This window comes from Streptomyces sp. NPDC044064 (assembly GCF_056434245.1).
Genome location: NZ_JBWKFN010000040.1, coordinates 1 through 85,798, shown reverse-complemented (window position 1 = coordinate 85,798; position 85,798 = coordinate 1). Strand labels below are relative to the sequence as shown.

General features: G+C 71.7%; 72 protein-coding genes and 1 pseudogene. 52 read left to right on the top strand and 21 right to left on the bottom strand.

Annotation, left to right across the window (positions count from 1 at the left end; genetic code table 11):
* Positions 1–149: 149 nt before the first annotated feature.
* Complete coding sequence (locus tag AC07DS_RS41560) at positions 150–563, bottom strand: pyridoxamine 5'-phosphate oxidase family protein (protein WP_479153926.1); 414 nt, start codon at positions 561–563, stop codon at positions 150–152.
* A gap of 162 nt (positions 564–725) precedes the next feature.
* Between AC07DS_RS41560 and clpB the strand changes: the two genes are divergently transcribed.
* Positions 726–3,323: an ATP-dependent chaperone ClpB gene (clpB, locus tag AC07DS_RS41555; protein WP_479153925.1), complete on the top strand. Its 2,598-nt coding sequence runs from the start codon at positions 726–728 to the stop codon at positions 3,321–3,323.
* A gap of 227 nt (positions 3,324–3,550) precedes the next feature.
* Here clpB and AC07DS_RS41550 read toward each other — a convergent pair whose 3' ends face one another.
* The gene (locus tag AC07DS_RS41550; protein ID WP_479153924.1) at positions 3,551–4,084 is read right to left on the bottom strand and encodes a hypothetical protein; all 534 of its coding nucleotides are present in this window, start codon (positions 4,082–4,084) and stop codon (positions 3,551–3,553) included.
* 50 nt (positions 4,085–4,134) lie between these two features.
* Here AC07DS_RS41550 and AC07DS_RS41545 point away from each other — a divergent pair, with 50 nt between their 5' ends.
* Together AC07DS_RS41545 and AC07DS_RS41540 are read left to right on the top strand one after the other, a co-directional pair.
* Positions 4,135–4,533, top strand: coding sequence for a recombinase zinc beta ribbon domain-containing protein (locus AC07DS_RS41545; RefSeq protein ID WP_479153923.1), 399 nt, complete (start codon positions 4,135–4,137; stop codon positions 4,531–4,533).
* 112 nt (positions 4,534–4,645) lie between these two features.
* On the top strand, positions 4,646–5,176 hold the full coding sequence (locus AC07DS_RS41540) for a YbjN domain-containing protein (RefSeq protein WP_479153922.1): 531 nt from the start codon (positions 4,646–4,648) through the stop codon (positions 5,174–5,176).
* A 42-nt stretch (positions 5,177–5,218) separates the two neighbouring features.
* Here AC07DS_RS41540 and AC07DS_RS41535 read toward each other — a convergent pair whose 3' ends face one another.
* On the bottom strand, positions 5,219–6,412 hold the full coding sequence (locus AC07DS_RS41535) for a pyridoxal phosphate-dependent aminotransferase (RefSeq protein WP_479153921.1): 1,194 nt from the start codon (positions 6,410–6,412) through the stop codon (positions 5,219–5,221).
* Between the two features lie 469 nt (positions 6,413–6,881).
* Here AC07DS_RS41535 and AC07DS_RS41530 point away from each other — a divergent pair, with 469 nt between their 5' ends.
* From AC07DS_RS41530 to AC07DS_RS41505, 6 genes are all read left to right on the top strand, one after another.
* Positions 6,882–9,455 (top strand): tetratricopeptide repeat protein, encoded by a 2,574-nt coding sequence (locus AC07DS_RS41530; protein ID WP_479153920.1) that lies wholly within the window; start codon positions 6,882–6,884, stop codon positions 9,453–9,455.
* 911 nt (positions 9,456–10,366) lie between these two features.
* On the top strand, positions 10,367–11,380 hold the full coding sequence (gene ku / locus AC07DS_RS41525; protein ID WP_479153919.1) for a non-homologous end joining protein Ku: 1,014 nt from the start codon (positions 10,367–10,369) through the stop codon (positions 11,378–11,380).
* 326 nt (positions 11,381–11,706) lie between these two features.
* Positions 11,707–12,168, top strand: coding sequence for a DUF7144 family membrane protein (locus tag AC07DS_RS41520; protein ID WP_479153918.1), 462 nt, complete (start codon positions 11,707–11,709; stop codon positions 12,166–12,168).
* 866 nt (positions 12,169–13,034) lie between these two features.
* Complete coding sequence (locus tag AC07DS_RS41515; RefSeq protein ID WP_479153917.1) at positions 13,035–13,559, top strand: DUF2617 family protein; 525 nt, start codon at positions 13,035–13,037, stop codon at positions 13,557–13,559.
* A gap of 110 nt (positions 13,560–13,669) precedes the next feature.
* Positions 13,670–15,310, top strand: a complete 1,641-nt coding sequence (locus AC07DS_RS41510; protein WP_479153916.1) for a polyamine aminopropyltransferase — start codon at positions 13,670–13,672, stop codon at positions 15,308–15,310.
* A 58-nt stretch (positions 15,311–15,368) separates the two neighbouring features.
* Positions 15,369–16,169, top strand: coding sequence for an SRPBCC family protein (locus tag AC07DS_RS41505; RefSeq protein ID WP_479153915.1), 801 nt, complete (start codon positions 15,369–15,371; stop codon positions 16,167–16,169).
* A 132-nt stretch (positions 16,170–16,301) separates the two neighbouring features.
* Here the strand turns inward: AC07DS_RS41505 and AC07DS_RS41500 are convergent, their stop codons facing one another.
* Positions 16,302–16,676, bottom strand: a complete 375-nt coding sequence (locus tag AC07DS_RS41500; protein ID WP_479153914.1) for a YciI family protein — start codon at positions 16,674–16,676, stop codon at positions 16,302–16,304.
* Positions 16,677–16,740: 64 nt separating this feature from the next.
* Here AC07DS_RS41500 and AC07DS_RS41495 point away from each other — a divergent pair, with 64 nt between their 5' ends.
* The 16 genes from AC07DS_RS41495 (at position 16,741) to AC07DS_RS41420 (ending at position 33,125) form a co-directional block, all read left to right on the top strand.
* Entirely contained in the window at positions 16,741–17,547 is an 807-nt protein-coding gene (locus AC07DS_RS41495) for an aldose epimerase family protein (protein ID WP_479153913.1), read from the top strand.
* Between the two features lie 10 nt (positions 17,548–17,557).
* On the top strand, positions 17,558–18,106 hold the full coding sequence (pyrE, locus tag AC07DS_RS41490; RefSeq protein WP_094215844.1) for an orotate phosphoribosyltransferase: 549 nt from the start codon (positions 17,558–17,560) through the stop codon (positions 18,104–18,106).
* A gap of 145 nt (positions 18,107–18,251) precedes the next feature.
* The gene (fbaA, locus tag AC07DS_RS41485; protein WP_479153912.1) at positions 18,252–19,274 is read left to right on the top strand and encodes a class II fructose-bisphosphate aldolase; all 1,023 of its coding nucleotides are present in this window, start codon (positions 18,252–18,254) and stop codon (positions 19,272–19,274) included.
* Between the two features lie 66 nt (positions 19,275–19,340).
* Positions 19,341–20,798 (top strand): MFS transporter, encoded by a 1,458-nt coding sequence (locus tag AC07DS_RS41480; RefSeq protein WP_479153911.1) that lies wholly within the window; start codon positions 19,341–19,343, stop codon positions 20,796–20,798.
* Positions 20,799–20,854: 56 nt separating this feature from the next.
* Positions 20,855–21,268, top strand: coding sequence for a DUF3151 domain-containing protein (locus AC07DS_RS41475; protein WP_479153910.1), 414 nt, complete (start codon positions 20,855–20,857; stop codon positions 21,266–21,268).
* A gap of 152 nt (positions 21,269–21,420) precedes the next feature.
* Positions 21,421–22,269: a tryptophan 2,3-dioxygenase family protein gene (locus AC07DS_RS41470; protein WP_145886223.1), complete on the top strand. Its 849-nt coding sequence runs from the start codon at positions 21,421–21,423 to the stop codon at positions 22,267–22,269.
* Positions 22,262–23,473: a kynureninase gene (gene kynU / locus AC07DS_RS41465; protein WP_479153909.1), complete on the top strand. Its 1,212-nt coding sequence runs from the start codon at positions 22,262–22,264 to the stop codon at positions 23,471–23,473. The genes AC07DS_RS41470 and kynU overlap by 8 nt, the downstream gene beginning before the upstream one ends.
* A gap of 196 nt (positions 23,474–23,669) precedes the next feature.
* The gene (locus AC07DS_RS41460) at positions 23,670–24,578 is read left to right on the top strand and encodes an alpha/beta hydrolase (RefSeq protein WP_145886227.1); all 909 of its coding nucleotides are present in this window, start codon (positions 23,670–23,672) and stop codon (positions 24,576–24,578) included.
* Positions 24,579–24,724: 146 nt separating this feature from the next.
* A complete protein-coding gene (locus tag AC07DS_RS41455; RefSeq protein WP_479153908.1) occupies positions 24,725–25,828 on the top strand; it encodes an alpha/beta hydrolase in 1,104 nt (367 codons plus the stop codon).
* Positions 25,821–27,035: an acyltransferase family protein gene (locus AC07DS_RS41450; protein ID WP_479153907.1), complete on the top strand. Its 1,215-nt coding sequence runs from the start codon at positions 25,821–25,823 to the stop codon at positions 27,033–27,035. The genes AC07DS_RS41455 and AC07DS_RS41450 overlap by 8 nt, the downstream gene beginning before the upstream one ends.
* Positions 27,028–28,518, top strand: a complete 1,491-nt coding sequence (locus AC07DS_RS41445) for a sensor histidine kinase (protein ID WP_479153906.1) — start codon at positions 27,028–27,030, stop codon at positions 28,516–28,518. The genes AC07DS_RS41450 and AC07DS_RS41445 overlap by 8 nt, the downstream gene beginning before the upstream one ends.
* Positions 28,515–29,195, top strand: coding sequence for a response regulator (locus tag AC07DS_RS41440; protein ID WP_479153905.1), 681 nt, complete (start codon positions 28,515–28,517; stop codon positions 29,193–29,195). Before AC07DS_RS41445 ends, AC07DS_RS41440 begins: the two co-directional genes overlap by 4 nt.
* Before the next feature lie 120 nt (positions 29,196–29,315).
* Positions 29,316–30,671: a sensor histidine kinase gene (locus tag AC07DS_RS41435; RefSeq protein WP_479153904.1), complete on the top strand. Its 1,356-nt coding sequence runs from the start codon at positions 29,316–29,318 to the stop codon at positions 30,669–30,671.
* Positions 30,668–31,333: a response regulator transcription factor gene (locus AC07DS_RS41430; RefSeq protein ID WP_336116186.1), complete on the top strand. Its 666-nt coding sequence runs from the start codon at positions 30,668–30,670 to the stop codon at positions 31,331–31,333. Before AC07DS_RS41435 ends, AC07DS_RS41430 begins: the two co-directional genes overlap by 4 nt.
* 51 nt (positions 31,334–31,384) lie before the next feature.
* Complete coding sequence (locus AC07DS_RS41425) at positions 31,385–31,846, top strand: hypothetical protein (protein ID WP_479153903.1); 462 nt, start codon at positions 31,385–31,387, stop codon at positions 31,844–31,846.
* Positions 31,847–31,904: 58 nt separating this feature from the next.
* Positions 31,905–33,125 (top strand): cytochrome P450, encoded by a 1,221-nt coding sequence (locus AC07DS_RS41420; RefSeq protein WP_479153902.1) that lies wholly within the window; start codon positions 31,905–31,907, stop codon positions 33,123–33,125.
* An 18-nt stretch (positions 33,126–33,143) separates the two neighbouring features.
* Here the strand turns inward: AC07DS_RS41420 and AC07DS_RS41415 are convergent, their stop codons facing one another.
* A complete protein-coding gene (locus tag AC07DS_RS41415; RefSeq protein WP_479153901.1) occupies positions 33,144–34,751 on the bottom strand; it encodes an ABC transporter permease in 1,608 nt (535 codons plus the stop codon).
* Positions 34,748–35,650, bottom strand: coding sequence for an ABC transporter ATP-binding protein (locus tag AC07DS_RS41410; RefSeq protein ID WP_479153900.1), 903 nt, complete (start codon positions 35,648–35,650; stop codon positions 34,748–34,750). The genes AC07DS_RS41415 and AC07DS_RS41410 overlap by 4 nt, the downstream gene beginning before the upstream one ends.
* A gap of 74 nt (positions 35,651–35,724) precedes the next feature.
* On the opposite strand from AC07DS_RS41410, the gene AC07DS_RS41405 reads away from it, so the two are divergent.
* The gene (locus AC07DS_RS41405; protein WP_479153899.1) at positions 35,725–36,216 is read left to right on the top strand and encodes a GbsR/MarR family transcriptional regulator; all 492 of its coding nucleotides are present in this window, start codon (positions 35,725–35,727) and stop codon (positions 36,214–36,216) included.
* Between the two features lie 97 nt (positions 36,217–36,313).
* Here AC07DS_RS41405 and AC07DS_RS41400 read toward each other — a convergent pair whose 3' ends face one another.
* Positions 36,314–37,822, bottom strand: a complete 1,509-nt coding sequence (locus tag AC07DS_RS41400) for an APC family permease (protein ID WP_479153898.1) — start codon at positions 37,820–37,822, stop codon at positions 36,314–36,316.
* A gap of 150 nt (positions 37,823–37,972) precedes the next feature.
* Complete coding sequence (locus AC07DS_RS41395; RefSeq protein ID WP_479153897.1) at positions 37,973–38,824, bottom strand: diacylglycerol kinase; 852 nt, start codon at positions 38,822–38,824, stop codon at positions 37,973–37,975.
* A 197-nt stretch (positions 38,825–39,021) separates the two neighbouring features.
* Between AC07DS_RS41395 and AC07DS_RS41390 the strand changes: the two genes are divergently transcribed.
* Entirely contained in the window at positions 39,022–40,305 is a 1,284-nt protein-coding gene (locus tag AC07DS_RS41390) for an adenylosuccinate synthase (RefSeq protein WP_479153896.1), read from the top strand.
* A 93-nt stretch (positions 40,306–40,398) separates the two neighbouring features.
* Positions 40,399–40,611: a hypothetical protein gene (locus tag AC07DS_RS41385; RefSeq protein WP_468814706.1), complete on the top strand. Its 213-nt coding sequence runs from the start codon at positions 40,399–40,401 to the stop codon at positions 40,609–40,611.
* A gap of 6 nt (positions 40,612–40,617) precedes the next feature.
* Here the strand turns inward: AC07DS_RS41385 and AC07DS_RS41380 are convergent, their stop codons facing one another.
* Positions 40,618–42,567, bottom strand: a complete 1,950-nt coding sequence (locus AC07DS_RS41380; RefSeq protein ID WP_479153895.1) for a serine/threonine-protein kinase — start codon at positions 42,565–42,567, stop codon at positions 40,618–40,620.
* A gap of 171 nt (positions 42,568–42,738) precedes the next feature.
* Between AC07DS_RS41380 and AC07DS_RS41375 the strand changes: the two genes are divergently transcribed.
* The 3 genes from AC07DS_RS41375 (at position 42,739) to AC07DS_RS41365 (ending at position 46,011) form a co-directional block, all read left to right on the top strand.
* Positions 42,739–43,230, top strand: coding sequence for a hypothetical protein (locus tag AC07DS_RS41375; RefSeq protein ID WP_479153894.1), 492 nt, complete (start codon positions 42,739–42,741; stop codon positions 43,228–43,230).
* Positions 43,231–43,624: 394 nt separating this feature from the next.
* Positions 43,625–45,436, top strand: coding sequence for a bifunctional metallophosphatase/5'-nucleotidase (locus tag AC07DS_RS41370; RefSeq protein ID WP_479153893.1), 1,812 nt, complete (start codon positions 43,625–43,627; stop codon positions 45,434–45,436).
* A gap of 410 nt (positions 45,437–45,846) precedes the next feature.
* Positions 45,847–46,011: a hypothetical protein gene (locus AC07DS_RS41365; protein ID WP_479153892.1), complete on the top strand. Its 165-nt coding sequence runs from the start codon at positions 45,847–45,849 to the stop codon at positions 46,009–46,011.
* Here AC07DS_RS41365 and AC07DS_RS41360 read toward each other — a convergent pair.
* The 3 genes from AC07DS_RS41360 to AC07DS_RS41350 form a co-directional block, all read right to left on the bottom strand.
* Entirely contained in the window at positions 46,004–46,654 is a 651-nt protein-coding gene (locus AC07DS_RS41360) for a hypothetical protein (RefSeq protein WP_145886274.1), read from the bottom strand. The genes AC07DS_RS41365 and AC07DS_RS41360 overlap by 8 nt on opposite strands.
* Positions 46,655–46,801: 147 nt before the next feature.
* Positions 46,802–47,494, bottom strand: coding sequence for a GntR family transcriptional regulator (locus AC07DS_RS41355; protein ID WP_145886276.1), 693 nt, complete (start codon positions 47,492–47,494; stop codon positions 46,802–46,804).
* A gap of 111 nt (positions 47,495–47,605) precedes the next feature.
* The gene (locus AC07DS_RS41350) at positions 47,606–48,961 is read right to left on the bottom strand and encodes an aminotransferase class III-fold pyridoxal phosphate-dependent enzyme (RefSeq protein WP_479153891.1); all 1,356 of its coding nucleotides are present in this window, start codon (positions 48,959–48,961) and stop codon (positions 47,606–47,608) included.
* Between the two features lie 195 nt (positions 48,962–49,156).
* Between AC07DS_RS41350 and AC07DS_RS41345 the strand changes: the two genes are divergently transcribed.
* Complete coding sequence (locus AC07DS_RS41345) at positions 49,157–51,172, top strand: serine/threonine-protein kinase (protein ID WP_479153890.1); 2,016 nt, start codon at positions 49,157–49,159, stop codon at positions 51,170–51,172.
* A 151-nt stretch (positions 51,173–51,323) separates the two neighbouring features.
* On the opposite strand, the gene AC07DS_RS41340 is transcribed toward AC07DS_RS41345, so the two are convergent.
* A complete protein-coding gene (locus tag AC07DS_RS41340; protein ID WP_479153889.1) occupies positions 51,324–52,073 on the bottom strand; it encodes an SLATT domain-containing protein in 750 nt (249 codons plus the stop codon).
* A gap of 272 nt (positions 52,074–52,345) precedes the next feature.
* On the opposite strand from AC07DS_RS41340, the gene AC07DS_RS41335 reads away from it, so the two are divergent.
* Genes AC07DS_RS41335 through AC07DS_RS41325 form a run of 3 tightly spaced genes read left to right on the top strand, consistent with a single transcriptional unit; the run spans position 52,346 to position 54,000 of the window.
* Positions 52,346–52,690: a YbaB/EbfC family nucleoid-associated protein gene (locus AC07DS_RS41335; RefSeq protein WP_145886284.1), complete on the top strand. Its 345-nt coding sequence runs from the start codon at positions 52,346–52,348 to the stop codon at positions 52,688–52,690.
* A gap of 55 nt (positions 52,691–52,745) precedes the next feature.
* Positions 52,746–53,345, top strand: a complete 600-nt coding sequence (gene recR, locus AC07DS_RS41330) for a recombination mediator RecR (protein ID WP_053664569.1) — start codon at positions 52,746–52,748, stop codon at positions 53,343–53,345.
* Positions 53,338–54,000, top strand: a complete 663-nt coding sequence (locus AC07DS_RS41325; RefSeq protein ID WP_479153888.1) for a DUF5063 domain-containing protein — start codon at positions 53,338–53,340, stop codon at positions 53,998–54,000. Before recR ends, AC07DS_RS41325 begins: the two co-directional genes overlap by 8 nt.
* A gap of 15 nt (positions 54,001–54,015) precedes the next feature.
* Here AC07DS_RS41325 and AC07DS_RS41320 read toward each other — a convergent pair whose 3' ends face one another.
* Entirely contained in the window at positions 54,016–54,735 is a 720-nt protein-coding gene (locus tag AC07DS_RS41320; protein WP_479153887.1) for a TSUP family transporter, read from the bottom strand.
* Positions 54,736–55,000: 265 nt separating this feature from the next.
* Here AC07DS_RS41320 and AC07DS_RS41315 point away from each other — a divergent pair, with 265 nt between their 5' ends.
* From AC07DS_RS41315 to AC07DS_RS41300, 4 genes are all read left to right on the top strand, one after another.
* Positions 55,001–56,272: an aspartate kinase gene (locus AC07DS_RS41315; RefSeq protein WP_145886290.1), complete on the top strand. Its 1,272-nt coding sequence runs from the start codon at positions 55,001–55,003 to the stop codon at positions 56,270–56,272.
* Positions 56,272–57,351 (top strand): aspartate-semialdehyde dehydrogenase, encoded by a 1,080-nt coding sequence (locus AC07DS_RS41310; RefSeq protein WP_479153886.1) that lies wholly within the window; start codon positions 56,272–56,274, stop codon positions 57,349–57,351. The genes AC07DS_RS41315 and AC07DS_RS41310 overlap by 1 nt, the downstream gene beginning before the upstream one ends.
* 321 nt (positions 57,352–57,672) lie before the next feature.
* On the top strand, positions 57,673–58,365 hold the full coding sequence (locus tag AC07DS_RS41305; protein ID WP_479153885.1) for a SigE family RNA polymerase sigma factor: 693 nt from the start codon (positions 57,673–57,675) through the stop codon (positions 58,363–58,365).
* Positions 58,366–58,505: 140 nt separating this feature from the next.
* Positions 58,506–59,582, top strand: coding sequence for a hypothetical protein (locus AC07DS_RS41300; RefSeq protein WP_479153884.1), 1,077 nt, complete (start codon positions 58,506–58,508; stop codon positions 59,580–59,582).
* 65 nt (positions 59,583–59,647) lie between these two features.
* On the opposite strand, the gene AC07DS_RS41295 is transcribed toward AC07DS_RS41300, so the two are convergent.
* Together AC07DS_RS41295 and AC07DS_RS41290 are read right to left on the bottom strand one after the other, a co-directional pair.
* A complete protein-coding gene (locus AC07DS_RS41295) occupies positions 59,648–60,454 on the bottom strand; it encodes an SURF1 family protein (protein WP_479153883.1) in 807 nt (268 codons plus the stop codon).
* Between the two features lie 83 nt (positions 60,455–60,537).
* Positions 60,538–62,097 (bottom strand): FG-GAP-like repeat-containing protein, encoded by a 1,560-nt coding sequence (locus AC07DS_RS41290; protein ID WP_479153882.1) that lies wholly within the window; start codon positions 62,095–62,097, stop codon positions 60,538–60,540.
* Positions 62,098–62,385: 288 nt separating this feature from the next.
* Between AC07DS_RS41290 and AC07DS_RS41285 the strand changes: the two genes are divergently transcribed.
* On the top strand, positions 62,386–64,194 hold the full coding sequence (locus AC07DS_RS41285; RefSeq protein ID WP_479153881.1) for a S9 family peptidase: 1,809 nt from the start codon (positions 62,386–62,388) through the stop codon (positions 64,192–64,194).
* A 68-nt stretch (positions 64,195–64,262) separates the two neighbouring features.
* On the opposite strand, the gene AC07DS_RS41280 is transcribed toward AC07DS_RS41285, so the two are convergent.
* Both AC07DS_RS41280 and AC07DS_RS41275 read right to left on the bottom strand, forming a co-directional pair.
* The gene (locus AC07DS_RS41280) at positions 64,263–65,093 is read right to left on the bottom strand and encodes a hypothetical protein (RefSeq protein WP_479153880.1); all 831 of its coding nucleotides are present in this window, start codon (positions 65,091–65,093) and stop codon (positions 64,263–64,265) included.
* A gap of 239 nt (positions 65,094–65,332) precedes the next feature.
* The gene (locus AC07DS_RS41275) at positions 65,333–67,180 is read right to left on the bottom strand and encodes an NAD-binding protein (RefSeq protein ID WP_479153928.1); all 1,848 of its coding nucleotides are present in this window, start codon (positions 67,178–67,180) and stop codon (positions 65,333–65,335) included.
* A gap of 164 nt (positions 67,181–67,344) precedes the next feature.
* On the opposite strand from AC07DS_RS41275, the gene AC07DS_RS41270 reads away from it, so the two are divergent.
* Positions 67,345–68,445, top strand: coding sequence for a permease (locus tag AC07DS_RS41270; protein ID WP_479153879.1), 1,101 nt, complete (start codon positions 67,345–67,347; stop codon positions 68,443–68,445).
* Positions 68,442–69,176 (top strand): TIGR03943 family putative permease subunit, encoded by a 735-nt coding sequence (locus tag AC07DS_RS41265; RefSeq protein ID WP_479153878.1) that lies wholly within the window; start codon positions 68,442–68,444, stop codon positions 69,174–69,176. The genes AC07DS_RS41270 and AC07DS_RS41265 overlap by 4 nt, the downstream gene beginning before the upstream one ends.
* Before the next feature lie 12 nt (positions 69,177–69,188).
* On the opposite strand, the gene AC07DS_RS41260 is transcribed toward AC07DS_RS41265, so the two are convergent.
* The gene (locus AC07DS_RS41260; protein ID WP_479153877.1) at positions 69,189–69,995 is read right to left on the bottom strand and encodes an SCO2400 family protein; all 807 of its coding nucleotides are present in this window, start codon (positions 69,993–69,995) and stop codon (positions 69,189–69,191) included.
* A 240-nt stretch (positions 69,996–70,235) separates the two neighbouring features.
* Between AC07DS_RS41260 and AC07DS_RS41255 the strand changes: the two genes are divergently transcribed.
* The gene (locus tag AC07DS_RS41255) at positions 70,236–72,053 is read left to right on the top strand and encodes an APC family permease (RefSeq protein ID WP_479153876.1); all 1,818 of its coding nucleotides are present in this window, start codon (positions 70,236–70,238) and stop codon (positions 72,051–72,053) included.
* A 157-nt stretch (positions 72,054–72,210) separates the two neighbouring features.
* Here AC07DS_RS41255 and AC07DS_RS41250 read toward each other — a convergent pair whose 3' ends face one another.
* Positions 72,211–73,785: a Na+/H+ antiporter gene (locus tag AC07DS_RS41250; protein WP_479153927.1), complete on the bottom strand. Its 1,575-nt coding sequence runs from the start codon at positions 73,783–73,785 to the stop codon at positions 72,211–72,213.
* Between the two features lie 234 nt (positions 73,786–74,019).
* On the opposite strand from AC07DS_RS41250, the gene AC07DS_RS41245 reads away from it, so the two are divergent.
* Both AC07DS_RS41245 and AC07DS_RS41240 read left to right on the top strand, forming a co-directional pair.
* The gene (locus AC07DS_RS41245) at positions 74,020–76,551 is read left to right on the top strand and encodes a sensor histidine kinase (protein ID WP_479153875.1); all 2,532 of its coding nucleotides are present in this window, start codon (positions 74,020–74,022) and stop codon (positions 76,549–76,551) included.
* On the top strand, positions 76,551–77,351 hold the full coding sequence (locus AC07DS_RS41240) for a DUF4118 domain-containing protein (RefSeq protein ID WP_479153874.1): 801 nt from the start codon (positions 76,551–76,553) through the stop codon (positions 77,349–77,351). The genes AC07DS_RS41245 and AC07DS_RS41240 overlap by 1 nt, the downstream gene beginning before the upstream one ends.
* A 1-nt stretch (position 77,352) precedes the next feature.
* On the opposite strand, the gene AC07DS_RS41235 is transcribed toward AC07DS_RS41240, so the two are convergent.
* Positions 77,353–77,856 carry a hypothetical protein gene (locus AC07DS_RS41235; RefSeq protein WP_479153873.1) on the bottom strand — a complete coding sequence of 168 codons (504 nt, stop codon included), beginning with the start codon at positions 77,854–77,856 and terminating at the stop codon, positions 77,353–77,355.
* Between the two features lie 229 nt (positions 77,857–78,085).
* Between AC07DS_RS41235 and AC07DS_RS41230 the strand changes: the two genes are divergently transcribed.
* The 7 genes and pseudogenes from AC07DS_RS41230 to AC07DS_RS41200 all read left to right on the top strand — a co-directional run.
* Positions 78,086–79,927, top strand: coding sequence for an APC family permease (locus AC07DS_RS41230; RefSeq protein WP_479153872.1), 1,842 nt, complete (start codon positions 78,086–78,088; stop codon positions 79,925–79,927).
* A gap of 257 nt (positions 79,928–80,184) precedes the next feature.
* Positions 80,185–80,274, top strand: a complete 90-nt coding sequence (gene kdpF, locus AC07DS_RS41225; RefSeq protein ID WP_016434100.1) for a K(+)-transporting ATPase subunit F — start codon at positions 80,185–80,187, stop codon at positions 80,272–80,274.
* 8 nt (positions 80,275–80,282) lie between these two features.
* Positions 80,283–81,944 (top strand): potassium-transporting ATPase subunit KdpA, encoded by a 1,662-nt coding sequence (kdpA, locus tag AC07DS_RS41220; protein WP_479153871.1) that lies wholly within the window; start codon positions 80,283–80,285, stop codon positions 81,942–81,944.
* Entirely contained in the window at positions 81,944–84,073 is a 2,130-nt protein-coding gene (gene kdpB, locus AC07DS_RS41215; RefSeq protein ID WP_479153870.1) for a potassium-transporting ATPase subunit KdpB, read from the top strand. Before kdpA ends, kdpB begins: the two co-directional genes overlap by 1 nt.
* Positions 84,074–84,078: 5 nt before the next feature.
* Complete coding sequence (locus AC07DS_RS41210; RefSeq protein WP_479153869.1) at positions 84,079–84,711, top strand: potassium-transporting ATPase subunit C; 633 nt, start codon at positions 84,079–84,081, stop codon at positions 84,709–84,711.
* A gap of 91 nt (positions 84,712–84,802) precedes the next feature.
* Complete coding sequence (locus AC07DS_RS41205; RefSeq protein ID WP_479153868.1) at positions 84,803–85,486, top strand: response regulator; 684 nt, start codon at positions 84,803–84,805, stop codon at positions 85,484–85,486.
* A gap of 2 nt (positions 85,487–85,488) precedes the next feature.
* Positions 85,489–85,798: pseudogene (locus AC07DS_RS41200) on the top strand (histidine kinase); the annotation flags it as partial.

The window sequence follows — 85,798 nt, the reverse complement described above, 5'->3', positions numbered from 1 at the left end:
CCCCGAAAAAAAGACGCTCCGCCGCCCCCCCCCCCCCCCCCCCCCCCCCCCCCCCCCCCCCCCCCCCCCCCCCGCTGCAGTTTGTGGCGACATTTCGACGTATGGGAGCGATCCCAGGTGGCTGAAACCGACCGGTTGACCGCCTCGCCTCAGCCCCTCCCGAGCGCCCGCTCCAACTCGATCTCGATCACCACCCGGGAGGGGTTCTCCCCGGGCTCCCGGTGGTACCGCTCGGCGTACCGCCGCTCCGCCTCGGCCACCCGCTCCGGCTCGGAGCGCACGTGTGCCCGGCCCTCCAGCGTGGCCCAGCGCCGGCCGTCCACCTGGCACACGGCGACCCCGGCGCCCTCGGCCCCGGCCGCCAGGACGTGGGACACCTTCGCGCTCGTCTTGTTCGTGATCACCCTGGCCAGCCGTGCCCCGGGGTCGTAGGTCACCCCGACCGGCACCACGTGCGGGCTGCCGTCGGGGCGCAGCGTGGTCAGGGTGCACAGGTGCCGTTCCCGCCAGAAGGCGAGGTACGGCTCGTCCGGCGCGGCCGGGTCCTGGGAGTAGGTGGGCATGGGGCGAAACCTAATTGCAGGAAGCTGCAATCCCCAAGGAGCCACAGCCGTCGCACCTTGAGTGGAATAGACTCAACTTTGTGTACGCTGGTTAAGTCAGCAGTGGGAGAGTGACAGCGGAGACACGGCCTGCGAGCCGACGCCGAGGAGGAGAACGCGAACGTGGACGCCGAGCTGACCAACAGGAGCCGGGACGCGATCAACGCGGCCAGTAACCGGGCCGTGACCGAGGGGCACCCGGACCTCATGCCCGCCCACCTGCTCCTCGCGCTGCTCGCGGGGCAGGAGAACGAGAACATCACCGACCTGCTGGCCGCCGTGGAGGCCGACCAGGCAGCGGTACGCTCCGGGGCCGAGCGGGTGCTCGCCTCGCTGCCCAGCGTGACCGGCTCCACCGTGGCGCCCCCGCAGCCGGGCCGTGAGCTGCTCGCGGTCCTCGCGGACGCCGCCGAGCGGGCGAAGGCACTGGGTGACGAGTACCTGTCCACCGAGCACCTGCTGATGGGCATCGCCGCGAAGGGCGGCGCGGCCGGCGAGGTGCTCCAGGGGCAGGGAGCCGATGCGAAGAAGCTGCAGGAGGCCTTCCAGAAGGCCAGGGGAGGACGCCGCGTGACCACCGCCGACCCCGAGGGCCAGTACAAGGCCCTGGAGAAGTTCGGCACCGACTTCACCGCCGCCGCCCGTGAGGGCCGGCTCGACCCGGTCATCGGGCGGGACCAGGAGATCCGCCGGGTCGTGCAGGTGCTGTCGCGTCGTACGAAGAACAACCCCGTCCTCATCGGCGAGCCCGGTGTCGGCAAGACCGCCGTGGTGGAGGGCCTCGCCCAGCGGATCGTGAAGGGGGACGTCCCCGAGTCGCTGAAGGACAAGCGGCTGGTCTCCCTCGACCTCGGCGCGATGGTGGCCGGCGCCAAGTACCGCGGTGAGTTCGAGGAGCGGCTGAAGTCCGTGCTCGCCGAGATCAAGGACTCCGACGGTCAGATCATCACGTTCATCGACGAGCTGCACACCGTCGTGGGCGCCGGCGCGGGCGGCGACTCCGCCATGGACGCGGGCAACATGCTCAAGCCGATGCTGGCCCGCGGCGAGCTGCGCATGGTCGGCGCGACCACCCTCGACGAGTACCGGGAGCGGATCGAGAAGGACCCCGCCCTGGAGCGCCGCTTCCAGCAGGTGCTGGTGGCGGAGCCGAGCGTCGAGGACACCATCGCCATCCTCCGCGGCCTGAAGGGCCGGTACGAGGCTCACCACAAGGTGCAGATCGCGGACAGCGCGCTGGTGGCCGCGGCCACTCTCTCCGACCGCTACATCACCTCCCGCTTCCTCCCCGACAAGGCCATCGACCTGGTCGACGAGGCGGCCTCCCGGCTGCGCATGGAGATCGACTCGTCGCCCGTCGAGATCGACGAACTCCAGCGCTCCGTCGACCGGTTGAGGATGGAGGAGCTGGCGATCGCCAAGGAGACCGACCCGGCCTCCCGCGAACGCCTGGAGAAGCTGCGCCGCGACCTCGCCGACAAGGAGGAGGAGCTGCGCGGTCTCACCGCCCGCTGGGAGAAGGAGAAGCAGTCCCTCAACCGGGTCGGTGAGCTGAAGGAGCGCCTCGACGACCTGCGCGGCCAGGCCGAACGCGCCCAGCGCGACGGCGACTTCGACACCGCGGCCAAGCTGCTGTACGGCGAGATCCCGCAGTTGGAGAAGGAGCTGGAGGAGGCCTCGGAGGCCGAGGAGGAGGTCGTCAAGGGCACGATGGTCAAGGAGGAGGTCGGCTCCGACGACATCGCCGACGTCGTCGCCGCCTGGACCGGTATCCCGGCCGGCCGCCTGCTGGAGGGCGAGACGCAGAAGCTGCTGCGCATGGAGGACGAGCTGGGCAAGCGCCTCATCGGCCAGACCGAGGCCGTCCGGGCCGTGTCGGACGCGGTACGGCGCGCCCGCGCCGGCATCGCCGACCCCGACAGGCCCACCGGTTCCTTCCTCTTCCTCGGCCCGACCGGCGTCGGCAAGACCGAACTGGCCAAGGCACTGGCCGACTTCCTCTTCGACGACGAGCGGGCCATGGTCCGCATCGACATGTCGGAGTACGGCGAGAAGCACAGCGTGGCCCGCCTGGTCGGCGCGCCCCCCGGATACATCGGCTACGAGGAGGGCGGCCAGCTCACCGAGGCCGTCCGCCGCCGCCCCTACACCGTCGTGCTGCTGGACGAGGTGGAGAAGGCCCACCCCGAGGTCTTCGACGTCCTCCTGCAGGTGCTGGACGACGGCCGCCTGACGGACGGACAGGGCCGCACGGTCGACTTCCGCAACACCATCCTGGTGCTCACCTCCAACCTGGGCAGCCAGTACCTGGTCGACCCGGTGCTCGGCGAGGCGGAGAAGAAGGAGCAGGTCCTGGAGGCCGTACGCACCTCCTTCAAGCCGGAGTTCCTCAACCGGCTCGACGACCTGGTGGTCTTCTCGGCCCTGGACAAGGACGAGCTGGCCCGGATCGCCCGGCTGCAGATCGACCGCCTGGCCAAGCGGCTGGCCGAACGCCGGCTCACCCTGGACGTCACCCCGGAGGCGCTGGCCTGGCTGGCGGACGAGGGCAACGACCCGGCTTACGGCGCCCGCCCGCTGCGCCGTCTCGTCCAGACCGCCATCGGCGACCGCCTCGCCAGGGAGATCCTCTCCGGCGAGGTCAAGGACGGCGACACGGTCCGCGTGGACCGCTTCGGCGAGGGGCTGATCGTGGGACCGCCGACAGGCAAGACGCTGTAGGACGCGTCGGAGTGCTGCCCCTTCCTCCGCTCACCTTCCGGTGACCGCAGGAAGGGGCCGTCGTCTCTCGGCGGTCGGTTCAGACGCTGCTCATGGCGACGTACAGCGTCCAGAAGAACCAGATCGAGAACCCCAGGCAACCCAGCCACAGGGCCCACAGCACCCATCGCGCCGGTCCCGGTATGTGCATGACCGCATCATGGCGCACAGCGGTCGGCGGGCGGGCGTCACACGGTGAACGCGGAGAAGGTCACCCGCGCCGTGTCCGGGCCCTCGTAGGTCACGTTCACGACGACCGCGTTCGCATCGACGCCGGCCGGGGGCCCGTGCTCCTCGGAGTCCAGGTTCAGACACAGGTCCGCCCCGTCGTCGCAGTACTCCGTGCCGGGCGCAGGCCCCTTCGGGTAGGCGTCCTTCAGCCAGTCGCGCACGTCCGCCCGAGGCATCCGGAAGTCGGCCCGGTAGTCGGTGTCCATCCAGGCCCGCACGGTGCACTCGGTGTCGTACGCCCCCTTCGGCAGTTTCGCCCCGCCGAAGTCCAGCGCCTCGGCGCACGGCACCTTCTCCGGGCCCCCGCCCAGCGGATAGTCCGAGGTCATGAACCTGATCACCAGCGCGATCACCCCGGCCAGCAGCAGCGCCGGCACTGTCATGATCGCTGCGAACAGCCCCCACCTGATCCGGCCCCGCCCGGCCCGCGCACCCGCCGTACCGCCCCGCACGTCCACCCTCGTGCCCCCGTCCGCCCACTGGAACGTCATCGACCCGGCCGGATCATGTCAGCCGATTGCCGACAGGCCCGTCGGGGCTCGTGACTGGCCTCGTGGCAGTCGGACTCTTTGGGATCTGTGGCAGGCCCATGTATGTGCGGCACCAGAAGAACCGCCTGGCTGATGGTACGACGAAGGTACTCACCTACTACCAGTGCCGGTCGATCTCCGAAATGAACCGTTGTGAGAACCCGTCGACTTGGCGGTCCGAGAGTCTCAACGAGACCTTGGGGCGGCGCTTTCTGGACAAGGCCGGCGATCTGACAGAGACCAAGCGGACCTATGCACCCGCAAAGGATCACACCGCGGCGATCGCCGAAGGCACTCACCAATCTCACCACCGAGGAAGGCGCGCGCCGATATTTCCTGGAGCTGCGGCAGGCCAAGGGGATGGGGCCGGGATTCTGGCCATCTCGGCGTTGATCCGTGACACGGGGTAAGCGCGTCGGCGGAGCAGGTTGCCGGTGATGGGTCCGGAGAGAGAGGGTGAGACGTACACGTCTGGTCTCAGCGATGGCCGGACGAGCCAGACGACCGCAGGAGTCTCCAAGTATGTCCATCGACCCGTCCTCGATTCCGAACTTCGGGGGCCAGCCCGAACCCCAGTCCCAGGGACCGGCCGGCCCCGTCGTCCCGGATCAGGACCTCGTGAAGCAGCTCCTGGACCAGATGGAGCTGAAGTACGTCGTCGACGAGGAGGGAGACCTCGCGGCGCCGTGGGAGCTGTTCCGCACGTACTTCATGTTCCGTGGGGAGGCCGAACAGGCTGTCTTCTCGGTGCGGACCTTCTACGACCGCCCGCACCAGATCGACGAGAAGCCGCAGCTGCTGGAGTCCATCGACGACTGGAACCGCCGCACGCTGTGGCCCAAGGTGTACACCCACACCCACGACGACGGCACCGTCCGCCTCATCGGTGAGGCCCAGATGCTGATCGGCACCGGTGTCGACATCAACCACTGGGTCTCGTCCACGGTCAGCTGGGTGCGGGCCGCGATCGAGTTCGACAAGTGGCTGGTCGAGCAGCTGGGTCTGGAGCAGGAGGTCGACGACGCGGAGGAGCCCGAGGAAGACGGGGAGTAACCGAGTCGGCCGGGTCCGGGGGCACCAGCCCCCGGACAGGGCTCACATGTGCCGCAGTCGCTCAGCCGCCTCCCGCAGGACCTCCTCGCGCTTGCAGAACGCGAACCGCACGAAGGGCGCTCCCGCCTCGCGGTCGTCGTAGAAGACCGCGTTGGGGATGGCCACCACGCCCGCCCGCTCCGGCAGGGCGCGGCAGAAGGCGAAGCCGTCCTTCTCGCCGAGGGGGCGGATGTCGGTCGTGATGAAGTAGGTGCCGGCCGGCTTGAAGACCTCGAAGCCGGCCTCCGTCAGACCGGCCGCCAGGATGTCCCGCTTGGCCAGCATGCCGGCGCGGAACGCCTCGAAGTACGTGTCCGGGAGGGCCAGGGCCTCCGCCACCGCGTACTGGAAGGGGCCGGAGGAGACGTAGGTCAGGAACTGCTTCGCCGAGCGGACCGCGGTCACCAGCTCCGGCGCCGCCGTCACCCAGCCGACCTTCCAGCCGGTGAAGGAGAAGGTCTTGCCGGCCGAGCCGATCGTCACCGTCCGCTCGCGCATCCCGGGGAACGCGGCCAGCGGCAGATGCTCGGCGTCGTCGAAGACCAGGTGCTCGTAGACCTCGTCCGTCACCACCAGCAGATCCCGCTCCACCGCCAGCTCGGCGATCGCGGCCAGCTCCGCGCGCGTGAGGACCGTACCGGTCGGGTTGTGCGGGGTGTTGACCAGCAGCAGCCGGGTGCGGTCCGTGACCGCCGCGCGCAGCTCGTCCAGGTCCAGCCGGAAACGCGCCCCCTCGTCGAAGGACGGCCGCAGCGTCACCGGCACCCGCCGGCCGCCCGCCATCGCGATGCTCGCCGCGTAGGAGTCGTAGTACGGCTCCAGGGCCACCACCTCGTCGCCCGGCTCCAGCAGCGCCAGCAGCGAGGCCGCGATCGCCTCCGTCGCGCCCGCCGTGACCAGTACCTCGGTGTCGGGGTCGTACGACAGCCCGTAGCGGCGCTGCTGGTGCGCGGCGATCGCGGTGCGCAGCTCGGGGACGCCCGGGCCCGGCGGGTACTGGTTGCCGCGCCCGTCGCGCAGTGCGCGTACGGCGGCCTCCCGGACCTCCTCGGGGCCGTCGGTGTCGGGAAAGCCCTGGCCCAGGTTGATCGACCCGGTCGCCACGGCGAGGGCGGACATCTCCGCGAAGATCGTCGTCCCGAACTCGGCGAGACGGCGGTTGAGGTGCGGGCGCGCGCTGGACGTCATGCCGGCCATCCTGCGCCCAAGCTCTGGAGTTCCTCAACCCACCCTTCGGGGTTGGAAGCCCGCACGGATGCCTGACGCGCCATCTCTGACCTGGGGGAGAGCTGTGCTCAGCTGTCGTTGTCTGTCGTTGTCGGTCGCCTTCGGACGGCCCACAGACGGCCCGATAGGCCCCGGGGCCGCCAGAGTGCTCTGGTCGCAGCTGGGATGTCTCACCCACCACTCCCTCGGCTCTCATCCCGTCCGCTGTCGACCCACACACCGTGGAGCAGGCGTGGGAAGGCTGAGCCGGCAGATTTACAGCGGGCCAAGTCCGCTGTCCGTGACCTGCAGGTTTGCCTTTGCGTGCTGCGGCTGGGGGATGTCTGGGGGAATCAGCGTCTGTTCCAGGTCTGCTCTGTGTCGCGAATGGCCGGTGGCCGGGGTGGGTGCGCGGGTACGGTCGGGATGCTGGATTCCGGCCGTGTTCGAGGGGGCGTTGGTGACGGACGGAGAGGCGAAGTGCGGCGCTGAGGGCGAGGACCACGTCGACTTCCGTGGCGGTTCATTTGGCGGCCCGGTCACAGGCAAGGGCGACCACAACCACTACTACTACGGGGCCCGGCGGCCTCCGGCCGGGTGGCCGCATCAGGTGGGGGTGATCCCGCCGCAGGCGGGATGTTTCCAGACCCGCGCCGAAGTGGCGCGGCTGCGTGAAGCACTCACGGGTGGACAGGCTGCGGTCCTGGTGGGGCAGGACACGGTCCGCGGGCAGGTGCTGGCCGGGATGGGTGGGGTGGGCAAGACCCAGCTGGCCGCCGACTACGCCCGCACGGCCTGGCGGGCCGGTGAGCTGGACGTGCTGGTGTGGATCACCGCGAGCAACGCCACCGCGGCCGCGTCCGGGTATGCGCAGGCCGCCGTGGAGATCCTGGGTGCCGACCCGGCGGACCGGGAGGCGGCCGCGCGCGCGTTTTTGGCCTGGCTGGAGCCCAAGGCGAACGCGACGCCGTGCCGGTGGCTGGTCGTCCTCGACGACGTCACCGACCCCGCCGACCTGAACGGTCTGTGGCCACCGGCCGGCCCGCACGGCCGGACCCTGGTCACCACCCGCCGTCAGGACGCCGCCCTGACCCTGGCCGGGCGTCTGATCAAGGTCGGGCTGTTCTCCGAGGCCGAGTCCCTCGCCTACCTCACTGCCGCGCTGGGTGCCCGTGAGCGCCTTGAGCCCGACGAGCAGCTCGCCGCGCTCGCCCAGGACTTAGGGCACCTGCCGCTGGCGTTGTCGCAAGCCGCTGCCTACCTCATTGATGCCGGCATCAGCGCCGTCGCCTACCGGGGGCTGCTGGCCGACCGTGCCACCCTGCTCGCGGATGCCGCCCCCGAGGTTCTGCCTGACGGTCAGACCCAGACCGCGGCGGCAGCCTGGTCGCTGTCCGTCGACCGCGCCGACACCCTGCGCCCGGTGGGCCTTGCCCGCCCGATGCTCCAGCTCGCCGCGTTCCTCAACCCCAACGGCATCCCCGAAACCGTTCTGACCAGCGAACCCGCCCTCACCCACCTGACCCGGCACCCCAAGCCTCCTGTGTCTGTCACTGCGGACGAGGCGGCCGGTGCACTGCGGGCCCTGCACCGGCTCAGCCTCATCGACCACACCCCCGCCACCCCCCACCAAACCGTCCGCGTCCACCAGCTCATCCAGCGTGCCACCCGCGACACGCTCACCCCCGACCAGCACGACCAGCACGCCCACGCTGCCGCCGACGCCCTCATGGCCGCCTGGCCGGACATCGAACGCGACACCGAACTCGCCCAGGCCCTGCGCGCCAATACCACCACTCTCACCCGTACCGCCGGAGATGCCCTGTACCAGCCCGACGCGCATACGGTGCTGTACCAGGCCGGGCAAAGCCTCGGCGAAGCCGGCCAGGTCACCGCCGCCACAGCCCACTTCCATCGCCTGACCGAGACCACCGGCCACCGCCTAGGTCCCGACCACCCCGACACCCTGACCGCCCGCAGCAGCCTCGCCCGGTGGCGGGGGGAGGCGGGTGACGCGGCGGGTGCCGCAGCCGCGTACGAGCAGCTGCTGGCTGACCGGCTGCGGGTGCTGGGTGAGGACCACCCTGACACCCTGACCACCCGCAGCAATCTCGCCCGGTGGCGGGCGGAGGCGGGAGACGCGGTCGGCGCCGCAGCCGCGTACGAGCAGCTGCTGGCCGACCGGCTGCGGGTGCTGGGTGAGGACCACCCTGACACCCTGACCACCCGCAACGAGCTCGCCCGGTGGCAGGGGGAGGCGGGAGACGCGGTCGGCGCCGCAGCCGCGTACGAGCAGCTGCTGGCCGACCGGCTGCGGGTGCAGGGTGAGGACCACCCTGACACCCTGACCGCCCGCAACAACCTCGCCTACCTGCGGGGGAAGGCGGGAGACGCGGCCGGTGCCGCAGCCGCGTATGAGCAGCTGCTGGCTGACCGGCTGCGGGTGCTGGGTGAGGACCACCCTGACACCCTGACCACCCGCAGCAATCTCGCCCGGTGGCGGGCGGAGGCGGGAGACGCGGTCGGCGCCGGAGCCGCGTACGAGCAGCTGCTGGCCGACCGGCTGCGGGTGCTGGGTGAGGACCACCCCGACACCCTGACCACCCGCAACGACCTCGCCTACTGGCAGGGGGCGGGAGACGCGGCCGGTGCCGCAGCCGCGTTCGAGCAGTTGCTGGCCGACCGGCTGCGGGTGCAGGGTGAGGACCACCCCCACACCCTGACCGCTCGCCACAACCTCGCCTACCTGCGGGGGAAGGCGGGAGACGCGGCCGGTGCCGCAGCCGCGTTCGAGGAGCTGCTGGCCGACCGGCTGCGGGTGCTGGGTGAGGACCACCCCGACACCCTGACCACCCGCAGCAATCTCGCCCGGTGGCGGGCGGAGGCGGGAGACGCGGCCGGTGCCGCAGCCGCGTTTGAACAGTTGCTGGCCGACCGGCTGCGGGTGCTGGGTGAGGACCACCCCGACACCCTGACCACCCGCCACAACCTCGCCTACTGGCGGGGGAAGGCGGGAGAGACACCCCACGCCTGAAGGCTGACGGGATCCGACGCCGTCCCCGAGCCTGACGGGCTCGTCGCATGGGTTGCGGGGTATTGGCGTACGCCTGCGGTCCCGTTGCCCTCTATGGATGCCGCTCCTCACCGCCTTGCACTACGGCGGTTTTCAAGAGGGTTGCGGTATCCGACTGAACCCGCCTCCTGACCTGCACCAGTGCCACAAGTTGTCTGCGGCATCGGTGCGTTGGCCCGCACGTGGCCCACAGACGCCGAGTTGAGCGCGTGAGCCAAGTTGGGCAACTGAGTTCGATGTCAGCTCATCCAGCCCACGTCGTACACCTCGATCCCGTCGCTGTACGCCGTGCGGAACAACCGGGTCGGCCGTCCCTAACGCCAGTGGCCGTGCGGCCGCGTCGTGCGATTGCGGTCCTGTACGTGCCGTGCGTGCAGGACGCGTGGCTGCTCGGGTGAACGGGCGGCTCGCACCTCTTTGATCATTGCGGCAATACCCATCATGAGGGTTCCAGCACCCGATACCCCGGCGACTGCCAGAGCCCAGACGGCGGTGGGATCTGTTGACGATCCCTGCCCGTCCGATGCGCCGCCGTTACGCCCGAAACTAACGGTGAGTGCAAATGCGAGCGCCGCAATGCAGATCACCAGAGCCACAAGCGCCGCGGCCTTCAGTCGGTGCGCGGTACGGGTTGAAGCTGGACGTTGGGTAGGCGGTGCGTTCTGCCGCCAGCCCTGCCACTCGGGACGATTCGGCACTCGGCTCACCCCACTCCGCTCGGCTGCGGCCTTGCCGACCAGCAGCGGACAAGCAGAGGACGGACACAGCTCCAGGTTCCTCCCGCAGCTCCAGAACCGCATCCAGGGCTTGGGTGCGGGGCAGATGCGACGCTCATAGGCTGGTGTTGCTCCGGGCGACCACGGAGGTGTGCCTTGCCCCGGACCATCTGGTCAGGCGCCATCTCCTTCGGTCTGGTCACGGTACCGATCAACGTGGTCAGCGCGACCGAGGACCACAGCATCCGCTTCCACCAGTACCACCTTCAGGACATGGGCCGCGTCCGGGTGCGCAAGGTGTGCGAACTGGAGGACCGTGAGGTCTCCCCGGACGAGATCGGCAAGGGGTACGAGCTGACCAAGACGCAGGTCATCCCCATCACGGACGACGAGCTGAGGAACCTGCCACTACCCACGGCGAAGGCCATCGAGATCGACGCGTTCGTGCCGCTGGAGTCGGTCGACCCGATCCGCATCGGCGAGGGCTACTACCTGCAGCCGTCCAGCCAGGTCGCCGCCAAGCCGTACAAGGTGCTCGTGCAGGCCCTTGGCCGCTCCAGCAAGGTGGCCGTCGCGAAGTACGCATGGTCCGGCCGCGAGCGACTCGGCCTGCTCCGCGTGAAGGACGACGTCCTGGTGCTCCACGCAACGCGCTGGCCGGACGAGATTCGCGACCCCGCCGAGGTACACGAGATGCCGAAGCCTGACTCGCATCCCGTGGTCCCGTGGGTGCCCGCCCAGGTGTTCGCCGTTCGCGCGGCCCTTCTGGAGCGATACCGAGCGATGGTCGACGTCGGGGCCGGGTGCGGCCTGCGCCAGGGCGAGGTGTTCGGGCTCGCTGAGGACGCCATCGCCGACGGGCGGACGCTCCACGTGGTCCGGCAGATCAAGCACGTGGAAGGGCACCCGGTGTTCGCTCTCCCCGAGGGCGGGAAGAGGCGGGACGTCCCGTTGCCCGGCTCCGTGGCGGAAGCGCTCCGGGCGCATATGGACGTCTTCAAGCCCGTGGAGATCACGTTGCCGTGGGACGTGCCGGAGGGGCCGAACGTGTCCGCTCGGCTGATCTTCACGGCTGAGCAAGGGGGGCATGGTGTGGCGCAGCAACTGCAACGGCAAGGAGTGGAAGCCCGCTCTCGCGGTCGCCGGGCTCATTCCGGAGGCGGACGATGACGGCAAGTACGAGTCGGCGCGCGAGCACATGGGGCATGCCGACCCGGGGCTGACGCTGCGGGTATACGCCCATTTGATGCCCGACAGTCGTCAGCGTGCCCGCCGCGCCATCGACACGGTGTTCCAGCGCAATTCTGAAGAGAATCACGGGGCACAGACGAACCAGTGAGCCACGGACGGAACACAGCTCATCCGGGGTACGGGTGTGCCCTTCGCGGCACCTGCGGCAATGCCCTGACGGCGGCCGGGTTGCAGTCGCGGTGCCGAAGGATTGCGGCCATGCTGTCAGGGGAGCGTGGCTGGCTTCGCGCGGGCGGTTTGCATCGGTGACCGCGCTGTACAGGAAGGCTGCTGCCATGGCAACGGTGCAGAACAGGACACAGCCAGGACACGGGGGGCCCGGCGGGAACGAAGCGATCATCGACGCGTCATCGTTCGCCGGGATCCTGATGATGGTCAGTGGGCCCCTCAGCATCCTGATGGGCTCAGCCGGAATCGCACAGGACACCCTGTTCGCCGCGTCCCGGTACGCCTACCGGTTCGACCTGACGGCTTGGGGCTGGATCCACGTTGTGATCGGAGTGGCACTCGTCATTGCCGGCCTGGGAGTCCTGCTGGGCCAGAGCTGGGGTCGCGGGGCCGGTGTGGCGGTGGCAGCGATCAGCCTGATCACCCAGTTCATGTTCGTTCCGTACTACCCGTTGTGGGCCATCCCCGTGATGGCCCTCGACCTCCTGATCCTGTTTGCGCTGACGCGGGTCCATATCGAGACCGGCGGCGGTCAGTGAACCTCACCGCCCAGTGAGACCCCGAAGCCCCTGATCTGCTCATCTGTGCAGGTCAGGGGTCTTTTCTGTGTGTTGACCCTCAGAAGTTCCTCAACTCTGCTTTGAGGCACAGGAGGGTCGGGCATCCCCCCGTCACCGCACCACGGGCGGGAAGGACGAGGCGTCCACGGGGGCCGCTTCGGGGGAACGGAAGGAGGGCGACGCCATGAGTGACACCACGATCGAACTCATCATGCTGGTGGTGGGCGTGGTTGTGCTGACCCTGGCGAGCAAGATCCGTCGGAAGCGGCATGCCGGGCCGTCGCTCCGCAAGGGCCGCGGGCGGAACCGGGCGTACGGCTCGTCGTCGTCCAGCGCGGGCGCCAGCTGGTGGGCGGGTGACGCGGGCGGTGGTTCGTCGTCCGGCGGCCACTCGGGTGGCCACCACGGCGGCCACCACTCCTGCGGGGGCGGTCACTCGTCGTGCGGCGGGGGCTCCTCATGCGGTGGGGGCTCCTCCTGCGGTGGGGGTTCCTCGTGCGGTGGGGGTGGATGCGGGGGAGGCAGCTGACACGGGGCAGCCGAGCTTCCCCGCCGCCGGGCGCCCGCCGGACGAAGGCATTCCGCGGGCGCCCGGCCGTTTTTTCCACGCGCCCCGGCGCACGCCGTGGTTGAACAGTTGAACTGTGGAGCCCTCTGAGGGATGGAAACCCCACGAAGTTGGGTAAAAACGCTGTGGCGGAGCCACTCTTCATGATTCCCTCTAAATCACCAGCGCAGCCCCGCGGACGTCCCGCAGACTCCCCTCCCCGGCCGGGCCGGCCGGGCTGACCGGGCTGACATGGCCGATCTCCCCCCTCTTCTTTGCGCGTTAGCGGAGCCGATCCATGCTCACGACCCTCAACACCTCCTACACCGATACCCGCGCTGCCGATCTGGCCTGGGCCCTGGGGCGCGAGCCGCTGCCCGCCCTCGCCACCCTCGATCTGGAACTGACCGGGGTGAAAATGCAGTTGAGACTGCTCGGCGCATCCCACCAGGTACTTCTGGAGGAGGAGCGGGGCAGTTGCTCGGAGACGGTCGCGTGCATCCCCGGGTCCAGCACCCCGCTGCCGCTCGGCGTCGCCAAGCGGGTCGGCGACTGGGAGTACGAGTTCGCGGCGCGCGTCGAGGTGCTCACCCCGGGCTCGTTCGCGGGCCGCGCCCAGGAGTTGCTGGCCCTCGTCTCCGAGCACCCGCACGGTCTCGCCGGTGTCTTCCCCGGCAGCCCGCACGCCTTCACCGCGATGCTGGCCCAGCGCCACGGGGGCCAGGTGCACTGGCGCACCTGGCACGCATACCCGCAGGACGGGCAGTTGGTGGCGACCCGGACCCGGGTCGGGTCACGGGAGCCGGTGGCCCAGTCGAGCTAGATATTGTCGGACATGCTCTCGGCCGACATAAACCGGCATTGCGTCAACTGCCCCGAGTTCCACACGTGTGGGTGACGAAGCGTACCGAGCGTGTGACGTAACGTCGCAACGTGATCGAACCGCACGCCCCCGCGCGCCCGGGCACTTCGCCCTGGCAGCCCGGCCCCGCACGGCTGCCCGTCCGGCCCGGCACCGGGCGGTTCCTGGTCCTCGTGTGCGTCTTCGTCTGCGCGGCCTGCGGACTGGTGTACGAACTCGAACTCGTCGCCTTCGCCTCGTACTTGATCGGCGACACGGTCACCCAGGCGTCCGTCGTGCTGTCCGTGATGGTCTTCGCGATGGGCATCGGCTCCCTCGCCGCCAAGCGGCTGCGCTGGCACGCGGCCGCCGGCTTCGGTGCGATCGAGACCGCCCTCGCCCTGGTCGGCGGCTGCAGCGCGATGGCGTTGTACGCCGTCTTCGCCTGGACCGGCGGCTGGGGCGGGGTGTGGGCCGACGGCCCGCGCTGTCTCCTGGTCGCCTTCTCCCTCGCCATCGGTCTGCTCGTGGGCGCCGAAGTCCCCTTGCTGATGGAGCTGATCCAGCGCATCCGCCGCCAGGACGCGGGCGGCGCGGTGGCCGACCTGTTCGCGGCGGACTACGTCGGCGCGCTGGTCGGCGGCCTCGCCTTTCCCTTCCTTCTCCTGCCGTTCCTCGGCCAGTTGACCGGCGCCCTGCTCACCGGCACCGTCAACGTCGTCGCGGGCGGCGCCCTGGTCCTCGGCCTGTTCCGCCGCGACCTGACCCGCCGCGCCCGCTGGACCCTGCTGCTCGTCGGCCTCGCCGTGCTTGCCGTGCTCGCGTCCGCCGCCGCCCTCGCCGACGAGTTCGAACGCGCCGCCCGGCACGCGGTGTACGGCAAGGACGTCCGGGTCGCCCTGCAGACGAACGTCCAGGAGGTCGTCCTCGCCGGCGGCACCCACGGCCGCCCCCTCGACCTCTTCCTGGACGGCCGGCTGCGGGTCGGCGGCCGCGACGAACGCCGCTACCACGAGGCGCTGGTCCACCCGGTGATGAGCGGCCCGCACGCGCGCGTGCTGATCCTCGGCGGCGGCGACGGCCTGGCCACCCGCGAGGTCCTGCGGTACGGCGGCGTGCGCCGCGTCGACGTCGTCGAACTCGACTCCGGCCTGATCGGTCTGGCCCGCAGCGACCCCGGCCTGTCCGCCCTCAACGGCCACGCGTTCGACGACCCCCGCGTCCGTGTCACGACCGCGGACGCGCTCGACTGGCTGCGCGGGGCGCGGCGGCCGTCGTACGACGTCGTGATCGCGGACCTGCCCGACCCCGGCATCACCGCCAGCACCAAGCTGTACTCCCAGGAGTTCTACGGCCTGGCCCGCCGCGTCCTCGCTCCCGGCGGCCGCCTGGTGGTGCACGCCGGGCCCGTAGCGGCCCGCCCCCGGGTCTTCTGGACGGTGGCGTCGACGCTGCGCGCAGCCGGTTTCGGCATCTCCCCCTACCGGGTCCTGGGCCAGGACTCCGGCTTCCCGGCGGGTCCGGACCGCTCGGCGGGGGCGTCGCGGGCACCGCACGACTGGGGGTTCCTGCTGGCGGCGCCGTGGGGCCCGGCTCCTCGGCTGACCCTGGGCCCGGGGGGTCCGAACCCGCGGACGCTGTCCCGGGCCGAGCTGACGGCCGACGCGCGGGCGGCGGCCCGCACACGGATCGAGGGGCTGCCGGCGTCGACGCTGGTGCATCCGCGTTATTGACGAGGCACCTGTTCGCAGGAGGGTACGTTCCGCCCACTCCTGGGTAGGCTCGTCCGACATGGAGCACCAGGTCTTCGTCCCGGTTCCGGCCGAGCGGCTCGGAGAAGCCCTTGCCGACCCCGCACGAGTGGCGCGGGCGGTCCCCGGACTCCAGCAGGACGCCGGCGCCGAACCCGTAGCAGGACGCCTGAAGTTGCGCGTGGGCGGGCACTCCGTCACCTACCGGGGAGCGCTGCGTGTCACACCCCGGGAGAACGGCACGTACGCCGTCGAGGGCGACGCCACCGAGGCCCGCGGCACCGGCGCCGTCGAACTCGCCCTCACCCTGCGCCTCACCGGCACCGAGGACGGCACCACCGTCACGGTCGAGGGCACGGCGAACGCGGACGGCCGTATCACGGAGCTGCCGGCGGACGCGGTCGCCTCGGCGGTGACCCGGCTGCTCAACCGTTTCGTGGAGAGCCTGGCGGAGACCCCGCAGGAGAAGGAACCGGAGCGGGAGGCCGAGCCGGAACACACCTCGGTCTTCGACACCGAGGTCCCCCCGCCCTCGCTGGACACCGAGGACACCGAGGACGCCGACGCGGCAGCATACGAGGCCCCGGCCTCCGAAGAGCGCATCGGTGAAGACCTCGAGGACCTGGGCGAGCCCCCCGCCGAGGCCGCGCACGCGCGCCGCACGATGATCGGCCGCAGCGCGGAGGAGGTCGACCACGCCCCGCCGCGCGGCCGCTACGCCCCCGTGCCGGCCCCCCAGACCGTCGGCGGGAACCCGGTCCTGCGCTGGGCGGCCCCCGCGGCGGCCCTGGCCCTGGCCTCGGCGATCGTCGTGGGCCGCGCCCTGCGCAAGCGCCGCTGACGGCCGCGGGCCCGGGCCCGTCCGACAGGGCCCAGGTCCTGTCGTCGAACTCCCGTCGTCGCTCGGAGGGCGGCCCCGCGGCGAGAGTGCGTGCACGGCGTCGCGGGGCAGACGGGAGTTCGACGGCAGGGCTCAGCGATCCGGTGCCTCGCCCATGCCGAACCAGTCGTGCACCGGCCGCACCTCGACCGCCACGACGTGGAAGTCGAGGACCCGCCCGGCGATCTCGCGCGCCCGCTCCGGGCTCGCGCACTCGATGACGTAGTAGGCGGTGAGCTGCTCGGCGGCGTCCGTGAGCGGCCCGTCCGCGGCGACCGAACCCTGCCCGGCCCGGCGGAGGGTGGCCGTGTCCCTCGGGTAGCCCAGACCGGCGCCGTTCAGCATCTCGCCGGTCTCAGCCAGGTCCTCGTGGAGCGCTTCGTGCCTGCGGAACACCTCGGCGCGCTGCCCGGCGGTCATGGCCTCGGTCGCCGCCGGATCGGCGTACATCAGCACCATGTACTTCATGCCCCCCACCCTGGCACCGCGCGGACGGCGCACGCCCTCTTGATCGCCCCAGTAGGGTCGTCCCGTGAGTAACGAAGACATCACGCTGACCGCGGGCGACGCGGAAGTGGTCGTGCGGCCCGGCAACGGCGGCCGTATCGGTGGGCTCCGGATCGGCGGCACGGAGCTGCTGCGCCAGGGCGAGCGCTTCGGCTGCTTCCCGATGGTGCCCTGGTGCGGCCGGATCCGCGAGGGCCGCTTCCTGGACGGTGCCACCGTCCGCCAGATGCCCCTGAACTCGCCGCCGCACGCCATCCACGGCACCGCCCGTGACGGCGCCTGGCGCACCGCCCGCGTCGACGCGCACGAGGCCGTCATCACGCACGACCTGGCCGACCCCTGGCCGCACCGCGGCCGCGTCACCCACGTCGTCGCGCTGACCGAGGACAGCCTGACGCTGACGATGTCCGTGGAGGCGTACGACAATTCCTTCCCGGCGCAGATCGGCTGGCACCCCTGGTTCCACCGGACCCTCACCGGCGAGGACGGCGCGGCGGGCGAGGAGGTCCGGCTGGACTTCACGCCCGCCTGGCAGGAGGAGCGGGGCGCCGACCACCTGCCCACCGGCAACCGCATCGACCCGAAGCCCGGCCCCTGGGACGACTGTTTCGGCATGCCCGGCGGCGTCGACGTCACCCTCACCTGGCCCGGACAGCTGGAGCTTGAGGTGACCAGCCGCGAGGAGTGGGTCGTCGTCTACGACGAACAGGCGGAGGCCGTCTGCGTGGAGCCGCAGACCGGTCCGCCCAACGGCCTGAACACACTGCCCCGCCTGGTCACGCCGCTGGAACCGCTGGAGGCGACGACCACCTGGAGCTGGCGGCGCCTCTAAGCTGTTCGGCATGACGGATGTACGCGGCGCGCTGCTGCAGCAGATCAAGGACAAGGCCGTGGTGCACGGCAAGGTGACCCTGTCGTCGGGCAAGGAAGCCGACTACTACATCGACCTTCGCCGGATCACGCTGGACGGCGAGGCCGCGCCGCTGGTCGGTCAGGTCATGCTCGACCTGACCGCCGAGCTGGACTTCGAGGCCGTCGGCGGCCTGACCCTGGGCGCCGACCCGGTGGCCACCGCGATGCTGCACGCCTCCGCCGCGCGCGGGAAGGTCCTGGACGCCTTCGTGGTCCGCAAGGCCGGCAAGGCGCACGGCCTGCAGCGCCGCATCGAGGGCGCCGAGGTCAAGGGCCGCCGTGTCCTCGCCGTCGAGGACACCTCCACCACCGGCGGCTCCGTGCTGACCGCGGTGGAGGCGCTGCGTGAGGCCGGCGCGGAGGTCGTCGCCGTCGCCACGATCGTGGACCGGGCGACCGGCGCGGCCGAGGCCGTCGCCGAGCAGGCCGGCGTGCCGTACGTCTTCGCCTTCTCGAAGGATGAACTGGGTCTGGACTGACGCGCCGGTTTGACCTGGACTTGACCGGGGCGCCGACCATCACGTCATGTCTGGAAAGATGGGGACGACGATGACGTCGCCCCCAAGGTCTAGGTCAGGGCCGTAGTACGCAGATCGCCAACCCGCACACCCAAGGAGCGGACAGATGCCCATCGCAACCCCCGAGGTCTACAACGAGATGCTCGACCGGGCGAAGGCAGGCAAGTTCGCCTACCCGGCCATCAACGTCACCTCGACCCAGACCCTGCACGCGGCGCTGCGCGGCTTCGCGGAGGCGGAGAGCGACGGCATCGTCCAGATCTCGACGGGCGGTGCCGAGTTTCTGGGCGGCCAGTACAGCAAGGACATGGTGAGCGGCGCGGTCGCGCTCGCCGAGTTCGCGCACATCGTCGCCGAGAAGTACCCCGTCAACATCGCGCTGCACACCGACCACTGCCCGAAGGACAAGCTCGACGGGTACGTACGTCCGCTGCTCGCGATCTCCGAGGAGCGCGTCAAGGCCGGCCGCAACCCGCTGTTCCAGTCCCACATGTGGGACGGCTCCGCCGAGACCCTGGCCGACAACCTGGCCATCGCGCAGGAGCTCCTGGAGCAGGCCCGCCGCGCCAACATCATCCTCGAGGTCGAGATCACCCCGACCGGTGGCGAGGAGGACGGCGTCTCCCACGAGATCAACGACTCCCTGTACACCACGGTCGAGGACGCGATCCGCACCGCCGAGGCCCTGGGCCTGGGCGAGAAGGGCCGCTACCTGCTGGCCGCCTCCTTCGGCAACGTGCACGGCGTGTACAAGCCGGGCAACGTCGTGCTCCGGCCCGAGCTGCTGAAGGAGCTGAACGAGGGCGTCGCCGCCAAGTTCGGCAAGCAGTCCCCGTTCGACTTCGTCTTCCACGGCGGCTCCGGCTCCACCGAGCAGGAGATCCAGACCGCGCTGGAGAACGGCGTCGTGAAGATGAACCTGGACACGGACACCCAGTACGCCTTCACCCGGCCGGTCGCCGCTCACATGTTCCAGAACTACGACGGCGTCCTGAAGATCGACGGCGAGGTCGGCAACAAGAAGGCCTACGACCCGCGCACCTGGGGCAAGCTGGCCGAGGCGTCGATGGCGGCCCGCGTCCTCGAGGCCACGCAGCACCTGCGCTCGGCGGGCAACAAGATCAAGTAAGCGCGTCCGAGGACGTCTGCGGCAGACCCGGTGCCCCGGCACCGGGTCCGCTGTATATCTGGAGGCATGCCCGACGTCCGGATCGCCTCACTGCAGGGCAAGTGGATCCTGTTCACCACGGTCCTCGGCTCCAGCATGGCCATGCTGGACTCCACCGTCGTCAACGTGGCGCTCCCGACCATCGGCCGCGACCTCGGCGCGAGCCTCGCCGCCCTGCAATGGACGGTGAACGCGTACATGGTCACGCTGGCCGGTCTGATCCTGCTGGGCGGCTCGCTCGGGGACCGCTACGGCCGCCGGAAGATCTTCGTGCTGGGCGTCGTCTGGTTCGCGTCGGCGTCCCTGCTGTGCGGCGTGGCCCCGACGTCCGGGGTCCTCATCGCCGCCCGGGCCCTGCAGGGCGTCGGCGGCGCGCTCCTCACCCCCGGCTCGCTCGCCCTCATCCAGGCCTCCTTCCACCCGGACGACCGGAGCCGGGCGGTCGGCCTGTGGTCCGGCTTCGGCGGCATCGGCGCGGCCGTCGGACCGTTCCTGGGCGGCTGGCTGGTGGACGGCCCCGGCTGGCGCTGGGTGTTCCTCCTCAACGTGCCGCTGGCCCTCCTGTGCGTCCCCGTCGCCCTGCGCCACGTCCCCGAGTCGACCGACGCACGCACCCACGGCCGCTTCGACGTCCTCGGCGCGGCCCTGGGCGCCCTGGCGCTCGCCCTGCTCACGTACGCGCTCATCGAGGCCCCCGGCGGCTCCCCGGGCGTGGTGCTGAGCGCGGTCGCGGGCGTGGCCGCGGCCGTCGCCTTCGTCTACGTCGAGAAGCACCGCCCCGACCCCATGCTGCCGCCGGACATCTTCGCCTCGCGCCAGTTCACCGCGGTCAACCTGGTCACGCTGTGCGTGTACGCGGCCTTCGGCGGCTTCTTCTTCCTCACCGCGCTCCAGCTGCAGGTGGTGGCCGGTTACTCCGCCCTGCAGGCCGGTACGGCCCTGCTGCCCACGACGGCCATGATGCTGCTGTTCTCGGCCCGCTCCGGCGCGCTGGCCGACCGCACGGGCCCGCGCCTGCCGCTCACCGTCGGTCCCCTGCTGTGCGCTGCGGCGCTGCTGCTGATGCTCCGGGTGGGACCGGACGCGGACTACCTCGTGGACGTCCTCCCGCCGCTCCTCGTGATGGGCACGGGCATGGTCGTCCTGGTCGCCCCGCTGACCGCCACGGTCCTCGCCTCGGTCGACACCGCCCGGGCGGGCCTGGCCAGCGGCATCAACAACGCGGCGGCGCGGGCGGCGGGCCTGATGGCCGTCGCCGGGCTCCCGCTGCTGGCGGGCATGGGCCCGGAGGCGTACCGGTCCGCCGCCGCGTTCGACGCGGCGTTCGACCGGGCGATGCCGATCTGTGCGGGTGTGCTGGTCCTGGGCTCGGTCCTGGCCTTCACCCTGATCCGGCGGCCCCCTCCGAACTGCCTCCACCCCGAATGCACCCGGCACGGCTCCGTCATGTCCCCGCCACTGGAGCCGGACCACGAAACCCCCTAGGGGGCTGCGGGACGGTCGGCTGAGCCCTCCCGGTCACGGTGCGCCAGACTGAACACATGACGATTCACGAGAACCTCCTCGGCGGCCCGCCCCCCACTCACCTCCCCGACGACCCGGAGCCCCGCGAACTCCTCGCCCAGGGCACCGCGCCGACGGACGTCGCCGCCAAGTACCCCACCTCCTCCCTCGCCTGGGCCCAGCTGGCCGACGACGCGTTCGAGCGGGGCGCGGTCGTGGAGTCGTACGCCTACGCCCGTACGGGTTACCACCGCGGCCTGGACGCCCTGCGCCGAGGCGGCTGGAAGGGCCACGGCCCGGTCCCGTGGGAGCACGAGCCGAACCGCGGCTTCCTGCGCGCCCTGCACGCCCTCGCCCGCGCCGCCCAGTCCATCGGCGAGCAGGCGGAGTACGAGCGCTGCTCGCAGTTCCTGAAGGACTCCTCCCCGACGGCCGCCCAGACCCTGGGCTGACCGCTGCGGGAGTGCCCGGTGTGGCCCGTCTGGCAGCAGACGGGCCTTGCCGTATCCGTCGGGATTGCGGAGGATTCCGCTTGGGGACCGGGGCCCCCGTGCCGGCATCGGCAGGGGCGGACCGCTACCCGGAGCAACAACAGGAGACAGCGATGTCCCAACCGGCTCGCCCCCCTCGTGAGGCCGCTGAGCCCGAGACCCCGCATCTCGACTTCGCCGGCACGACGCCGTACGAGGACTACGTCAGGGCGGACGTGCTCACCCATCTCCAGCACACCCTCTCCGACGACCCCGGAGAGATGGTCTTCCTGGTCACCACCCAGGTCATGGAGCTGTGGTTCACGGTGATCGTGCACGAGTGGGAGACCGCCGCGAAGGCCCTGCGCTCGGACGACGTCCCGACGGCCGTCGCCGCGCTGAAGCGCTCCGTGCGGGAGCTCGAGGCCCTGAACGCCTCCTGGCGGCCGCTCGGCCAGCTGACCCCGGCCCAGTTCAACTCGTACCGTTCCGCCCTCGGCGAGGGCTCCGGTTTCCAGTCGGCGATGTACCGCCGCATGGAGTTCCTGCTCGGCGAGAAGTCCGCGTCCATGCTCGTCCCGCACCGCGGCGCCCCGCGCGTCCACGCGGAACTGGAGAAGGCGCTGCACGAGCCGAGCCTGTACGACGAGGTCGTACGGCTGCTCGCGCGCCGCGGCCACGCGATCCCCGAGGCCGTCCTGCGCCGGGACGTCGCCCTGCGCTACGAGACCTCCGACGCCGTCGAGGCGGCCTGGACGGAGATCTACTCCGGCGACCAGAACGCCGAACTCGCCCGCCTCGGCGAGGCGCTGTCCGACGTCGCCGAGCTGGTCTGGCGCTGGCGCAACGACCATCTGGTCGCCACCCGCCGTGCGATGGGCGCCAAGGCCGGCACGGGCGGCTCCGCAGGCGTGGCCTGGCTGGAGAAGCGCGCCGGCAAGAACGTGTTCCCGGAGCTGTGGACGGCGAGGTCCCATGTCTGAGCTGAGCCTGCGCGCGAAGAAGCTGGACGCGGCCGACGAACTGGCCCCGCTGCGCTCCCGTTTCGTCCTCGACACTGCATCCGATCAGGCGGCTGACGCCGCGGGCGTCTACCTGGACGGGAACTCCCTCGGTGCCCTGCAGGCGAACGTGCCGGGCCGGATCGAGGACGTCGTCCGCCGGCAGTGGGGCGAGCTGCGCATCCGCTCCTGGGACGAGAGCGGCTGGTGGACGGCCCCCGAGCGGATCGGTGACCGCATCGCCCCGCTGGTCGGCGCGGCACCGGGCCAGATCGTGGTCGGCGACTCCACAAGTGTCAACGTCTTCAAGGCGCTTGTGGCGGCGGTCCGCATGGTGGACCCGGCCCGCGACGAGATCCTGGTCGACGCGACGACGTTCCCCACGGACGGCTACATCGCCGAGTCGGCGGCCCGCCTGACCGGCCGCACCCTGCGCCCGGTGACCCCCGCCGAGGTGCCCGCGGCGCTGGGCGAGCGTACGGCGGCCGTGCTGCTGAACCACGTCGACTACCGCAGCGGCCGGCTGCACGACCTGCCGTCGCTGACCGCCGCGATCCACGCGTCCGGCGCGGTCGCGGTCTGGGACCTGTGCCACAGCGTGGGCGCGCTGCCGGTGGGCCTGGACGAGCACGGGGTCGACCTCGCGGTCGGCTGCACCTACAAGTACCTGAACGGCGGCCCGGGTGCACCGGCGTTCCTCTACGTCCGCCGCGACCTGCAGGACCGCTTCGACTCCCCGCTGCCCGGCTGGAACTCGCACGCCGAGCCGTTCGGCATGAGCCAGTCCTACGAGCCGGCACCGGGCGCCCTGCGCGGCCGCGTCGGCACCCCGGACATCCTGTCCATGCTGGCTCTGGAGGCGGCCCTGGAGATCTGGGACGAGGTCTCCGTCGCCGCGGTCCGCGCCAAGTCCCTGGCCCTGACGGACTTCTTCCTGGAGTGCGTCGCGGCGTACACCGAGCCGGGCCGGGTCACCTCCGTGACCCCGGAGCTCCATGAGGAGCGCGGCAGCCAGATCGCCCTGCGCTGCCCCGACGCGGGTGACGTGATGAAGCAGCTCATCGACCGGGGCGTGGTCGGCGACTTCCGCAGTCCCGATGTCCTCCGCTTCGGCTTCAGCCCGCTGTACGTGAGCTTCGCCGAGACGGAGCGGGCCGCTCGGGTGCTGGCGGAGGTGCTCGGCTAGGCGAGTCGCGGCAGTTGGGGCGGGGTGCGATTGCGCCCCGCCCTCACCGTGTGTGACAACCCCATGTCCGCGCACGTCACCGGCCTGATACCGTCCCCGCCAACGGCCGACGAAGAATCGCCGCCTGGTCCGCCGAACCCTCCCTCAAGTGCCGAAGGCCGGGGAGGCACCCGCATCGTCGCTGAGAGGTTGGAGCATGCCGGACGACGCCGCCGCAGCCCGCGCCGCCGCCGAAGAGGAGTCGGCCTTCTCGCACCCCGCGGTCGACCCCGACGTCACCGCCGTGTACGGCGACCACCCCGACCAGGTGATCGACTTCTACGCCCCGCGGACCGACACGGCCCTCGCCCCGCTGGTCGTCGTCCTGCACGGCGGGGCCTGGCGCGCCCCCTACGACCGCCGCCACATCACCCCCCTCGTGGACTACCTGGCCCGTAAGGGTTTCGCCGTGGCCAACGTGGAGTACCGGCGCGGCGGCGACCCGCAGATCCCCGCGCAGAACACCGGGGCCGGGCCGGGCGCCGGAGCCCCGCCCGCGCCCCTGGCGGGCCGCTGGCCCGACACCTTCGACGACGTGGCCGCCGCCATGGACGTCCTCCCCTCCCTGGTCCACGGGGCACTCCCGCAGGCCGACCCCCGCCGCATGGTCCTCACCGGCCACTCGGCGGGCGGTCACCTCGCGCTGTGGGCGGCGGCCCGGCACGTCCTGCCCGCCGACGCCCCCTGGCGCACGGACCGGCCGGCCCCGCTGCGGGGCGTGGTCGCGCTCGCCCCCATCGCGGACTTCGCGGTGTCGGAGAAGCTGGACGTCTGCGGCAACGCCGCCCTCCAACTCCTGGGCGGCCAGAACGACTTCGCCGAGCGCCGGCCGTACGCCGACCCGGCGCTCCTGCTCCCGACGGGCATCGCGACGACCCTGGTCCAGGGCCGCGCCGACCTCGTCGTACCGCAGGCGGTGGCCGAGGCCTACGCGGACGCGGCGGCGAAGGCGGGCGAGGTGGTGGGCCTGACGCTGCTGGAGGACGTCGGCCACTTCCCGCTGATCGACCCGGCGGCGGACGCGTGCGCGGTGGTGGCGGAGGAGATCGCCCAACTGGCTTGGTGAGCCACGCCGTCCGCCCCCGTCATACCCGTAGTACCTGAGAGCTACCCGGCAGAACAGCTCCCTGGCGGGACGCCGACGACGCCCTCCGATTCCTAACTTCCCTCTCGGACGAGCCCGATGGCCGGGCACTACGGGAGGAACGAATCATGGGGCACAACCCGCCGCTGCCGCTCCGGACCGGCAACGCACAGCCGCCGACGGCGATTCCGCCCCACAGGGGCCACCCCCGCCCGACGACGGAAGCAGTACGGGTGGTGCGGGCGGGAACCCGGAACCGGTCGAAGGCCGGGCCCCCACCCACGCACCCGCACCCGAAGAGGCACCGCCTCTGGCGCCAGGCCCTCCTCACGGCCGCCGCGGTCGCAGCCCTCACCGCGGCCGCCCACCCCGGGATCCCGGCTCCCGCCCCTCCCACGCTCCCCGCCCCCACCGCAGCCACCCTCCGGTCCGCCTACCAGGCGAACCGCGAGAACGCCGTGCACGCAGCCGACATGGCCGCCGCCCACGGCGACGTCCACCGAGCCGCGGCCGACCGGACCCTCGCCACCCGCAACCTCCTCACCTTCGACGGCAGGGGCTCGGGCCAGGCCGTGGAAGTCCTCGGCGACCCGACCCGCGCGGACCGCGTCGCCGTCCTGGTCCCCGGCTCCGACACCACCCTCGACACCTACGCCCGCTTCCACAGAACGGCGGCGGCCCTCTACCGCGAAGCGCACCGCACCGACCCGCGCACGGCAGTCGTCGCCTGGCTCGGCTACGAGACCCCCGCCACGATCAGCACCACGGTCACGACCACCGCCCGGGCCGACGAAGCGGCCCCCCGACTCCGCGCGTTCATCAGGGAGTTGCGCACCCTGACCCCCGCCACCGGCACCCGGATCTCCCTCCTCTGCCACTCCTACGGTTCCGTCGTCTGCGCCCGCTCCGCCTCCGCCCTGCCCGTGGACGACATGGTCCTGCTCGGCAGCCCCGGCACGGCCGCGGACACCGTCTCCGGCCTGCACACCCCCGCGCGCATCTGGGCGGCCCGCGGCAGCAGGGACTGGGTCGCGCACGTACCCCACGTCCGCGCCGGCCTCCTCCTCGTCACCCTCGGCTTCGGCACCGACCCCGTCTCCCGCGCCTTCGGCGCCCGGGTCTTCGACGCGGCGGACGCCGACCACAGCGGCTACTTCACCCCGGGCTCGGTCTCCCTCGCCAACCTGGCCCGCATCACTCTCGGCGAGACCTCGGAGGTGACCCGTGGCTGAGTCGGCCCCGCACGCTCCCCGCCGCGCACTGCACGCGATCCGTCAGGGCGCCCACCGCCTGGACGCCGCCACACCCGCCTCCCGGGACCGGGCGGTGGACGCCCTGCGCGCCTTCGCGATACTCGGCGTCGTCCTCGGCCACTGGCTCGTCACGGCACTCGTCGCGCAGGACGGCGGCCTGCACACGGCGAGCCCGCTGCAGCACATGCCCTGGCTGGCCCCGGTCTCCTGGGTCTTCCAGACGCTGGCGGTGTTCTTCCTGGTGGGCGGCCACGTGGCGACCCGCAGCCTGGCCTCGGCAGAGGCCCGCGGCACGACGTACCGCGACTGGCTCCGCGCCCGCCTCACCCGGCTGCTCCGCCCGGTGGCGGCCCTGCTCGCGCTGTGGACGGTGGCCGCGCTCGCCCTCCTCCTCACCGGCGCCCCGCTCGCCACCGTGCACACGCTCCTCAAACTCGCCCTGTCGCCCCTCTGGTTCCTCCTGGTCTTCGCGGCCCTGACGGCCGCGACCCCCCTCCTCACCCGCCTCAACCCGCTCTGGCCGCTGGCCGTCGTCCTGCACGTGGACGTCCTGCGCTTCGGCCTGCACATAGGCCCGTCCTGGCTCGGCTGGGTGAACCTGGCGGCCGGCTGGCTGGTCCCGTACACCCTGGGCGCGGCCTGGACCCGAGGCGAACTGGAGAGCCGCCGGGCAGCCTGGGTCCTGCTCGTGTCCGGTACGGCGGCGACGGCGGCCCTGATCCTGTGGGCGGGCTACCCGGCCTCGATGGTCGGAGTCCCCGGTGCCCAGACCTCCAACCTCAACCCCCCGACCCTGGCGGCCGTCACCTTCGGCCTGGCCCAATGCGGTCTGGCGCTGCTCCTCCGGGACCGCCTGCACCGGGCGATGACCCGCCCCCTCGCCTGGGCGGCGGTCACCCTGACCAACCTCTCGGCGATGACGATCTTCCTCTGGCACCAGACCGCCCTGATGGTCACCACGGCCACCGCTCTCCTGGCCGGCCGCCTCCCCGGCCTCCACACCCGCCCCGACTCCCTGGCCTGGGTGGCGTCCCGCCTCGCCTGCCTCCCTCTCTTCGCCCTGACCCTGGCCCTCTTCTGGCTGACCTTCCGCCACCACGAACAGGGTCCCCGCCGCCCCCGAAGCCGCCCCTCCCGCCTCGTCCACCGCCACACCCCCCGAGCGAAGACCCCCCGCAATGCCTAAAGTTGACCAAGTGACACCCGCGGCCACCGACGGCGATTCCGCCCCACAGGGGCCACCCGCACCCGATGACGCGCTCCGCAAGTCCCGCATCCGCACCTGGCTCGGCGAACACCCCTCCCCCCACTCGCCCCCGTTCTCCAAGTACCGCTGGCTCCGCCTGGTCACCTACCTCCTCGCCGGCTGGCTGGCTTTCGGCATCTTCCTGGCCGGCGCCGAGGAGCTGAACCAGAGCTACGGCTTCACCCCCGCTGTGGCGTTCCTGAGCACTTTCCTCCAGGCCGCCGCTGTGGTCCTGGCCCTCCGGCGCCCCGTCCCCGCCTGGGCCCTGTCCCTGTCCGGCGCCGTCTTCACCGCGCTGCTCGCCCGTCAGAACCTGGCGACTCCGCTCCGGCTCTTCAGCCCCAACTGGCCTTGGTCCACGCCCGTTCTGCTGGCCCACATGGCCGTGCTCCTGCTTCTCGCCCTACGGGTCCGGCTACGCGGCACGGTCGCCGCGCTCGGCGCGACCACCCTGGTGACATCCCTCGTCGAGGGCGGCCTGGGAGCGAACGCCTACACTGCGACGGGGCGCGTCGCCATCGGGCTGTTCGCCGTCGCCGCCGTCATCGGCGCGACCCTGCGCAGCCGGAGCGAGGCCCGTACCGAACTGGTCCAGCAGACGACGATCACCGCGGAGGAACGCGCCCGCCGCACCCTCCTGGAGGAGCGCAGCCGCATCGCCCGCGAGCTGCACGACGTGGTCGCCCACCACATGTCGGTGATCTCCATCCAGGCCCAGGTGGCCCCCCACCTGGTGGAGAACCCTTCGGAGGAGCTGAAGGAGAACCTCGCCGGGATCCGCAACAACGCCCTGGAAGCCCTCACCGAGCTGCGCCGTGTCCTGGGCGTCCTGCGCTCGGAGTCCCCCGACGACTCCGAGACGGCAGGGGACCCGTACCGGCTGACGGCACCCGGCACCGGCCCGGCCCCCGACGCCCCGCAGCCGAACCTGGCCCGTCTGGGCGCCCTGATCGAGAACACCAGGGCGGCCGGTCTGGACGTCGTCATCGACCGGCGCGGCACGTCCCGCGCCTATCCACAGGGTGTGGAACTCTCGGCGTACCGGATCGTCCAGGAGGCGCTCAGCAACGTCCTGCGGCACGCCCCGGGTTCGCGGGTCCGGGTGGAGGTCGACCATCAGTCCGACGGCATCTTCCTGTGCGTGACCAACTCCCGCCCCAGCCAACCGGTCCAGCCCTCCCCGGGCTCCGGCCACGGACTGCTGGGCATGCGGGAGCGCGCGGCGATGCTCGGCGGGCACCTCACCGCGGCCCCGAACCTGCACGGCGGCTTCATGGTGACGGCGTTCCTCCCCAAGACGGGCACCCGCCGTCCGCCCCGGCCGCTGCACCCGGACTTCCCCCGCCCCGAGATCCACTTCCCGCCCCTGTCCGACGACGACCCGCACCACCCCCAGCCCCCGACAGGAGAACCGACCCCATGACGAGCGGCGCCGGCACCATCCGCGTACTCATCGCCGACGACCAGCAGATGGTCCGCCAGGGCTTCACCGTGCTGCTCAACACCAAGCCCGACATCGAGGTCGTCGGACAGGCGGTGCACGGACGCGACGCGATCGCCAAGGCCGCCGAACTGGCCCCGGACGTGGTCCTGATGGACATCCGGATGCCCGAACTCGGCGGTATCGAGGCGACCGACCGCATCACCGCCGACCAGCCGGGCGTCAAGGTCCTGGTCCTCACCACCTTCGACCTGGACGAGTACGTGTACGACGCGCTGCGCGCCGGGGCCTCCGGGTTCCTGCTCAAGGACGCCTCCGCCGACCAGCTCGCCGAGGCGGTGCGCGTGGTGGCGGCCGGGGACGCACTGCTCGCCCCGGGCATCACCCGCCGCCTGATCGCCGAGTTCGCCCGCCTGGACGGCTCGCCCCGGGCCCCGCTCAAACAGCGGGTGGGCGAGCTGACGGAGCGCGAGACGGAGGTGCTCGCGCTGATCGCGCAGGGCCTGTCGAACGCCGAGATCGCCGAGCACCTGGTCGTCGCCGAGCAGACCGTGAAGACCCACGTGGGCCGCATCCTGGTGAAACTGGGCCTGCGCGACCGCACCCAGGCGGCGATCTTCGCCTACGAGTCCGGTCTGGTCCGCCCCGGCGGCCGCTGATCCCGCCGGCCCGGCACTCGAGTACCGGCCGGCCCCTGCCCGTAGTACCTGAGAAGGATCCCCGAGGACCCCTCTCCGAGGGGACGACCGCCACCCCGCCCGGGCCCTACCGTTTGCCACGTGACCGAGACGACGCACACCCAGCCGACACCGCCGGGCGGAGCCGCGAGGCCGCGCAGCCCGGAGTTCCGGCTCGCCGCGGACGCCCTGCGCGGGCTGCGGCAGGACCTGTTCCACGACGCCTTCGCCTACCGCCCGCTGCCCCGCAGGGTCGCCCACGGCCGGCTCGCCCGCCGCGGCGGCCGTACGAAGGAGTACGCGGCCTGGTCACGGCACACCGTCGTGGTCGCCCTCGGCACGCTGGCGGGGCTCCTCGCCGTGGCGGGCACGGCCGACTCCGGACCGCTGACGCTGCTGTGCGGGCTGCTGGCCCTGGCGCCGGTCCTGCTGACCCTGGCGCGTCCGGTGGGAGCGTTCTGGTCCTCGCTCGCCGCGACCACGGTCACCGCCGTCCTGGCAGGCGGCGGCTGGAGCGACTGGCCGTGGCTGCCGGGCAGCTTCCTGTCCCATCTGGTGGTGCTCACGGTCGTCGCGCTGCGCACCCGCCCGCGCACGGCGGCGTGGATGTGGGTGCTGACCGGGGCCTACGGCTTCGTCGCCGAGAGCTTCTTCGGCTGGGGCCACTACGACACGAACATAGGCCCGATGCTGATCCTGTCCGCGCTGATCCTGCTGGTCGTCTCCGTCCGGCAGATACGCAGGGAGGCCCAGCAGGAGGTGACCGCCCAGCAGTCGGTGACCGCCGTGGAGCGTTCACGGCGCACGCTGCTGGAGGAGCGCACGACCATCGCCCGCGAGCTGCACGACGTGGTCGCCCACCACATGTCGGTGGTCGCCATCCAGGCGGAGGCCGCGCCCTACCGGGTGGAGAACCCGCCGCCGGAGCTGGAGAAGGCGTTCGCCACCATCCGGGAGAACGCGGTGGCGGCCCTGACCGAGCTGCGCCGGGTCCTGGGCGTGGTCCGCGCGGAGGACTACGAGGCGCCGGACGCCCCGCAGCCCACCCTCGCCGACCTGGACGGGCTGCTCGCCAATGTGCGCGAGACCGGGCTGGAGGCGGAGAAGGTGGTGACCGGCGCGGTGCGTGAGATGCCGCAGGGCGTCGAGCTGTCGGCGTACCGGATCGTGCAGGAGGCGCTGAGCAACACGCTGCGGCACGCACCGGGGGCCGGGGCACGGGTCGAGATCGGGTACGTGCTCGGTGGCCTGGGCCTGCGCATAGTCAACGGCCCGCCGCCGGCTTCGGCCGAGCGCAAGCCCTCGCCGGGCGCCGGGCACGGCATCACGGGGATGCGGGAGCGCGTCTCGATGCTGAACGGGGAGATGACGACGGGCCCGACGCCCGCCGGAGGATACGAGGTGACCGTGTTCCTGCCGGTGCCGGCGGCGGACACCGCGAGCGAGGGTGAGGCATGACGATCCGCGTACTGATCGCGGACGACCAGATGATGGTGCGCGAGGGCTTCTCGGTCCTGCTGAACGCGATGCCGGACATCGAGGTCGTCGGCGAGGCCGTCAACGGCCGCCAGGCGGTCGAGCGGGTGCGTGAACTCGCGCCGGACGTGGTGCTGATGGACATCCGCATGCCCGAGCTGAACGGCATCGAGGCGACGCGGGAGATCGTCGCGGCGGACGACACGGCGAAGGTGCTGGTGCTGACCACGTTCGACCTGGACGAGTACGTGTACCAGGCGCTGCGTGCGGGAGCCTCCGGCTTCCTCCTGAAGGACGCCTCGGCCCGCCAGCTCGCCGACGGGGTCCGGGTGGTGGCCTCCGGCGAGGCACTGCTCGCCCCCTCGGTGACCAGGCGGCTGATAACCGAGTTCTCCCGGCTGTCGGAGACACCGCGCATGATGCCGTCGGCACAGGCCGCCTACGGAGAGCTGACGGAGCGGGAGACGGAGGTGCTGGTCCTGATCGCACAGGGCCTGTCCAACGCGGAGATCGCCGGGCGGCTGGTGGTGGCGGAGTCGACGATCAAGACCCACGTGAGCCGCATCCTGGTGAAACTGGGCCTGCGCGACCGCACCCAGGCGGCGGTGTTCGCGTACGAGGCGCGGCTGGTGACACCGGGCTGACGGACCTACGAGGGGACGGCTGCACCGAACACCGACGAGCAGGGAGTACACATGGACATCGAGATCCGGCCGCGCGTCGGCGTGGGGCCGTTCCGGCTCGGCATGTCGGTCGAGGAAGCACGGGGCACAGTCCGGGAGCGGGGGCTCTTCCGGACCGTCGCCAGTGACGCGGACCCGGGACAGATCACGCTCACGCACGACGCGTCCCGGCTGAGCGTCGTGCTCGGGTTCACCAGGGGCGCACTGAGCGATGTGGAGCTGTTCCGGTTCCGGGACGAGGACGCCGACGTACGGGTGCTGCTCGACGGGCTCGACGTCTTCCGCACCCCGAGCGAGGTCCTCTTCGCACAGCTCGCGGCACGGGGCCACACCTTCGAGGAGAACGACCTGGCCTTCGACGCCCTGCCGGAGCTCGAGGTGATCCTCTCGAACGAGAGCAGCTACGAACACCCGGTGGACGAAGAGGGCGACCCGATCCACTACGACTATGTCCTGGTCGCCAGCCGGATCTGAGCGACGAGCACGGATCCGGCCCTGTTCAGACGCCGGTCCGGCGCGTTAGCGTCCCCGCATGGCAGGCCCTACCGACCCCGTGTTCGCCCCCTGGGACCCCGCGTTCCTCGCCGATCCGTACCCGGCCTACGCCGAGCTGCGCGCACGCGGCCGGGTGATGCGGTACGAGCCGACCGACCAGTGGCTGGTACCGCACCACGCCGACGTCTCGGCGCTGCTGCGGGACCGGCGTCTCGGCCGGACGTACCAGCACAGGTTCACGCACGAGGACTTCGGGCGTACGGCGCCTGCGCCGGAGCACGAGCCGTTCCACACGCTCAACGACCACGGCATGCTCGACCTCGAACCGCCGGACCACACCCGCATCCGGCGGCTGGTGTCGAAGGCGTTCACCCCGCGTACGGTCGAGCGGCTGAAGCCGTACGTGGCGAACCTCGCCGGCGAGCTGGTGGACCGGCTGGTCGGGGCGGGCGGCGGGGATCTGCTCACGGACGTCGCCGAGCCGCTCCCCGTGGCCGTCATCGCCGAGATGCTGGGCATCCCGGAGTCCGACCGGGCCCCGCTGCGCCCCTGGTCGGCGGACATCTGCGGGATGTACGAGCTGAACCCGTCGCAGGAGACGGCGGCGCGCGCCGTCCGGGCGTCGGCCGAGTTCTCGGACTACCTCCGCGCGCTGATCGCCGAGCGCCGCAGGGAGCCGGGCGACGACCTGATCTCCGGGCTCATCGCCGCGCACGACGAGGGCGACCGCCTGACCGAGCAGGAGATGATCTCGACGGCCGTCCTCCTCCTCAACGCGGGGCACGAGGCGACCGTCAACGCCACGGTCAACGGCTGGTACGCCCTGTTCCGCAACCCGGACCAGCTGGCAGCCCTCCGCGCCGACCACTCCCTGGTCCCCTCGGCGATCGAGGAGCTGATGCGCTACGACACCCCGCTCCAGCTCTTCGAGCGCTGGGTCCTGGACGACATCGAGATCGACGGCACGACGATCCCGAGGGGCGCCGAGATCGCCATGCTCTTCGGCTCCGCCAACCACGACCCCGAGGTCTTCCGGAACCCCGGGAGCCTCGACCTCACCCGCGCGGACAACCCCCACATCTCCTTCAGCGCAGGCATCCACTACTGCATCGGCGCTCCGCTGGCCCGCATCGAACTGGCGGCCTCCATGACCGCGTTGCTGGAGCGGGCCCCCGCCCTGACCCTGGCGGCGGACCCGGAGCGCAAGCCGAACTTCGTGATCCGGGGGCTGGAGGGACTGGACGTACTGATCGCCTGACCGCCGGCCCGGCGGGGTTCACGAGGTCAGGTCACGCCTGCGCAGCCCCGCCAGCCCCGCTCCCACGAGCGCCACCGCCAGCCCCGTCAGGACCAGTACCGGCCCCCACTCCATCCCCCCGCCCGGCAGCTTGGGCAGGTGGCCGAACGGGGACAGGTCCAGGACGATCCGGGGGGCGTTCAGGGCCGGGCCCACCCAGCCGATCAGGAGGGTCGCCACGGCGATGCCCCAGGCGGCCGGGGCCAGGCGGGGGGCCAGGCCGTGGAGCAGGAGGGTCAGCGCGCCGATCAGCCAGACCGCCGGGAGCTGGACCAGGCAGGCGCCCAGCACCGGGCCGATCTCCTTGCCGTAGCCGACCGCGAAGCCCAGGCCTGCCAGGAGCATGATCAGGGCCGAGCCGGCGAAGGCGATCGTGAGGTGGCTCGCGGCCCAGCGGACGCGGCCGACCGCGCAGGCCAGGACCGGTTCGGCGCGACCGGAGATCTCCTCGCCGTGCAGGCGCAGGACCGATCCGACGACGTAGAGCGCCGCGATCAGGCCGAGCATGCCGGTCATCGCCGCCAGGAACGCGTCGGTGAGACCGCTGTGGCCGCCCATCCGCTCGAAGATCTGCCGGGCCCCGTCGTTGTCGCGGACCAGGTCGGCGGCGCCGTCCGTGAGACCGCCGTAGACGACCCCGGCGAGGAAGAAGCCGAGGGACCAGCCGAGGACGCTGCCGCGTTGCAGGCGCCAGGCCAGCGCGGCTGCCGTGCCGAGGCGGCCGGTGGGGGGCCCGGTGGGGGTCCCCCCTGCCCGAGCCAAGCCGAGAGCTTGGGGGAGGGTGGGCAGGAAGCTCATGCCGATGTCGCGGCGGCCCGCCAGCTCGTAGGCGATCAGGGCCTGCACGCCCACCGCCGCCGCGAACAGCAGCAGCACCCACCAGCGTTCGGCGGCGAAGGAGCGCTGGTTCTCCAGCCATCCCAGGGGGGACAGCCAGGTCAGCAGGGAGGAGCCGTCGCTCGTCGTGGAGTCGCCGGCCGCGCGGAGCACGAAGGCCGCGCCGAGGACGGCCGCCGTCAGACCGCGGGCCAGGCGCGCGCTCTCCGTCAGCTGGGCGACGATCGCGGCCGCCGTGGCGAAGACCATGCCGACCCCGGCGAGGCCGAGGCCGAAGGACAGCGCGCCCGCGGCTCCCTGTGCGGACAGGCCCGCGGTGATCAGCAGGGCCAGCAGGGCGTTGGCGGTCGCCGCCGCCAGCAGGGCCGCCGTGAGGGAGGCCCGGCGGCCCACCATCCCGGACGCCACCAGCTCCTGGCGGCCGCTCTCCTCCTCGTCCCGGGTGTGCCGTACGACGATCAGCAGGCTCATCGCGGCCGCGAGCGCGGCGGCGTACACGCCCGCGCGCCAGGCCGTCAGCGCGCCGAGCGAGGTGTCGAAGACCGGGCCGATCAGCGCGCGGAAGGACGCGTTGGTCTGCAACTGGCCGACCAGGCCGGCGCGTTCGCCCGCGGTGCCGTACAGGGTCTTCAGCGTGTCCGGCATGGAGAGGACCATCAGCGCGTTCACCGCGATCCACACCGGGATCAGCAGCCGGTCGCGGCGCAGCGAGAAACGCAGCAGCACTCCCGTGCCCGTGAAGGCCGTCATCGCGCGGCCGCCTCGTCGAGGTCCTGGTAGTGGCGCAGGAACAGCTCCTCCAGTGTCGGCGGGGTCGAGGTCAGGGACCGCACGCCCGACTCGCTCAACTGGCGCAGGACCGCGTCCAGTCGGTCGGTGTCCACCTGGAGGCGCACCCGGTGGCCCTGGACGTCCAGGCCGTGGACGCCGGGCAGGTGCGCCAACCCGTTGGGCGGGCCTGCGAGTTCGGCGCTCACGCTCGTCCTCGTCAGATGGCGCAGGTCGGCCAGGGAGCCGGTCTCCACGGTCCGGCCCTTGCGGATGATGCTGACGCGGTCGCAGAGTTCCTCGACCTCGCTGAGGATGTGGGAGGACAGCAGGACCGTCCGGCCGCGCTCCCGCTCCTCGCGCACGCAGCGCTGGAAGACCTCCTCCATCAGGGGGTCCAGACCCGAGGTCGGCTCGTCCAGGATCAGCAGGTCCACGTCCGAGGCGAAGGCGGCGACCAGGGCGACCTTCTGCCGGTTGCCCTTGGAGTAGGTGCGCCCCTTCTTGGTGGGGTCCAGCTCGAAGCGCTCGGTCAGGTCCGCGCGGCGCCGCGCGTCCAGCCCTCCGCGCAGCCTGCCGTACAGGTCGATGACCTCGCCGCCGGAGAGGTTGCGCCACAGGGTCACGTCGCCGGGGACGTAGGCGATCCGGCGGTGCACCTCCACCGCGTCCTTCCACGGGTCGCGGCCCAGCACCTGCGCCGCGCCCGAGTCCGCGCGCAGCAGGCCGAGCAGGACCCGGATGGTGGTCGACTTGCCGGAGCCGTTGGGGCCGAGGAAGCCGTGGACCTCGCCCGTCTCGACGTCGAGGTCGAGGCCGTCCAGCGCGTGGGTACGGCCGAAGGACTTGTGGAGTCCAAAGACCGTGATTGCCTTGGTCATGGCTCCGAACGTACGCTTACTTCAGAAATTTGTGAAGTTAAAGAAGTGCATGAACCCCGGATAGGGTGAGGGGCATGACGGAGCCGAGTACTGAGCGGGACCCGGAGGCGGTCTCGCGGTTCGTGGAGCACTTCGCGGCGCAGCTGGTCGAGGCGGGGATGCCGCGCATGCCCTCCCGGGTCTTCGCCGCGCTGCTCGCCTCCGACACCGGCACCCTGACCTCGGCCGAACTGGGCGAACAGCTGAGGATCAGCCCCGCGGCCGTCTCCGGTGCCGTGCGCTACCTCGCCCAGGTCCACATGGTGTCCCGCGAGCGGGAGCCGGGCTCCCGCCGGGAGCGGTACCGGGTGCACAGCGACCAGTGGTACGAGGCCCTCACCAACCGCGAGGCGATCATCAAGCGCTGGGAGGACGCCCTCAGGGACGGCGTGGCCGGCCTGGGCCCCGACACACCGGCAGGGCGCAGGCTGACCGAGACGCTCGCCTTCTTCGAATTCATCGAGCGCGACGTCGCCGAGATGATGGAACGCTGGCGGGCGTACCGCGAGGAGAGGTTCGGGGGCTGAGGCCGACGGCGCTGCAACTCCCCAGGGGCGCGGGGAACTGCGCGACCAGCCACGACGGCGCCGCGGTCGACCGACAAGGGCGCCCGCCGGCGGAGCGTCAGCGTTCCTTCGTCTCCTCCAGCACCGTCCGCCCCAGCAGTGCGTACCGCTCCGGCGAGCGCCGCTTGAGGTACTGCGCACAGCCGATCCCGGCGGCCGCGATCAGAGCGACCAGCCACGGTGTCGCCTTCAGGACCAGTGAGCCGGACTCCGGGCCGGCCGCAGCGCCCATGTTGGACACCAGCAGCACGACCACCGCGAGCATCGCGATCCCGCCGATCAGCGGGGCGGCGGTGGTCCGGAACCAGTGCCGGCTCTCCGGGTGGTGGCCGCGGAAGTAGACCAGCACCGCGAACGAGCACACGGCCTGGACGACCAGGATCGCCATGGTGCCGAGGATGGCGAGCAGGACGTACGTGCCGCTGTACGGGTCCTTGCCCGCGGCCCAGAACGCGCCCACCAGCAGCGCGCTCACCGCCGTCTGCACCAGGCCCGCGATGTGCGGGGAGCCGTGCCGGGCGTGGGTGCGGCCGACGGTGTTCTTCAGGGACGGCAGGACTCCCTCACGGCCCAGCGCGTACATATAGCGGGCGGCGCAGTTGTGGAAGGCCATGCCGCAGGCCAGCGAGCCGGTGATCATCAGCCACTGCATGACGTCGACCGCCCAGTGGCCGACATAGCGCTCCGTGGGGTTGAAGAAGAGGCCCATCGGGTCCTTGGTCGCCACCTCCACGGCGCTTCCCGCGCCGGTGCCCGAGATGGCCATCCAGGAGACGAAGACGTAGAAGACGCCGACGCCCAGGACGCTGATCATCGTCGCCTTGGGGATGATCTTCTTCGGGTCGCGGGACTCCTCGCCGTACATCGCCGTCGACTCGAAGCCCACCCAGGACCAGAAGGCGAAGAAGAGCCCGAGCCCGGCGGACGTGCCCTTGAAGGCGTTGACGGGGTTGACCGGCGCGAAGGTGAACCCGTGCGGCCCGCCGCCGTGGAGGGCGACCGAGACGGCCATCGCGGCCAGCACGGTCACCTCGGTCGCCAGCAGGACCACCAGCAGCTTCTCGGCGACGCTCACCCCGAACCAGGTGCCGGTGGCGTTGATCGCCAGCATCAGGGCCGCGAAGGCCCACCACGGGACGTCGAGCCCCGACTGGTCCTTGAGGGTGGTGGTGGCGAAGGTGGAGAAGATCCCGATCAGCGCGGGCTCGAAGACGACGTACGCGAAGGTCGCGAGCAGTCCCGAGGCGAGGCCGACGGTGCGGCCGAGGCCGTAGGAGATGAAGCCGTAGAAGGCGCCCGTGGACGTGATGTGCTTCGCCATGGACGTGAAACCCACGGAAAAGATTGCCAGGACGACCATTGCGACGAGATAGCTTGCGGGTGCCCCGATGCCGTTGCCGGCGGACACCATGAAGGGCACGTTGCCGGTCATCGCGGTGATCGGAGCGGCCGTTGCGACGGCCATGAACACCACGCCGAGCAGGCCGACAGCGTTGGGTTTCAGTCGATGAACCACCCCGTCGTCGTCCGTCTTCGCCGCCGGGGCGATGCCCTCGTCCACTGCCATCGGGTGGCCCCTCTCCTGATCGCCACGCGCGGACGCACCACGCCTTGATAGGGCAGGATGGTGGAGGGGGAACCGGTCCCTCAAGGGGTCGGGACGGTTAAATATTTGTCACCAGACCTTTAGAGTCGGTGTGAGGGGTCCGCAGGAGGGTCAGTGGGGGGAGGGCAGCGTCAGCGCCCAGGCCGCCTCGCGCACGGTCCACGTCCGGCGTCGTACGGGTCCGGAGACCTGCGCGTCGGCCCGGTAGCGGAAGTCCGACCCGATCACCGTCACCGCGCGGCCACGGCCCCGCAGCGGGGTCGCCTCGGCGCCCACCGACAGCGGCCGCACCTCCACCTCGGCCATCCCGCGGGAACCCGGCGTCACGGACACCGTCTCCACGGGCTGGTCCAGGTCCACGAGCGTCTGGCCGTCCAGCTCCACCCGCAGCCGGGCGGGGCCCGGGGCCGGCACCGCCCCCAGGCGGGGCGGACGCGGGGCCAGGGTGCGCACCAGGGAGCGGTACGTCGTGCGCAGCCAGGGGTGCCCGGAGGGGACGCCCACCGGCTCGGCGGAGGCCGCCTGCACCGGTGCCGACGGGATGCCCAGGGCGCCCAGGACCACGCCGTCACTGTCGTCCACGAGCAGGTCCAGGCGCCGCTCGGCGCCGTCCAGCACGGCCCGCGCGGCAGCCACCGCACCGGCGGGCACGCCGAGGGACTCCGCCAGGGCCGTCCCGCCGACCGGGACCACCGACAGTGCACATCCGGCCAGCTCGCGATGGCGGTGCAGCAGGGTCACCGCGCGGACCAGCGCCCGGTCGTCGCCGACCACGACCGGGCGCCGGGACCCTCGCCGGCCGAGCGCCCGGGCAAATTCCTCGGGGCCGTCCGGCAGACACACCTTGGTGGTCGCACCCGCGCTGAGCACGTCTTTCGCGATCCGGACGGACTCCCCGTCCGTCTGTCGTGCCGCCGGATCGATGATCACCAGCAGCTGATCGGACGTCGCGAAGGTCGCCACCTCGGTCCTGCCTCGCTTCCTCGGGTAGCATCTTTGTGCAAGAGCCCCTTGCGCTATTGCGCCAGGGGCTTCGTCTATTCCGGGGCATCCGGTCCGACGGTTGTGCGACCAAAGGCGGTCGCGGTGGTACGCGGCGGTGAACCTTACGCCCCTGCCCCCGACCTTGGACATGCCCCGCCCGGAAGGGGTGTACGCGCGTGCCCGCACTTGTGCTGCTCGGTGCTCAGTGGGGTGACGAAGGCAAGGGGAAGGCCACCGACCTGCTCGGTGGCTCGGTGGACTATGTGGTGCGTTACCAGGGCGGTAACAACGCCGGTCACACGGTGGTCGTCGGCGACCAGAAGTATGCACTCCACCTCCTCCCTTCCGGAATCCTCTCTCCCGGTTGTACGCCGGTCATCGGTAACGGTGTCGTCGTCGACCCGTCGGTCCTGCTCTCCGAGCTGAGCGGTCTGAACGAGCGTGGCGTCGACACGTCCAAGCTCCTGATCAGCGGTAACGCGCACATCATCACGCCGTACAACGTGACCGTCGACAAGGTGACGGAACGCTTCCTCGGCAAGCGCAAGATCGGTACGACCGGCCGCGGCATCGGACCGACCTACGCCGACAAGATCAACCGCGTCGGCATCCGGGTCCAGGACCTGTACGACGAGTCGATCCTGCAGCAGAAGGTCGAGGCGGCCCTCGACGTCAAGAACCAGCTGCTCACCAAGCTGTACAACCGGCGCGTCATCTCCGCCGACCAGGTCGTCGAGGAGCTGCTGGGCTACGCCGAGCAGATCAAGCCGTACGTCACCGACACCGTGCTGGTCCTCAACCAGGCGCTGGAGGAGGACAAGGTCGTCCTGTTCGAGGGCGGTCAGGGCACCCTGCTCGACATCGACCACGGCACGTACCCCTTCGTCACCTCCTCGAACCCGACCGCGGGCGGTGCCTGCACCGGCGCCGGCGTGGGCCCGACGAAGATCAGCCGCGTGATCGGCATCCTCAAGGCCTACACGACCCGCGTCGGCGCCGGTCCCTTCCCGACCGAGCTGTTCGACGCGGACGGCGAGGCGCTGCGCCGCATCGGCGGCGAGCGGGGTGTGACGACCGGCCGTGACCGCCGCTGCGGCTGGTTCGACGCGGTCATCGCCCGCTACGCGACCCGTGTGAACGGCCTGACCGACTTCTTCCTCACCAAGCTGGACGTCCTGACCGGCTGGGAGGAGATCCCGGTCTGCGTGGCGTACGAGATCGACGGCAAGCGCGTCGAGGAGCTCCCGTACTCGCAGACCGACTTCCACCACGCGAAGCCGGTCTACGAGACCCTGCCGGGCTGGTCCGAGGACATCACCAAGGCGAAGTCCTTCTCCGACCTCCCGAAGAACGCCCAGAACTACGTGAAGGCGCTGGAGGAGATGTCCGGCGCCCCGATCTCCGCGATCGGCGTGGGCCCGGGCCGGGACGAGACGATCGAGATCAACTCGTTCCTGTAGACCGCGGGCACGGACCTGCACAGGACCGCCCGCCGATCCGCCCTCGGGCGTGATCGGCGGGCGGTCCCGCGTTCCGCGCGGTGCAATCGGAGTATGAGCACCCACCGGAAGGTACGGTGCCGGGGGCCGTACGGCGGTGAAGGCGACCGGGCTGCCGGTACGGACTGCTCCGACCCCGCCGTCTTCGAGGTCGCCCGCTACGACCTGCCGGCGCTCCCGGTGTGCCCGATCCACCTCGGACCCTCGCTGCTGGTGGCGAGCAGGGTCCTGTGGCCACCGGAGATCCGGCTCATCGGCCGCCCCTGACCGCGATCAAGGGTGGCGTACGAGACGGAGGGTGGCCGTTTCGGCGCGGGAGCTGCGGGTGAGGGTCGCCGTGGCGCCGGAGCCGTGGAGGGTGTAGTCGTACGCGACGGACTCCGACCGGCACGGCGGGTCCGAGCGTTCCGCGATCACGTGGGCAACCGTGGTGGTGAACGTGTTCGCGCGGGCGTCCAGCAGGGCCGCCTCCCACTCGCAGTGCCGTCCGCCACGGTCGTCGGTGCCGTGGACGAGGTGCTGCCCCAGGTGCCGGGTACCGACGGTGATGCGCAGGCCGCCGTCGTCGGAGTACCAGTCGCCGCGGGAGGCGAGGGAGACGTAGGTGTCCTCGGAGGCCGGGTCGAGGCCGTAGGACGTCGTGCGCGTGTAGACCCAGGAGAGGCCCTGGCCCGCCTCCGCCCTGAGTCTCATGGTGTGCGGCGCCCCGCAGATCCCCTTGCCGGACGAGCCTGATCCGATCTCGTGCATCCGGAAGCCGCCGAGCACCAGCGTGTCCTCCGACCTGGACCGCACCGTCGCCTCGCCGGTGCAGATCGTGTCGCGCGTGGCCGAGACGACGGCGGCGCCCGGCCTGCCCGTCCGAGCGCCCCGGACGAGGCTCAGTCGCATGCCGAGCAGAGGCCCGTCCTCGTCCCTGGTGACGCTCCAGGTGCCGCCGAAGGCGTGGTACCCCGGCGCGCGTTCACGCGGGTGGTCCCCGAACGCCGACCAGGGGGCCGAGACCAGGGTGGGCAGGACGACGTACCCGCCGGCCACCACCGACAGCACGGCGAGGACCGGCAGCAGCGCGCCCGCTGCCCGCCGGCCGAAGCGGATGACCCGGGACGCGGGAGGCGTCCGAACCACGTGCGGCGGCGCGATGCCCGCCTCCGGGACGTCCAGCGGATCACGCCGGTGCTCCGCCGCCACGGGCTCCTCGGGGAGGTCCGGCAACTCCGGGAACTCCGGGAACTCCGGCAGATCTGGCAGATCCGGCAGATCCGGCAGCTCAGCGAATCGAGGAGGCTCCGGGGACGGCTCCTCGCGGTGCGGTGTCTCCGGCAGCGGCTGCGCGGCCACCCGGTCGAGGCGGGCCAGCAAGGACGCGGGCAGCCAGGCGCCCGCAGGGGCCCGGCGGGTCAGGTCGATCAGTTCCGGCACCGTCGGCCGGTCGTCCGGGTGCTTCGCCAGGCAGCGCCGGACGAGATCCGTGATCACCTCGGGTACGCCGGTCAGGTCCGGTTCCTCGTAGGCGATCCGGAACAGCTGAGCGTGCAGCCCGGCCTCGCCCGCTCCCTGGAAGGGGGAACGGCCCGTCGCCGCGTAGGCCAGGACGCTGCCGAGGGAGAACACGTCACCGGCCGGGGTGACCCGCTCGCCCCTGACCTGCTCCGGGGACATGAACTCCGGTGTGCCGACGAGGGTTCCGCTACCGGTGAGGGAGGAGTCGGCGGCGGCGTCCAGGACCTGGGAGACCCCGAAGTCGATGACCCGGGGTCCGTCGACGGTGAGCAGGATGTTGGACGGCTTCAGGTCGCGGTGGACGAGACCGGCGCCGTGGATGGCGTCCAGGGCCTGCGCCAGCCGGTGCGCCAGGACGTGCGCCGAGGCCGACGGCAGCGCGCCGAAGTCACCGCGTACGACAGCCCGCAGGGTGGGACCGGGCACGTACTCCGTTGCCACCCAGGGCTGTTCGGCATCCGTGTCGGCGCCCAGCACCCGCGCTGTCCAGGCCCCGCTCACCCGCCGCGCCGCGGCCACCTCCCGGGTGAACCGCCGCCGGAACTCACCCTGTTCGGCGTCGGGACCGGTGCGGATCAGCTTCACCGCGACCGTCGTCGCGCCGGGACCGGCGTCCGCCTCCCGTGCGAGATAGACCCGGCCCATGCCGCCCGCCCCGAGCCGGGACAGCAGACGGTAGGGGCCGATACGGGCCGGGTCGTCGGGAGCCAGAGACTGCATGGGGCGCGATCATTCCAGAAATTGACCTGGACATGGTCTGCTTGGAGGGGTGCACACTGATGCATTCAGGGCATATTTCGTGATTTATCTGTGATGCAAGGTAGGACTTCCCTTGCCAGTAACGGCCTTCTCGCCCCATTCGAGGAAGCCGACGGACAAGAGGAAGAAATCATGCGACGCATCGCGCTCGGAATCGTCTCGGCTGCATGCACCACCGTGCTGGCCGCCGCTCCGGCATTCGCCCAGAACCCGCACTTCCAGTTCGCGAACAACTCGATCAACTTCAGCACCGGGGAGCTCACGACCTCGTTCAAGGAGGTCGGCCTGGGAACCGGCACGTCCAGCCGCAACATCAGGGTCACGGCGGACGTGAGGGTTGTCTACCAGTGCTTCAACAACGGGGGTAATCACCCCAAGGCGAAGAACAAGGAGACCATCGACACCACGGTGGTCGGCTCCGGCGACTTCCCCGTGCGCAACGGGCAGACCACCGGGAGCCTGACCGTGGGCCCGCCCGGACCGGGTAACTTCGCCTGCCCGTCGGGACAGACGCTGTTCCTGCAGAGCGTGCGCTACAGCGACATCTTCGTCTCGGACGAGGGCGGTGTCACGAAGCACGCCACGCCCGACCCGCTCTCGGCCACCCTGCACATCCAGGTCTGACCGACTGCGACACCGGCCCGACGTCCGGCACCACGCGCAGGGGCACGAGGAAGCGCCCCTGCGCGTGGTGCATACCGCCGTCCAGGGCCGTGGGCGCCGTCCGCGGGGGCTTTGTGGCGGCCGGTCTCGATCGTGTACCAGGGGCGCGCGCACGGTGCCGGGGCAGAAGACGTGGGCGAAGAGAGCTGAAACTGAGCTTTCCCCGCATGGGCTTTGCCGTGCCATCGACAGAAATAGACCGCTTACTGATCAACCAGTCCAGAAAATGACCGGGACATGACCTGTTTCTGGTTCTCGGGGCGTGGGGGTGCCGAAAGCATCTACGCGGGTAGCCCCCGCACGGCACGCGTACCCGTACCTCCTCCACCCCCAGCCCTCCTCCAGGAGCCTCCACATGCCCCTCAGCCCCATGAACCGCCGGGAGTTCGTCAAGAAGTCGGCCGTCACCGGTGCGGCGGTCGCCGCCACGGGGACCGTCGCGGCAGGTCCCGCCCAGGCGGCGGAGGCCGAACACAAGCCCCGCACCTGGTCGTTCTCCATCCTGGGCACCACCGACCTGCACAGCCACGTCTTCGACTGGGACTACTACAAGGACGCCGCCTACAGCGACAAGGCGGGCAACTCCGTGGGTGTCGCCCGGGTGGCCACCCTCATCAAGCAGCAGCGCGAGGCGAAGGGCGAGCACCGCACCCTCCTGGTGGACGCCGGCGACATCATCCAGGGCACCTCCCTCGCCTACTACTTCGCCCGTGTCGACCCGATAACCGGCACCGACGGCAAGCGCGGCCCCAAGCACCCGATGGCCGTCGCCATGAACCACATGCGCTACGACGCCGCCGCCCTCGGCAACCACGAGTTCAACTACGGCATCGACACGCTGCGCAAGTTCGAGAGCCAGTGTCACTTCCCGCTGCTCGGCGCCAACGCGCTGGACGCGAAGACGCTGCGCCCCGCCTTCCAGCCGTACACCGTGAAGCGGATATGCGTGCCGGGCGCCCCCGACATCAAGGTCGGCATCCTGGGGCTCACCAACCCCGGTATCGCGCTGTGGGACAAGGACAACGTCAGCGGCAGGATGGTGTTCCCGGGCCTGGTCGAGCAGGCGAAGAAGTACGTGCCGCGGATGCGCGCGCTCGGCTGTGACGTGGTGTTCCTGACGGACCACTCGGGCCTGGACGGCTCCTCGTCCTGGGGCGACTCGCTCCCGTACGTCGAGAACGCCTCGAACCTGGTGGCCGAGCAGGTGCCGGGCATCGACGCGATCCTGGTGGGCCACACGCACGTCGAGGTGCCCTCGTACACGGTGAAGAACGCGGAGACCGGCGAGGAGGTCCTCCTCTCCGAGCCGTACTGCTGGGGCTACCGCCTGAGCGTCTTCGACTTCGAACTCGAACTCCACCACGGGCAGTGGAAGGTGACGGGCAAGACGGCGCAGACCCTCAACCCCAAGGACGTGGACGAGGACCCGGAGATCAAGAAGCTCCTGGAGGCCGACCACGAGCTGGTCGTGAAGTACGTGAACACGGCGGTCGGCACCTGCACGCAGGACCTCTCCGCGGCGGAGTCCTGCTGGAAGGACGTGCCGATCATGGACTTCATCCACAAGGTCCAGATGGAGACGGTCAAGGCCGGGCTCTCGGCGTCGGACGCGGCGCTCCCGCTGATCTCGGTCGCCGCGCCCTTCAGCCGCACGGCGGACATTCCGCAGGGCAGCGTCACCATCAAGGACATCGCCGGGCTCTACATCTACGACAACACCCTGTACGGCAAGAAGCTGACGGGTGCCCAGCTCAAGGACTACCTGGAGTTCGGGGCGAAGTACTACTACCAGGTCCCGGCCGGCACGAAGGTCGACACCGCGACCCTCACCAACGCCAACAAGTTCTGGGACTACATGTACGACACGGCGGCGGGCGTCGACTACGAGATCGACATCGCGCAGGCCGAGGGCTCCCGGATCAAGAACCTCACCTACAACGGCGCCCCGGTCGCCGACGACCAGGTCTTCGTCGTCGCGGTCAACAACTACCGGGCGAACGGCGGTTCCGGCTACCCGCACATCGCCACGGCGCCGATCGCCTACAGCTCCACCAACGAGATCCGTCAGCTGATGATCGACTACGTGACGGCGAAGAAGGCGCTCGACCCGGCGGACTTCGCGGTCACCAACTGGAAGCTGACGCAGGCCGGAACCCCGGTGTTCTGAGCGAACGTCCGATCACCGGCCGGCGTCGTAGTGGTGTTCCGTGCTGAAGACGTGCACCGCACACCACGAAGGAGACCTGTCCAGTGATCCGGATCTGAACTGCCTTCGTCGGTCCGGCCGTTGGAACCCTCGCCCTCTCCGCCTGCGGCGGCGAGGGTCCCGCCGAGGGGGACCGCGGCCGTGGAACGGCTCAAACCGGCCCGGGGAGAGCGGCGGATCACCCTCGATGTCGTCGACCCGGGCGCGACGGACGCGCGGCGGAAGGTGCAGCCCGGGCAGCATCTGCTCATCGCCGTCCCCGAGCGCGACGACCAGGAACCGGGAGTCTTCCGGGGGGATCAGGCGCAGCTGGAGCGAGGCCGGATCAAGAAGGCCCTGCGCGCCTCCGAGACCACCAAGTGCTTTTCCCAGTGGGCGAGTTCGAGGGCCGGACCCGGAGCGGGACGTCCGCCGAGGAGTCCGCCCTCCCCTCGGCCGACCCGAACTACAGCCTCCGCGACGAACTCGCCGGCCAGAAGGCCGACGCCCTCGCCACGAAGCCGGTTCACGCCGGTGGCGCCGACCGCGTCAGCTGAACACGATCATCGACCCCTGTGCCAGGGACCGCGTCGCCGCCGCGTGCAGGCCGAGCCACACATGGCGCTCGCGGGCGAAGGGGCTGGGGTCGTAGGGCGCCGGTACCGCGGGCTCCTCCAGTTCGGTGGGGGCGGCCGGCGGTGCCGGGGCGGCCGGCGGGTTGGCCGGGTCGATGCCGATCGACGGGGCCACCAGTTCCAGTTCCCGCAGCAGGGACTGGGAGGAGCCCAGGGGGCCGCCGCCGGCCAGGAGTTCGTCGCTGGACAGCGGGTGCGGGAAATCGACCGGGACGTAGGCGCCCGCGTGGTCGTAGTGCCACACCAGGTGCGACTGCTGGGCCGTCGACTCGAACATCTCCAGCAACTGCTCGTAGTCACCGCCCAGTTCGTCCACCGGGGTCACGGGCAGCCCGCACACCTGGAGCAGGTAGGCCCGGCGCAGGAAGTGCAGCGCGTCGTAGTCGAAGCCGGCCACCGGGGCCACCTCGCCGGACAGGCCCGGCATGTACTGGTACACCGGCACCGGCGGGAGACCGGCCGCGGCCAGCGCGTCGTTGTAGTGCGCGAGTTCCTCGGCGAACGGGTTGTCCGGGGTGTGGCACAACACGTCGACGAGCGGGACCAGCCACAGGTCACAGGCCAAAGGACAGCTCCTAGTGTGGGTCGATCAGAGGCCGCACTCCGCGGGCAGGGCGTTCAGGAAGCGTAATCGCTACGGGGCATGTCGAGGCCCCCCGGTGCGACTTCCACTCTCTGTCCGGGTTGTCCGCACGGGGCGTGACGCAGCTGATCAGGGCTGCTCGGCAAGGCGCTCGACGAGCGCGAGGGAGTGGGCGTTGGCCGCGGCCACGATGGCGCGGGCCGCCTCGGCGTCGCGGCGGGCGAGGGCGTCGACCAGCTCGGTGTGGCCGGCCCACAGGTGGTGGCGCACGTCGGGGAGGCGGCGCAGGTGCTGCACCGCGCAGACCCAGGACTGGACCCGCAGGCGGTGCAGGAAGTCGGCCAGGTAGGGGTTGCCGAACAGGCCGCTCAGCTCGCGCCAGAAGCGCAGGTCGTAGCCGATCAGCACGCTGAGGTCACCGGCCGCCGCGGCCCGCTGGGCCTCCTCGCCGCGCCGGCGCACCGCCGCCAGGGCCGCCGCCGTCCGCGGGTCCTCCGGGGCGGTGAAGGCCGGGTGGGTGGTGAGGGCCTGGAACATGCCGTCGGTGACCAGGCTGCGGGCCTCGATCATGCCCCGGTAGTCGGCCGGCGAGTACTCGGGGACGCGGAAGCCGCGGTGCTGGTCGGCCTCCAGGATGCCCTGCGCGGACAGGTCGACCAGTGCCTCGCGGACCGGGGTCGCCGAGACGCCGTACTGGTCGGCGATCTCCTTGACCGTGAACGCCCGGCCCGGCTGCAGCCGCCCCGCCAGCACCTCGTCACGCAGCGCGTCCGCGATCTGCTGGCGCAGGGTGCTGCGCGTCACGGCGCCGTTGCCGGGCATCGTCCGGGCCTCTCCTCACGCGTATGGGTGACGTACTCGTAGGTGCTCGTCATCTCTTACGAGCACGTCACCTTACGCGTTCGGATCGGCCAGGCGGCAGCTGCCGTTCGGTTACGCCGTGTACTCGTCGGCGACGCTCAGCGCCGCGTCCAGGGCCGCGAGGCCCTCCTTCAGCTCGGCCTCGGAGACGTTGCAGGGCGGGACGATGTGGGTCCGGTTCATGTTGATGAAGGGCCACAGTCCGTGCTGCTTGGCGGCGGCGCCGAACGCGGCCATGGGGGCGTTCGCCTCGCCGGCCGCGTTGTAGGGCACCAGCGGCTCCCGGGTCTCCCGGTTCTTCACCAGGTCCAGCGCCCAGAACATGCCGACGCCACGGACCTCGCCGACGCTCGGGTGCCGCTCGGCCAGCTCGGCCAGGGCGGGTCCGACGACGCTCGCGCCGAGCCGCTTGGCGTTCTCGACGACGCCCTCCTCCGCCATCACGTTGATCGTGGCGACGGCGGCGGCGCAGGCCAGCGGGTGCCCGGAGTAGGTGAGACCGCCCGGGTAGGGCCGCTTGCCGAAGGTCTCGGCGATCTTCTCGGAGATGGCCACACCGCCGAGGGGCACGTAACCCGAGTTCACACCCTTGGCGAAGGTCATCAGGTCCGGCACGACACCGGACAGGTCCGCGGCGAACCACTCACCGGTCCGCCCGAACCCGGCCATGACCTCGTCCAGGATGAACACGATCCCGTACTTGTCACAGATCTCCCGGACCCCGGCCAGGTAGCCGGGCGGCGGGACCATGATCCCGGCGGTGCCGGGCACGGTCTCCAGGACGATCGCCGCGACCGTCCCCGGCCCCTCGAAGGCGATCGTCGTCTCCAGGTGCTCCAGCGCCCGCGCGGTCTCCTGCTCCTCGGTCTCCGAGTAGAAGCGGGAGCGGTAGAGGAAGGGCGCCCAGAAGTGGACGACACCGGCACTGGCGCTGTCGGAGGCCCAGCGGCGCGGGTCACCGGTGACGTTGATCGCCTGCTGGGTGCCGCCGTGGTACGAGCGGTACGCCGAGAGCACCTTCGCGCGGCCCGTGTGCAGCCGGGACATGCGAATGGCGTGCTCTATGGCGTCCGCGCCGCCGTTGGTGAAGAAGATCTTGTCCAGGTCGCCGGGGGTCCGCTCGGCGATCAGCCGGGCCGCCTCCGAGCGCGCCTCGACGGCGAACGCGGGTGCGAACGTCGTCATCTTCGCCGCCTGCTCCTGGATCGCGGCGACGACCTTGGGGTGCTGGTAGCCGATGTTGGTGAAGACGAGTCCGCTGGTGAAGTCCAGGTAGCGCCTGCCGTCGTAGTCCCAGAAGTAGGACCCCTCGGCGCCGGCGACGGCGAGCGGGTCGATGAGGTCCTGGGCGGACCAGGAGTGGAAGACATGCGCACGGTCCGCGGCCTTCACCGCGGCGCCGGCTTCGGGGCTGAGCTGAGGGGTCATGCGGGCGAGCGTAAATGTCCGGGATGCGGACGCGACATCGGCGTCCTGTTCCGTGGGCGGGGCTTTTCCGCGACAGGTTGTCGACGTGCGACGGCACCGCCGTTACGGAACCGTAGACCCAGGTCCGCGCGGCCCCCCGTGCGGCCGCACTATTCTCGGTCCGTTGCAGACCTATGGGGGGAAGGCGGCGCGGGAATGGACAAGCTGGGACCGGGGGATCCGCAGCGGATCGGGGCGTACCGGCTGCTCGCGCGGCTCGGCGCGGGCGGAATGGGGCATGTGTACCTGGCCCGGTCCGACCGGGGCCGTACGGTCGCCGTGAAGCTGGTGCGCGAGGAGCTGGCCGAGCAGGAGGAGTTCCGGGCGCGGTTCCGGCAGGAGGTGACGGCCGCGCGGCGGGTCGGCGGGCACTGGACCGCGCCCGTGCTGGACGCGGACACCGAGGCCGCGGTGCCCTGGGTGGCCACCGGGTACGTCGCCGGGCCCAGCCTGCAGCAGGTCGTCTCACGCGAGCACGGGGCGCTGCCCGAGCGGTCGGTACGGATCCTCGCGGCGGGGCTCGCGCACGCGCTCAAGGACATCCACGCGGCCGGGATCGTGCACCGGGATCTGAAGCCGTCCAACGTGCTCGTCACCATCGACGGGCCGAGGGTGATCGACTTCGGGATCGCGCGGGCGATGGAGACCATGGCGGGGGACGGGCTGACCCGTACCGGGTCGCTGGTCGGGTCGCCCGGGTTCATGGCGCCCGAGCAGGTGCGGGGGGACCGGATCACGCCCGCGTGCGACGTCTTCTGCCTGGGGTCCGTGCTCGCCTACGCCGCCACCGGTGTGCTGCCCTTCGGGGGTGCCAACAGCGGGGTGCACGCCCTGATGTTCCGGATCGCCCAGGAGGAGCCGGATCTGGAGGGGGTCCCGGAGGGGATCGCGGATCTGGTGCGGGACTGTCTGAAGAAGGATCCCGCTGCCCGGCCTTCGCTGGATCGCATTCTGGAGCGGACGGGGGCGGAGGACACGGTGTCCGGGGGGCGGTCCCGGGATCCCTGGCTGCCGGGGGCGTTGGTGGCGCAGCTGGGGCGGCATGCGGTGCAGCTGCTGGACGCGGAGGATCCGTCGCCGAGCACCCGGCCTCCGGCCGGGCCCGCGTCCCCGCCCGCACCGCCCGTGCAGCAGCCGTCGGCGGGTGCGGGCGGCCCCGGCGGGGCGGACTCGCCGTCGGCAGGTGCGGGTGCGCCGGGAGGGCCGGGTGCGGTTGCGGGAGTGCCTGCTCCTGCCTGGGTGCAGCAGCAGGGGGGCGGCGGGTCGCCCGAGCACTCTTCCGCCGCTGATGACGTTTCCGCGGCGCCCCCGGCCAAGGGGAGCGGTGCGGCCGTCAACCATCTTCCGACCCTGGTTTCCGGGCCGACCCCGCCGCCCGCACCGCCTCCCGCCGTTCCCGGCTACGGTGCGGCGGCCGGGCCGTACGCCTCGCCGGGGCAGTACGGGTATCCGCAGCAGCCCCAGCAGCATCCTCAGCCCCAGGCCCCCGTCTACGGCTACCCGCAGCAGCCGTACAACCCCTACGGCGGTGGCGGGCTCGGTGCCACCCCGCCCTACGGGCCGCCGCCGGTCGGGGTTCCGCAGGAGCCCGAGCGGCGCAACGGGCGGTCCACCGCGTTGCTCGTCGTGATCGCGCTGGTCGTGGCGCTCGGCGCGGGCGGGTCGGTGTACGCGCTGATGAACCATGGCGGGGACGACGGCAAGGCCGGGGGGACGGTCAGTCCTGCGCCCACCGTCACCACCACCGCGCCGGGCGGTACCTCGCCGGCGCCCACCCCCACGACCTCGGCGCCGTCCTCCTCCGCGCCCGCGGACGGGGCGATCCCGGCCGGTTACCTCGGCACCTGGCAGACCACGATCGACAACGCCAGTGGCACCAACACCCGTCAACTGACCATCCAGCAGGGGAAGGTGGGGGACACCGTCCTCACGCTCGTCGCGGACGGACCCACCGCGGGCGGCGGCACGTACCACTGCGTGTTCGAGGCGGAGCTCAGCGAACAGCCCGGCGGCAACGGTCCGTTGGAGATCGGGCCGTCGAGCGTCAGCTCCGGTGAGCCGCTGTCCTCCTGCTCGCCGGGCGAGGCCACCGAGATCACGCTGCTGCCGGACGGGCGGCTGAAGCGGGTGAAGAAGAGCGGCGGGGAGAGCCTGACGTACACCAAGCAGTGAGGCGAACTCACCTTCCTGCTACGGCTGTTGCACGTTGGGCGAACTCCGTCCCGCCAGGGGGAACGGCCAGAACGTCATCCGCACGCACGGCCACGTGCTGGACCCCGGCGGGCATGAAGCTGTGCGCCCAGCCGGCTGAAGGGGAGGGTGCCTATCGGGGCTCCGGCGGACGCTGCCTCGGCATGTTCGGGCGCGTCCCGTTCGCCGGCGGCAGCGGAAACCGTCCCACGGGGCTGCCCGGATCCACCCGGGCCCCGGACGCCACCGCCGCCTGGATGCCCAGCGGGGCCGAACCCGTGCGGAACTCCACCATCCAGTCGGCCGTCTCCGTGCGCACCAGCTCCATCACGTCCTCGGAGAACCGCCGCAGTACCGCCAGGCACCGCTCGGCGGCCTCGCCGGCCGTCCCCTCCGCCGGCCCCAGGACCTCCCGCACGCTCTCCGACGCCCAGTCGAACTGCAACACCTGCAACCGCCGCTGCACAGCCTGAGCGGTCGCCACGTCCCTTATCCAGCCCGACGTGACCCCGAAGAACCGGTCGACCGCGACACACGCCACCGAGAGCATCAGCGCCAGATACCCCCAGGGCGCCACCCCGCCGACCACCCCGGTCAGGTCCAGCAACGGCAGCGCGGCCCCGCACACCGCCCCCGCCGCCGCCCCGGCCCGCAGCGCCCGTGCCCCGCGTCGCTTCCACACCCGGTCCGCGAGATACCAGGACGCCGTCTGCAGTGCTCCCCGCTCCACCCACCGGTACAGCTCGTCGAGTCGCTCGGCGGGCTCCCCCCAGTCCCCGAGCGGGAACGACCGCCCGGTCAGATCGCCCGGCCGCGGCCCGGCCGCACCCTCGCCCCACCCGTCCTGAGGCGGACCCTCGGGCTGCATCTCCGGCTGAGCCACCCGGCACTCCCTACTGAACACGACACTGGAACAGGGCCCGTCACATTGCGTGACATTGCATGCCGACGCGCGCCATCCTTCCTACCGCCCAATGGGTGGCGAGGACGGAGCTTTCCCCTCTTTTCCGCCCGGAAGAGCGCCTTGATCAGGTATAGGTCTGCCTCTGCTCTCACTCGAAAGAGTGGCGGGGCGATGGCCGCGCAGACCACGTAGGCTCGTGCACAACGGAGAAACGACGCCGCAGGCGACGAACGAGGAACCAGGAGCTGATCGTGATCCCCGGTGGTGGCCAGCCCAACATGCAGCAGTTGCTCCAGCAGGCCCAGAAGATGCAGCAGGACCTGCAGCGGGCGCAGGAGGAACTGGCGAACACGGAGGTCGACGGGCAGGCCGGCGGCGGGCTGGTACGGGCCACCGTCACCGGTTCCGGCGAGCTGCGCGGCCTGAAGATCGACCCGAAGGCGGTGGACCCGGAGGACACCGAGACCCTCGCCGACCTGATCGTGGCGGCCGTCCAGGCGGCCAACGAGAACGCGCAGACGCTCCAGCAGCAGAAGCTGGGCCCCCTGGCGCAGGGCCTGGGCGGCGGCAGCGGCATCCCCGGTCTGCCCTTCTAAGACGGGGCGCGGCCAACTACCGTACGCACTGAAAGACTCCAGGAAGGGCAGTCCGTTGTACGAAGGCGTGGTTCAGGACCTCATCGACGAGCTGGGTCGGCTGCCCGGCGTCGGTCCCAAGAGCGCGCAGCGGATCGCCTTCCACATCCTGCAGGCGGAGCCGACGGACGTCCGTCGGCTCGCCCAGGCCCTCCTCGAGGTGAAGGCGAAGGTCCGCTTCTGCGCGACCTGCGGCAACGTGGCGCAGGAGGAGCTGTGCAACATCTGCCGTGATCCTCGCCGCGACCCCTCGGTCATCTGTGTCGTGGAGGAGCCCAAGGACGTCGTCGCCATCGAGCGCACCCGCGAGTTCCGCGGCCGCTACCACGTGCTCGGCGGCGCGATCAGCCCGATCGAGGGCGTCGGCCCCGACGACCTGCGTATACGAGAACTTCTCGCGCGGTTGGCCGACGGGACGGTCACGGAGCTGATCCTGGCCACGGACCCGAATCTGGAAGGCGAGGCCACGGCCACGTATCTCGCCCGCATGATCAAGCCCATGGGCCTCAAGGTCACCCGCCTGGCCAGCGGCCTCCCGGTGGGTGGCGACCTGGAATACGCGGACGAGGTCACCCTCGGCCGCGCCTTCGAGGGGAGACGACTCCTAGATGTCTGACGCCACGCTGCACGCGACCGGCCGGAACCCGGACGACTTCGCGGTCCAGATCGCGGACCAGATCGAGAGCTTCCTGGTGGCCGTCACAGAGGTGGCGAAGGGCGACGAACCCGACTCGGCCGTCCCCTTCCTGCTTCTGGAGGTCTCCCAGCTCCTCCTGGCCGGCGGCCGCCTCGGCGCGCACGAGGACATCGTCCCCGACGAGCGCTACGAGCCCGACCTCGGCCCCGAGCAGGACGTGGACATACTGCGCGAGAACCTGGCCCGGCTCCTCGACCCCATCGACGTCTACTCCGAGGTCTTCGACCCCTACGAGCCCCGGACGGCCCCCGTCCCGGCCCGTATCTCCGACGACCTCGCCGACGTCGTCACCGACCTCCGCCACGGCATGGCCCACTACCGCTCGGGCCGCACCACGGAGGCCCTGTGGTGGTGGCAGTTCTCCTACTTCTCGAACTGGGGCGGCACCGCCTCCGCCACGCTCCGCGCCCTCCAGTCCCTGGTGGCGCACGTCCGCCTCAACCAGCCCCTGGAAGAGCTCGACGGCCTCGACACCGACCAGGCGGCCATGGGCGACGAGACCCTGGAGTTCGAGGCGGGCAGGGTCATGGCGGAGGAGATCGGCGGTCCCCTGGGGATGCGCCCGGCCAAGTAGCGCGCCCGGACCCGCTCACAGCCCCCACAGGCCCTTCGCCAGGGTCGTCGCCCCGCCCGCGAGCGCGAGCAGCAGCACCAGCAGCCGCGCCCGTGGTTCGGGGACCCGTCCGGCGAGCGCCCGGCCGAGCAGCGCCCCCGTGGTCATCGCGGCCACGGCGGCGACCCACTGGGCCGTCCCCAGCCGGGGCGTCCCGTTGGCGGCCACGGAGAAGGCGTTGACCAGGACGCCGTAGAACTGCGCGTTGGGCACGAACTCCCGTACGGTCCAGCCCGCGTTGACCGCGTAGAGGGAGACGGGCGGCCCGCCGACGCCGGCCGCCGAGTTCATGAAGCCGCCCACCGCGCCGGCCGCGACCGCACCCCGCGTGCCCCGCAGCATCGGCACCCGGGCGCCCCGCAGGACCAGCAGGACGGCACACGTGACCAGGCCGCCCATGACCAACAGCAGGACCGGCTCGGGCAGTTGACGGGTCAGCCAGACTCCCGCCGGCACCGTGCACGCCGCGGCGACGCACAACGGCACCATCGCCCGCGGCCGCACCCGCCGCCATCCTCCGGCGAGGCCCACCACGCTGATGGCGCCGGCGGCGCAGTTGGCGAGCGTGACCCCGTCGCCCGCCCCGAGCAGCAGCACCAGCCCGGGGACGGCGACCAGCGCGAACCCCATCCCGGTGATCCACTGCACGGTCGAGCCGAGCAGCACGATCGCGGCGAGCAGCAGGTCGCTTGTCACGGTTCGGCAGTCTCCTGCCGCCGCCCGGGTGTGATCAAGGGGTCGGCGCGGACGGGCGGCACTCTCCCCTGGTGCTTGAAAGTTAAATCATGCGGTCACTGTGAGCCGGGGCACGTTCCGCGTGGCGTGTCGTGCGCTGGGCAGGTTCCGGTCGCGAGCGCGTCGATCTCCCACCGTCCGACGTCTCACCATGCGGGAGCAGGACGGTGGAATTCGGACGCTCGTTAGACTGAGCCGACACAAACGAACCGAGCGAGGAGCGCACGTGGGCCTTGTCGTGCAGAAGTACGGAGGCTCCTCCGTAGCCGATGCCGAAGGCATCAAGCGCGTCGCCAAGCGGATCGTGGAAGCGAAGAAGAACGGCAACCAGGTGGTTGTCGTCGTTTCCGCGATGGGCGACACGACGGACGAGCTGATCGATCTCGCCGAGCAGGTTTCTCCGATGCCTGCCGGACGCGAATTCGACATGCTGCTGACCGCCGGAGAGCGTATCTCCATGGCCCTGCTGGCCATGGCGATCAAAAACCTGGGCCACGAGGCCCAGTCGTTCACCGGCAGCCAGGCAGGCGTCATCACCGACTCGGTCCACAACAAAGCCCGGATCATCGACGTCACGCCCGGCCGCATCAGGGACTCCCTGGACAAGGGCAACATCGCGATCGTCGCCGGGTTCCAGGGCGTCAGCCAGGACAAGAAGGACATCACCACGCTGGGCCGCGGTGGGTCCGACACCACGGCCGTGGCGCTGGCCGCCGCGCTCGACGCCGAGGTCTGCGAGATCTACACCGACGTCGACGGTGTGTTCACCGCCGACCCGCGTGTGGTGAAGAAGGCGAAGAAGATCGACTGGATCTCCTTCGAGGACATGCTGGAGCTCGCGGCCTCCGGCTCCAAGGTGCTGCTCCACCGCTGTGTGGAGTACGCCCGCCGTTACAACATCCCGATCCACGTCCGCTCCTCCTTCAGCGGGTTGCAGGGCACGTGGGTCAGCAGTGAGCCGATTGGGGACAAGAAGGTGGAGCAGGCCATCATCTCCGGTGTCGCGCACGACACCTCCGAGGCCAAGATCACGGTCGTCGGTGTGCCGGACAAGCCGGGTGAGGCTGCCGCGATCTTCCGGACCATCGCCGATGCCGAGATCAACATCGACATGGTCGTGCAGAACGTGTCGGCGGCCTCCACGGGGCTGACCGACATCTCCTTCACGCTGCCGAAGACCGAGGGCCGCAAGGCCATCGACGCGCTGGAGCGCAACCGCGCGGGCATCGGCTTCGACTCGCTGCGCTACGACGACCAGATCGGCAAGATCTCCCTCGTCGGCGCCGGCATGAAGACCAACCCGGGCGTCACGGCCTCCTTCTTCGAGGCGCTGAGCAACGCCGGCGTGAACATCGAGCTGATCTCGACCTCGGAGATCCGTATCTCGGTCGTCACCCGTGCCGACGACGTGCCGGAGGCCGTGCGCGCCGTGCACACCGCCTTCGGTCTCGACTCCGACACCGACGAGGCCGTCGTCTACGGAGGCACGGGCCGGTAATGGCGCCGACCGGAAAGCCGACGCTCGCGGTCGTGGGTGCGACCGGAGCCGTCGGCGCGGTCATGCTCCAGATCCTGTCCCAGCGCGCGGACGTCTGGGGCGAGATCCGTCTGATCGCCTCCCCGCGCTCGGCCGGCCGCAAGCTGGCCGTGCGCGGGGAGGAGATCGAGGTGGCGGCCCTGACGGAGGACGCCTTCGACGGGGTCGACATCGCCATGTTCGACGTGCCCGACGAGATCTCCGCCGAGTGGGCGCCGATCGCCGCCGCGCGCGGTGCGGTCGTCGTCGACAACTCCGGCGCCTTCCGGATGGACCCGGACGTGCCCCTCGTCGTCCCCGAGGTCAATCCGCACGCGGTGCGCAGCCGGCCGCGCGGGATCGTCGCCAACCCCAACTGCACGACCCTGTCGATGATCGTCGCCCTGGGCGCGCTGCACGCCGAGTTCGGGCTGCGCGAGCTGGTGGTGTCGTCGTACCAGGCGGTGAGCGGGGCGGGGCGGGCCGGGGTGGAGACGCTGCGGGCCCAGCTGTCCATGGTCGCCGGGACCGAGCTGGGGACCAAGCCCGGTGACGTACGGCGGGCCGTCGGGGACGACACCGGGCCCTTCCCGGAGCCGGTCGCGCTGAACGTCGTCCCGTGGGCCGGGTCGCTGAGGGAGGACGGCTGGTCGTCGGAGGAGATGAAGGTGCGGGACGAGTCCCGCAAGATCCTCGGACTGCCGCAGCTGCCGGTCGCCGTGACCTGTGTCCGGGTGCCGGTGGTCACCACGCACTCGCTCACCGTCCACGCCCGCTTCCAGGGCGAGGTGACCGTCGACGGCGCTCGCGAGATCCTCGCCACCGCGCCCGGCGTCGTGCTCTACGACGACCCCGCCGCCGGTGAGTTCCCCACCCCCGCCGACGTGGTGGGCACCGACCCGACCTGGGTCGGGCGGGTCCGCCGGGCCCTCGACGACCCGACCGCGCTCGAACTCTTCGTCTGCGGCGACAACCTGCGCAAGGGTGCCGCGCTCAACACCGCGCAGATCGCCGAGCTGGTCGCCGCGGAATTCAGGGGAGAGACACCCGCTCGCGGATAAGACGTTTGTAGTATCCACGTAAGAATGTGGCGGGGAGCATGGTCCAGAACGCTTGATCCGCGCTCCCCGGCGACAGAGGATTTTCCTCCCCGCTCCTCGCAACCATGCGAAGGGCGGGGAGCGTCTTTGCGGTCACCTTTGCGGGGCGTGGGACGTGAGGATCCTGGCGTGGGGACGCCGTGATCGGGGCGTGGGGACGCCCGTTCAAATGGGATATAGGGGAAGAGCGGGACGCATGACGGCACTTGGGACACCGTCGGTTGTCGGACATGTGACGCCCGGCACGTACAACCCTGGCGGGGGGAGACGTGTCCAACAGGCGTGGCAGAGGTACTCGAACTCAGTGCGGCCCGCGGCTCCGCTGCGCTCCGGCCGCCCCGCGCTGCGCTCCGGCCGCGCATTCCCGGCGGCATGCCGGTGATCGCGCCCATGCCCGCAGCGCGGCCCGCCCGCATACCCAGTCAGCGTGACGGCTCCGACGACACGGCGGCCGACACCGCGACCGCGGACGCCGCGGTCGCCGGCACGACCGTCGACCACCTCACCGAGACCTACCGGGCGCACTACCGCTCCCTGCTGGGCCTCGCCGCGCTCCTCCTCGACGACACCGCCTCCTGCGAGGACGTCGTGCAGGAGGCCTTCATCCGCGTCCACTCGGCCCGCAAGCGCGTCCGCGACCCCGAGAAGACGCTGGCCTACCTGCGGCAGACGGTCGTCAACCTGTCCCGCTCCGCCCTGCGCCGGCGCATCCTCGGCCTGAAGCTCCTCTCCAAGCCGATGCCGGACATGGCGAGCGCGGAGGAGGGTGCCTACGACTCGCTGGAGCGGCGCGACCTCATCAAGGCGATGAAGGGCCTGCAGCGCCGCCAGCGCGAGGTCCTCGTCCTGCGCTACTTCGCGGACATGACGGAGGCCCAGGTCGCCGAGACGCTCGGCATCTCCCTGGGCTCGGTGAAGGCGTACGGCTCGCGGGGCATCGCCGCGCTGCGGGTGGCCATGGAGACACCGGCATGAGCGAGCACACCGAAGGGGGCGATTCCCATGAAGGTCCTTCCCGCGAAGGCCGCTCCGAGGGACGCCATGAGCCCTACGGGCACGAACCCACGAAGCACCACGAGCAAGAGCACACGCAATCGCACGCTGGGAACGGAACTGTGAACCACGGCCCCGACGAAAAGGGCCCCGAGGGGCTCGGCCCGGGCCCGGACGGGCTCGGCCCGGACGACCTGGACCTGCGCCGGCTGCTGCACTCCGCGGTCGACGACCTGGAGCCGCGCACCGGCACGCTGGACCACCTGCGCAAGGCGGTGCCCGCCCGGCGCGCCCGCAAGCGCCAGGCCGCCGTCGGCATGGCGGCCGCCGCACTGTTCGTGGGCACGGCGATCCCCGCGCTGATCCACGTCTCGAACTCCGCCGGCACCGACCCCAACACCGCCATGGCCGGGCAGACCTCCCAGGCCCAGGGCGGCGCCACCCAGGGCAAGGACCCGGACGGCGGCTCCAGCAGCGTCGGCGGCTCCCACGACCGGCCCCCCGGGCACGGCAAGGACACCAGCAAGGGCGGTGAGCCGGGCAGGACCGGCGGCAACGGCACCGGCTCGACCACCGGCGCCAACCCGTCCGCCACCCTCGCCACGGGCACCCCGGTGTGCACGGCTGCCCAGCTCGGCTCCGCCACCCAGACCGTGGACGCCCCCGACTCCGCGGGCGTCGTCTACGGCACCTTCCGGGTCACCAACATCTCCACCGCCGGCTGCACCGTCGGCGGCCCGGGCTCGATCGGCGTCTCGGCGCAAGGGGCCGCGGATCCCGCCAAGATCCTCAGCGCCCGGCATGTGGCCGGGGACGCGGCGGCCGCCCTGCCCGACCCCTCCCTGGAGGTCGCGGCGCTGGTCCTGCAGCCGGGTGCGGCCTACGAGGAGAAGTTCGCCTTCGTGCCCTCCGAGACCTGTCCCACCACCGGCGGCTCGGACACCACCGGCGGCTCGGACACCGGGGGTCCCTCGCCCGACCCGACGCCCACCCAGGACGCCGGCGCCACCGGGAGCACGGACACCGGCGCCACGTCCTCCGGCACCACCACCCAGCTCGGCACCGAGGACGGCACCACGGCCGACGGCAGCGTCCTGGTCACCCACACCGCGCAGGGGGGCTCGCCCACCATCGCGGCGACCGTGCCGAACGCGTGCGCCGGGACGGTGTACTACACCGAGGTGCTCGCGGGCGCGTAGCCAGGAGCCGTGGTCCGGGCCTGTGGCCGCGGGCCGTGGTCCGGATCCGTGACCGCGGGCCGCGGTCAGACGGTGGCGGCCGGGGCGGAGGTGTCCTCCGACTCCTCCGGCTCCTCCGGCACCAGGCCGAGCGCCGCGTCCCGCTGGAACTCCACTTCGCGGCGCAGCAGCCGGAACCACATGAAGACCACGAAGCCCGCGAAGACGAACCACTCGCCGGTGTAGCCGAGGTTCTGGAACGCCTTCAGATCGAGACCGGTGCCGGCCGGCGCGGTCGCGGGCACGGCCTTCATCCCCGCGTCGGCCTTGTCGAGGGTGACCCAGGCGTCGTAGAGCTTGTCCGGCACCAGGTTCACCAGTGAGGCCGCGCTGATGGCCGCCGTCTGCCCGGCGGGCAGCCCGCCCTGGGCGCTGACCCCGTTGTCCCCCGGGGTCTCGGAGGCCTGCAGCGCGCCGGTGACGGTGACGTCGCCGGCCGGCGCGGCCGGGGCCTTCGCCGGATCCGCCCTGCCGGGCAGCCAGCCCCGCACCACGGGCAGCGTCCGGCCGGAGTCGGTGCGCAGCAGCGTCAGCACGTAGAAGCCCTGCTTGCCGTCCAGCTCCCGGCCCGGCACCAGCAGCTGCTTGCCGTACCGGCCGCTCGCGGTGGCCCGGCGTCCCGAGGTGCTCTGGTCGACGGGCAGCAGCTCGGCCAGCGGGCGCGCCGCCTCGTGTCTGCCGGAGGCGGCCTGCTCGGTCGCGGCGCGGTGGTCCTGCACCCGCCCCTCGAACCGGCTCAGCTGCCACGACCCCATGAACACGCAGAACGGGATGGCGAGCAGCACGAAGACGTTGATGCCCCACCAGCGGGGTGTCAGCAGAAACCGGTACACGCTTTAACGGTACGGGGCCGCGGTGGAGGGCCGGGGCCGGGGGTCCGGCCACGGCCCGCATTCCGCGGCGTCCTCACCTGACCTCAGGGGCAACCGGACCCGCTGGCGGGGTTGGTGCAGGTGTTGTGGCCCGCGCCGCCGTCGTTGGTGTTGGTCCCGGTTCCTCCGTCGAGGTGGTCGTTGCCGTTGTTGCCCTGAAGGGTGTCGTTGCCGTTGCCGCCGTTGATGGTGTCGTTGCCGTCGTCGCCGATCAGAGCGTCGTCGTTGTCGTCACCGTTGATGGTGTCGTTGCCGGTGCCGCCTTCGACGCGGTCGTTGCCGGCGTTGCCACTGAGCTTGTCGTTGCCCGGGCCGCCGCAGATGAGGTCGTTGCCGCCGGCGCCGTTGACGGTGTCGTTCCCGGCCAGGGCGAAGATCACGTCGTTGCCCGCGGTGCCGGTGATGTTGTCGTTGCCGTTCGTGCCGGTGATCGTGGGCGTGGCGGTCGCGCAGCTGGCCGGCGGCGGCGGAGCCGTGGCCAGCAGCACCGACACGTTGTCGCCGAACAGGTTCGCGGTGGCGAGGTCGGGGCGGCCGTCGCCGTTGAAGTCGCCCGTCGCCACCGCATGCGGGCCGTCACCGGTGCCGTAGTTCTGGGCCGTGGCGAAGGTGCCGTTGCCGTTGTTCAGCAGTACCGACAGGTTGTCGTCGTTCTGGTTCGTGACGGCGAGGTCGCGGTTGCCGTCGCCGTCGAAGTCGCCCACCGCCACCGATTGGGGTGCACCGCCGACGCTGTAGTTCACCGCTGTGGCGAAGGTGCCGTTGCCGTTGTTCAGCAGCACCGACGCATTGCCGCTGGCGAGGTTCGCGGTGGCGAGGTCGGGCGCGTTGTCGCCGTTGAAGTCGCCCACCGCCACCGACGTGGGGGCGTCACCGGCGCCGTAGTCCACCGCTGTGGCGAAGGTGCCGTTGCCGTTGTTCAGCAGCACCGACACGTTGTCGCTTGCCTGGTTCGCGGTGGCGAGGTCGGGCGCGTTGTCGCCGTTGAAGTCGCCCACTGCCACCGAGATCGGGGCGTCACCGGCGCCGTAGCTCACCGGCGTGGCGAAGGTGCCGTTGCCGGTGCCGAGCAGCACCGACACGGTGTCGGGGGAAACGTTTGTGACGGCGAGGTCGGGCACGTTGTCGCCGTTGAAGTCACCCACCGCCATCCCCTGGGGCGCGTCGCCGGCGGCGGAGTTCACCGGCGTGCCGAAGGTGCCGTCGCCGTTGCCGAGCAGCACCGACACGTTGTCGTCGTTGAAGTTCGTGGTGGCGAGGTCGGGCACGCTGTCGCCGTTGAAGTCACCCACCACCACCGTCGCCGGGCCGTCGCCGACGTTGTAGTTCACCGCTGTGGCGAAGGTGCCGCTCCCGCTGTTCAGCAGCACCGACACGTTGTCGCCAATGGCGTTCGCGACAGCGAGGTCGGGGCGGCTGTCGCCGTTGAAGTCGCCCACCGCCACCGAGAACGGCCCGTCGCCGGCGCCGTAGTTCACGGCCGGGTCGAAGAGGCCCTGGGCGTGAGCCGAGGGAGCCATGACCATGGCGGCGGACAGCACCACTCCGGTCATGCCCGACAGCACCCGCGCCCGCCGACGGGCCGTCGGCCAGGCAGCCCGCATCCGGGACACCAGTCCCCTCGCCCCTCCAGAACAGCGCGACACAGACGTCATGCGACACCCTTTCAATAAAATGTCCTCACAAAGCAGACAGTGATGTCACACCCTGTCACCGCCTCACCCGTGCATACCTTCATGCGCACCGCGCCCGGCCCGGCTACCACCCGGAAGGCCTCAGAGCCCCCTTCGGCGGACCCGTGGCCTGCGGTCGGTCAGAGTTATCCACAGGCTGGGTACACCCGGCAGCGCATGGTGGGCGGGGCCAGGCAATATGGGCGCATGACTGGGGCCATGAGTGACAGCAGGACGCCGGACACACCGGACATGCCGGACTGGGAGAAGCGCTTCCGGGCGCCGCGGGTCTCGCTGCCCGACTGGGCGGAGGACGCGCCGGACCGCTCCCTGTTCGTGTCGAACGCGACGGGCACGTACGAGCTGTACGCCTGGGACCGGGCGACGGGCGAGCAGCGCCAGGCGACGGACCGGCCGAACGGCACGACGGACGGCGTGCTCTCCCCGGACGGCGCGTGGATCTGGTGGTTCGACGACAAGGACGGCGACGAGTTCGGCATCTGGCGCCGCCAGCCCTTCGCGGGCGGGGCGGACGAGGCCGCCGTGCCCGGTCTGGAGCCGTCCTACCCGGCCGGCCTGGGCCTCGCCCGTGACGGCCGCACGGCGGTGGTGGGCCGCTCGACGGACGAGGACGGCACGACCGTCCACCTCGCACGCGAGGGCGAGGACCCGGTCGAGATCTACCGGCACCGCGAGTCGGCGGGCGTCGGCGACCTCTCCTACGACGGCTCCCTGATCGCGATCGAGCACACCGAGCACGGCGACGCCATGCACGCGGCCCTGCGTGTGCTGCGCCCGGACGGCACGACGGTCGCCGAGCTGGACGACACCAAGGGCGGCACCGAGGAGCTGGGCCTGGAGATCCTCGGCTTCGCACCCGTGGACGGCGACACCCGCCTCCTCATCGGCCACCAGCGCCGCGGCCGCTGGGAGCCGCTGGTGTGGAACGTGGCGACGGGCGAGGAGAGCGACCTCGCCCTCGACCTGCCCGGCGACGTCGCCGCCGAGTGGTACCCGGACGGCAGCGCCCTGCTCATCGCGCACAGCTTCGAGGCCCGCAGCGAGCTGTTCCGCTACGACCCGGCGGCGCGCGAGCTGACCCGCATCCCCACCCCGCCCGGCACGGTCTCCGGGGCGACCGCCCGCCCCGACGGCAGCGTGGAGTACCTGTGGTCGTCGGCCGCCCGGCCGCCCGCGGTCCGCTCCACCACCGGCGAGGTCGTCCTGGACCCGCCCGGCATGAAGTGCCCGCCGTCCGTGCCGGTCGAGGACGTGTGGGTGGAGGGCCCCGGCGGCCGCATCCACGCCCTGATCCAGAAGCCCGCCGGTGCCACCGGCCCCCTCCCCACGGTCGTAGACCTGCACGGCGGCCCGACCTGGCACGACAGCGACTCCTTCGCCGCCGGCCCGGCCGCCTGGGTGGACCGGGGCTACGCGGTGATCCGCGTCAACTACCGAGGCTCCACCGGATACGGCCGCGCCTGGACGGACGCCCTGAAGCACCGGGTCGGCCTGATCGAGCTGGAGGACGTGGCCGCCGTCCGCGAGTGGGCGGTCGGCTCCGGCCTCGCCGACCCCGGGCGGATGGTCCTCACCGGCGGCTCCTGGGGCGGCTACCTCACCCTGCTCGGCGTCGGCACCCAGCCGGAGGCGTGGGCGGTGGGCATCGCGGTCGTGCCGGTCGCGGACTACGTCACCGCGTACCACGACGAGATGGAGTCCCTGAAGGCCATGGACCGCACGCTGCTGGGCGGCACCCCGGAGGAGGTCCCGGAGCGCTTCGAGGCATCCTCGCCGCTCACCTACGTCGACCAGGTAAAGGCGCCGGTCTACATCTCCGCGGGCGTCAACGACCCCCGCTGCCCGATCCGCCAGATCGACAACTACGTCAAGCGCCTGGAGGCCCGCGGCGCGGTCCACGAGGTGTACCGCTACGACGCCGGGCACGGCTCACTGGTGGTGGACGAGCGGATCAAGCAGCTGAGACTGGAGATGGAGTTCGCGGGCAGGCACCTGGCAGGAGAGTGAGCCGAGCCGGCGGGCGTCGCGCGAGTGCGGGACGCCCGCCGGAGGGTACGGCCGGCCGGTGTTGCCGGTCAGCCCGTGCAGCCGGGTACGGCTCCCGTCGGGCGGCAGTTGTCGGGTGTGTTGCCGGTGACGCCGGTGGCGGCGAGGGAGACCTGGCTGCCGGAGCCTTCGAAGATGCCGCCGCCGGATCCGGCGGTGTTGCCGGTCACCTGGCTGGCCGCCAGCGTCGCGACGGCCGGCGCCGTGGTGACGAGGCCGCCGCCGTCGGCGCCGGCCGTGTTGCCCGTGATCCGGGAGTAGTTGACGCTCAACGAGGCGCCGGCGTGGCTGATGCCACCGCCGCTGCCGGTCGCCCGGTTCCCGCTGACCACGGCGTTGCTCAGGGCGGCGGAGGCACCGCTGCGGAGGCGGATGCCACCGCCGGATCCGGCGTTGCTGTCCCGGACACTGCCGCTGTTCACCGCGAGGGTGCTGCCGGCACCGGTGACCAGGACGCCGCCGCCCTGGTCACCGGGCACGTTCCCGAAGCGGACGTGGACGGCGTTCAGGGTCAGGTCGCCGCCGGACTCGACCGTGAAGAGCCGGAAATCGGGCGTGCCCGCCGCCGTGGAGCGGGCGATGGTCGTGCTGTACCCGCTGATGGTGAAGGAGCCGGTGACGGGGGGCAGGCCATTGCTCGACCCCACGCTGGTGGCGACGGTGTAGGTGCAGAACGGCGCCAGCGTGATGTTGTCGTCGGTCGTGTTGGACTGGGTGATCGCGTTCCGGAGAGCGGTGACGTTCCCGCAGGGCACGAAGGTCACCGCGTGTGCAGGGGCGAGCGGCAGCACGGCAAGGCTCAGGCCGAGCGCCGCCGTGGCACCCAGGGTCGTCGGACGGTACATGCTCTTCCTCGTCATGGAGGACCTCTCCTCGGTTCGGGTGGGCCGCCCGCGATGTCTGCGCGCCGCGCTTCCGGTTCGCGTGCGGACGAGTCCGCCCGAGGACGGCGAGGACGACGGTCACAGGGCCCTCGAAGCGGCGCTACCAGCCAACGGCGCAGTCAAGGCGACGCGCCAAGCGGACTGGTCCGACCAGGCCCCGAATCCACCCGTCCGGCCGCTTCGAGAGCACCCGCGGCGACCCGCGGGACCTCTGCTCAGCCCAGCTCGGCCAGGCCCCGCCGGGTGGCGGCGACCACCACCCGGTCCCCCTTGCGCAGCACGTAGTCGCCGGGAACGTCGGCGCGGCCCTCCAACGCCAGCGCCCGGAACGCCCCCGCCCGGAACGCCTGCGCCATGCTCCGCCCCTCCAGCTCCGGGTGCCCGGCCACCTCGACCGCGGCGATCAGCAGCACCCGTCGCTCCACCGGAATCGACCCCAGCACCTGCCGGCCGAGCATCGCCCCGGCGAACGCGGGGGCGGCCAGATGCGACACGCTCCGGCTGCGCGTGGACGCCTGCGGATGGGCGGCCCGCAGCGTCCGGTACACCGCGGTCGCGAAGTCGTCGTCGTACAGCCGCAGCACCACCCGCAGATCCGGCCGTACGGACCGCGCGTACAGCACGGCCTCCAGATTCGTCGTGTCCGCGCTGGTCACCGAGAGCAGCGCATGCGCCCGGTGGATCTTCGCGGCCTCCAGCACCCCCTCCTGGGTGACATCCCCCAGCACCACCGGCACCCGCAGCCGCCGCGCGGTCGCGAGCCCCCGCGCCTCCGGGTCGGACTCCACGCACACCACGGGAATGTGCAGCTCCCGCAGCCGGGTCAGCACCCGTGTACCGATCTTCCCGAGGCCCAGCAGCACCACGTGCCCGCCGAGCCCGCGCGGCGGCTTGCGCAGCGCGGACGCGGTCCGGAAGGTGCCCAGCGCCTCGAGCACCGCCGCCAGCAGCACCGGCAGCAGCAGCAACCCGACCAGTCCGGAAAGGAGTTGGAGGATCTGCCGCCCGAGGGGCGCGCCGAGCGCCGGATCGTCGATCGCGAACAGGTCCAGCAGCGTCAGGTAGAAGGCCCGCAGCGGATGGATCCCGGTGACCACCCACAGCGCGACCGCGAGCGCGACCACACACCCCACGAGCCCGGCCAGCGACCACCGCAGCCGCCGTGAGAACAGGGAGGCGAGCGGTGGTACGACCCCCATTCCGCGCCTCGCCGCGGCGGCCTCGGGGCCGCCGAAGGAGGACACCTGCTCCAGCACCACGGCGGCCCGCCCGGCGGCCTGCCGCACCTCCTCGTCGTCCGGCAGCAGCACGGGCTCCTGCTCCCTGCCGCCGTCGGGCCCGTCCGCCCCGGCGGGATCCGTGCCGGGCGCCGAGAGCAGGGCCAGGGTGCACAGCCCCGGAGCGGCGGTCCGCCCGTCCCCGGACGGCACCCGCTCCACGGCCCGCAGCAGCAGACTCTCGGTCTGTACGACCTTGGTCGTGCCGGCGACGGCGGCCGCGGCCAGCGCGGGTGCGGCGGTGTCGGCGTCGGACAGCACGGTCGTGGACGCCTCCGCGCCGTCGGCGGCCGCCGTGCCGGACGCCAACGCGGCGGCCTGGTCCAGGAGTTCCTCGATGTGCTGGCCCAGCCGGCGGTTGTACAGCCGCAGCACGAGCCGCAGGCGCGGGTTGAGCCGACGGGCGGTCAGCGCGGCCCGGATGTTGGTCTCGTCGTCGTCATGGACGAGCGCCAGCGCGGCGGCCCGCTCCACACCGGCCTCGGCGAGCACCGCCTCGGTCAGCTCGAAGGCCTCCAACACCCGCTCGCCGTCGGCCCGGTGGGCGTTGCCGCCGTTGCCGCCGCTTCCTGTCGTCCCGTTGCCGCCGTTGCCGCCGCCCAGTCCGACGGCGGCGCTGACCACGCGGTCGAGCAGCGCCGCCGAGGCTGCCCGGGCCCGCCCCACCACCGGGGGCCGTGCCATGCGCTCGTTCGGCGGCACCACGAGGGTGACCTGCTCGCCGTGGACCCCGCGCAACTCGGCCGCCAGCCGGTGCGCGAGCCCGTCGTCACCGCAGACCACCATGTGCGCCGCCGGGGCGCCGGACCCACCTTGATACGGAACGCTCGCCACGAGGGAAAAGACTGCCCCAAGGAGACAGGTGGTTCCAGCAACGAGGTGAACACCCGTACCCGCCATCGCGTATTGATGGGGAGGGAGAGGCAGCGCACAGCCGGAGGTACTCGCCCGTGGCCATCACCGAAGACGCGCCGCCCGGCGCCACCGAACGCGACCCGGCGCGCCCGTCCGGCGATCGGCAGGGCAAGCGGCAGGGCGAACGGCCGGACCGGGAAGGCCGGAAGGGGCGGGAGGGCCGGGCAAGTCAGGACGGCCAGGAGGGCCGGCGTCTCAGCTCTCCGCTGATCCTCACCATGACCCTGCTGCTGGCGGTGCTCGCCCAGTCCTCGATCCGCGGGGTGCTCGGCACCCCGCTGATGCAGAGCTGGATGACGGTGTTCGTGGCCGTGACGGTCCAGGCGCTGCCCTTCCTCGTCCTCGGGGTCCTCCTCTCGGCGGCGATCGCGGTCTTCGTACCCCCGTCCTTCTTCGCCCGCGCCCTGCCGAGCCGGCCCGCGCTGGCCGTACCGGTCGCCGGGCTGGCGGGCGCGGTGCTGCCGGGCTGCGAGTGCGCCTCGGTCCCGGTCGCGGGTGCGCTGGTCCGCCGGGGCGTGACCCCAGCGGCCGCGCTGGCCTTCCTCCTCTCGGCCCCCGCGATCAACCCGATCGTCCTGACCGCCACGGCCGTCGCCTTCCCGCGCAACCCGGAGATGGTCCTGGCCCGGTTCCTCGCCAGCCTCCTGGTGGCCTGCGCGATGGGCTGGCTGTGGCAGCGCCTGGGCCGCACGGACTGGCTGCGCCCGCCGGCCCACGGCGCGCACGAGGGCGCGACCAAGGGCGAGACGTTCTGGAACTCGGTCCGGCACGACACCGTGCACGCGGGCGGCTTCCTGGTCCTCGGCGCGATGGCCGCGGCCACGCTGAAGGCGGCGACCCCGGCGACCTGGCTGCGCACGGCGGCCGACAACCCCCTGGTCTCCGTTCTCGCCCTCGCCGTACTGGCCGTACTCCTGTCCATCTGCTCGGAGGCGGACGCGTTCGTCGCCGCCTCCCTCACCCAGTTCTCCATGACGGCCAAGCTGGTGTTCCTGGTGGTGGGCCCGATGATCGACCTCAAGCTCTTCGCGATGCAGGCGGGCACCTTCGGCCGTGCCTTCGCACTGCGCTTCGCCCCCGCCACGTTCGCGCTGGCGGTCGCGGGCGCCGTGGTGACCGGGACGGTGCTGCTGTGAACCGCCAGGCCCAAGCGGCAGTGTTGTTCCTGCTGGGCGCCGCCCTCCTGCACGCGGGCGCCACCGATCTCTACCTGCGCTACGTCAAGGCGGGCCTGCAGCCGATGCTGCTGGCCTCGGGCGCGGTCCTGATCGCGGCGGCGCTGGCGACGGCGTGGTACGAGCGGCGGCGGAACAAGGCGGCGAAGGCCACCGACCACGCCGACCACACCGACCACGCGCACCCGGAGCCCCGCATCTCCTGGCTCCTCGTGCTCCCCCTGCTCGCCCTCATCCTCGTCGCGCCGCCGGCCCTGGGCTCCTACAGCGCCCTGCGCACCGGCACCGCGCTGCAACAGCCGTACGGCTACGGCAAGTTGCCCGCCGGTGACCCGATCCCGCTCAGCGTGGTCGACTACGCGTCCCGCGCGGCCTACGGCCACGGGCGCTCCCTGAACGGCCGCCCGGTCCGGGTCACCGGCTTCCTGGCCCTGGACCACTCCGGCGCGCCCTATCTCGTCCGGATGGCCCTCAACTGCTGTGCGGCGGACGCCCAGCCGGTGAAGATCGCCCTCACCGGCAAGCTGCCCCCGGTCCTGCAACCGGACGCCTGGCTGGAGGTCACCGGCACCTACACCGCGGGGCTGACCCACGACCCCGTCAACAACGGCCCGATCCCGTACCTGTCGGTCACCTCGGCGAAGCCGGTGCCGACACCGCAGGATCCGTACGACGAGACCTGGAACAACTGACGGGCCGGGCGGTCAGCCCAGGCACACCACGAGCAGGCAGAGCTGGGCCGGGGAGGTCGCGGCCGGCGAGGGGCTCGCGGGTGACGCTCCCGAGTCCGTGCCGCTGCCGGCCGAGGGCGCGGGAGCGGGGGTGGCCGGCTGCTGCGGGGCGACCGTGCCGGTGCCGGAGTTGCCGCTGCCGGCGGCCGGGGCGGTGGTCTGCAGGTGTGCGGCCGGGGTCCGGGCCGGCACGGGAGCGGCCGCGGCGTCCGGGTGGGTGTCCGCCGCGGTCCGCGGTACGGCGGCGACGGTCTGCCGGTGCGGGGCGGCGCCCGCGGGCTGCTGGGCGCGGGCCGGGGCCGTGCTGCGCGGGGACCGGTGGTGGACGGGCGGCTCCTGCACCGGAGGAGTCCCGGTGCCGGTCTCCCCGTCGGTGGCGCCCATGGGCCGGTTGTCCGGGGCCGAGGCCGCCTGGGCCCGGTCGGGGGACTGGCGGTCCATCGAGGCCAGGGTGAGCCCGCCGCCGACCAGGGCGACGGCCGACGCGACCGCGGCCCGGCGCTTGTTCTTCTTCCACCGGGTCAGCTGGCGGCGCCGGGCGGCCCGCCCCTGCGCGGCGGCGGGTGCGTCCGCCACGTCGCCGGACGCGGCCTCGTCCGCCGCGGACGGCGTGGGCCCGGCAGGGAGATCGTCGTCGTACCAGGCGGCGGAGGGGGCGGCCGCTCGCGCCGCGGGGACGGCCATCGGCGTGTGCGGGGCTATGTCCGGGGCGTAGGCGCCGCAGCCGGGACACACCAGGGCGCCGTTCAGATGCCGACGGCACGAGGAGCAGTAGTCCATGTGAGGTCTTTCCGATTCGACGCGTTCGCACGTAGGAGCGAGCGGCAACGCTAACGAGGGTTTCGGAAGAGGGTGTGCTGCCCTTGTGGCACTCCTGCACACATTCACAGGGGATTCATGGGGTGACTCGTGTCCCTCGTGAAACGGGGGACGCACGCGGACGGCCGATCCCGAGGAGCCGCAGGACCGCCGGGCGCGGAGACTGGTCCGGACCGTCCTGCCGTCCGTGGTGAGGTCCCGATGGCGTATGGCCTGGCACGTCGTGAGCTGGAACCGCGGGTCCCGCTGCGCCCGGGCGAGGGGGAGAAGCACCACCTCACCAGCCTGGAAGGGCTGGCCGCGCTGTCGCTGGACGCGCTCAGCTCGGTCGCGTACGGCCCCGAGGCCATCGTGCTGGTCCTGGTCGGTGCCGGGACCGCCGCGCTGGCCGCCACCCTGCCGGTCACGCTGGCGATCACCTTCCTGCTCGCGGCGCTCGTCGTGTCGTACGCCCAGGTCATCGCCGTGCACCCGGACGGCGGAGGCGCCTACGCGGTGGCCAAGAAGGACCTGGGCGCGATGTCCAGCCTGCTCGCCGCGGCCAGTCTGGTCGTCGACTACGTCCTCACGGTCTGCGTCAGCCTCACCGCGGGCGCGGACGCCCTGGCCTCCGCGTTCCCCGGCCTGGCCCGGGACAAGCTGCTGGTGTGCCTGGTGGGCCTCGCGCTGCTGACCGCCGTGAACCTGCGCGGTGTGACCGACAGCGCCCGGGTGCTGATGCTGCCGACCGTGCTGTTCGTCGTCGCCGTCCTCGGTGTCGTCGTGGGCGGCCTCCTCCGCTCCCATCCGGCGGCGGTGGTGGGCACCGCGCAGCCCGTCCAGGTGCACGAGACCCTGGGGCTCCTGCTCCTCCTCAAGGCGTTCTCGTCCGGCTGCTCGGCGCTCACGGGCGTGGAGGCCATCGCCAACGCCGTGCCGACCTTCCGCACCCCGCGGGTCAGGCGGGCCCAGCGCACCGAGTTCATGCTGGGCGGGCTGCTGGGCCTGATGCTGATCGGCATCGCCGTGCTGATCCGCCGCGACCACGTCGCCCCGCGCGGCGGCGTCACCGTCCTGGCCCAGCTCACCGCGGGCGCCTACGGCGACGGCTGGGCGTACTACGCCACCAACCTGATCGTCACCCTGGTCCTGCTGCTCGCGGCGAACACCAGCTTCGGCGGGCTCCCGGTGCTGATGAGCCTGCTGGCCCGCGACCACCGGCTGCCCCACCTGTTCGGGCTGCGCGCCGAACGGCCCGTCTACCGCTACGGCGTGGTGGCGCTGGGCCTGCTGGCCGCGCTGCTGCTCGTCGCGTCCGACGCCGACACCCACCGGCTGATCCCGCTGTTCGCGATCGGGGTGTTCATCGGCTTCACCCTCAGCCAGCTCGGTCTCGTCCGGCACTGGGCCACGGAGCGACCCCCGGGCTGGAAGCACCGCGCGCTCATCAACGGCACCGGGGCGGTGCTCACCACCGTGGCCGGGCTGATCCTCCTGTTCACCAAGTTCCTGGAGGGCGCCTGGGTGGTCGTGATCGCCGTGCCGCTGCTGATGCTGCTGTTCTCCCGCATCCAGCGCTACTACACGGAAGTCGGCGAGGAACTGGGCCTCGGCCGTATCCCCGACCCGCCCGCGCCGCGCCCCGGCAGCCTGGTGATCGTCCCGCTCGGCGACGTCAGCAAGCTCGCCCGGCACGCCATCGGCGCCGCCCTCGCGCTGGGCGACGAGGTGGTCGCCGTCGCCGTCCACAACGACCCGGACAAGACCCGCGCCCTGCAGGAGGCGTGGGCGCGCTGGGACCCCGGGGTACGCCTCGACATCATCGACAGCCCGCACCGCTCCCTGGTCCAGCCGATGGTCGAGTACGTGCGGGACGCGGCCCGGGACGGCCGGCAGATCGCCGTGCTGATCCCCGAGGCCGAACCCCGGCACCGCCGCTACGAGATCCTGCAGAACCAGCGGGGCCTGCTGCTGGCGACCGTACTGCGGGCCCGCACCGACGTGGCGGTGTGCATGCTGCCGTACCGGCTGCGGATGTGAGGCGGGCGGCGCCGGGGCTGCGGCCACGGCCGGCGGAGTTCCGCCGACGTACGGAGCCGTCGAAGCGCACGGCACGGCAGGCTGCTCAGGGGCGCGGGGAACTGCGCGACCAGCCCCCACTCACCCGCAGCCATGGAACCGGCCTCCTGGCGGAGCGTCACGCGTCCGCCAGCCGCGCCTCCTCCAGGTCCAGCGAGCGCTGGAGCCGGCGGCGTGTGGTGTCGCTGATGCGGTGGCCGTCGTAGAGGCGCCGGAGTTCCTCCGTCTCCACGGTGATCAGGTCGCGGCGCAGCTGGCGGTAGACGAGGTCGGCGGATTCGGTGGCCGTCGCCGTGCCGTCGCTCTCGGCGAGGCGGTCGCGGGCGTCCTCCAGGCGGGCGTTGAGGCCGCGGCGCAGCCGGTCGAGGACGACGTCCGGTACGGCCTCCAGCTCGGCCAGTTCCTCCAGCCGGGCGAGTCCGGCACGGGCGAGGCGGGAGCGGGCCTCGACCTCCTCGCGTTCGGTGTGCGCGGGCTCCAGGGCGATCCCGGAGCGCCGGACGACCGGAGCCAGGGTGAAGCCCTGGACGACGAGGGTGACCACCACGACCGAGGTGGTGAGGACCAGGACCAGGGGGCGGTCCGCCAGCGCGGAGCCGTCCTTCGCGAACTCCGGGATGGACAGGGCGGCGGCCAGCGGCATCACACCCCGGGTGCCGGCCCAGGTCAGGACCATCGGCACCCGCCAGTTCAGGCGGCCGATGCCGCCCCTGCGCTGGACGACGGCCGACAGCGGTGCGAGCCACAGCAGGCGTACGGCGACGAGCGTGGCCGCGACGGCGAGGGCGTACAGCGGCCAGGCCCGGTCTCCGTCGGCCAGCGCCCGCACCTGCGCGGGCAGCGCCAGCCCTATCAGCGAGAAGACCACGCTCTCCAGCAGGAACACGACCGTGCCGTACACGGCGTGCAGCTGGAGCCTTATGCGCGCGTTGGTGAGGCGGTCGCCGCGGCCGCCCAGGACCACCCCGGCCACCACGCACGAGGTCACCCCGGAGGTGTGCGCGGCCTCCGCCAGGAGATACGCGGCGTAGGGGGTGACCAGGGCGATCACCGTCTCCAGGACCGGCTCCTCGGTGCGCCGCCGGATCAGGGCCACCACCCCGGCCACCGCGGCGCCGATCACCGTGCCGCCGCCGGCCAGCAGCAGGAACTCGCCGCCCGCCGAGCCCCAGTTCGCCGCCGCCGACGCGACCGCGATGCCCGCGGCCACCCGGACCAGCACCAGGGAGGTCGCGTCGTTGAACAGGCTCTCCGCCTGGACGAGGACCTGCACCCTCGGCGGCAGGGCGAGCCTGCGGCCGAGCGCGGTCACCGCCACCGGGTCGGTGCTGGCCAGCACCGCGCCCAGCACCAGCGCCATCTGCCAGGACAGCGGTGTCACCGTGGCGGCCACCGCGCCCACGGCCGCGGCCGAGGCGAGGACCAGGCCGATGGCGAGGATCCCGACCGGCTTCCACACCGCGCGCAGCTCCCGCCAGGGCATCTCCTCGGCGCTCGCGTACAGCAGCGGCGGCAGCACGACTAGCCCGATGACCTCGGGGCTGATCTCGATCTGCGGGGTGCCCGGCAGCAGGGCCACGGCGAGGCCGGCGACGACGAGCAGGGAGGGCGCCGGGATGCGCCACCGGCGCGCGAAGGTCGCCACGACGGTGGCCAGTACGACCAGTGCGAGAACCGTGCCGACGCTGCGCATGCCGTCCCCCTGGGGCTTCACAGGAGCCACCCTGGCTCCCAGCCGACCAGACTTCCCGGCACACCGCTTTCACCCTATCCGGCCACGGCACGTCAAGACAGTGTCAAGGTCCCCGGGACCGGTGCCAAGGAATCGCTAACACGGGCACCCGCCGGCGCCCTGGAGCGCTTCCTTGAGAGCAGTGACCCGCCCTCCCGAGGGAGTTGAGCCAGTGAGCGGAGCGCGTCGGCGGCGATGAGTGACGTACGGCCCGGACGACTGAAGATCTACCTCGGGGCTGCCCCGGGAGTCGGCAAGACCTACCGGATGCTCGACGAGGGGCGGCGCCGTGCCGCCCGCGGGGCGGACGTGGTGGTGGGCTTCGCCGAGTGCCACGGGCGGCCGCGCACCGAGGCCATGCTGGACGGTCTGGAGATCGTCCCGCGGGCCCGGTGCGGCTACCGGGGCGGTGAGTTCGAGGAGATGGACCTGGCCGCGGTGCTGGCCCGGCGGCCGCAGACCGCGATCGTGGACGAGTTCGCCCACAGCAACGTCCCGGGCGGCGGCCGCAACCCCAAGCGGTGGCAGGACATCGAGGAACTCCTCGCGGCCGGCATCGACGTGATCACCGCGCTGAACATCCAGCACCTGGAGTCCCTCAACGACGTGGTCGAGAAGATCACGCACGTACCCCAGCACGAGACGGTCCCGGACGACGTCGTGCGCCGCGCCCACCAGCTGGAACTGGTCGACATGCCCCCGGAGGGGCTGCGCCGGCGCATGGCGCACGGCAACATCTACGCGCCCGAGAAGATCGACGCGGCCCTCGCCAACTACTTCCGCCCCGGCAACCTGACCGCGCTGCGCCAGCTGGCGCTGCTGTGGGTGGCCGGCCGGGTCGACGAGGCGCTCCAGGAGTACCGCACCGAGCACGGCATAGGCCGGGTGTGGGAGACCCGCGAGCGGGTGGTCGTCGCGCTGACCGGTGGGCCGGAGGGGGACACGCTGGTCCGGCGGGCCGCGCGGATCGCCGCCCTCCCCCAAGCTCTCAACTTCGTTCGAGCAGGGGGGACCCCCATCGCCGGGGGCGACCTGCTCGCCGTGCACGTGGCCCGCAGCGACGGCCTGGCCGCCGGTGTCTCGCACGCCTCACTGGCCCGGCAGCGCCGCCTGGTGGAGGACCTGGGCGGCAGTTACCACTCGGTGGTCGGCGACGACATCGCGACGACGCTGGTGGAGTTCGCCCGCGCCGAGAACGCCACCCAGCTGGTGCTCGGCACCAGCCGCCGGGGACGGCTGGAACGGTTCGTCACCGGGCCCGGCACCGGCGAGACCGTCACCGAGCTGTCCGGCGACATCGACGTCCACCGCGTCACCCACGAGCGGGCCGGGCGCGGCACCCTGCTGCCCTCCCGGCGGCGCACCCTGTCCACCGCGCGCCTGATCGCCGGACCGGTGGCCGGTCTCGTGCTCCCGGTGCTGCTCACGGTCGTCCTCGCCCAGGTGCGCGGGACCCTGAACCTGACCAGCGAGGCGCTGCTGTTCCTGCTCGCCGTGGTGGGCGTGGCGTGCATAGGCGGGGTCACCTCGGCGGTGATCGCGTCGATCACGGCGTCGCTGCTGCTGAACTACTGGTTCATCCCGCCGATCGGAGCGTTCACGCTGGACGATCCGAACGCGTTGCTCGCCCTCGCGGTGTTCATGGTCGTCGCGGCCGTGGTGGCCGCGGTCGTCGACCGCTCCCTCAGACTGTCCCGGCGCTCCGCGCGGGCCACCGCCGAGGCCGAGACCATGTCGTCCCTGGCCGGCACCATCGTGCGCGGCGGCGCGACCATCCCGGCGCTGCTCGAGCGCACCCGGGAGACCTTCGGGATGGAGTCGGCGGAGCTGGTGGACGAGCGGCCCGACGCCGCGGACGTGACCGCCGTACCGGCCGGTCCCGGGGCGCACCTGGTGCTGCGCGGCCGCACGCTGTCGTCCTCCGAGCGGCGGGTGCTGGCCGCGTTCGCCGCGCACGTCGGCTCCGCGGTGGAGCGGGCCCGGCTGGCCGAGGCGGCGGCCGAGGTCGAGCCCGTCAAGGCCGCCGACCGGATGCGTACGGCGCTGCTGCGGGCCGTCGGCCACGACCTGCGCACCCCGCTGGCCGCGGGCTGGTCCGCGGTCACCTCCCTGCGCAGCAGCGAGGTCGAGTTCTCCGCCGCCGACCGCGAGGAACTCCTCGCCACCGCCGACGAGTCCATGGCCAAGCTCAACCGCCTGGTGGAGAACCTCCTCGATCTCAGCCGCCTGGAGGCGGGCGCGCTCACGCTGAACCTGCGCGCGACCTCCCTGGAAGAGGTGCTGCCCACGGCACTGGCGGACGTCCCCGGTGTCGAGGTGGCGGACACCGAGGCGATCCCGGCGGTGCTGGCCGACCCGCCGCTGCTGGAGCGGGTGATCGCCAACCTCGCCGGCAACGCCGCCCGGCACACCCCGCCCGGCCGGAAGGTGCTGGTCACCGCCAGCACGCTGGCGGGGCGGGTGGAGCTGAGGGTCGTGGACCGGGGGCCCGGGCTTCCGCAGGCCGGCCGGGAGCGCCTCTTCGAGCCGTTCCAGCGGCTCGGCGACAACGACAACACCACCGGCCTCGGCCTCGGCCTCGCCCTCGCCCGCGGTCTGACCGAGGCCATGAGCGGCACCCTCACCCCCGAGGACACCCCGGGCGGCGGCCTGACCATGGTCGTGTCGCTGCCCTTCGCCGAACAGCACGCGCACCCTCAGGGCGCGCAGAGCGCAGGAGGTGCCTGATGAGCACCGAGACCAGCACATTCCGGCCGCACCGCGCCGGCCGGGCACGCCCGGCGCGGGCCGCGTGGCCGCTGCGGGACCGGCTCGCCCTCGCGGCGGGCGTGGTGGCCCCGCTCGTGGTGGCGGCCGCTCTCGTGCTGCTGCGCACGGATCTGTCGCGGACGAACTCCGCGCTGGTCCTCGTCGTGGTGGTCGTCGCGGTGGCGGCGCTGGGCAGCCGTACGGCGGGAGTCGTGGCGGCGCTGTCTGCGGCGGCCTGGTTCGACTTCTTTCTCACGCGGCCGTACGAGACGTTCGACATCGCCGCGTCCGGGGACGTGGCGACGGCCCTCCTGCTGCTCGTCGTCGGTCTGATCGTCTCCCAGCTCGCCGCCCGTGCCCGCCGTCTGGAGGTCGTCGCCGTGACCGACGCGGCCCACTTGGAGCGGATCCACCGCACGGCCGCCCTCGCCCAGTCCGCCAACGCCGCGGACACCGTGGGAGACCACGTGCGCGGTGAGCTGACCGAGCTGCTGGGGCTGCGCGCCTGCCGCTTCGAGTACGGCACCCTCGTCGGACGCCCGCCGCGGCTGGAGGAGGACGGCACCGTGACGGTGGGCCGGCACACCTGGGACGTCGACACCGGCGGCTGGCCCGAGGGCGAGACCGAGCTGCGGGCGTACGGCAACGGGCACTACCTGGGCCGGTTCATGCTCACCCCGGGCCCGGGGCCCGTACCGCCGCTCCAGGCCCGGCTGGTCGCCGTGACCCTGGCCGACCAGACCGGGGCCGCGCTGGACACCGCGGGGCCGGTCAGCTGAATCAGTCGAGCCCGGAGGCCTTGAACACGGCCTGCGCCGTCTCGGAGTCGACGCGCCGGGCCAGGCGCCGCAGGGCGGTGGTCCCGCACAGCAGCAGTCCGTCGTCGGCCGCCCTGCGCGCGCCCTCGTCCAGGCGGCGCCACAACTCCGGGTTGTGGACGAGGACTTCGGGATCGATCTCCACCCGGCCGCCGAGCGCGTCCTTCAGTACGAGCCGCTGGGCGACGCCGTCCAGGAACCGGACGGACACCAGCAGGTCCGTGCGGACGCGGCGTTCGCGCAGCAGCCGCCGCGAGGCCAGCCAGTCCTCGCCGGCCGAGACCCGGGCGGGGTACAGCACCAGGAACAGCAGCAGGGCGAGGGCGAACCACAGCGCGCAACGCCAGGGGGCCAGCCGGCCCGAGCCCCGGTCGACGAGCATGAGCAGGGCGAGCAGGACCCCGGCGCAACGGACCGAATCCCGCACGTCCTTGCGCCGTCGGTGGTCGTGTGCTGCCTGTTCCATGGCGGCGACGGTAAGGAGCCGAACGTCCGGACAGAACCACTTTGATGCGATCCTGACGAGTATCGGATGAATTTCGGGATGACCCGTCAGGATTCCGTCAAAGTCGGCCGGTTGGGCGCGAAGAAGCCGCAAGGGACAGCCGGGCCCGGCTGCAAACGGACACAACCTGGGTGCACCCGCGCACTGTTCACGTCTCGTGCGCGGTGGAACGAAGAAGGAGCACGCACCCATGTCCGTCCTGACCCTCCAGCCGGGCGCGGCGCCCGCCGACGAAGAACCGCCCGATACCGGGGAACGGCACCGCCTCACCGCCGTCACCGGCCTCGCCGCGCTGTCGCTGGACGCCATGGCGTCGGTGGCCTACGGACCGGAGGCGATCGTCCTGGTCCTGGCCGCCGCGGGCGCCCACGGCCTCGGCTTCACCCTGCCGGTCACCCTGGCCATCGCCGGACTGCTCGCGGTGCTGGTGGCGTCGTACCGGCAGGTCGTCGCGGCCTTCCCGGACGGCGGCGGCTCCTATGCGGTGGCCAGGACGCACCTCGGTGCGCGGACCGGCCTGGTGGCGGCGGCCTCGCTGATCCTGGACTACGTCCTCAACGTCGCCGTCGCGGTCACCGCGGGCGTGGCCGCCCTGACCTCCGCCTTCCCGGGACTGTACGACGACCGGTTGTGGCTGTGCCTGGCGGTGCTGGTGCTGATCACGGGCGTCAACCTGCGGGGCATCGTGGAGTCGGCGAAGGCGTTCATCGTGCCGACCGTCGTCTTCGTCGGCTCGATCTTCGTCCTCGTCGTGGCCGGCCTGTTCCGCTCCCACCCCGTGAGCACGGTCACCGCGGCCGGGCACGCCTCGGTCGTCCCGGACAACGCCACCACCGTGGGCACCCTGCTCCTGCTGAAGGCGTTCGCCTCCGGGTGCAGCGCCCTGACCGGTGTCGAGGCCATCGCCAACGCCGTCCCCTCCTTCCGTGTCCCGCGGGCCCGGCGGGCCCAGCGGGCCGAGGTCGCGCTCGGCGCCGTGCTCGGTCTGATGCTGATCGGCCTGTCGGTGCTGATCTCCCGCTTCCACCTTCAGCCGGTCGAGGGTGTCACGGTCCTCGCCCAGCTCGCGGACGCCTCGCTCGGCCACAACTGGGCCTTCTACGTCATCCAGTTCGCGACGATGGTCCTGCTGGCGCTGTCGGCCAACACCTCCTTCGGCGGTCTGCCGGTCCTGCTGAAGCTGCTCGCCCGCGACAACTACCTGCCGCACGTCTTCGCCCTGAAGGCCGACCGCCAGGTCCACCGGCACGGCGTGCTCGCCCTCGCCCTGGTCTCCGCGGCCCTGCTGGTCTTCTCGGGCGGCGACACCAACACTCTCGTGCCCCTGTTCGCCATCGGGGTGTTCGTCGGCTTCACGATCGCCCAGGTGGGCATGGTCCGGCACTGGCGCCTGGAGCGCGGCAGGGGCTGGCAGGGCAAGGCCCTGCTGAACGGCTTCGGCGCGCTGCTCACCGGCGTCGCGACCGTCGTCGTCACCGCGAGCAAGTTCACGGAGGGCGCCTGGCTGATCGTGGTCACGCTGCCCCTGCTGGTCGCCGCCTTCGGTGCCGTGCACCGTGCCTACGCCCGGATCGGCCGGCGGCTCGGCCTCGGCCGCATACCCGAGGCCCCGCACCGCGACCGCTCGCTCGTGATCGTCCCCGTCTCGTCCCTGTCCCGGCTGACCTCCGAGGCGCTGACGGCGGCCGCCTCGCTGGGTGACGAGGTCCGGGCGGTGACCGTCTGCTACCCGGACCCCGAGGACCGCACCCAGCTGCACGCCCTGGAGCGTGCCTGGGCCGAATGGGACCCGGGGGTGGAGCTGGTGCGGCTGCGTTGCGAGCGGCGCAGCCTGGGCCGCCCCATCGCCGGGTACGTCCGCGAGGTGGCCGCCGAGGAGCCCGCCACACGGGTCACCGTGCTGATCCCGGAGGCCGAGCCGGAGCGGCTCTGGCAGCGGCTGCTGCAGAACCAGCGGGGTGCCGTCGTCGCACACGCCGTACGGCGCGAGACGGACGCGGTGATCTGCCGGCTGCGCTTCCGGCTGATGTGAGCCAGGTCACCGACCGTCACGGCCGCATACCGGCCGGTACGGATCAGGGGCCGTAAGGGACCCGTCAAAGCCGTGCGGGACGCCGTATGAGGGTCGTCAACGGGTGGCCGGATTCCGCCACGGAGGCGCTTTCCTCGAATCGTCCGTTTCAACCGAACCTCACTCCAGGAGTTCGCGATGGCCGATCTGGCCTTCGTCGTCACCGTGATCGCGGGTTTCGCGCTGGTGGCTCTTGTCGCCAAGGGGGTGACGAAGCTGTGACCGCCGAGAACATCGTCGGCCTGGTCGTGGCCGTCGCCCTGCTGGGCTATCTCGTCCTCGCCCTGATCTTCCCGGAGAGGTTCTGAGAGCCGACATGGGTCCCGTACTGGCAGGCGTGCTCCAGCTGCTCGCCCTGATAGGCGCGCTGGCGCTCGTTTATGTCCCCGTTGGCAACTACATGGCCCGGGTCTACTCCTCGACCAAGCACCTGCGGGTGGAGAAGTGGATCTACAAGGCCATCGGCGCCAACCCCGACGCCGAGATGACCTGGCCCGCGTACCTGCGCGGTGTCCTCGCCTTCTCGGCCGTGAGCGTCCTGTTCCTCTACCTGCTGCAGCGGCTCCAGGGCATCCTGCCCGGCTCGCTGCACTTCTCCTCCGTCAACCCGGCGCAGTCGTTCAACACGGCCGTGTCCTTCGTGACCAACACCAACTGGCAGTCGTACTACGGCGAGCAGACCATGGGTCACGTCGTGCAGACCGCCGGTCTGGCCGTGCAGAACTTCCTTTCCGCGGCCGTCGGCATCGCGGTGGCGGTGGCGCTGGTGCGCGGGTTCGCGCGTTCGCGCACGGGTGAGCTGGGCAACTTCTGGTCCGACCTGGTGCGCGGCACGCTGCGGATCCTGGTGCCGGGTGCGGTCATCGCCGCCGTCGTGCTGGTGGCGTGCGGTGCGATCCAGAACTTCTCCGGGATCCACGAGGTCGGCCAGTTCATGGGCGGCTCGCAGCAGTGGAACGGCGGCGCGGTCGCCTCCCAGGAGGCCATCAAGGAGCTGGGCACCAACGGTGGCGGCTACTTCAACGCCAACAGTGCCCACCCGTTCGAGAATCCGACGCCGTTCACCAACCTGTTCGAGATCTTCCTGATCCTGGTGATCCCGTTCTCGCTGACCCGCACCTTCGGCGTGATGGTCGGTTCGGTGAAGCAGGGCTACGCCATCCTCGCCACGATGTTCACCATCTGGCTGGGCTTCGTCGCCCTGATGATGTGGACCGAGTTCGCCCACCACGGCCCGGCGCTGCAGGCGGCCGGCGGGGCGATGGAGGGCAAGGAGGTCCGCTTCGGGATCGGCTCCTCGTCGATCTTCGCGGTGTCGACCACGCTCACCTCGACCGGTGCGGTGGACTCCTTCCACTCCTCCTTCACCGGGCTCGGCGGCGGCATCACGATGCTGAGCATGATGCTGGGCGAGATCGCGCCCGGTGGTACCGGCTCCGGCCTCTACGGCATGCTGATCATGGCGGTCATCGCGGTGTTCATCGCCGGTCTGATGGTCGGCCGTACGCCCGAGTACCTGGGCAAGAAGATCGGCGCCCGCGAGATGAAGCTGGCGGCTGCCTACATCCTGATCACCCCGGCGCTGGTGCTGGTGTTCGGCGCGGCTTCCATGGCGCTGCCGACCCCGCCGCACTCGATGCTCAACTCGGGCGCGCACGGCTTCTCCGAGGTCCTGTACGCCTTCACCTCGGCGGCGAACAACAACGGTTCGGCCTTCGCCGGCCTGAACGCGAACACCGACTGGTTCAACACCATGACCGGCCTCGCGATGCTGTTCGGCCGCTTCCTGCCCATGATCTTCGTTCTGGCGCTGGCCGGCTCGCTCGCCGGGCAGAAGCCCGTCCCGGTGACCGCGGGCACCCTGCGCACCGAAAAGCCGCTGTTCACCGGCCTGCTGGTGGGCGCGATCCTGATCATCACCGGTCTCACGTACTTCCCGGCCCTCGCCCTGGGTCCGCTCGCGGAAGGACTGGCGTGATGAGCACCGACGTACAGAAGCACGAGGACTCGATGTCCACTTCCACTCTCGCGCCCCATCAGGACGCCCCGACCGGGCACAAGCCCACCGAAAGCCGTGTCGGCGCGGGCCTGTTCGACCCCAAGCAACTGATCAAGTCGCTGCCGGAGGCGTTCCGCAAGCTCGACCCGCGGGTGATGGTCAAGTCCCCCGTGATGTTCGTGGTGTGGATCGGCTCCGTACTGACCACGGTGTTCTCCTTCAAGGACCCGGGCGACTGGTTCGGCTGGACGATCAGCGCCTGGCTGTGGCTGACCGTGATCTTCGCCAACCTCGCCGAGGCCGTCGCCGAGGGCCGCGGCAAGGCGCAGGCCGACACCCTGCGCAAGGCCAAGACCGACACGGTGGCGCGCCGGCTGCTCGAGGACGGATCCGAGGAGCAGGTGCCGGGAACGGCGCTGACCATCGGCGACCTGGTGGTCTGCGAGGCGGGCGACATCATCCCCGGTGACGGTGACGTCGTCGAGGGAGTCGCGTCCGTCGACGAGTCGGCGATCACCGGTGAATCGGCCCCCGTCATCCGTGAGTCCGGCGGTGACCGGTCCGCGGTGACGGGTGGTACGAAGGTGCTGTCCGACCGCATCGTCATCAAGATCACGACGAAGCCCGGCGAGACCTTCATCGACCGGATGATCAACCTGGTCGAGGGCGCCGCGCGCCAGAAGACGCCCAACGAGATCGCGCTGAACATCCTGCTCGCCTCGCTGACGATCGTCTTCCTGCTCGCAGTGGCCACCCTGCCGCCGTTCGCCGACTACGCGGGCACGCACCTGACGATGGTCGTGCTGGTCGCCCTGCTGGTCTGTCTGATCCCGACCACCATCGGCGCCCTGCTCTCCGCGATCGGCATCGCGGGCATGGACCGGCTGGTGCAGCGCAACGTGCTGGCGATGTCGGGCCGTGCGGTCGAGGCCGCCGGTGACGTCTCCACGCTGCTGCTCGACAAGACCGGCACCATCACCCTCGGCAACCGCCGGGCCGCCGAGTTCGTGCCGGTGAAGGGCACCACGGAGGCGGAGGTCGCGGACGCGGCCCAGCTGTCCTCCCTCGCGGACGAGACGCCCGAGGGCCGCTCCATCGTCGTCCTGGCGAAGGAGAAGTACGGGCTGCGCGAACGCCACCAGGGCGAGCTGGCGCAGGCCGAGTGGATCGCCTTCACCGCCCAGACCCGCATGTCGGGTGTGGACGTCGACGGCCGCAAGGTCCGCAAGGGCGCCACCGCCTCGGTCATCGCCTGGGTCCAGGAGCGGGGCGGCACGGTCGCCAAGGACGCCGACACGGTCGCGAACCGGATCTCCGAGGCCGGCGGCACCCCGCTGCTGGTCGCGGTCGAGGACGAGCAGGGCGCCCGCGTCCTGGGCGTCATTTACTTGAAGGACGTCGTCAAGGAGGGCATGCGGGAGCGGTTCGAGGAACTGCGCCGCATGGGCATCAAGACGGTCATGATCACGGGCGACAACCCGCTGACCGCCAAGGCGATCGCCGAGGAGGCGGGCGTCGACGACTTCCTCGCGGAGGCCACTCCCGAGGACAAGATGGCCCTCATCAAGCGGGAGCAGGCCGGCGGCAAGCTGGTCGCGATGACCGGTGACGGCACCAACGACGCCCCGGCCCTCGCGCAGGCGGACGTCGGTGTGGCGATGAACACCGGTACGTCGGCCGCCAAGGAGGCCGGCAACATGGTCGACCTCGACTCCAACCCGACCAAGCTCATCGAGATCGTCGAGATCGGCAAGCAGCTCCTGATCACCCGCGGTGCGCTGACCACGTTCTCCATCGCCAACGACGTCGCGAAGTACTTCGCGATCATCCCGGCCATGTTCGCCGTGGTCTACCCGGGCCTGGACAGGCTCAACATCATGGGCCTGTCCTCGCCGAACTCCGCGATCCTGTCCGCGGTCATCTTCAACGCGCTGATCATCATCGCGCTGGTGCCGCTCTCCCTCAAGGGCGTGCAGTACCGGCCGGTGAGCGCCGACAAGATGCTCCGCCGCAACCTCGGGATCTACGGCATCGGCGGCCTGGTCGCCCCCTTCATCGGCATCAAGATCATCGACCTGCTCATCTCCCTCATCCCCGGAATCGGCTGATCGCCATGAACAACTCCGTAACGAACACCGCCCGGTTGCTCGGGGCGGGCCTCAGGGCCCTCCTCGTGCTGACCCTGGTGACCGGCGTCATCTACCCGCTGGTCGTCACCGGCATCGCCCAGGGGCTGTTCGGCGACAAGGCGAACGGCTCCGAGATCAAGGCGGACGGCAAGGTCGTCGGCTCGTCCCTGATCGGACAACAGGGCTACAGCCTCCAGTACTTCCAGCCGCGCCCTGCCGGCGGACTCGGTACGAACTCGGTCAACACCCAGTACAAGCTGGTCCTTTCGGGCGCGACCAACCTCGCCGCCGACAGCAAGGTCCTGCTCAAGCAGGTCGAGGATGCCAAGGCCAAGGTGGTCAAGGACAACTCCGTGCCGGGTTACACCGTCAGCCCCGCACAGGTCCCCGCCGACGCCGTCACCTCCTCCGGCTCCGGCCTGGACCCGGCAATCTCCCCGGAGTACGCCGAACTCCAGGTGCACCGCGTCGCCGCGAAGAACGATCTCCCGGTCGCGCAGGTGGAGAAGCTGGTCGAGGACCACACCGAGGGCCGCACCCTGGGCTTCATCGGCGAGCCCCGGGTGAACGTCCTCGAACTCAACATCGCGCTCAAGGATCTCGCGGCCGAGCAGTGACGGCCTTACGCGACCCGCACGGGAGCCGGCGGCCCGGGAGACATCCCGGCACCGTCGGCTCCCGCAGCCATGACAGGAGAGGCGTACACCCATGACCCGGGTGCTCGTGGTGGAGGACGACCCGCAGCTCGTACGGGCCCTCGTGATCAATCTGCAGGCCCGCAAGTACGGCGTCGACGCGGCCCCCGACGGCGCCACCGCGCTGCGGCTGGCGGCGGCCCGCCAGCCGGACGTGGTGCTGCTCGACCTCGGCCTGCCCGACATGGACGGTGTCGACGTCATCAAGGCGGTACGCGGCTGGACCCGGGTGCCGATCCTGGTCCTGTCGGCCCGCCAGTCCTCCGACGAGAAGGTCTCCGCCCTCGACGCCGGTGCCGACGACTACATCACCAAGCCGTTCAGCATGGACGAACTCCTGGCCCGGCTGCGGGCCGCCGTCCGCCGCACCGAGGACCTGCCGACGGTCCCGGAGACCACACTGGTGCGGACGGACGGGTTCACCATCGACCTGCTCGCGAAGAAGGTCGTACGGGACGGCCGCGACGTACGCCTCACCCCGACCGAATGGCACCTGCTGGAGATCCTGGTCACCCACCCCGGCCGCCTGATCACCCAGAAGCAGCTGCTGCACGAGGTCTGGGGCGTCTCCCAGGGCAACAAGACCAACTATCTGCGGGTCTACATGGCCCAGTTGCGACGCAAACTCGAGTTCGACCCCTCGAGTCCCCGCTATCTCATCACCGAGCCCGGCATGGGCTACCGCTTCGAAGGGTGACCATGGCACGCGGCAGACTCCGTATCTACCTCGGCGCGGCACCGGGCGTCGGCAAGACCTACGCCATGCTGTCCGAGGCGCACCGCCGGGTGGAGCGCGGCACCGACTGCGTGGTCGCGTTCGTCGAGCACCACCACCGGCCGCGCACCGAGGTGATGCTGCACGGCCTGGAGCAGATACCGCGCAAGGAGATCGAGTACCGGGACAGCGCCTTCACCGAGATGGACGTCGACGCGGTGCTGCGCCGCGCCCCCGCCGTCGCCCTCGTGGACGAGCTGGCGCACACCAACGTCCCCGGCTCGCGCAACGCCA

Excerpts from the sequence above, each read along its gene's own strand:
- AC07DS_RS41420 (WP_479153902.1), top strand. The coding sequence starts at position 31,905 with ATGGCAGGCCCTACCGACCCCGTGTTCGCCCCCTGGGACCCCGCGTTC.
- AC07DS_RS41370 (WP_479153893.1), top strand. The coding sequence starts at position 43,625 with ATGCCCCTCAGCCCCATGAACCGCCGGGAGTTCGTCAAGAAGTCGGCC.
- AC07DS_RS41375 (WP_479153894.1), top strand. The coding sequence starts at position 42,739 with ATGCGACGCATCGCGCTCGGAATCGTCTCGGCTGCATGCACCACCGTG.
- AC07DS_RS41325 (WP_479153888.1), top strand. The coding sequence starts at position 53,338 with ATGTCTGACGCCACGCTGCACGCGACCGGCCGGAACCCGGACGACTTC.
- AC07DS_RS41460 (WP_145886227.1), top strand. The coding sequence starts at position 23,670 with ATGCCGGACGACGCCGCCGCAGCCCGCGCCGCCGCCGAAGAGGAGTCG.
- AC07DS_RS41410 (WP_479153900.1), bottom strand. The coding sequence starts at position 35,650 with ATGACCAAGGCAATCACGGTCTTTGGACTCCACAAGTCCTTCGGCCGT.
- AC07DS_RS41275 (WP_479153928.1), bottom strand. The coding sequence starts at position 67,180 with ATGGTGGTCTGCGGTGACGACGGGCTCGCGCACCGGCTGGCGGCCGAG.
- fbaA (WP_479153912.1), top strand. The coding sequence starts at position 18,252 with ATGCCCATCGCAACCCCCGAGGTCTACAACGAGATGCTCGACCGGGCG.
- AC07DS_RS41345 (WP_479153890.1), top strand. The coding sequence starts at position 49,157 with ATGGACAAGCTGGGACCGGGGGATCCGCAGCGGATCGGGGCGTACCGG.
- AC07DS_RS41500 (WP_479153914.1), bottom strand. The coding sequence starts at position 16,676 with ATGAAGTACATGGTGCTGATGTACGCCGATCCGGCGGCGACCGAGGCC.
- AC07DS_RS41425 (WP_479153903.1), top strand. The coding sequence starts at position 31,385 with ATGGACATCGAGATCCGGCCGCGCGTCGGCGTGGGGCCGTTCCGGCTC.
- AC07DS_RS41245 (WP_479153875.1), top strand. The coding sequence starts at position 74,020 with ATGAGTGACGTACGGCCCGGACGACTGAAGATCTACCTCGGGGCTGCC.
- AC07DS_RS41240 (WP_479153874.1), top strand. The coding sequence starts at position 76,551 with ATGAGCACCGAGACCAGCACATTCCGGCCGCACCGCGCCGGCCGGGCA.
- AC07DS_RS41230 (WP_479153872.1), top strand. The coding sequence starts at position 78,086 with ATGTCCGTCCTGACCCTCCAGCCGGGCGCGGCGCCCGCCGACGAAGAA.
- AC07DS_RS41405 (WP_479153899.1), top strand. The coding sequence starts at position 35,725 with ATGACGGAGCCGAGTACTGAGCGGGACCCGGAGGCGGTCTCGCGGTTC.
- AC07DS_RS41470 (WP_145886223.1), top strand. The coding sequence starts at position 21,421 with ATGTCCCAACCGGCTCGCCCCCCTCGTGAGGCCGCTGAGCCCGAGACC.
- AC07DS_RS41285 (WP_479153881.1), top strand. The coding sequence starts at position 62,386 with ATGAGTGACAGCAGGACGCCGGACACACCGGACATGCCGGACTGGGAG.
- AC07DS_RS41505 (WP_479153915.1), top strand. The coding sequence starts at position 15,369 with ATGGAGCACCAGGTCTTCGTCCCGGTTCCGGCCGAGCGGCTCGGAGAA.
- AC07DS_RS41380 (WP_479153895.1), bottom strand. The coding sequence starts at position 42,567 with ATGCAGTCTCTGGCTCCCGACGACCCGGCCCGTATCGGCCCCTACCGT.
- pyrE (WP_094215844.1), top strand. The coding sequence starts at position 17,558 with ATGACGGATGTACGCGGCGCGCTGCTGCAGCAGATCAAGGACAAGGCC.
- AC07DS_RS41235 (WP_479153873.1), bottom strand. The coding sequence starts at position 77,856 with ATGGAACAGGCAGCACACGACCACCGACGGCGCAAGGACGTGCGGGAT.
- AC07DS_RS41540 (WP_479153922.1), top strand. The coding sequence starts at position 4,646 with ATGTCCATCGACCCGTCCTCGATTCCGAACTTCGGGGGCCAGCCCGAA.
- kdpB (WP_479153870.1), top strand. The coding sequence starts at position 81,944 with ATGAGCACCGACGTACAGAAGCACGAGGACTCGATGTCCACTTCCACT.
- AC07DS_RS41355 (WP_145886276.1), bottom strand. The coding sequence starts at position 47,494 with ATGCCCGGCAACGGCGCCGTGACGCGCAGCACCCTGCGCCAGCAGATC.
- AC07DS_RS41250 (WP_479153927.1), bottom strand. The coding sequence starts at position 73,785 with ATGCGCAGCGTCGGCACGGTTCTCGCACTGGTCGTACTGGCCACCGTC.
- AC07DS_RS41255 (WP_479153876.1), top strand. The coding sequence starts at position 70,236 with ATGGCGTATGGCCTGGCACGTCGTGAGCTGGAACCGCGGGTCCCGCTG.
- AC07DS_RS41260 (WP_479153877.1), bottom strand. The coding sequence starts at position 69,995 with ATGGACTACTGCTCCTCGTGCCGTCGGCATCTGAACGGCGCCCTGGTG.
- AC07DS_RS41480 (WP_479153911.1), top strand. The coding sequence starts at position 19,341 with ATGCCCGACGTCCGGATCGCCTCACTGCAGGGCAAGTGGATCCTGTTC.
- AC07DS_RS41400 (WP_479153898.1), bottom strand. The coding sequence starts at position 37,822 with ATGGCAGTGGACGAGGGCATCGCCCCGGCGGCGAAGACGGACGACGAC.
- AC07DS_RS41310 (WP_479153886.1), top strand. The coding sequence starts at position 56,272 with ATGGCGCCGACCGGAAAGCCGACGCTCGCGGTCGTGGGTGCGACCGGA.
- AC07DS_RS41385 (WP_468814706.1), top strand. The coding sequence starts at position 40,399 with ATGAGCACCCACCGGAAGGTACGGTGCCGGGGGCCGTACGGCGGTGAA.
- AC07DS_RS41535 (WP_479153921.1), bottom strand. The coding sequence starts at position 6,412 with ATGGCCGGCATGACGTCCAGCGCGCGCCCGCACCTCAACCGCCGTCTC.
- AC07DS_RS41205 (WP_479153868.1), top strand. The coding sequence starts at position 84,803 with ATGACCCGGGTGCTCGTGGTGGAGGACGACCCGCAGCTCGTACGGGCC.
- AC07DS_RS41280 (WP_479153880.1), bottom strand. The coding sequence starts at position 65,093 with ATGACGAGGAAGAGCATGTACCGTCCGACGACCCTGGGTGCCACGGCG.
- kynU (WP_479153909.1), top strand. The coding sequence starts at position 22,262 with ATGTCTGAGCTGAGCCTGCGCGCGAAGAAGCTGGACGCGGCCGACGAA.
- AC07DS_RS41455 (WP_479153908.1), top strand. The coding sequence starts at position 24,725 with ATGGGGCACAACCCGCCGCTGCCGCTCCGGACCGGCAACGCACAGCCG.
- kdpA (WP_479153871.1), top strand. The coding sequence starts at position 80,283 with ATGGGTCCCGTACTGGCAGGCGTGCTCCAGCTGCTCGCCCTGATAGGC.
- AC07DS_RS41290 (WP_479153882.1), bottom strand. The coding sequence starts at position 62,097 with ATGCGGGCTGCCTGGCCGACGGCCCGTCGGCGGGCGCGGGTGCTGTCG.
- AC07DS_RS41475 (WP_479153910.1), top strand. The coding sequence starts at position 20,855 with ATGACGATTCACGAGAACCTCCTCGGCGGCCCGCCCCCCACTCACCTC.
- AC07DS_RS41515 (WP_479153917.1), top strand. The coding sequence starts at position 13,035 with ATGCTCACGACCCTCAACACCTCCTACACCGATACCCGCGCTGCCGAT.
- AC07DS_RS41350 (WP_479153891.1), bottom strand. The coding sequence starts at position 48,961 with ATGACCCCTCAGCTCAGCCCCGAAGCCGGCGCCGCGGTGAAGGCCGCG.
- AC07DS_RS41445 (WP_479153906.1), top strand. The coding sequence starts at position 27,028 with ATGCCTAAAGTTGACCAAGTGACACCCGCGGCCACCGACGGCGATTCC.
- AC07DS_RS41415 (WP_479153901.1), bottom strand. The coding sequence starts at position 34,751 with ATGACGGCCTTCACGGGCACGGGAGTGCTGCTGCGTTTCTCGCTGCGC.
- AC07DS_RS41550 (WP_479153924.1), bottom strand. The coding sequence starts at position 4,084 with ATGACGTTCCAGTGGGCGGACGGGGGCACGAGGGTGGACGTGCGGGGC.
- AC07DS_RS41440 (WP_479153905.1), top strand. The coding sequence starts at position 28,515 with ATGACGAGCGGCGCCGGCACCATCCGCGTACTCATCGCCGACGACCAG.
- AC07DS_RS41210 (WP_479153869.1), top strand. The coding sequence starts at position 84,079 with ATGAACAACTCCGTAACGAACACCGCCCGGTTGCTCGGGGCGGGCCTC.
- AC07DS_RS41560 (WP_479153926.1), bottom strand. The coding sequence starts at position 563 with ATGCCCACCTACTCCCAGGACCCGGCCGCGCCGGACGAGCCGTACCTC.
- AC07DS_RS41430 (WP_336116186.1), top strand. The coding sequence starts at position 30,668 with ATGACGATCCGCGTACTGATCGCGGACGACCAGATGATGGTGCGCGAG.